The sequence below is a fragment of the Nostoc sp. CALU 546 genome, assembly GCF_048836525.1.
Genome location: NZ_JAWJTF010000004.1, coordinates 1 through 115343 on the forward strand (window position 1 = coordinate 1; position 115343 = coordinate 115343).

A 115343-nucleotide genomic window follows, 5' to 3' on the forward strand; every position below is an offset into this window, starting at 1 on the left:
AGCCAGGGATTGTAAATCCCTGACTAATTGCTCAAGTCTACTGAAGTAGACTGAATATTTTTGGGGATATCTAGTCATCTTCAGATGACTTTAGCTATGAGACAGGGATTTACAATCCCTGGCGGACGTGTGGTTTCGCGTTAAGTTGACACCAATGGTAGGGAACCCACGCCAACCAGGCGTGGGATTGAAAATTTGGACGCATTATGCCTCGTTGCAAGCAATAAGAGCACAAATCTTTTTATTTAGTCGGCTTTATACCCACAACTAAAGTTTTTAATGTTTTTCTATCCCTACTCCCTACTCCCTACTCCCTGTTTTGTAAGGCTACGGTATACACACATCTCTGTGCAAACCCAAAATCGTTGGAGATCCCCCTAAATCCTCTTTAAAAAGGGGGATTTAGGGGGATCTGAAATTTTTGATACCAACAAGAGGACTTTTCAAACATTCTCTAAAATTACTTACCATCGTCATCTATACTAAGTTAGATTCTACAAAGATTAATTTCTATAACCAGGGTTGTATATACAGGAGTTATCTCAAAGTAATTTAATAATAAAACATTACCTAATTTATTCAGGAAATTATTTTATTTAAAAAATATATCTTCAATTTAAATAAATATAGAATCACCTTAAAATACTGCCCAGATTTAGTAACTTCTAAATACTTCTCCTAATTTCAGCAAGGTTTTCTGAAATTGAAAACCAACAAAATTAATATTTGATGACAAAATATGACTCAAAATATATTCAATAATTACGCCAAATTATATAGATAGCTTTGCAGCCCATCTCGTCGGCATAGAATCTAATGGAAAATAGAAACAACTTGCCACAAAGTTCTTGCTTAAGTTCTAATTTTGTGAAAACATAGCTTGTGACTAGTCAATACAACTGTCTCTAGCCTCACTCCAGAAAAAGTACTGGTACTGGTAACAATCATGACGCCATCTCCCAATTCAGGAAACAATCAGGAACCATCTAATCGTCGTGTGTGGCTCCTGCTTTTAGGACGTACCAGTTTGGCTGTGGGTGGGGTTTTGCTGGTTGGAATTGCAGTTGGTGCTTGGTGGGCTAGAAGTTATGTATATAAAGATTTAGCGCCATTAGTGGAGCAAAATCTTCAAGAATTGCTTGGGCGTCCGGTAAAAGTTGGGAATGTTGAACGTTTTTCGCTTTCTAGTCTAAGATTTAGCTCTCTATCAATACCAGCAACTCCCACTGATTCAGATCAGGTGGTTGTAAAAGGCTTGGAGGTTCAGTTTTCGCCGTTGCAAGTTCTTTTTACCCGAAAACTAGGATTAAATGTCACGTTAGTTCAACCTAATGTCTACATCCAACAGGAAAAAGATGATAGTTGGGTGACAACTCAAATTAAGGCGGGGGAAGGAGAAGGTTTTATTCAAATTGAGTTGCAGACGCTTCAAATTCAAGATGGCGATGTCGAGTTGATGCCATTCGCCGCACCAACTAAACCGAAAGGCTCGGTAATATTAGATCAAGTTGGTGGTGTTGCCCGATTTTCAGAGCAAAATCAAAGAATTGGTTATGACATCAATGCTCAACTCACTAGGGGAGGGGCTGTTAAAATTGTTGGCGAAACACAATTAAAAGCTCAACAAACTAACCTCCAACTGCAAACACAAAATTTCAAAGCATCTGATATCAGTCGTTTAATTCAGTTACCTATTGTGCTGCAAGGAGGGAATTTAAATGCTGATTTAGGAGTTCAGATTCCACCCAAGCTGTCAGAAATAGCCGTTACAGGAACAGCTAGCGCTAATCAAGTCACTGCTAAAATTCCAAATATTCCTCAGCAGGTTTCTAATTTTAATGGGAGATTTATATTTCAAGGTCAGACTGTCACTTTAGATAATCTGAGTACGAACATTGGTAAAGTTCCCCTTTTTGCTAATGGAACAATTAATACTCAGACAGGTTTTAATGTCTCTGTTCAAATAAAGCCTGTTAGTGCAAAAAATATCTTAGATACGCTGAATGTAAATTCGACAGTTCCGGCTAATGGGGAAATTCAAGCAAATATTCAAGTACTAGGCGCACTTCAAAAACCAGTCCTGAGCGGTAAAGTAAGCAACACCAAACCGATTCAAGTTGACCGCATTCAATTTAAAACTATCAACACTGATTTCCGCTTGAATGTTTCTGAAACTGGATCTCAACTTGCTGTTTCAAATCTGAATATTGTCCCCGCAGCCGGTGGTCAAATTACAGGCGGCGGTGAAGCTTTACTGGGAGCCAAAGATGAGGTAATGTTTAACGCTCAAGCTGATGGTATATCAGGGGATATATTAGCACGCAGCTATGGCGTAACTCTACCGATCGCAGTTGGCAATGTTTCAGCAAAAGCACAAATCTCTGGCTCACTGAGCAAACAGCCCTTGAACCTTAATATTTCCAACGTTCAAGTTACGCCACCAGTCGGGGGACAAATCACAGCCAACGGTCAAATTCAACTCGCTCCCCAAGGTCAGGTAGGCGTAAATATTCAAGCTCAAGGTATACCAGGAAATGCGATCGCTCAAGGTTACAATATTTCAACCCCGCTCAATATTGGTGGTATATCTGCGAACGCTAGAGTTTCTGGTTCTCTGGGTAAACCCTTAAACGTGAATGTTGCTCGTGTTCAGGCAAATCCAGAGGTGGGAGGGCAAATAACGGCTAGCGGTCAACTTCAACTTGCACCCCAAGGTAGGGTGGCGTTGAATGTCCAAGCACAAAATTTACCAGGAGATGCGATCGCACGAGCGTACAATTCTTCACCCGGCATCACCATTGGCAATGTATCCGCAAATACCAATATTTCCGGCACTCTGAGCAAATTACAAGCAGTAGCGCAGGTGCAAGCACCTACCGCCACCTATCCCACTACCGGACGTGTTGTTATTGCTCAACAAGGAGAAAATATCCTTTTGCCAGATGCAGTTTTGAATGTCGCAGGGGGGACAGTCAGAGCTAGAGGTCAACTGGCACAACAACGTTGGCAAGGAGTTGTCAACACTTCTCAAATTCAACTCAACCGTTTCTCACCAGAACTGCGAGGACGGCTGAATAGCAACATTCAGTTAGCAGGGACAACAGAATCTTTCCAGCTTGCAGATATTCGCGCCGCCGGACAAATCCGCCTTTCCCAAGGAGTAGCGCTGCTGGCAAAACCGCTCACCGCTCAATTTCAATGGAATGGGCAGCAGATTATAGTTGAAAACGCAAGTACCCCAGGATTGAGTGCTAATGGTGCGATCGCTATTCAGTTTCCACCAACTGGCGCACCGGAAATTGCCGGATTTAATTTAAATGTACTGGCGCAGAATTTCAACTTACAAAATACTGGCTTTGAAGTTCCTGGTGACGTAGCCATAGTAGGGTTACTCGATTTTAAAGGACAAGTTACAGGGACTCCAGATGTGCCGCAAGCTAATGGCAATATCCGGCTGCGGAATTTCCAGGTAAGTAACTTGGCGTTTGACCCACTGTTAACCGGAAACGTGAATTTTCAAGGGGGACAGGGGGCAAGTCTGCGATTAGCTGGGCAGCAAGATAGGATAGCGTTGAACCTGGGTGCAGATTATCGTCCAACTTCATTTTTAGTTCAGCGCGATGAAGCTATCACCACAGGTAGAACTGAGGGAGATAACTTGTTCATCAACGCCCAACAGTTTCCCATCGCTTTGATTGGCGGCTTTTTACCCAACAATCAATTGCAACCATTGGGGGGGCAACTATCGGGGAACTTGATTGTTAATCTGAATAATTATGCCATTGCGGGAGACGTTGCGATCGCAGCGCCTCGTGTTGCCAGAGTAGCAGCAGATGAATTTCGCGGCAGCATTAATTATGCTGATGGTACTGCTAGCTTGGCTAATGGTCAATTACGGATTGGAGATAGCAACATCGCCCTCAGTGGAAATGTGCAAACAGGGAATGACCCGCAATTTCAATTCCAAGCTAATTTTGGTCAAACCAGAATTGAGAGACTTTTACAAGCATTCAATATCTTCGACTTTCAAGACTTTGGTACCGGGTTAGAGCCTCCAACCTTAGCTGGAGCAGAGGCACTTAACACCGAGTCTATCAGTTTGCCCGATGCAGATTTGAAAACACAGTTAGCATATTTCTCAAAAATTACAGCATCCATAGCAAAAGAACGGCAAGAAGAGAGACAAGAAACCCCATCTTTGCCCACCCTTGCAGAATTAACAGGTGCTTTGAGCGGAGCAATTACAGCTAGTGGCTCATTAAAATCTGGATTGAACGTCGGCTTTAATTTTCAAGGTGCTAACTGGCAATGGGGAGATTATTCCATTAATCAAGTCGTTGCTCAAGGCAGTTTTGCCGATGGTATCGTCACACTTTCGCCCTTAAGTGTTGGAATCAATCAAGGATTAGTGGCGTTTTCGGGACAGTTAGGAACTGAGCAACTTTCTGGAAACTTGAATGTAGCAAGTTTACCTTTATCACTTTTAGAGCCTTTCATCGAACAATACCCCATAGATATCACTGGTAATGTAAATGCTGATGCCACATTAGCAGGTAGTTTACAAGACCCTAGTGTTAAAGGGGAAGTGACGTTGACAAATGCGACTCTTAACAAACAACCTGTGCAAACAGGACAAGTTAACTTTGATTACAACAATGCTCGTTTGAATTTTGATAGTACCTTATTAGTGACAGGAACCCAGCCAGTTGCCATTACAGGTAGCGTACCTGCTCCGTTACCTTTTGCCGAAGTGCAACCAGATAGCAATCAAATCAGCATCAACGCCAATGTGAACAATGAAGGATTGGCATTGTTAAACCTGTTTACTAATAATCAAGTCGCTTGGGTAGACGGTCAAGGACAAGTAGATTTAAATGTTCAAGGTACTTTAGAAGAACCGATTATTAACGGCAATGCCACACTTAATAATGCAACTTTTCGCGCTGAAGCTTTATCTGAACCCTTAACAAATGTCACAGGAACAGCCCAATTTAATGGTAATACCGTGAATGTTGAAAGTATCCAAGGTACTTACAACGAAGGGCAAATAAATGTATCAGGCATCCTGCCGATTTTTGATCCTCAGCAAGCAGCAAATCCTCTCACAGTCTCAATAGCAGACAAACTCGACTTTGAAATTGCCGGACTGTATGAAGGCGGTGTCGGCGGCGATATCGTAATTCGCGGAACAGCGTTAAAACCTGTAATTGGTGGAGATATTCGACTGAGTGATGGTCAGGTAATTATTGGAAGTTCGGCTACTGCTGAGAAAACAGCAGCAGCGACAGCAGAGGCTAATACTAACGTCATAAATAGAGAAGAGGTTAACCCTAACCTCAAACCTACACCAGAGAATAGCGCTGAACCAGTAGCTACACCAGAAAGTACCGCTAACGCAGTAACTCCACCCAATTTACCTATAGAGTTTGCAGATTTAAAATTGACTTTAGACGACGATGTTCGTGTTACCAGTCAGTCTCTACTCGACTTTGTACCAGGAGGAGCCGCTTTTAGTCAGCCGATATTAAGCTTTGACGCAAGAGGCGACTTGACCATTAATGGAACATTAGCCAAGCCGCTTCCTGAAGGAGTCATTCGCTTGACAGGAGGACGACTGAGCATATTTTCCACTGAGTTTACCTTAGCGCGGGGCTTCGACCACACCGCGCAGTTTATTCCCAGTCAAGGACTTGACCCAAATCTGGATGTCCGACTGATTGCAATTGTCCCGGAAGCATCAGCAAGGAACAGTCGAATTTTGGAATCACCATTATCTGCTGAAATTAGTGATGTTTCTGTAAACAACTTTGGGACTTTACGTAGCGTTCGCGTTCAAGCCAGGGTAGACGGGCCAGCTAGTAGATTGGGCGACAATCTAGAACTGACGAGTGAACCGAATCGTAGTCGAGGAGAAATAGTTGCTCTGTTGGGTGGCTCGATTCTAAATTCTTTCGGTCAAACAAATGCAACCCAAGGACTGACTAATTTCGCTAGTTCTACCATTTTAGGTGGTTTACAAGGAACAATCACTGCGATCGGACAGGCTGTTGGTTTCAGTGAATTTCGGATATTTCCTACTCCATCTACTAACGAAGCATCAAGAGTTTCAATTCTTAATTTATCAGCAGAAGGTGTGTTTGACATCAATAGAAACGTATCTCTTTCTTTATCACGTCCTCTTTCTACTAATGAATCTTTCCTTTACAACGTTCTGTATCGAGTCAATGATGAAATTCTGATGCGAGGCTCAAGTAATTTGGGAGATGAAAACCGATTCTTAGTTGAGTATGAAACTCGATTTTAGCTGACTGCATTGGCATTGTCAGTCAAGATACTTGTGTGTACACCGTAGCCATTGTAGGGAACGGGCTAGGAGTTATACCATTTCACGAAAATCTTGATACATATAGATTTTTCGTAGGGGTAAACAACTTAACGCGAAACCGCACGTCCGCCAGGGATTGTAAATCCCTGTCTCATAGCTGAATGGCACTAAGAAAAACCCAAAAGCTTGTGTCGTCTCGTTCCCAGCCTCCAGGCTGGGAATGTATTTAAAAGAGGCTCTGCCTCAATTCAAGCTACTGGAGGCGGAGCCTCCCAGAATGGATTCCCAGCCTGGAGCCTGGGAACCAGTCAGAACAAGGGCTGTATCTTTTTTTAGTGCCATTCTCTCATAGCTAAAGTCATCTGAAGAATGAGCAATGTGCTTTACCCTTACCCACGTATTTGTATCATTACTAAAGTGAAATGGTATTACGTTTGTATTAAACTCAACTGAGAAGCGCTATAGTCCAATACGGTTCAGTTAAGGTTACTAGTGTAGATAATTTGCCTTTGAAGACGCGATGAATCGCCGTCTCTACAAGTGTTTTGTTGCTCATTCTGAACTGTATTGCGCTATAAGCATCCAGACTTAAATTTTTTCAGATAAAGAAGTCCCAGAACCACCACGACGAACTTTAATTAACTCAGCACAGATACTAACTGCAATTTCCTCTGGCGTTAAAGCACCAATATCTAAACCAATTGGTGCATATATTTGATGTAGAAATTCCGGTTCGTAACCTTCATTTTGCAGGATTTTGTACACAGTGGTGACTCGTTTATTGCTACCAACCATACCGATATATTTTACTGGATACTTACGTAGCAAGCGTAAAACGGCTAAATCTTGAAGATAACCTCTAGTAACTAAAGCGATATATAAATTAGTATTGTTCTCTAATATCTCTTGAATTGACGTGATAGGTTCTGCTAACACCCGCGACGCATCAGGAAATCTTTCTTTTGTGGCAAACTCTGAGCGATCGTCTTGTACAATAACTTGAAAACCTGCTATTTTTGCAACCTGCGTTAGAGAAACAGCAATATGTCCTGCACCAATAATCAATAATATTGGTGGTGCTAGCAAAGGTTCAATTAATGCTGTGGTGTGTAAAGATGCAATTATCTCTGTTTCTAGTAGTAAGTAAGGTTTTTCATCTGTACTCAAGGGCGTGATAATTGTTCCAGAACGCCCAGATATTAAAGTATCTATAATCTGATTAACTAAATTCAAGCTTTCACTGCCTGACCATAACTCTAATAATACTTGCATTGTGCCACCACAAACGCCTTGAGTTTCTCTTTGCGGTGCGCCAGATAAATCAATTTCTACAAATTGTTTTTTACCTGTTTGCAGTACTTGCAAAGCTTGCTGATAAACTTTTGCTTCTCCAGCACCACCGCCAATTGTTCCAAATGTTTTAGCATCGGCGCTAATGAACATTTTCGCGCCTACTTCTCTGGGTGTGGAACCTTTGATGCTGGTGACAGTAGCTAAAACTACAGGGCTTTTTTTTAAGGTTTTTGCTAGTTGTTGGTAGAAGTCAAGCATTGATGATGACGAACCGCAAAGGACACAAAGGAAGAAAAGAGTTTCAGTTTAAAAGTTGTTTAGTTTTTGCCAAACTCTTTCGGGTGTTATGGGAAGTTCGTATAGTCTACAATCTGTAGCGATCGCAGCGCGAATTGCATTTGCGATCGCTGGCGCTGTACAATTGGTGGTGATTTCCCCAACTCCTTTAGCGCCATAAGGACCGTGGGGGTCGGCTTGTTCTACTAAAATTACTTCTATTGGTGGCATATCTGCCGCTGTGGGGATGCGATATTCTCGTAATGTGGGGTTTAAAATACATCCTTGTTGATCAAATAATAGTTCTTCACTTAAAGCATAGCCAATTCCCATTGCTATTCCCCCCATTGCTTGTCCGTGACAAATTCGCGGATTAATTGCTTTACCTAAATCAATAGCTTGCACACATCGTAAAACTTGAATTTTACCAGTTTCTATATCAACTTCTACTTCCACACCTTGAACAGCGAAAGTTAAAGTTGATTCATCTGCTGCATAAGTTACCTCTTCACTTAATTCTTCTCTGTTATCTCCACGCTTCTGCGGTTCATTTTCTAATCTCTCCCGTAATTTTTCCGCCGCTAATTTAACTGCTTGTCCAGAAATATAAATTGTCGCAGAAGCATAAGAACCAGCATCAAAAGGTGTGCGTTGAGTATCTCCAGAAATAATATTGATATCTCCAACACTCACGCCTAAAACTTCTGCTGCTATTTGCCGCAATGTAGTATCTGAACCAGTCCCAACATCTACAGAACCAGTTCTTAATTCATATTTGCCATCAGCTAAAAGTGACAATTTGACTTTGGCAAGATGAATTTTAGATAATCCACTACCCTGCATAGAAACAGCGAATCCGACACCACGGTGGCGAGAATCTTCTACACTTGGTGGTGTACCAGGAACGTAACCAAGTGACTGGGTAACTTTTTCCCAACATTCGAGAACTGCGTAACTACCAATTAAGTTAAAGTGGTCTTCAGACTTCCCTAAATTAATTACATCTCCCGGACGAATGAGATTTTTCAAACGCACTTCTATAGGGTCAATATTGAGCTTATGAGCAATTTCATCGATTTGGCTTTCCATTGCAAAAGTGCCTTGAGTTGCACCATAACCGCGAAATGCACCCGCTGGCATTGTATTTGTATAAACGGCAAAACCCCGCAATCTTTTATTTGGACAACGATATAAACCTAGAGGGATATAACCTGATAAAAATACTACTGTCTGTCCATGATTACCATAAGCACCAGTGTTACCAATTATTTCCATATCTTGGGCAATAATTGTACCATCTGCCTTGACACCACTTTTAATTTTAATTGTCATAGCATGGCGGCTATTTGTGGCAATAAATTCCTCTTTTCTGGTAAATTCCCACTGCACGGGTTTACCTGTGCGGAGGGTTGCTAAAACACAGAGGTCTTCTGATAAAATTTCTTGTTTGTTGCCAAATCCACCGCCAAGTTGTGCTTTATAAACGCGGATTTTATCTTGAGGAAAGTTGAAAATTTGTGAGAGTAACCGCTGACAATGAAATGGGACTTGAGTACTGGAACGCACAACTAGATTACCATCTGATTCTAGCCAACTAATAGTTATATGCGGTTCGAGGTGGACGTGTTGTACTGCTGGTAGTTTGTAAGTGTTCTCGACAATTAAATCTGCTTCAGAAAACCCCTGTTCTAAATCACCAGATTCGAGAAATATATGTCCAGCGATATTGCGATTTCTATCAGGAATTTGTGATGATTCTGGTTCATCATGAATCACAACACCGCTATCATTCATTGCCTGTGTTGGGTCGATGACATGGGGTAATATTTCATAATCGACGGCAATTAATTGACAAGCTTGTTCGGCAATAGTTACTGATTCTGCAACTACAGCTGCAACGCGATCGCCTACAAATCTTACTTTATTATCTAATAGGTAATGATCTAACGGATCGGGTACTGGTTCAGCGTGTCCAGCGGTGGTATAAGGTATTCTGGGTACATCTTCGTGGGTGAAAATGGCAACAACACCGGGGAGTGCTTTGGCTTCCTGGGTGTCAATTTTGCAGATACGGGCGTGGGGATGAGGCGATCGCAATACTTTAAGATGTAATAATCCAGGTGGTGAAATATCTCCTGTATAGGACGCTTTCCCGGTGACAATGGCTGTACCATCTTGTTTGGGAATGCTTTCTCCTACTGAGTGGGGAGTGGGGAGTCGGGAGTCGGGAGTCGGGAGTGGTGAGTTTTGAGAAAGTCGAATACTGTCAATAATCGCTTGATATCCAGTACAGCGACAGAGGTTGCCTTTTAAAGCTAAACGCAGTTCATCCTCTGATAATTCGGGTAACTTTGCTGCACTCATAATCATCCCAGGTGTGCAGAAACCACATTGAAAACCTTGTGCTACCAGAAATGCTTGCTGCATCGGCGCAAGTTCACCATTCTGGGAAAGTCCTTCTATAGTAGTTACCGATTGATTTTTAATTCGCATTGCCGGATAAATGCAACTATGGATAGGTGTATCATTTACCCAAACTGTGCAAGCACCACAATCGCCAGAATCGCAAACACGATGAACACCAAACCAGCCTAATTGACGTAATAAACTTAAAAGGCTAGTTCCAGGGTGACAATTTTCTGTATAAGACTGATGATTAACTTTAAATTTTAACTGTTCTGGCATAATAAAGCTGATAGCGATCGCTTGATTAAAACTGCCGTCAATTCTCGGCGATAAATTGCACTCGCCTTGGCATCTTCAATAAAATTTACCTTTTGTAAAAACGCGAAATCTTGCGTCTCCATATCGTCTAATTCCAGCAGTTCAGGTGCAGCAACACTAGCACCAATAACACAGCGCACCTGTTGATGATTTCTAGCACTGACAACTATTGCTAAAGCTGGGTCACTTGTAGCAATACCAAAGCGTTGATAATTAACTTTCCATTTTAAATTAGATAGCGGAATTAAAACTCGCCTTAATATTTCTCCTGATTGCAAAATTGTGGATTTAAAACCAAGTTGAAAATCTTTTGCTGCAACTTGATGCGACTCTCCTTTGATATTCCAAATTTCGTAACTTGCATCTAACGCCACCATTAATGGTGCTAAGGTTCCCACTGATAAAGCCAGACAAATATTGCCTCCCACCGTCGCCACATTAATTATTTTTAATGATGCTGCTAATGAAGCAACCGCACTTTTTAATCCCTCGACTGCTGTCCATTCCGCTAACCAAGGATATTCTAATAATTTAATTAATGGACAAGTCGCACCAATAATTAAATAATTTTCTTTAACTTCAATCTCTGACCATCCCAAATGCTGAATATCTACCAGCGCTTTCAGATGTGGTTGTGGTTCAGAAAATAGCCATGTTCCACCCGCTAACCAAGCCCAATCTTCACCCCAATTGGTGATAGTTTGAATATTATCAGGATTTAAATAAGTTTCGACGTTTGGCAAATCCATCTTTTATTTAAACGCAGAGTAGCGGAGAGGTTTTTCAAATATCTAGCTGAATTGTATAACCTAATCTTTTTGGTAGGGAAATCTTATAAACATCGCCTTGATTCATCTCGTCTGGTGTCTGCATTTGACTCAAGGCGGTGACAACTTCATCAGAATTTGCCGTGAGGATGATAACGGAGCGATCGCAAGCTATGGGAAAATCATGCCAAGTACCAATATGCAGCAATAGTCCATAGCCAGGAGGAAACCGTAGCGCTTTCACTTGATTTAAGTCTGGCAATGTTTCGCCATTATCGTGATTAGGCGACGCTAAGACCATAATAAATGGTGATTGTCCCAAACCGATAAACATTTGGGTCATGTGTATATGGCGTTCTAGCCAGACAATCGGCGGATATCCTGGCATAATCTTGGCTGTTCTGAAGGTTGCTGTTCCCCGATAGGTAAAGTCAATATTTTCGCCTTCTAGTACCCTTTCTTGATAAAAGGGAATTCCTAATCCGGGTTTGCTGACATCATCGCCTAAGAGATGTCCATAGGGTTTGACGTTTTCTGTGTTAGCTTCAATTACAGGTATTTTTAGAATTTGGGTTTGTGAAATAGTCATAATTTCATTGTGATTGATTTATCCAATTGTAAATACCTTCACCTGTCGTTAGCCAAGTATCAGGTTTATTTTTAATATGTAGTAAACATTGTTTTAAATATTTTAATCGCAGTGGTTGACCAACAATAAATGGATGCAAGCCAATCGCCATTACTCGTCCTTCAGATTCTCCATCTTGCCAGAGTTGGTCAAATTGGTCTGTTATTGCTTGGGCAAATTCTACACCAGAAAAGCGGTTACTCAAACACAAGCTAATGTCATTTGCTTCGATAGTGTAAGGAATTGCCAACAAGCGACCATTGGGTAATGGATACCAATAAGGTTGGTCATCGTTTACCCAATCAGCGGTATAAACAATTCCGGCTGAATGCAGTAATTCAAAAGTTGACTCGGTAATCGAAAATCCTGGTGTTAACCAACCTTTAGGAGTTTTACCAGTAGCTTGACGGAGCAAAATTAGAGTTCTATCAATTATATCTATTTCTGTTTCTCGATCTATGCTACTATGTCCAGTGGAATTATTAATGCCATGCGCCATCACTTCCCAGCTATATTGCTGTATAGCTGCCATAATTTCAGGATAAAATGTACAAATATCGCCGTTAACTGCGGCTGTTACCGGAATTTTTAATTCATCAAATAGTTCAAACAAACGCCAAATACCAACGCGATTTCCATAGTCTCGCCAACCATAGTTAGCAATTTCTGGGTGACTATTTAAATGAGGTTGAATTGCTGTTCCTAGTTTGCCAAAAGTAAAATGTTCTACATTCATCACCACCCACACAGCAACTCTGGCATTATTCGGCAATTTTAATAATGGACGTTGTGTAATGGGTTGAAAAGATGGAGGTTGCATTGTCTTTATCACTAATGATTCAGCTGATGGTTTGGATGTTCATCCTTTGTAACTGTAGGTGAAGCTACCTCCAGCAGGTTTTGTTCTTCGGCTTGCATTTCCAAAAGTCGGGGAATCGTCACAAATCGATAGCCTTGAGCCTTCAAACCTGCGATCATTTCTGGTAAAGCCTTAACAGATTTGGAACGGTTTCCGCCCCCATCATGCATCAGTACAATTGCACCAGGTTTAGCATATTTCAGCACATTTTTAACCAGCATTGCTACTTGAGGCGAACGAAGTCTAGCATCTCCCGACTCTTCAGACCACATTATGACAGCGTACTTCTCGTTTTTGGCATATTGGGCTAGTCCATTATTCAGAAAGCCACCAGGGGGGCGAAACAGAGTAGTTTTCTCTCCTGTAGTCTTGTAGATGATGTCTGCTGTGCGATCAATTTCACTAGCCGCAGTAGCCCCATCCATTTGAAAATACCAATGATGCCATGTGTGGTTACCAATTACGTGACCATCAGCAGCCACTTGCTTCGCAACTTGGGGAAAATATTTCACCATTTGTCCGAGCATGAAGAACGTTGCCTTGACATCATTTTTCTTCAAAATTTCTAAAATCTGCGCCGTATTTTTGGGGCTGGGCCCATCATCAAAAGTTAGGGCGATAACTTTCTCATTTCCTTTGAGTTTTGCTTGATAAATGATTGTTCCCTGAAATGCCTTTGGCACTTGATTCATCTGGTATGTAGCTGGGCTGATATTCTGTGCGGATGCACTTATCAGCTTGTTCTGACTAGCTTTACTACTCTCGCTTTTTGGCTTTATAATTCCCAACAGATTCTCAAATCCGCTTGTAGCTAAAAGCAAACTGATACCTAAACTACTAGCACCAGTAAGCAATGTAATGATTACTAATTTAAGTAACAAAGATAATTTACGACTGGACACATTGAATCTCCTCAAATAGTAGTTAACCAATAGGGTCAAGGACTTCGCAGACACCAGCTAAACCTGCTAATCCACCACTAATTAGGAGAGTTAGCTAAATAATGCGTAGGCATAGCCCGTCGTAGATATCGCTCTTTATCCCAGCATACACCGCAGTCTTGGGAATAGAACCAACTACCCGCACGCTGAAAACAAAAATTGAATCAGCATAGATATCAATTACCGAAAACACTTTATGGAAAAAGACTTTCATGAAAATAAGTGTACAAAAGTGGATCTTCTGCGATCGCACACGACACATTACCCGAAACAAGCAAAATGATACACATGAAGGGTTTTAGTTCTAGTGGTGGGTTTATTTTAGATTTAGATTTAAGTCAGGTTTGGTAGCTCACCTCTTGCACCAGACAATTAAAATAGTGCTAGAGATATTCCACATCCACAGACAAAATTAAATATATGAACACAACTCCCTCTAAAAGAGAAAGAGATGAAATACTCAAGTGGTTGAATCGTAACCGCCAGATGCTATTAGATTTGTATAAAAATCAATATATTGCTTACAATGCGAATGGAATAATTGCTCAAAGCGAGAACTTACGCGAAGTTTTAGCATTAGCTAATGCTGCAAAACAGCCTTTTTTAATTTACCTAGTTCCCCGTCGCACTGCTTCTATAGAAATTTTACCAATTCGCTTCCGTAGCATCGCTCGCCATGATTGGCAACCCAATTATAGTGTTATTTTAAAACACGGAGATATAGAATCTAATACAACAATGTTAGTAGATTCTGGTGCTGAATTAAGTTTAATTTCATTAAAACTTGGTCAAGATTTAGGCTATGCTTTAGCTGATTCCGAATCAACTTTGTTGGCAGAAACTATAGGTGGCAGAGTTGAGTATGTTTTACGTAATGTCGAAATGACAATTGATGAACACAACTTTATTACTCCTGTAGCATGGTTACAAACCAATACAGGCGGAGAACAATTGCTTTTAGGGCGAGAAGTTGTATTTGATAAATTTAATATTGAATTTAGGCAAGCTGAGGAGCAAATTATTTTTACATGGCGTGAAGATTTGAAATCATAAAAAAGCGGGCTAACGTTTACTTTTCCTGTAATTTTGCTCAAATTTCAGTTGGTGGATGCCAGCCAGCAGACACCCAAGCTTGCCTGACAGTTACAGCATAAGGATTATTCAGTTGCAAACGCTAATACGGTTGCACGACCACAGACAGTCAAACCTGTAATCTGAGTGCCGTTGTTTGCCCAAGTGAAATGACGTGACCATTTTTGTTGACGAGGATTGAAGAGTTTGACTTTACGGCTCGTTACGGGATCTTTAGCATAGGTCTGAATACCTTTGTAGGCATTGCATAACCTACAGGCAAGCCATAGATTCTCCTCATCATCAGTACCACCTGCTGCTTTGGGAATGATGTGTTCAAATTTCTAAAACTCCCAGAACATACTTTTGGAGACTAAGGCAATAACCACACTGGTGATTCGCCCGTATGCGTATCTGCGTCCGGACTTTTTCAGGAATCTGACTCACTAGCTTAAGGGTTCAATCAACCCACGTTTGACAGCTTCGCTTAACGCAGTGGCTTTTCTTAAAAGTCCTTCTTGATACACCTGCATCAGGGTTTGTAACTCTGAGCGATCGCCTTCACTAAGAGTACCTGATTGTTGGCGATCGAGCATTTCGCTCAACCGAGTATCCTGTTCTAATTCCATTTGCAGTTCGGTCAGCACTAAGACTTGTTCATCAGAAAGGACACTAAAAGACTGTGCCTTCATCTATTACTACGTGGGTTTCTTTTGGATTGAAATTAAGTTTGGTAAGGTGTATGTTTTTTTCTAATTTATTGATATGATAATATTTATTTTTCGTTATTTTTAGCTCCAAAATAAAAACCTAATACCGTTCCTATTAATCCAGTTTGTGATGTAATTACTAGGGTTATTAAATCTTTAAAATAATTTCTGTCTTCCTTATCTGGAGTAAATGCTGCAATTCCCGTCAAAACAAAACTTAAGAATAATGTTCCTATTAATGTATAAACTAAATATAAAGCAAGTTTAGTTCTTGTTTCTTCTTGTTTTACTGGAATTTGTTTAATTTGAAGATTTGTATCCTTTATTTCTGGAATAAGATGGTTTATGTCAAATTGCTTTAATGTAATATGACTTTTTGTTAAAGATTCTACTTCTTCCGGCTTCGGAAGATTTTTTAGGATTTGATCATTAGTCACTCTTAACATTCCTTTATTAATTTGGTTCTTTATTAGCTAATATGTCAAAGTATAAGTTAAACTTCAAAAGTTCACATTCAAAAAATTAAGTTTATAAAGTTTCGATTATAAGAAACCTCCGTTTATTAAAAAAATGAAGCCTATTTTTGCTGTTAGACAATACTTTCAGATTTTTAGCGGATTAATTTAGCATACCAATTAATGAAGAGCTATTAATTTATTTAAATGTGATTTCTCCTATAGTGTTATCTTTAGTTTTAAGAAGTATTTGTCCTCCTTGAATTTTGGTAATGTCATAAATATAAGCCTCTGTTGCAATAGCTTTTTGGAGTGCTAATTCAGGAGTAATCTTTTGGTTATCAGCAAGCCACTTCAAGACTCTAGCCACTTCTACGGGAACACTTACCTGGATTAATTCATTTTTGTTTTCAATGTCCTGTAAAGAATCTCCAATTTGTATTGAATTTCCAACAGCTATACTACCGGAGGCAATTCCGCTGATTGTAGAACCAGCGCTGTGGCCTGCTTTTATTGCATCTGATGAAGAACTCATGAAATTTCTAAAAGTTAGTAAACTGAGTAATATCAAAAATATACATCAATGAATATCCATTCTGACTCTACTTTATTAAAGTGTATATATTCAAGTCTATATTTTATGTTTTTATAAAGATTTTTGAAAAAGGCGATATTCTTCTTTAATCGAATTCCCTTTCAAATCTTCTGATAAAGGCGATAGTCTTTTTTAATCCAAAGCCTTGTAAATACCTTTTCAGCAAAGTCAACGGATTAATACCTACTATTCCAATTGGTAGATGGCCTATAGGAGCATCAATTCCGAATTTAATTTTATTAGGTGCTAAAGAATCAAAGAGTATTCTAATATCCCAGCCTACCCATTTTATAAATTTTTCATATATTTTTTCTTCATTTATTCCTTGGATATCTTCCAAATTTCTTTTAATTTCACACCATATTTCATATTGTGTACTAAAGCCAAACTTACCATCACTATGTCTCTGCCATAGTTTATTAATTGTACTTAAAACTTCAGAAGAAATGTGATCTATGTCTTCTATTCTAATAGAACCATCTTGTTCTCTACCAACTGATTTAAGTATAAGTCTTACTGTTTCTCTGTCTGCTTCTCTAAAGTTTTTTTCTTCCAGATAGCATTTTAATGCTTGATACTTTCTATCTACATAATTTTCTGGCAGATCAGGGGCTAGCAAAAAATTCAAATCTTTTATGACTTCGTTAGCAGTTTGATATCGTTTCTTAGTATCCAAATACGTCATTTTATCTATAATATTTGCTAAATTTTTCCTCCTAAAATTAGTTTCAAATCTAAATGTTTCCCAGTTAATTTTTCCTGTATCAGAGTATCGTGGGAAATTGTCTTGCACTTTATCTTCAGGTTTTTCAGGAAAAATATAATAACTCCAAGGATTTTCACCTGTTAAAGCTTGAAATCCAATCATGCCTACTGCAAAAATATCACTAGAACGTCTTGGTTGACCTTCGATTTGCTCAGGCGGCATATAACCAGGAGTGCCAATCATTGCTGTTGGAGTTCCACTATTATTATTAATAATTTCTTTAACTGCACCAAAATCAATTAGCACAATCTTGCCATCTTGACTTCTCCTCATGATATTAGCTGGTTTAATGTCTCTGTGTATGATGGGTTCACTCTGTCTATTTTCATTGTTTTGGTCATGGACAAATTCCAAAACTTCTAAAATTTCTTTTAATAATTGAAATATTTTTTGTTCTTTTTCTTGTAAATTTCTAAGCTAATCGGCATTTAAATTGCAACATAGGCACTATTGCCCTTGTTTTTATATTTCGATGCCACTTAATGACTAGCTCACCCTGGTTCAATAGCCTATCGAGTAAAGACTTTAACTCATCTACTGATTGAAATAGACGATGAGCAATGTATTCCTTACATGAATACCAGACTAATTCGATGATGTTGTAATCAGGACTATATGCAGGCAAAAACTCTAATACGAAATTAGGGAGTTCCTGGGCGATTTTAACGAGAATGTCCTTACGTTTATGGAAACTAGCATTATCTAAAATTAAAATAATCTTGGGGCCAATATTCTGAAAATCATCGTTGCTGAATCCAGAGCTTATCCACTCTTCTTTAATTAATTTATTTAGTTGCTGTAATTGCTCATAAAAGATATCTCCCTCACCTTTTTTAATAAAAAAACATACCCGTTTCCGATCTCCTTCTCGGATTCCTCCCATAACATTGACCCGACCACGCCGACGTTGCCCTGTAAGATTTTTGCGTTTTCCTCGCTTACCCCAATTTTTACGGCGAATTACACGTAAACTGAAACCGCTCTCACGCCCATTTCCATACCTGCATACGCTCTGGTTGCTCTCTTGCTATTGTCAAATATTGGGCAAGCTTCTCTTGGAATTCTGCTCTAATTAGAGGATCTTGTTTATCTTCTAAATCATACTTAGCCCAAATATAACTATACTTTTTTCGCTTTAATATCCTCCTAACTTGAGAACTACTTAAATCAACTCCTGTTTGTTCTGTTAAATATGTTGCTAATCTTTCTGCTGTCCATCGACCAAATTCATAACCCAAATCTGATGGTTCTCTATCAACTGTTTTTAATAACAGTTCAATATATTCAGGCGTGGCTTTTCGGTTATGCTCATACTCTCGTTTATTATGTAAACTTTCTAGGTTATCTGGATCTCCATGCATACACCAATAAGCAACAGTTCTCAAGTGACCTTGGTGTTCCTAGTCCTTCAAGGTTATCTGGATCTCCATGCATACACCAATAAGCAACAGTTCTGGGCGAACAACCTAGAAATCTAGAAATTTCTTGTTGTGTTTTGCCATCGTTTTGGAGCAGAATAATTAAAATTCTTTCCCTTACGTGCGGTAGTTCGCTCTCCTTAAGAGCCTGCTGTAGCTGAGTAACTTGTTCTAAAATTAAAAAGTTTTTGGCTGGTGGTGGCATACTTTTTTCAATCGACTCTGCATTTATATTATGCAGCTTAAATGCCGATTAGCTTATTACGAGCTATTGCTTGCACTTCATTTTCTATAGTACTTCCATCAATAAACTCTTGTACTAAATAATATTGTTGATCTTCTTCAAAATAATCAATTAAGGTAGGAATTTGAGGATGATCACCCAAATTCTTGAGAATTTTCGCTTCTTGCTGAAATAATTCTTTGGCTCGGCGTGAATCAATTTTATGCAACCACTTAACTACAACTATTTTTTGTTCGTATTTATCAACTGCCTTATATGTGCAACCAAATCCTCCAGATGAGATTTTTTCTTGAATACGGTAGTGCTGATTAAGTGTTCTTCCTATAAGCTCTTGATTATTAGATAACATATAATTTTTATTTATCTAAATGTGAAATAAACTACATAGCATATCTTTAGAAATAAGAATACCATAAAATTAAGTTTTTATAGCATTCTAAGATGAAAACCTTTTTTTACTTTTAATACAAAATAATTTAGACCATAAACTAATATTTTTTGAAAAAAAATCGGGACTGAGAAATACATCTCAGTCCCGATAAAAAAGCGGGCTAACCGCTATTTATATGGTTAACCCGTGCAGCTTTGGGAACGCGCAGAGAAATTGTTATTGCAATACCAACTTCACATTGGCGTTTTGCAGACCGCGCTGTTTTACTTCAGCCAAAGTTTTGTTAACGGCATACTTTTGGTTGATTGAGTTGATCAACTCGGTTTGGTTGTGCTTCTTAGCAACGCCCCACAAGTCAGCGATTAGGTCAAAAGAACCATCGCTATTGCGAGACCAGCCGAGGTCATATTCGCCTTCCAACACGGCAACGATGTCAGAACGGACACGCTGACCGTTATAACCACGGACATCAGCTTCAGTCTTTACGCTGATACCGAGGTCGCGCAAAGAAGCTTTGAGGATTTCGGCATCGGTGATCTTGGTACGCAGGGTGCTAAAGTGAGACATTTGGGTTTCCTCCAATGAGAAGATTGAGAAAAACGACAACGGTTTGTTTTGGGCGAAGCCGCGCTTAATTAGGATGCGGCTTTTCTTATAACTGCTAGCATTTTCAGCTAGCCTTTCCCCCTGGGATGGCAGAGGAAAGCTTTTAAAACTCCATTCGCTGATATTCAGCAACGGAGGATGCTGCGGGGCGTGCACGCTGTCTGGCCCAATCTCTCAGAGCCGTTACTTGTTCTTGCATCGTTCGAGACAGCGGCAATGTTGCCTTCAGTGCAGCAATAATATCTAGTTGGGTGAACTCCCGATCTTGGGCAAAAGCTTCATACATTGCCGCAACGATCGCTTGCTCAACTTCTGCCCCAGAAAAGCCATCAGACATCTTAGCTAGTTGCTCAAGATCGAATCGAGAGATGTCTTCACGGCGTTTGGTCAGGTGGATATTAAAAATATCCTGCCGCTCTTCTGGCGTTGGCAGATCCACAAAGAAAATTTCATCAAAGCGTCCTTTCCTCAAAAACTCGCCAGGTAAGCGTTCTACTCGGTTGGCGGTTGCCATGACAAACACTGGTGACTTCTTATCTTGCATCCATGTGAGGAAAGAGCCGAAGATTCTACTTGAAGTCCCGCCATCAGAATCGGAGGAACCTCCACTACCAGCAAAGGATTTATCTAATTCATCGATAAACAAAATCGCTGGAGAAATAGATTCTGCTGTTTTCAGGGCGTTTCGCAGATTTGCCTCACTTCGTCCCACCATTGAGCCGTCGTAGACTCGCCCCATATCCAACCGCAACAGTGGTAAACCCCACAGCCGGGAAGTAGTTTTGGCAATTAATGACTTACCGCAACCAGGAACCCCTAGAATTAACATCCCCTTTGGTTGAGGCAAACCATACTCTCTCGCTCTTTCTGTGAAAGCGTTAGAGCGTTGCTTGAGCCATCTCTTTAACTCTTCTAAGCCACCTACAGCATCAATGGTTTCATCTTCTTCGATGTATTCTAAGATCCCATTGCGGCGAATTAGTTGCTTTTTCTCAGATAAAACAATATCTACTTCATCTTCCGTCAAACGCCCTGTAGTTACCTGTGCCTTACGGTAGACTTTTTCAGCTTCGTCTTTAGTTAGACCTAAAGCGGCTCTGAGAAGTTTTTCTCTGGCTTCTGTTGTCAGCCGCCGACCACGATTTTGCTCTATATGGTGAGTTAGTACTTTATTCAACTCAACCATATCTGGCAAAGTAAAGTCGAGAACGACAACTTCCTTTTCCAGTTCTATAGGCACTTGTTGCATCGGAGACATCAAAACGATGTTCTTCTGCATACCTTTGAAACTAGCGATCGCATCACGTAACGATCTGTTAGTTGCAGGCGCATCTATAAAGGGATGTAAATCTTTAAGAATAAATATACTTGGTTCTTTCTGGCGGATAATCCACTCAATCGCCGCCTCTGGAGACACGGTATTATGTTGAGTAACATTCCGGGGTTGACCATACTCCACAATCCCGTGTGTTACTGTCCAAATAAATACTCGGCGCTGGGGCTTTAACAACTGGGCGATTGTGGAAATTGCTTGCTCGGCCCTCTCTTCCTCGGAGGTCACAAGGTAGATTAAAGGGTATTGAGCTTGAATTAGGATATTGAGCTCTTCTTTCATACTTCGACCTACTTGAGACCTTATAGAGACAGTAGAGACATTGCTTCTGGTAAAGACAACCGAATCATGAATGAATAATTCATAATTCCTATTTATTTAGCAAGGAACTAACTCTTCCTCACCTTTGGGATGGGTTTCATCTTCATCCATCTCATCAATGGAAAGATGCTCTTGACCAACTAATCCTGGTTGATTGCCCAAAGCAACCAGTTCCCCATCACGTAAAATTAGTGAACTATCACAAGTTGGGCATGAATAAACTCTATGAGTCCGCCCATAAGAAGAATCTTCCGCCTCGTCAACCAATTCTGAATTAGATAGGTAAAAAACGAGGGCACGTTCGGCAAGCTCTGACATTGGTTCGGAATCGACTGCTGAACGAATCTTCAGTTTCTTGTGCAACTCTGGCGATAAATACAAAGTGACCTTTTGCTTAGTTTGCGTTTGCATATAACTCTTTAACGGTCTTACCCGGGTATGTATATCAAGTTATAGGTTCTTTTATTAGTTGTCAAGACAGTAAAGCGTTTTGACGCTAATTTTGTTACATTCATTTACATTCTCGACTGAGATGCTATTTATAAATAGCCATCATCAACTGTATGCAGCAGAAAACTTGATGGGTTGTGGTTCGTAGTCAGTGGCTCTAACCCTTGAAATTGAGCAATTTATCGCTGACTACAAATCTAATGTTGTGGCAGACTACTAGTTGGCTGATTGAGAATGGTGCAATATCTGAGTTTCTGGTATTTCTATAAAATCAGTGACTTTGACAAAATGTGTAATGTAAATGGCGACTGCTAATAAAACCTGTAGTTTGGGGCGAATAATTTATCGGTTTGCAGCCAGTGTTAGCGGAGTCATTGCCCTGTTAATAATCCTGTGGGGTTGTACTGCCAATGATTTTAACGCCGGAGCGATCGCCTGGAAAACTTATAGCAACTCCCGTTATGGCTTTGAATTTCCATATCCGAGTAACTGGACTTCTTTAGCAGTCCCAACAAATGATGATGGAATTGCGTTTATTTCACCACAGGATAACACCGTGGAAATTCGGGGATGGGCAAGTCAGTATCTACCAAATGATCAAGAGACCGGAAAAAAGCTAAAATCCAACTTTCAAACAGCCCAAGGAGTATCAGGGGTAATGGTTGTAGAAGTTGATCAGCGAGTAGGTTCAATGACACTGACACTAACTCAAAGTCAAGTGAAATACTATTGGCAGGGACGAAGCAAGAGCCAAGAATTTCCAGAGTACTATCGTTTGTTTTATTACATTGCTCAACAGTATCGGATTTTAAAGTTTTGAAATTTGAGCATTGGTTGTTAATTCTTCTCCCCTTGCCTCCCTTGCTTTTTCCCCGCTCTCCACTTCCCAAAATCCACATTTCCCTCAGAATGATGATTAAGAGGGGACAGAAACCTGGTAGATTTAGCTATCAGCGAGTAAAAACTGGTGAAGATGAAAGTCCTGGTTATTGGTGGTGATGGATATTGCGGTTGGGCAACTGCTCTTTACCTTTCCAATCGAGGTTATGAAGTTGGAATTTTAGATAGTTTGGTGCGGCGGCACTGGGATAATGAACTTGGTGTTGAAACTCTCACTCCGATCGCACTAATTCAACAACGTCTCCAGCGCTGGCAAGATTTGACAGGTAAATCGATCGACTTGTTCATCGGCGATATTACGAATTACGAATTTCTCCATAAAACATTACAGCAGTTTCAGCCAAATGCTCTGGTGCATTTTGGTGAACAGCGTTCGGCCCCATTTTCCATGATTGACCGAGAACATGCAGTTGTTACCCAGGTCAATAATGTAGTTGGGACGTTGAACTTACTGTACGCCATGCGGGAAGATTTCCCGGACTGTCATTTAGTGAAGCTGGGGACGATGGGTGAATACGGTACACCCAACATCGATATAGAAGAAGGGTATATCACCATTGAACACAATGGACGCAAGGATACCCTACCTTATCCCAAGCAGCCCGGTTCAATGTACCATTTGAGCAAAGTCCATGATAGTCATAACATTCATTTTGCTTGCCGGATTTGGGGATTGCGGGCAACAGATTTAAACCAGGGTGTAGTTTATGGCGTCTTAACCGAAGAGACGGGAATGGACGAACTATTGATTAATCGGCTGGATTACGATGGTGTGTTTGGTACAGCACTAAACCGCTTTTGTATTCAAGCAGCAATTGGACATCCGTTAACTGTCTACGGTAAAGGTGGACAAACTCGCGGATTTTTAGATATTCGGGATACAGTCAGATGTGTAGAATTAGCGATCGCTAACCCTGCACAACCAGGTGAATTCCGCGTATTTAACCAATTTACCGAACAATTCAGCGTCGGTGACTTGGCCTTGATGGTGAAAAAAGCTGGTAACGCTATGGGATTGAGCGTAGAAATCAATCACCTAGATAATCCCAGAGTTGAAAAAGAAGAACATTACTTCAACGCTAAAAATACAAAATTGCTCGATTTAGGTTTACAGCCTCACTTGCTCTCTGATTCTCTACTCGATTCTCTGTTAAACTTTGCCATCAAGTATCAGAAACGAGTTGATCACAAACAAATTCTGCCTAAAGTCTCTTGGCACAGAAATTAAGTTAAACCCCAGTAAATCGTGGGTCTAAAATTGGTCGTCGTATTTTAGCACAATATGACGACCAACCATTTATTATTTATCGAGGATGTTGGAGGCAGAGGGCAGGATGAGCTACCGCTGCGCTATCTGTAACAGCCCGCAACCATAGGGTCTTGGGTTTAAGACAAGAACTCCAAAAATTCTAGTTTTGTGGCTCTTTTTCAGGAGGGGTTTGAATCCTATAAGTGAAAAAACCTCCTGCCTCCTGCCTTCTGCCTCCTGCCTTCTGCCTCCTGCCTCCTGCCTCCTGCCTCCCGCCTCCTGCCTCCTTCAACAGGCGTATCGTCCAGCTACTACTAAATTTGCCGTTTACTACAGTTATTTTGACTGTGCAAAATTGATTACAGCACACGAGACAGTTTATTCTGTGTTTAAAGCAAAATGCACTCTTAAGCTGAGATTATCTGCCTGGACTGAATAGTTTTATATGAGAATTGCTCTATTTACCGAAACCTTTTTACCCAAGGTTGACGGCATTGTAACGCGCCTGCGCCATACTGTTGATCATCTACAGCGTAGTGGTAATCAAGTGATGGTGATTGCCCCTGATGGAGGCATCACAGAACACAAAGGCGCTAAAGTTTACGGCGTTAGTGGCTTTCCTCTGCCATTGTATCCAGAATTGCAAATGGCATTACCCCGCCCAGCTATTGGTTATGTTTTAGAAGAGTTTAAGCCAGATGTTATTCATGTGGTGAATCCAGCCGTTTTGGGTTTAGCAGGCATATTTTACAGCAAAATCCTCAAAATCCCCTTAGTGGCGTCTTACCATACCCATCTACCCCAATATCTTCAGCACTATGGCTTGGGTATGCTGGAAGGTGTTCTTTGGGAACTGTTGAAAGGCGCTCATAATCAAGCAGCTTTGAATCTGTGTACCTCCACAGCAATGGTGGAGGAACTGACAGCACACGGTATCGAACGTGTAGATTTATGGCAACGTGGGGTGGATACAGAATTATTTCACCCCGATCTAGCTAATGTAGAAATGCGATCGCATTTATCACAAAATCATCCAGAAAGTCCATTGCTACTTTACGTTGGACGGCTTTCTGCTGAAAAAGAAATTGAGCGCATCAAACCAATTTTAGAGGCAATTCCCCAAGCGCGGTTGGCATTGGTTGGGGATGGGCCCCATCGTCAAGCACTGGAAAAACACTTTGCTGGCACAAACACTTATTTTGTTGGCTATCTCATGGGGCAAGAATTAGGTTCTGCCTTTGCAAGTGCTGATGCTTTTATCTTTCCCTCCCGTACAGAAACACTAGGCTTAGTACTACTAGAAGCGATGGCCGCTGGCTGTCCAGTGGTAGCAGCCCGTTCGGGGGGAATTCCTGATATTGTGACAGATGGGGTAAATGGATATCTTTTCGAGCCAACAGCAGATGTTCAAGGGGCGTTAGCTGCTACTGTCCGCCTCCTAGAACAAAAACAACAACGAGACATCATTCGTCAAAATGCTCGCCAGGAAGCAGAAAGTTGGGGTTGGGCAGCCGCCACCAGACAGCTACAAGATTATTACCAAAAGGTAATATTTTCTGAACAGTTAGCAAAATCGGGGAGTAGGGAGTAGGGAGTGGGGAGTGGGGAGATGAGGGAGATAAGGGAGCAGGGGGAGATAAATAACTCCTAACTCCTGACTCACAACGTCCAAAATCTAAAATCTAAAATCTAAAATCTAAAATTACCATGACACTCCCCAATCCTGGCAGCGTCTTGGCTACATTAACTGAACTGACTCAAGTTAATCGTACTCACGCTCTACTACGTCGCGTCAAAGATTTATCTGTTAATGAATTTGTTTGCTTACTCGACTTTATAACTGCTGAATTCCAGCAATTTCTTAGAGCTATTGAACTAATCAATAATGAAGCTCTAGAAACTATGTTGGAAAAGGTACTAGAAGCTATCACACTCAAAATTGGTCAAATTCTGCAAGCAGAACACACAGCCATTTTTTTAGTTGACTATGACAAAGGTCAACTGTGGTCAAAAGTTCCTCAAGATAATAGCCAAAAATTCTTAGAAATTCGTACTCCCATTACAGTGGGTATCCCCGGTCATGTTGCCAGTACCGGTCAATATCTCAATATATCTGAAACTTATACTCATCCCCTATTTAGCCCAGAACTTGAAAAACAAATGGGCTATAAAATCCGTAATATTTTATGTATGCCCGTTATTAGTAGCAAAAACCAGACTGTCGCGGTAGTGCAACTGGCTAATAAAACTGGAAATGTTCCGTTTAATCATGATGATGAAGAACGTTTTCGAGACTTTGCTGCTTCTATTGGTATTATTCTGGAAAGCTGCCAATCTTTTTATGTAGCTGCTCGTAATCAAAGAGGCGCAACAGCTTTGTTGCGGGCAACTCAGACACTAGGGCAAAGTCTTGATTTAGAAGCAACTTTGCAGATAGTCATGGAGCAAGCCCGGATTTTAATGCAAGCAGACCGCAGCACACTGTTTTTATATCGTAAAGAGATGAGCGAACTCTGGACGAAAGTTGCAGCGGCGGCGGATGGCACAAACTTGATAGAAATCCGTATTCCCGCTAACCGTGGCATTGCTGGTTATGTAGCTTCCACTGGTGAAGCCGTAAATATTTCCGATGCTTATAAAGATCCCCGCTTTGACCCAACGACAGATAGTAAAACTGGTTATGTAACTCGCAATATCCTCTGTTTGCCAGTATTTAATTCTGCAAATGAATTGATTGGAGTCACGCAATTAATTAATAAGCAACAAAGCAGTTTTACTGCTTCTGATGAAGAATTTATGCGGGCTTTTAATATTCAGGCAGGAATTGCTTTAGAAAATGCCCGTCTGTTTGAAAATGTGCTGTTAGAAAAACAGTATCAAAAAGACATTTTACAAAGTCTGTCAGATGCGGTGATTTCTACAGATATGGCAGGACAGATTGTCACAATTAATGATGCGGCCTTGCAATTGCTGGGTTGTCCGATAGGAGATTCTAATAGCAAGAACAACAAGCTTTTGTGGGAACAAAATTTGATTGGCCGCTTAGTTTGGGAAGTTGTGCCAATTGAAAATCTCCAAATGCGACTAGAAGATAGTTTAAAAACTGGAGCTAAACATTATGTGCCAGAACAAAGTTTGATGCTGGGACTTTATCAAGTTATGAGTGAGGAGTTAGGAGTTAAAAATGGAACTCAACACTCAAAATTCAAAACTCAGGATTCGATTTTCGCACTACGCGATCGCACTAACCCCGATTTTTTCATTCCCTGGAATCTACCCCTCACTCCCCAATCTGAGTTTCTCACCGCTGATGAGGTACAAACACTAGAGCGCAGTATCAATCTCACTGTTAATCCCCTAACTAACCCAGAAGGCGGTGTCCGCGGTGGTTTGGTGGTGTTGGAAGACATTAGTCAGGAAAAACGGATGAAAACTACTATGTCTCGCTACCTAACGCCCCATGTCGCTGAACAAGTTATGGCACTGGGGGAAGACGCTTTAATGGTGGGTGAGCGTAAGGAAGTAACCATCTTGTTTTCTGATATCCGGGGCTACACAACACTTACAGAAAATCTCGGTGCAGCTGAAGTAGTATTGCTGCTCAATCAGTATTTTGAAACGATGGTAGAGGCGGTTTTTAACCACGAAGGCACTCTCGATAAATTTATTGGTGATGCCTTAATGGCGGTATTTGGTGCGCCGCTACCACTGACAGAAAATCATGCTTGGAGGGCTGTGCAGTCAGCTTTAGATATGAGACGACGCTTAGATGAATTTAACCAACGGCGGATTATTCAGGCGCAGCCACAAATTCGTATTGGTATTGGGATTAGTTCTGGGGATGTGGTTTCGGGTAATATTGGTTCCCGCAAACGGATGGATTACACCGTAATTGGTGATGGTGTAAATTTGAGTTCGCGCTTAGAAGCAGTAACCAAGGATTATGGTTGTGATATTCTTTTAAGTGAATTTACTTACCAATTGTGCAGTGATCGCATTTGGGTGCGCCAGTTAGATAAAATCCGAGTCAAAGGGAAACACCAGGCAGTTAATATCTACGAGTTAATTGGCGATCGCAATACTCCCCTAGATGCCAAAATCCAAGAGTTTTTGTTTCACTATCATACTGGACGCGCGGCTTATTTATCGCGCAACTTCTCACAAGCGATCGCCAGTTTTAAAGCCGCCAAATCCATCCAACCCCAAGACCAAGCTGTTGATATCCACCTAGAACGCGCACATAATTATCAACAAACGCCGCCCCCAGAGTCCTGGGATGGTGTCTGGACAATGCTTACTAAGTAGTCGTCATGGGGCATAGGGAATTGGTTATTAATTTTGCTCCCCTGCTCCCCTGCTCCCTCATCTTTGCGTCTCGCGTTCAACCTTCAACCTCTCCCTGGTCATCCTGAAACGGGTCTTCGCCAATTCGAAGTTCTTTCTTTGAGTGTTTCAACTGTTTCCATAGCTCCTTTATTTGTTTGTAAGCTTCACCTGGAGGCAGTTTTCCACCTGTTTCTAAATTGCAAATGTAGCTTACTCGCTGGGCAAATTCCTGTAGATTTGCATTAAAAACCAAGTTTTCAGGCTTTACCTGACCGTAGTAGCGGCCACGAGGAAAGAGAAAATCATCTTTGTTCACTATGTTTTTTTCCATTTATTCAATTTACTTTGTGTTTGGATCTCTTAAGCTGACTCACTAGCTGCCTTGATCTTTACTTTCGTCAGACTTGGGGAAATCAAATCATTCAACTCCTTTTTCAATTGGCGATGCAGGAATTGGTTGACTCAGATTTTGATACTAAAGGAGAAAGCTTAAAATACTTTTGTTGTAAATGTTACAGAAAAAAGTTTCTGCTAAAGTAACTAGAGAGAAATTTGATTTTCCTCCCAGTTGTCAATTTATCTCATCTTAATTTATGAAGTTCCAATTGTAATTAACTTCAGTCGAAACCCGGAGTCAAAAACTATTAAAACATATCCGTATATCTTGCTAAAATTTTACCCGCAAGAATAGCTACATTTTAAACAGTAAAACTACTTAGAAGAATATACTAGATACCAAAGCTAATTGTCCTCTGTTAAAAGTTAGAGATTTAGTAGTGAGTATTTAGCAGAGGTTTTCCAGAACCCGTGAAAAGTCAGATTCAGCAATATGAGGGGCGTTGGGCATGGTTATTTTCCTTGTCCTCCTTGTCCCTTTTATTTCCTTTGTTTTCCTCTGCCCAATTATCGGTAGCTCCGCTTCCTCTTCAACAATGGCTAATAGTTAATAACTAAAGATAAAATGGTGAAGCCTCAAAGGACAACTTGTGTCCATCGCCTAAAACTTTATCTGCCACCATGTCTGTTAATTCCAAGTTATACGAAGGCAAAGCTAAAATTCTCTATACAACGGACGATCCGGAAATCCTGTTGGCTGATTTTAAGGATGACGCCACGGCGTTTAACGCCCAAAAACGTGGCAATATCCAAGGGAAAGGAAAAATAAATTGTAGCATTTCCAGCCAGCTTTTTAAACAGCTAGAGGCTTATGGTATAAAGACTCACTTTATTGATAGCCCTGCCCCGAATCAGATGCGGGTGAGGGCAGTAAAGATTTTACCCTTAGAAGTGGTGATCAGAAATATTGCTGCTGGTAGTCTGTGTCAGCAAACAGGTTTACCAGTGGGTACAATTCTGAAACAGCCTTTGGTTGAGTTTTATTACAAAAACGATCAGTTAGGAGATCCATTGTTGACACGCGATCGCCTATACCTGCTAGAACTAGCTACTGCGGAACAAGTAGACGCAATTACACATCTTGCATTGCAAATCAACGAATTTCTCAATAATTTTTGGCAGCGGTGCGGCATTACTCTAGTAGACTTCAAACTAGAATTTGGTTTGGACTCACAACAGCAGTTGCTCTTGGCAGATGAAATTAGCCCCGACACCTGCCGTTTGTGGGATACCGCAGAAGAAGACTTAAACCGCCGGGTAATGGACAAAGACCGTTTTCGCCGAGACTTAGGAAATGTAGAGGATGCTTACCAGGAGGTTTTACAAAGAGTGCTAAAAGCAGTAGAGAGTAATAGTTAAGTGGGTAAAAATCAATTAAACTCGTGTGGATTGTCCTTTGTCAATTTGTCAATTGTCCTTTGTCATACACCAATGACCAATGACCAATGACTAATGACTATTTGTGATGGTGTGTGGTCGTGAAGAGGAATTATAAGTAAAATGCGTTTATCTCCCGTATTGCTGGCAGTAGTAGCAATTACAGTCCCTTTCGGCGGTTCATTGAGTGCAAATGCAGAAACCGCCAACAGTTCAAAACAGACAACAGAAGTTTTGACACTAGAAACAAATCAGCAGCCAGAAAAGGACACAGGTCAGGTTGACTCTAGTAAAAGTTTAGAATCTCGACCTAATCCCACCGGGGATATAGAGGCGGATAAATCCCGCATTGTCGCAGTTTACCCTGCCAACCCAGCAGCGATGCCTGGGTTGGGCTACGCCTACGCGAATCCAGAGGTAATTGTGCCAACCTCCACAACGCCAACAACTGCACAAACCCCTGAAATAGCTCCTAGCCCTACTCAACAGCCGTCTCCCGCTCCAGATATTCCACTCCCAGATAGTCAACAAACAACGCCTTCCCCAACTCCTGAGACAACTCCAGTCCCAGAAAATGTCAACCCCCCTGTAACGGAACCTGTATTACCTACAATTCCAGGAGATACTCAACAGCCATCTCCCACTCTTGATATTCCACTCCCAGGTAGTCAACAACGAACACCTGCCCCAAGCCCAGGAACTCCAGGAGATATTCAACAGCCATCTCCCACTCCCGACATTCCACTCCCAGATAGTCAACAACGAACACCTGACCCAGCCCCAGGCACTACTCCAGAAAATACACAACCCGGCGCAGCCCCAGAAGCCAATGACCCCCGCGTACTGGTGTCGGAAGTAGTAATTAGATCACAGACTGGACAACTATCATCAGAACTAGAAGACCAAGTTTACAGAGTAATTCGTACCCAACCAGGACAAACGACAACCCGCAGCCAACTGCAAGAAGATATTAACGCCATCTTTGGGACTGGCTTCTTTTCCAACGTCCAAGCAGCGCCAGAAGATACCCCCTTGGGAGTGCGGGTGAGCTTTGTTGTGCAGCCTAACCCCGTCCTGAGCAAAGTAGAAGTGCAAGCCAATCCTGGCACTGGTGTCGCTTCTGTACTCCCAGCGAATACTGTTGATGAAGTATTTAAAGAGCAGTATGGCAGAATCCTCAACTTGCGTGACTTGCAAGAAGGCATCAAGCAGTTAAACAAGCGCTATCAAGACCAAGGTTACGTACTAGCCAACGTGATTGGAGCGCCACAAGTCTCTGAAAACGGGGTTGTTACCTTACAAGTAGCAGAAGGGGTAGTAGAAAACATTCGAGTCAGGTTCCGCAATAAAGATGGTCAGGAGACAGACGAGAAGGGACAACCAATTCGGGGACGGACACAGGATTACATCATTACGCGAGAAGTGGAGTTGAAGCCAGGACAAGTATTCAATCGCAACACAGTCCAAAGAGACTTACAGCGCGTGTATGGACTGGGACTTTTTGAAGATGTGAATGTGTCCCTTGACCCTGGTACTGACCCCAGCAAGGTGGATGTAGTAGTGAATGTAGCTGAACGTAGCAGCGGTTCTATTGCCGCTGGGGCAGGGATTAGTTCTGCAAGCGGACTTTTTGGAACAGTTAGCTATCAACAGCAAAACCTGAACGGTAGGAACCAAAAACTGGGAGCAGAAGTACAGGTGGGAGAACGGGAACTGCTGTTTGACCTGCGATTCACAGACCCCTGGATTGCCGGAGATCCTTACCGGACTTCTTACACAACCAATCTTTTCCGCCGTAGTTCCATTTCGTTGATTTTTGATGGCAAAGATCAAGATATTAGAACATTTGATCCAGGTGATCCCAATAATACAGATTCTCAGGATCGCCCCCGTATTCTCCGTCTAGGTGGTGGTGTCACCTTTACCCGTCCCCTATCTGCTAATCCCTACAAAAGTTCAGTATGGACTGCCTCCGCGGGTTTCCAGTATCAACGAGTTTCCGCCCGTGATGCCGAGGGCGATGTCAGAGAAAATGGTGCAGTATTCGATGATAATGGCAACCTTATCCCCGGAACCGATGTTCCACTGAGCTTTTCTGGTTCAGGTGAAGATGATTTAGTGCTATTGCAACTAGGGGCACAGCGCGATCTCCGTAATAACCCTCTGCAACCCACTAGCGGTTCTTACCTCCGCTTCGGAGTAGACCAGTCAGTGCCTATAGGACAAGGTAACATTTTCCTTACCAGATTGCGGGGTAGCTACAGCCAATATTTACCTGTTCAATTGATTAACCTCAGCAAAGGGGCACAAACCTTAGCATTTAATGTGCAAGCAGGAACCATACTCGGTGACTTGCCTCCCTACGAAGCCTTTACCATCGGCGGTAGCAATTCCGTCCGAGGTTATGAAGAAGGAGCATTAGGTAGTGGACGCTCTTATGTGCAAGCATCAGTTGAGTATCGGTTTCCAGTTTTTTCAGTAGTCAGCGGCGCACTATTTTTTGATCTCGGCACTGACTTGGGAACTAGTACTAGGGCGGCTGAAGTATTGAACAAAAATGGCAGTGGCTTCGGCTATGGTCTTGGCGTTCGCGTTCAGTCTCCACTGGGGCCAATTCGGATTGACTACGGTATTAACGATGATGGTGATAGCCGGATTAATTTCGGTATTGGCGAAAGATTTTAATTTGTCATTTGTCATTGGTCATTTGTCATTGGTCATTGGTGAATAACAAAGAACTAATGACAATTCTCTTTTCCTAATTAGCTTGCTAATTTTTACATTTACCTCAATACTGTTCCGATAAAGGGATTAATGACATTTTTAGGGGAATATCAGGGATTTTACCAAAACAGACGATGAACAATACTGAAGGAAATATATTGACTTTTCGGCTATGCAACAGCACACTCTAGCAGCGGAAATCACCCAAATAGGGGTGGGACTGCATAGCGGTGTGAGTACCCAGGTGCGGATACTACCAGCTGAGGCGGGAAGTGGACGTTACTTTGTGCGGGTGGATTTACCGGATTTACCGATTATTCCAGCCGAAGTTGCGGCAGTTAGTCACACTGTTCTCTCAACTCAGTTGGGTAAGGGTGAGGTATCTGTTCGCACGGTAGAGCATTTGTTGGCAGCGCTTTCGGGTATGGGCGTGGATAATGCCCGGATTGAAATTGATGGCCCAGAAGTCCCACTTTTAGATGGTTCAGCAAGTGTGTGGACAACCAACATTACCCAAGTTGGTTTAGTATCACAACCCGTTGACAACCAAGTTCCCAAGGCTATTACAGAACCAATATGGGTCTATCAAGAGGATGCCTTTGTATCTGCTCTCCCAGCATCCGAAACCCGTTTTAGTTACGGTATTGATTTTAACCTGCCCGCCATTGGCAATCAATGGCATAGTTGGTCACTAACCGCTGAACTAGGAGAAGTTTCTGCTAGCTTTGCCGCAGAAATTGCTCCCGCCCGTACTTTTGGGTTATTGCATCAAATTGAACACTTACAAAAAACAGGGTTAATCAAAGGTGGCAGTTTGGATAATGCACTCGTTTGTGGCCCAGAAGGCTGGCTAAATCCACCATTGAGATTTGCAAATGAGCCAGTCCGTCATAAAATCTTGGATTTAGTAGGAGATTTAAGTTTACTAGGAACTTTTCCCCGTGCTCATTTCTTGGCGTATAAAGCCAGTCATAATTTACACATTCAACTGGCTCAAAGAATTTTAGATTTGGGATTTTAGATTTTGGATTAGAACTAAAGCTTAAAATCCAGGATTATTAAGGCTTTGGATATACGCCTGCCTACTCAACTTTCAGATGAAAAATCAACTACACGGTCAATGTCAATCCTCACTGAAGTGAATACCATCGATACGACTACATCTACCGAACCACAGACTATAAATGAGACTACAATCAGTTCTGTGATTAAAACGACTTTTACATCTGAAGAAATTCAGAAATTGCTACCACACCGCTACCCATTTTTACTTGTAGACAAAATAATTGACTACGTTCCAGGTAAAAAAGCAGTTGGCGTTAAAAATGTCACCATCAACGAACCCCATTTCCAAGGACATTTCCCTGAACGTCCACTGATGCCAGGGGTGCTAATTGTCGAAGCAATGGCACAAGTTGGAGGCATTGTCCTAACTCAAATGTCTTCGGTAGAAGGCGGGCTGTTTGTCTTCGCTGGTATCGATAAAGTTCGTTTTCGCCGCCAGGTCATACCGGGGGATCAACTAGTCATGACAGTGGAACTGTTATGGGTAAAACAACGTCGTTTCGGTAAGATGCAAGGTCGTGCCGAAGTTGACGGTCAACTTGCTTGTGAAGGGGAATTAATGTTTTCTCTTGTTAACTAAAAGTTTGCTTTCGTGGTATGGCATAGCCGTGAAATGCCCCAACTGAATCCTGAAAAAGGATAACAGTTAAAAAAAATCCACAACAGCATCTGATAATTTCTTGATTTTCGACGCCCTCTTTACGAGATGCTACTCGAACACACTTAACTTGCTTTGCCCGACACTTTCGTTCACTGAAATATTTTACGCTCTACCAGTCGCCTCGATAGGACGATAGATAGTCTGTACAACTCTCTTAACCAGAGTAACACGCTGCCTCAAAAACCCTACCTGGCGCTGACTTATCAAGACAGTTCTGGAGATTCACCCTTGAAAACGCTAATTCATCCAACTGCTGTAATTCATCCTAAATCGGAACTCCACCATACAGTGCAAGTCGGTGCCTATGCTGTGATTGGAGCGCATGTCAAAGTGGGCCCTGAAACAATAATCGGCGCTCATGCAGTGCTAGAGGGGCCTTGTGAAATTGGGGCGCAAAATCAGATTTTTACAGGTGCAGCCATCGGCATGGAACCCCAGGATCTCAAGTTTGTGGGAGAACCAACCTGGGTCAAAATTGGTGATAACAACTTGATTCGTGAGTACGTTACCATTAACCGCGCTACCGGTGCTGGTGAAGCAACGGTGATTGGCGATGGTAACTTGCTGATGGCTTATGTCCATGTGGCTCATAACTGCGTGATTGAAGACCAGGTTGTGATTGCTAACTCTGTGGCGTTGGCAGGTCATGTCCATATAGAATCACGCGCTAGGCTGAGTGGGGTTTTAGGTGTCCATCAATTTGTACACATTGGTAGACACGCAATGGTGGGAGGTATGGCACGTATTGACCGGGATGTAGCTCCATATATGTTGGTGGAGGGAAATCCCGCGCGGGTGCGAACCCTCAACCTTGTCGGACTCAAACGGTCTGGTATGGACTCAACAGATTTACAAATGCTGAAAAAAGCCTTCCGCATTCTCTACCGTTCTGATTTGTCCTTTAAGGATGCTTTGGAACAGTTGGAATTGTTAGGGGATAGCGAAGAATTGCAACATCTGCGCCGCTTTATGCTGCTTTCTCAGATGCCAGGAAGGCGTGGCTTGATTCCCGGTAGAGGGAAAAAAGGCACGAGTGATGAATCGTGAGATGTGAGTTAGGAGAGACGCGATTAATCGCGTCTGTACAAAAGGTGGGAGTAGAGACGCGATTAATCGCGTCTCTACAGGAGTTATGAGTTGATGAATTGAATTTTTCACTCCTCACTCTTAACTCCTCACTTCTAACCATTCATTACTAAGTTTTTAATAATTACCAATTATCAAATGCGGATTTTTATCAGCACTGGCGAAGTATCTGGCGATTTACAAGGGTCGCTACTAATTACAGCGCTGAAGCGTCAAGCTATAGCGATTGGGTTGGAATTAGAGATTGTGGCGCTGGGTGGGGAAAAAATGGTAGAGGCTGGGGCAATTCTGCTGGGCAATACTAGTAGTATTGGCTCAATGGGTATTTTAGAAGGGCTGCCTTATATTTTACCGACTCTCCAGGTGCAACGTCAGGCGATCGCTTCCTTAAAACAAAATCCACCTGATTTAGTGGTGCTGATCGATTACATGAGTCCGAATATAGGAATTGGGACTTACATGAAACGGCAGTTACCAGATGTGCCTGTGGTGTATTACATTGCTCCCCAAGAGTGGGCTTGGTCATTAAGTTTGCGTAGAACTAACCGGATTGTTAGTTTTACAGATAAGCTTTTGGCAATTTTCCCACAGGAAGCCCGTTATTTTCGTGAGCAAGGGGCAAAAGTTAGTTGGGTAGGGCATCCATTGGTTGACCGAATGCAAGATGCTCCTAGTAGGGAAGCAGCCCGTGCAACACTGGGGATTGCACCAGAAGAAATTGCGATCGCACTTCTCCCCGCTTCTCGCCGCCAAGAACTAAAATATCTTTTACCAATTATTTTTCAAGCCGCCCAAACTATTCAAGCTAAATTACCTGAAGTTCGTTTCTGGATTCCCCTATCGCTGGAAGTCTATAGACAGCCAATTGAGGAGGCTATTGAGCGTTACGGTTTGCGGGCTACAGTTCTATCAGGTCAACAAAAAGAAGTTTTTGCTGCTGCTGATTTAGCCATTAGCAAATCTGGTACTGTCAACCTAGAACTTGCTCTGTTAAACGTGCCGCAAGTTGTAGTTTACCGCCTCAGTCCCCTGACTGCTTGGATAGCTCGTAAAATGCTCAAAGGTTCTATAAGCTTTGCATCGCCACCCAATTTAGTAGTGATGAAGCCAATTGTGCCAGAATTTTTACAAGAGGAAGCCACAGCCGAGAATATCATCCAAGCTGCGATGGAACTGTTACTCAATCCCAGTCGCAGAGAGCAAACTTTGGCAGATTATGAGGAAATGCGGCAGAGTTTAGGAGAAATTGGAGTGTGCGATCGCGCTGCTCAAGAAATTTTGCAAATGCTGCCGAGGAGTGGGGGTTAGGGACTGGGGACTGGGGACTGGGGACTGGGGACTGGGGACTGGGGACTGGGGACTGGGGACTGGGAAAATTTTGTATATTTAATACCTAATACCCAATACCCAATACCCAATACCCAATACCCTTGGAGGTGTTATGGCTTATGAGATGAAAAAACAAAGAGCGATCGCAGTTGATTTGTTTGCTGGCGCGGGCGGTATGACTCTTGGCTTTGAGCAAGCTGGTTTTGATGTGCTGGCGTCTGTGGAAATCGACCCGATCCACTGTGCAACACATGAGTTTAACTTCCCTTATTGCTCAGTGTTATGTAAAAGTGTTGTGGATACAACTGGGGAAGAAATTAGGAATCGGTCTAAGATTGGCGATCGCGAAATTGATGTGGTGATTTGTGGCTCACCTTGTCAAGGATTTTCTCTAATCGGTAAACGGGCTGTTGATGATCCCCGAAATTCTTTGGTGTTTCACTTCCATCGGCTGGTTTTTGAGCTAAAACCGAAATTTTTTGTAATGGAAAATGTCCGGGGGATTACAGTTGGTGAACATAAACAAATCCTCCAAAGCTTAATTAGCGAATTTAAAATTTACGGCTATAAAGTAGAAGAAAATTACCAAATTCTCAACGCTGCAAATTATGGAGTACCACAGTCCCGTGAGAGATTATTTCTTATAGGTGCAAGGGAGGATGTAGAGTTACCGAAATACCCTCAGCCAATTACTAAACAAGCATTACCAAATAATTTAAATTCTAAAAAAAAATCTGATATCCCATTAAGTCCTACAGTATGGGATGCAATTAGAGATTTACCTGAAATAGAAAAATATCCTGAGTTACTAACAAGAGATTGGGTTGTAGCAGAATATGAAAAACCTAGCAACTATGCTTTTATCCTTCGCGGTCTTAAATGCCTAAAGGATGATTATTCTTACAAACGTGAATATGATTTGCGAATACTTTATTCAAGTTTAAGAACAAAACATTCTGCGGAAACTATTCAACGTTTCCAGGAGACTCAACAAGGCGAGAGAGAAAAAATTAGTCGTTTTTATAAGCTTCATCCTGCTGGTGTCTGTAATACTTTAAGAGCCGGAACAGACAAATACAGAGGTTCTTTCACGTCTCCTAGACCAATTCATCCGACTACACCCCGCTGTATCACAGTCAGGGAAGCAGCGAGATTGCACTCTTACCCAGATTGGTTTAGATTTCATGTAACCAAATGGCACGGATTTCGGCAAGTTGGTAACTCTGTACCACCGTTACTAGCCAAGGCTGTGGCATCAGAAATTATTCGCAGTTTGAATATTTCGCCTTTTAAGCCGAGTTTCCGATACAAGTTGGGAGAGGAGAAGCTATTACAATTTAATATGTCGCAAGCGGCACAATATTATCAGTGTGAATATTGACACTCCCCGCGATAAATCGACGGGGATTCTTGGTTCAACGAGACCACTTAAACTAAGTTCCTTGCGTTACCTAGCCCAGAGGTGGGACTCTCCCCAAGCGTTAACTTTGGGTATGCCCTACCCTAGTTGCATTTCTGAGGCAGTGCTAACTTGCGGCTATGCCAACTTCAAACAACTGCCGTGCAAGTCCTGTTTAGTTTGAAACAAATAGTTCCAAAAATCTGAGTCGCCTAGCTCCTATAAATCTTTTACCTACTGCTAGGAGGAAACTAGAACAATGCAGTAGAACCGCATAGATTTAATTGTCAAGGTTCAGCGCTTTGTCTTTCGACGGCTAGGTTTTTTAAGTGGTTGATTACCTTTCCACTATCATTAGTATAGTGTATTTGGTACACTAATTAATTGAAAGCCGTCGTAGAACAACGGAGCTTTAAACCCAATTTTTCGGTAATATGTGCAAGGTTGGGCTAAGTCCAAGCACGGAAAAATGTACTATCTTCCCAGATGTTAGCAGTCGCCAGTGCGATCGCTGTTAATTCTTCCTTTTTAAGAGGCACAAAAGCCCGCGCTATCTTGACATTATTCTCTAATTGTGTAACTGTCTCTGCGGCAATTACACAACAATGAACTCCAGGCTGAGACATTGCGTAACCTAAAGCTTGCTCCATACCTGTCAACCCACCTGATTTAAACAGCCGACCATAAGCCGGGACTTTCATCGCAATCACACCGACATTTTTTTCTTGAGCAACTGGTAGAACTACCGGGATAAATGGACGTGGGTGGTGTTTGTCGGCGGCATTCACAGGAATCAGTGTAGTGTGAAAAGGATAGCGACGTAACCCTTCGGCAATTATTTGAGGGTCGTGATGTCCGGTAATACCTGCGAACCGCACCAATTTTTGTTGTATAGCTTCTTCTAAAGCTTTAATTGCGCCAGATGCACCAAAGATGGTGTCGAGTTCTTCGGAAAAAGAAACGTGATGCAACTGCCACAAATCGAGATAATCTGTATTGAGACGTTTTAGCGATCGCTCCAATTCTCGCCATGCACCATCCCGATCTCTTTGATCAGTCTTGCTTGCTAGAAACAGCTTTGAGCGATGGGGTGGTAGCACTTTGCCTAAATAATCTTCACTGGGCCCATAACTAGCGGCTGTATCAAAGTAGCGGATGCCAAGTTCTAGCGCTCTTTGAATAATTGCCACAGCTTCACCCTCTTTTCCTTCCCAGGATAGCGGCGTTTGTCCTGCTCCTCCTAAACCAAAGATAGGAAGTTTTACTTCCGTGCGTCCCAGTAACCGTTCTGGCATCATTGCTGGCGGTGTTGCGATGTTGGTAGCATTTTGCTGTAAGGCATTAGTTGCCACAATACCGCTAGTCACAGCAATGCTGGTGATTAGGAAATTACGCCGCGTTTTTCCTTCTGTCATGATTGGTTTTGAGGGCGAAATTACTTTTATTCTCAAATTTTAGCTAGGGATAATTAACTGGATATCCTTCTAAAGCATAGATCCATCACATTTCATCAGTATGGGTAAAAATTAAGAGCGATGTCTACGACGGGCTACGCCTACGCGCTCAAAAATTGTCTATAAACTCTTCTGGCGTGACTCTTGCTTGCTTAAGAACACCACTGAGCGTGCCAACTTTTAACTCGCGGTGGAGGGGTACAACACAAACAATTTCTCCTTCGAGAGTTGGTTTTTTAAGTACAACATGACTACCAGTTTGTCTAGTTTGAATAAATCCTAAACGCTCTAATGCACGAATTGCCTCACTACCTGATATTCTTGGCAATTTAGGCATAGCTGACTTCTATACTTGTTAAAAATCTCGGACTAGTATCAGTGTCAAGTAAAGGACATTCTTCTAGATATAGCCTTGTAGCCTCTTTAAGATTAGCGAGAGCTTCTTCAATTGTTTCACCTTGGTCAACTGTACCAACTTCAGGACATTCAGCAACATACATATCTTCTTCTTTGTGAACAATAGCAGTTAATGTTTTGGTCTTCATAGGGTTTTATTTTGTTACGCATAGTCGAGTGAGCGCACTCCTTTTTCTAGTTTAGCTTTGAGGTGCGAGCTTACCCAGTGAAGCTGAGTGGGAATATGCTTGTCGTGCTAAAACCTCAACGCCATTCCATTTTGGTCAAAAAATTACAGATAAATTAGCCAATTATTGCGGTGACAACGACAATATAAATAGCATTAATCGCCAATGTACAACAGAAGTTGGTAGTTTTCCCGCTAATACTTTTGGATTATAGGAATCCGCTTTGATTTCTGAACGAATTTGCGTAGACAGGCAATCTTGCTACAGGCAACAGTCAAGAAGGCTTCTTAGTATGTACTGAGTTTTTTCAGAAATCAAATATGAGTCCTATATACGATATGCACAGTAATGTTTGGGAGTGGTGTGCTGATTATGAATACGATGACTATCAAGGCGCACCATTAGATGGTAGTGTATGGGTAGATGATGGAAATGAAGAATATAGAATTTTGCGTGGTGGTTCTTGGGGTCATCCTGCAAATTTATGTCGTTCTACATTTCGCTTTTCTGGAGCTGCAACCACAAAGGACAAGCAAATTGGATTCCGGATTGTCTGCTCTTTGATCTAAAAATTTTTGACTATTGTGAAATTAATTGATAAATTTTTGTTTTTATACTCTCAATAGACGATAAATCAGAAAATTGTACACTTGTTTATTGGCGAATTTGAGGTTTAATAGGTTTAATATTTAACGATGTCCTGCCACATTGCGATCTGTAAGGGTGAGAAAGCCAATTCCGGCATTGCTGAATGAAGGGATGAATCGATTTATGTAGGTACAGTTTGATACTTTAAATAATAGCCAACAAATATCTCTAATTCATCAAGTTCTCCAACTTCTGGAATTACATCTTCTTTTTGTACATCTGGAAGTTTATTTCCCAACTCTACAACACAAAATGGACGTAACTGGATTCGAACCAGTGACCTCTACGATGTCAACGTAGCGCTCTAACCAACTGAGCTATACGTCCTTAACCACACAATTATCAATATTAGCATATACTTCTTTGACAAGGCAAGAAAAAAGACTAAATTAGGCGAACTCCATGCATTACCCGCTACGAATGAAAGAAAAAAGTCAAATTCCCTTTCCTTTTGCTGCAAGCAAGACGGGCTAATTTCCAGAAAAAGTCTTTAAACTTCTCGAATCCAAAATGCTAATCCTCCTCCACGACCACGAGCCGCAATGAAATCTTCCGTCACTAAAAAGAAGGCAAAGAAGGGTAATTTAGCTATGGGCTGGTTGTAAAAATCTTCTGTTTCAATTTGACTAGCACGGATTGGTCTGTTGTAAACAACACGATCAAACATACTGATAAGCATCTGGTTAAAGTCAAACGCTAATAAATTTTTCTTACCTAAATATTGCACTGGCCCCGTGAGCTTTAATAAAGCTGGGCCAAATTCAACTTGATTACTAATTTCGCCTCGATCTGAATCCTGTTGCAAAGTGGCATTAAAGGAAACATGGATTGCAATAAACTTGGGTACATACAAACCCTTGCCTAATAAAATTCCCCCATGCTTTCTGGCTTTTTTAGTACCAGTAACAAAGCAAAGTTGCCATTTACCGAGAAGAGACTCAAACGGATAAGTCGAACGTTGCTGCTTGGCAGCTTTTTCTGCTTGTAGCAACGCAGTTACTAATATTTCAGCACTAGGGCGTGTACCTCTCTCTCCTCGATAGGCAGCCGCAGCCTGGGATAGCATAGTCACAAAGTCAAATGTCGTTATAGATGTTAAGTTAGCCGTCATGAAGGCACTTTGGGTTTAACTATTTCTTTGCTTTCCTGATAGATTGTACCGTTCATCTGTTTTGTTTCCTTCTATCTGTAGGTATTTTATAAACAGAACTTACGCACTAGCTTGTAAAAGATTAGGGACAAATAGAGCAATCATGAAACACCTTGAAGGTAAAGTGGCGTTGGTCACAGGTGCTACGCGGGGAATTGGTAGGGGAATTGCGATTGGACTTGGTGAAGCAGGTGCAACTGTATACATTACGGGTCGTAGCCTCAACAACTCTTCCAGTGATGCGGTTTTAGGAAGTCTTGGTGACACTCAATCAGCTATTGAAGAAGTCGGTGGTGTATGCATTCCCGTTCAAGTAGACCACAGTGACGATGAACAGGTACGTTTGCTTTTCGATCGCATTCAAGATGAGCAGGATGGACAACTCGACCTACTGGTAAATAATGCTTACTCAGGAGTTCAGGCATTAAGAGACGCTTATGGGCAGCCCTTTTGGGATTGTGAACCAAGTCTTTGGGATGCTAGTAACAACGTTGGTCTTCGTAGCCATTATGTTGCGAGTGTTTTTGCAGCCCGAATGATGACTAAGCGTAATTCTGGACTAATTTGCACCATTTCCTCGTGGGGCAGTATGTCTTATATTTTTAATACAGCTTATGGTGTTGGTAAAGCCGCTTGCGATCGCCTAGCTGCTGATATGGCTATTGAGTTAAAGCCTTATAATGTTGCTTCTGTTTCAATTTGGCCAGGTATTGTTGGTACTGAGCTTTTTGCCCGTTTTGCTTCGGAAATGAATCAAACTAATGAGACTGACCCAAAAAACTCATTAATTAGCGATCGCTATAACTGGGAAACTCCCCTATTAACTGGACGGGTGATTGCTGCACTTGCTTGTGAAACAAATATCATGCACCGTACAGGACGTGTGCAGATTGTTGCCGAACTAGCTAAGAAATATGGAATTGTCGATGAAAATGGCGATCTGCCTGCATCGCTACGTTCTCTGCGTTTTGTGCTGCCAGCTGCATTACCTATACTAAGACAATACTCATGGCTTATACCTGATATTAAAGTGCCGTGGTCACTGTTATTATTGAATGCCCTCGGTTCGCCTAAAATTTAATTGGTATTAGGCATGGGGCATGGGGCATTGGGAATGGGGCATACATTTTATAATGCAACAATGAGTCTTTGATCCTCGTGAATGAGCCTTTGAACTGGATTCATTCACCTTTGATCCTCGTAAATCAAGATACCTTCAAAAAGCTTGATATCTCTTTTCTAATTAACTGCTCCTTGCTCCTTTTAAAGTAAAGAAATTTTGTCGATCTTTCACCAAACAAGCTGTTTGAGATCATAAAACTTTGTATCCTGAATTAATAGGTCTTAATTAATAGTTCTTTTAAAACTTGTGCAAGAAGATTTTAGGTTAATTGTTGATTTAGTTTTAGTTCTAGGCGTTGCAGCTTGTGGCGGACTGTTGGCGGCACTTTTGCGACAACCGGTGCTGCTGGGGTATCTCATTGGCGGGATGATCATTGGGCCAGCCGGACTGGGATTGATTAAAGAACTTATTCAAGTAGAGACTCTGGCGCAGTTCGGGGTTGCCTTTTTATTATTCGCTTTGGGTGTGGAATTTTCCTTTGCGGAACTCAAGAAGGTAAAAGCGATCGCTCTTGGTGGAGGTGGACTCCAGATTGCTCTGACGATTTTGGTAACAGTTTTAGTCTGTGGGGTAACAGGAGCCTGGGGAGCCTTACCCGCGAAGGGGATGTTTTTGGGGTGTATTCTGTCCTTGTCTTCTACAGCAGTTGTCCTCAAGTGCTTGATGGAACGCAACGAAACAGAAACGCCTCACGGGCAAGTGATGCTAGGGATTTTGGTAGTCCAGGACTTGGCGCTGGGACTAATGTTAGCAGTCTTACCAGCCCTCAACCAACCAGCAGAAACCATTGGCATCGCCGTACTGACAGCGCTAGCTTCGATTGGTTTATTTGCTGCTGGCGCAGTAGCAGCAGGGATTTGGCTGATACCGCCTTTATTGCGACTGTTAGCCCGGACTGAAAGCAAAGAACTATTTTTATTAGGGGTTGTAGCTTTATGTTTGGGCATTGCTCTGTTGACAGAGCATTTGGGACTGTCTATTGAAATGGGGGCATTTGTCGCCGGTTTGATGATTTCTGAGGTGGAGTACGCCGATCAAACTCTGACTTATGTCGAACCCCTGCGAGATATCTTTGCCAGTTTATTTTTTGCTGCCATTGGGATGTTAATTGACCCAGTGTTTTTGTGGAACAACCTAGAATTAATTTTGGGGTTGGTGACACTAGTTTTCGTTGGTAAATTTTTGATTATCACGCCTTTAGTGAAACTGTTTCGCTATCCTTTGAAAACAGCCATAATCGCTGGTTTGGGATTGGCGCAAATTGGGGAATTTTCCTTTGTTCTCGCTAGTGAAGGGCAGTCTTTGGGGTTGGTGTCCCGACAAATATACTTATTAATTTTGGGAACCACCGCAGTGACTCTCATGCTTACTCCCTTTGTATTGCGGTTAGTGCCATTTTTATTTAACTTTGCCGAATCAATGCCCTGGTTGAAACCTTATTTAGAAGAAGATGAGGCGCGAGATGTGTCGGAAGATTTGCCCTTCAAAGACCATGTGGTAGTTTGCGGCTATGGGCGAGTTGGCAAAAATTTGGTGAAATTATTGCAGCAACACGATCTACCTGTTTTGGTAATCGACCAATCAGAGAGTAGAATTCAGCAGTTACGTGAGGCTGGGGTGTCTTATGTTTATGGCAATTGCGTCAGTTTACACGTTCTGGAAACTGCTGGCGTGAATCATGCCAAAGGAATGGCGATCGCACTTCCAGATCCCATGAGTACTCGTCTTTGCTTGAAACGCGCTTTGGAATTGCGCCCAGAATTAGATTTGGTTGTTCGTGCTACCCAGGATAAAAATATTGAGGTGCTATATCAATTGGGAGCTAGGGAAGTTGTGCAACCAGAGTTTGAAGCCAGCTTAGAAATGGCAACTTATTTATTAACTGGTTTAGGCTTGTTGTCGCCAGCTGTCGTCCAACGGGAAATGCAGCAAATCCGCAACGATCATTATTTAGATTTGCGCCCAGAGCGTTCTGCAACTGAAGTCGCCCGCGATTTGCGCCAAGCAACTCTCGATTTAAATCAGCGCTGGTATCCTCTCCCAGAGAATTCGCCCTTAATTGGTATGAGCATAGAAGAAGCAGATATGCGCTACTTAACAGGAGCGAGTTTGATGGCAATTCGCCGCGCTAATGGCGATGAAATCGATTATCCCAATAATCAAACCAGATTGGAAGAAGGCGATCGCTTACTGGTAGTGGGAGCAGATGAAGAACTGGCGGCTTTGGCAGAATTCGCTCAGGGACAAGCGGCTGTTCCCGGAGAAAATAGTGCTTGTCAGTGGGTTACAGTCAATGCAAATGCCCCAACACTAGGTAAAACCCTTGCAGATTTAGATATCGCCAAGCAATTTGGAGTACAGGTACAGGCGATCCGGCGAGATGGTAAATTTATCCGCTATCCTGATGGTGGTATGGATTTGCGAGTCAGCGACCAAGTATTGTTATGTGGTAGCTTGACAGGTTTAAGTAAACTAGAACAGTTATTTGCGATCGCCAGTTCAGTACCTTATACCTGAAAACTCCTGTAATTCCGAATTACGTTCGCTTTTGATAATATCAAGCTTCAAGATGTTGTCTCTAATAGGGACATCATCAATCTGTATTGTCAAGTGGATGCGACAAAATCGGCCAAATCAATCTTGAAGACTGGCAATCTCTTGGCTTTGACAACTCTAAATTTTGATTCTATTTTGTAGCAAGCCCTAATTAATGGGGTCATCTGCTTGACCTTTGTCAATTGCAGAAGTTTTCAGTCTACTGACCTTGTTTGATAATAGAATTGACCTAAAAATTTAGCTTAACTTTTCATAAATTTATTTTGTCATTACAATACTTTTTCATTTATTATTTCATCTTTTACAGACTTTGGCGATAATGATAATTACTGTACTGTATATGTTGTATGTTATCTAAAATCATTTGTGAGAAATCCGGGAGAAGTGACCATGAAAATTTCTTACGCGATAATGGTTATAAACTACAAAAAGTTACATTGTGGCAGCATTGTAGCTATCAATTTTCATCTTTAAAAGATTACTGAAAATATACTTGTAATGTGGGACAAAAGTTTAGGTATTATTACGAAGGTATGTGCTAATCTACTCTGTAAGCTTTTAGGACAGCCTAGTGTTAGTAATTTAGAAACTCAACTGCATGATAAACAAGTCCAAATTCAGCAGTTAGAAGAGCAAGAAAAGGCGCTTTACCGAGTTATTAGCAAAATTCGAGCTTCTCTTGATCTAGAAACAATTTTTCGTACAGCCACTAAGGAAACTTGCAAGTTACTCCGTGTTGAAAGGATTGCCGTTTATCGTTTTTATGAAAACTGGAGTGGAGAATTTGTCAGTGACTTTGAGTTTGCAGAGACCGGATGGGATGATGTAGAGACATTAGGAAAAAATACAGTTTGGAATGACTCTTATCTACAAGAACATCAAGGTGGAAGGTATCGTAATAATGAAACTTTAATTGCTTCAGATATCTATGCAGCAGACTTGTCTCAATGTCATTTAGAAATTTTAGAACAGTTCCATATTCGAGCTTATGCAACTGCACCAATATTTGTGGGAAAAAAACTGTGGGGAGTGCTTGCAGCTTATCAGCATTCACAGCCACATGAATGGAAAAAATTAGAAATTCAGTTTCTCTCTCAGATTGCAACGCAATTAGGATTTGCAGTGAAACAAGCAGAATTTTTAGCTCAAGCAGAACAAAAAGCAGCAGAACTGTATAAAGCAAATCAGCAGCAGGAGATTCTGTTTAATTTAGTGGCTGAAATTCGTGAATCTCTAAATCTAGACACCTTGTTTAAGACTACTGTAAGAGAAATTCGTAAGGCTCTCCGTAGCGATCGCGTCAGTATCTTTCGATTTGACCCGGAATCGAACTATACCTCTGGAAAATTTGTCTCTGAAAATGTATTGCCTGACTACGATTCTACGATCGACATCAAGGTGAGAGATGATTGTTTTGGTGAAAAATATGCACTTGCTTATCACCAAGGGCGTGTACAAGTAGTATCAGATGTTTATCAAGCTGGGCTAGAGGATTGCCACATTCAATTGTTAGAGCAATTTCAAATCAAGGCGCAAATTGTTGCCCCTCTAATGAAAGGAAAAACTTTATGGGGATTACTATGTGTTCATCAGTGCTATTGTTCCCGCGAGTGGAAAACGTCAGAAATTCAATTCATCCAACAGTTAGCGGCTCAGTTTAATGTAGCTTTAGAACATTCGGAATTATGTAAGGATTCAGGTCTAAACGAGAGGAATTAAAGAAGGGGTCTGCACAGAAGAGTTAACCATCGCTTTGATAGCTTGGTCAAAAAAGTCAATAACAGAGCGTCCTTGACGGCGACAAGTTTGTATAACAGTCAATAAATTAGCAGTATCTTGGAATCGCTTCAGAGAACGAGAACCACCACTGACTTTTCGTTTTGTGACTGCTAAACGTAATGTTCGTTCAGCTAAATTATTATCAGGCGGGATGTCCGGGTGGTCTAAAAAATACCACCATTGATGAGCTTTATTACGTAAGGAGCGTAAAAGTTTACCTGCTTCTCCTCCAGCTTTATCAATCCATGAATGAATGGAAGATTCAACTTTTAGTTTGAACTCGGATGCCCAACTCCAGAACTCATCAATGTTTTTAGTTTGTTGGAAGAGAGCATAGTTTTTAAAACCTTCATCTATCAGGCTGACAAATGCTGACCCAATCTCTTTGTTATTCAAGCCAGGAATCTTGATTAGTTTCTTGAAGTGACGGCGTAAATGTGCTTGACATTTCTGTTGAGCAATGACCTTATAACCATTGTAGGCACTAAAGTCATCAGAACTGAGTACACCCTCATAGCTTGAGCCTAGAATAGATTCTAATTCAGCACGAGAACGAGTATCAGCCGCATGAAATAAAGCGAAGTCGGTATTGGCAAAAATCCATAACCATTCTTTTACACCTTTGACTAACCAAGGTGTTTCATCCACATGGATATTTGGCTGGGTAAGTTTAATCCATTCTTTGAGACTATCAATACTTTGAGCTACTGCACCATCTATTCGTTCATTCGTGGCTACTAATGTTCCCACGCCAATTTCTATTTGTCCTAGTTCCCACAACAATTCTTGTTGTTTTTCGTATGGTAAATGCCCGTAATTATTTATCCATCCCAAGAAAGCTTGCAGTCTGATTCCTATATCTTGTCCCGGTACTATTTCTGGCGACCAGTCTGCTGTTTGTGTTGACCCACACTCGCTACAAATACAGGTATGTCTTTGATATTCTACGATTTCGATGGGTCTTTCTACCAACTGTGCTACTTGCTGGGTTTCTATTTTTATTGGTTTGTTACTGAATTCCTTTTGACCACAACAAAAACACACTTGCGGTCTTAATATCTCAAACCTATCTACTCTCCCAAAACCCTTTCTCGTTTTTCCCGGATGTCCTGGCTGTCCTCCTGGTTTCCGTTTTGGCCTTTCACTCTCCTCTGGTTCATCTTCAAGTTTTTTCTCGGTTTTTTTGAGGATGTCTGCCGACGGTGGTTTTGATGATATTGTGCTGTCTAAGTCTCTACTAACTTTGAGTTTCTCTATTACAGATTCTAGTTCTATTACTCTGGATTTTAGCTGTTCTATAGCTTTTGCCTGCTCCATAAGCATCTCTACCAGTTGCTCTTTCTCCAACTGTTTTAGGGTTTCAATGTCTAGTTTTAGTGGCAGGTCTTTTTCCATAATTGCTATATTCTGCTTCCCCTACCACACTTGTCAATACCCCAGCACCTGAATCCTTACGGAATTATTAGAACAATTCCGCTCTCAAGCTAATCAACTTGCTGAAGCAAACCATGCTTTAGAACTTGCAAATTATCAGCTAGAAAAAATTAGTAAGCTAGATGCTCTAACTCAAATCGCAAACCGTCATTGTTTTGTTCAATTTTTAGAGCAGGAATGGAATCGATTAAGACTAACTGAAAGTTATTTATCTTTAGTTCTATTTGATATTGATTATTTCAAGGATTATAACGATTCTTATGGACATCTAGCCGGGGATGAATGCTTAATACAAGTTGCTCGTGCAGCACAATCTGTATTAAAGCGTCCTACCGATCTACTAGCTCGTTATGGTGGTGAAGAATTTATTGTAATTTTGCCAAATACAAACGAATCAGGTGCGATTAAAGTAACGAAATTGATTCAAAAGTCTATTGAAGAATTAAAGATTCCCCATAATAAGAAGAATAACTTTCAATATTTTGTGACCGTCAGTTTAGGTGTTGCGATTCAAAGACCAACAGATAAAGGTTCATCTCAAGACTTGATTAATGCAGCCGATAAAGCTTTGTATAAGGCTAAAGAACAAGGACGCAATCGGTGGGTTTGTGCTGCAAAACTCTAAGAGGTTGTTTGAAAAGTGATTGACTGTGATTTGAATTGCGTTGTTACCCCCCTTAATCCCCCCTTGGCAAGGGGGGAAACAAGAAAATCTAGTTCCCTCCCCAATGCATCGGGGAGGGTTAGGGAGGGGTAAAAAAATATTTGATGCATCAATCATGACTTTTCAAACATCCTCTAAGTTCTGTGACGAGGAATAGGGGTTCAGAGAGGCAGGGAGAGGGGATTGAAATCCTTGCTCGGCTTTGTTTTGCGGCAGAGTAGAAGGAGTATTCCCCCTGCTCCTCACTCCTAACTCACTTTCGGCTTGATATAAGCGATCGCTTGTTTCCAAACAGTGCTTGGCTGACTGTTTTCATCAGCAATACAGATACACTGTGGGTCTTGCCATAAAACCTTTCCTGTCAACACATCACCAGTCAGCAGCTTTAGTTCCACTGGCGTTGTTTGTTTAATCAGGTTTTGGACTTGTATAATACTGGGTAAAGTGGTGTCAAATTGGGTAAGCATTTTTAGTAAAGATGAACCTACAAGGCAAAATAAAGAGTAACTAATCCTTGATAATTCATCCTTGAAGAAATGGCAATCGAATTTACTAAGTATCACGGTCTAGGCAACGACTTTATTCTGATTGACAATCGCTCGTCATCTTTGCCTGTAGTGACTCCAGAGCAAGCCATCAAGTTGTGCGATCGCCATTTTGGTATCGGTGCTGATGGTGTAATTTTTGCCCTACCGGGAGAAAATGGCACTGACTACACCATGCGGATTTTTAATTCCGATGGTTCAGAACCGGAAATGTGTGGCAATGGTATTCGTTGTTTAGCTGGCTTTTTGGCAGATTTAGAAGGACTGGGGACTAGGGACTGGGGACTAGGGACTGGGCAAGAATTTTCGCAATCCTCAATCACATATCGCATTCATACCCTAGCTGGTGTGATGATTCCCCAAATCCTGCCTAATGGTCTAGTAAAGGTGGATATGGGTTTACCCAGGTTACTCGCTAGCGAAATTCCGACTAATCTTGCACCCGCCCAAGAAAAAGTTATTTCTCAGCCGTTGGAGGTAGCGGGGAAAACTTGGGAAGTCACCTGTGTAAATATGGGAAATCCTCACTGCATTACCTTTGTGGAAGATGTCGCAGCAATTGAACTAGAAAGCATCGGCCCAAAATTTGAGCATCATCCAGCTTTTCCCCAACGCATAAATACCGAATTTATTCAAGTGGTACGCCGTGACTATTTGAAAATGCGGGTGTGGGAACGGGGTGCTGGGATTACATTAGCTTGTGGGACTGGTGCTTGTGCTTCTTTGGTGGCTGGTGTGTTAACTGGAAAATGCGATCGCACCGCAACTATAGAATTACCGGGTGGCCCCTTACAAATTGAATGGTCAGAATTAGATCAACGGGTTTATATGACAGGCCCGGCTGAGAAGGTATTCACGGGTAAATTGTAACCCACGTGATTACAAATTTTTAAGATAATTTTGAGGGTTTGTAGTAAGGACTTTAGTCCTTACTACGAACTTTCTAAGATTCGCTTTCTGCGGCAGATTGGATGGGGGGATTAACGCTAGATTTGATCGATTCTTTATTAGAAATTGCTAGATATATACCCCCTAAAATTAGAGACAATCCTAACAAGTTAAAAATACTCAAGTTTTCTGAGAAAAGTATCCAAGCAAGAATAGCAACAATCACTGGATTGAGTAACAACAGCAAAGAGATAAATCCTGAAGAAAAAGTTTTCAGGCTGTATACAATTAGCCCATGCCCCAAGGCTTCGCAAATAGCAGCTAGGGCAAATACTACTAACCACCCCGATAAAGTAACTGGGAAAACTTGTTTTTCAAAAATTAAGACTACTGGGATCATCAATGAAGTTGCAATCACGCAGCGCCAAACGAGGATGGTAATAATTGAAAACTTATTGCGAATTTGCTCGATAAGTAAAAAGTTTGCCGCATAAAAAACCGATGACATGAGAGCAACCGCATCACCTGTAAAATTATTATTAGAGCGTAATAAATCTTCAAATCCGACTGCGATCGCACCCACTATTGCTAATATCAGACCAAGAATAAATTTGCGTCCAAAAACTTGATTAAAAAATAGCCATCCTCCTAATGTAGTAAATAGCGGATTCAGACTACCTAACGCGTTAGCATTCGCAGCACCAGTCTGAGTTAGCGACCAAGTCCAAGATAATCTACCGATTACATGCACTAAACCCACTGCTATTAAGAAAGCTATCTCTTTGATGGGATAACGTTGCTGTGGTAATACAGGTTCATCGTCTTTAATGTGAGTCCGGGCTTGGTTAATTCCACTCCATAATCCAAAGATAATAGTCGCTATCCATAAGCGATTAAATAATGTAGCAACAGCGCTCATTTCGTTAACAGCAATTTTAATAAATATTGCTGTTGAAGATAAAGCTAATAATGCAATTATTACTGTGATTATCGGCAGGATGTTTGAAGCTTTATCAGGTTTTTGTTCTGTTAGGCTTAATTTATTTTCTACCATTTAATTTATATTTATTAAACAAACTGCCAAGTACAAAGGAGTAATCATTAAGTGCAAGTTTACGGAGACTTGGTATTACCATTATTTAGGTAGTAGTGCCATAGAAGTCTTGCAGCTACCGCTCGCCAGGGTCGCCAGTGCTGTGTCATTGCTTCGAGTTGTGCTGGTGTTGGGCGTGTCGCCAAGTTTTTGAGTTTGTGTAATGCGATCGCGATCGCTAAATCGCCTTTAGGAAAGACATCAGGACGTTGCAACGCCATGAGCAAATAAATATCAACTGTCCAGTCCCCTATACCTTTGAGACGCTTTAACTCAGTTCTGATAGTAGTTTCGTCCATTCTTTCCAGCTTGGTTAGATCAAGCTGACCACTTGCAATCGCATTCGCCAACCCACGACAGTATAGAATCTTTTGCCGACTGAATCCAATCTCTCTTAATTGAGCATCATCCAATATTAGAAAGTTTTCTGGCGTTAGAGTTACAACCACGCCACATAATCGGTTAAATACAGCTTTTGCTGCTGCCAAGGAAACTTGTTGTTCCAGAATTATGCACAGAAGCGTTGCAAAACCCGGTTCTCTTGACCAGATTGGTGGAGGCCCCAGTGTCTCTAAAATCCGAGCCAAATCGCTATCAAGTTTGGCAAGCACCATTAAACCACGGGTTAGACTTTCTTCAGTTAACGATTCTAGTTCAGGTGTTGGAGTCATCTTTGAGAAATTTCGATTCTTGTGTAAGCAGTTTTTGTTTGCGCTCAATTCCCCAGTGATAACCGCCAAGACTGCCATCACTCCGCAGCACACGGTGACAGGGTACAATCAGCGCTGTTGGATTAGCTCCACAAGCATTTGCCACTGCGCGGACTGCTTGGGGTTTGGCAATATCACGGGCAATATCGGTATATGTGCGCGTTTCGCTGTATGGAATTTTTTGTAATGCTTGCCAAACCTGTTTCTGAAATGCTGTCCCACGGACATCAAGTGGTAAATCGAGATGTGTTTTATCTCCCGCAATCAAGTCGAGGATTGCTTGTATCCAGTCTTTGTGTGTGTGATCATCACGCATGATGTACGCTTGGTGAAATTCTTGGTTCAAAATGTCTTCAAGCTTGTCTGCTTCATCACCTAGTTTAACGGCGCAAATACCCTTCTCTGTTGTTGCCACCAGCAAATATCCTAGTAGACATGGAGCGATCGCATAGACAATGTTGATTGTCTTTCCAGCTTGTTGGTAAATCTTTGGTGTCATTCCCAGTTGCTTAGGTGCTTTCTCATACAATTGACTACTTGAACCATACCCCGTATCGTAAACTGCATCAGCAATTTCTTCTCCTGACTGGAGACGGTGTTTCAATCGTTGGCTACGCAGCGCATCTGCATATTGAAAAGGGGATACGCCAATTATTTGCTTAAATATTCTTTGTAGATAACTGGGACTCATTTCCACCTGAGAGGATAATTCTGAGAGAGTTGGTATGTGATCAACTTGTGCTTCAATATATCGACATACTGATAAGATTTTGGCTGTATTTGGAAATGTTTCAGATTTTGGCTGACACCGCTTACAAGGTCGAAAACCTGCGCTTTCAGCCTCTTGTGCTGACTGGAAAAAACAAACTTGATTCCGATTCGGTCTGCGACTAGGGCAAATAGGTCGGCAATAAATGCCTGTAGAGCGAACACCATAGAAAAGCTTACCTTCAAAAGTGGGATCTCGATTGATAACTGCTTGCCAAAAAGTTTCTTCCAAGACTGGTGTTTTTTGTAATTGCATTGATGTCTCCTTCAATATATTGTTTATTAAGGAATTAATTTGCTTTCATCGCCCTACCATCAATGACAACTAGAGCCACAAAGATGAGCATAATGCTTGTGAATATTCACTTAAGATAAACTTAACTCTTCACAATAGCGAATAAAGTGATGATAATAGGTCGTTGAGTTAAAATATGCACAGTTTAAGCCTACGCAAAACACAAGAAGCTGATCTCGATTATGTTCTGCAAGCCGAGTATGATGACGATAATCGACAGTACATTATTCCTTGGTCATATCAACAACATCTTCAAGCGATCGCTGATTCTGATATTGCTCATCTGATTGTGCAAACGGAAACCAAAATTGGCTATGTTATTTTAGCTGGACTGCTTAATTTAAATCAGAGTATTGAATTTCGTCGCATTGTCATCACACAAAAGGGGCAAGGTTATGGCAAAGACACTGTTGAAATAATTAAAAAATTTGTGTTTGAGACATACAAAGCACATCGGTTATGGTTGGATGTTAAAGAGCAAAATCATCGCGCTCAGGCTGTCTACAAAGGTGCTGGTTTTGTTGTCGAAGGAAAGCTACGCGAATGTCTAAAATCAGAAAAGGGTTATGATTCCCTGATTATCATGTCAGTTTTACGACCTGAATATGAAAGACTGGCTAGTACGGCAAATGGTGGGTTTTCCTCCTGACTGAGCCTTCGCCGAACATCTTCCTGACTTTTTTGATAAAAAAGACCGAGCCTCACCATAATACAGAAACTATCCACTCCCAAAAACCTATTATTAATTTCTCCATGTTAGTAAATCTATTCATGTTCTAAATGAAAATAGATTAACTGGATCGAGAAACTACTTTCTATCTGATTGTTGCGATCAAAATCTGCTCGGTTTACTGCAACTACATCTCAAGAATATTACATTCGATGCTTTCGATGTTATCGTTGCGTAGGCGTAGCCCGTCATAGATATAGCATTTATTTTCTGAGAATAATTTATGATAATTATGCCAGCGTTGTACGATATGCGAATTACTCACCAAATTTCCGCCAAGTCTAAAACAAATCCTGGCAAAACATCTTCTCCCGATAGAGTTTTAGGACTTTGTAAAATCTCAACTTCTCGATTGGAACGATAAATCTCTACTTGCTGCTGTCCTCTATTAATTAACCAGCCCAATCTTGCGCCATTATCGATGTATTCCCTCATTTTGGCTCGCGTTTTTTCTAAGGAATCACTTGGAGACATTAACTCAACCACGAAATCGGGACACAAAGGAGCAAATCTTTCTTTTTCTGCTTCGCTTAAAGCATTCCACCGCTCCATTTTCACCCAGGAAGCATCTGGAGAACGCTCTGCACCATTAGGAAGTTTGAAACCACCAGAAGAGTCAAAGGATTTTCCTAGCTTATTTTGACGACTCCAAGCTCTTAATTGATAAGTTAAATCAGCATTACGGTCACTAGTACTACTCCCAGTGGGTGGCATAATAATTAATTCCCCTGAGGCTGTCCGTTCAAACTTTAAGTCTCGATTATTTTGACAAAGCTGAAAAAATTGCTCATCAGTCAAGTCGATGTTTAATTCGAGGGTAGGAGGTAAACTGACGGTGGTATTATTCATGTTATCAGTTTGGGTGTAACTAGTATATTTATTCTAGTAGTTTGTCAAGTTAACTATAGTAATCCGCTTTGATTTCTGAAATTATTTGCGTGGTGCGCGTTGGCGTTAGCGGAGCGTGTCGCAGAGAAGCCCAGTGCAAGCGCGATAGGTAGGCAATAAACAACAGGAAACAAGCCTCTTCAAGTTGTACTGAATTTCTTAAAAATCAAATAGGAGTCCTGTATGTTAAGTAAATAAGTTTGTAGTAAGGGCTTTAGTCCTTGTATTAAACATTAAGTGCTTAATACCTAGCAGGTTTTCGTTAGCTTGATGGATTACTATAGTAATCCTGAATTATTTGTGATCAAAAATATCCCCAGCTTCTTTAATAAGTCGGGGAACTGCGGTTTGCAATTCTCACAAATCAAAAAGCTCACTCAGCCAGAAGTCGCAGTGGCGGCTTAGTCCGCCAAGCGTCAAGGGCGATCGCTAACTCAGCATTCCTAAACTGATTCGCTCTTTGACAAATGGTTCACCCGATTGGGTGAATGCGATCGCATCATCCAGAACTACTCTGAAAGTAGAGCCGCTTTTTCTGCTGTTAGTGATGTCTACGACGGGCTACGCCTACACGCCGACAGCTAAAAATATCTCACAATGGCTATGATTGCCTTGAATATTATGCCAATTGCTTATATATCAAAGGGTCTAAGAGTGGATGAAATTGTAAAATCAGCGTATAAACCAGATTTTCAACCAGAGAATATCACTTTGTTGGAAACAATTGCTGCCAATTTACCGGGGATGATTTTCCAAATTCTGCAACGGCAGGATGATTCTATATTTATCCCTTATATTAGTTTTGGTTGTAAATATTTGTATGAATTAGAACCAGAAGCTATACAGGCAGACTTCCAGGTGCTATACAAACTGATTCATCCACAGGATATAAAAGCTTTTGCAGAATCTATTGCTGTTTGTCGCACCACTTTTACACCTTGGCATTGGGAAGGTCGGATCATTACGCCTAGTGGCAAACTTAAGTGGATTCAAGGTACTTCACAACCGGAACTACAAGCCAATGGTGATTTTCTTTGGAATGGCTTGGTCATGGATATTACAGACCGGAAACAAGCCGAAGAAAAATTGCAAGAAAGTGAGGCGCGGTATAAAGCAATTTTGGACGCTATTCCCGATTTGATGTTTCGCATCAGCCGCGATGGCGAGTATTTAGATTTGAAAAGTGAAGGAGCAAATATCACTCTTTCGAGAGAAGAAATAGTTGGAAAACATGTGCAAGAGTTATTACCTAGTGATGTTGCAGCCATTAGCCAAGTAGCGATCGCTAAAACTTTAGATTCTGGAACTTTACAAACTTGCGAATATCAGCTACCAACGCCTTTGGGAATCAGAAATTATGAAGCGCGGTTGGTCGTGAGTGGTCAAGATGAGGTACTAGCAATTGTCCGAGATATCACAGATCAGAAACAAGGAGAAGTCGCTTTACAAAATCTTGCCCAAAAATTTGCGAAAGCTTTTAGTTGCAGCCCCGATTCAATTACCATTAGTACGCTACAAGAAGGACGCTTCATAGAAGTTAACGACAGTTTTGTAAAACTTTCAGGTTATGAGCGAGATGAGGCGATTGGTAAAACTTCTTTTGAGTTAAATCTTTGGGTAGACGATCGCGATCGCCTGAATTTGTTAAAGCAGTTGCAAGGTACGGGAGTTGTTCGCAACTTAGAATTTGAATTTCGGCAAAAGTCTGGTGAGATCATTACAACGCTGCTTTCAGCCGAAGTGATTGATTTAGATGGTATCCCCTCCATCCTGGCAGTGCATCACGACATTACAGAACGCAAACAGGTAGAAGCACAATTCCGCCTTTGTGCCCAACGCGATCGCTTGTTGGCAGAAACCCTAGTGCGAATTCGGTCTTCGCTGAACTTAGAGCAAATTCTTCAAACTACCGTGACGGAAGTCAGACAATTTCTCCAAGCAGATCGAGTTTTCATCAGTTTAAATAATGCCAATTTAGGAATCAGAACTCTTGCCGAATCAGTAGATCCCAAATATCCATCAGTCTCAGGTTGGTCTACTAATGATGAAGCTTATCTAAAAGAAGTGCGAAATTTACTAAAAGATAATTTTGTGCGTGTTTTTGAAGACATAACGCAAATGACAGTATCTCCCAAAGTCAAAGCACACTGTCAAAAATTCCAAACGAAGGCTAGCTTGGCTGTACCAATTATGCTTGGTGATGAATTATTTGGGGCGTTAATTGCCAATCAATGCTCAGGTTCGCGTCATTGGCTGCCGATAGAAATTGATTTGTTACAGCAGATGTCAGAACAAGTAGCGATCGCCATTCAGCAAAGCCAGATATGCCAAAAACTAGCAGAACTCAACACTAATTTAGAACATCAAGTAGAAGAACGGACGGCACAGTTAGAGCAGAAAATGCAAGAAGTTGAAAAATTGCATCGCGTCAAAGATGTAGTGTTGCACACCGTTGCCCACGATTTACGAACTTCGGTAATGGGTAACTTAATGGTGTTGAAGAATTTGTTAAATCAGGGGCAGGGGAGCAGGGGAGCAATTACAGCGAGTCTTTCCCCTCTGCCCCCCATCCCCTCTGCCCCTCTGCCTCTTTCCCATACCCAATCCCCAATCTCCAATTCCCAATCTTCAATTCCAATATCTCGCTCAATTATCGAGCGGATGATTCAAGGCAACGATCGCCAACTAACGATGATTAACTCATTGCTAGAAATTAATTCCTGTGAAAAACAGGGTCTTGAGATCAAACTCGAACCTGTGCAACTTAGCACCCTACTGGGAGGAACATTCGCCGAGTTGGAACCCATACTGACACAAAATCAAGCGACTCTGAAGAACTTGGTTCCGGCAGACTTACCATTAGTAATGGCAGATGGGACTAGGTTGCAGAAAGTTTTGGCAAATTTAATCACACATGGCTTGCAAAATAATCCACCAGGATTAAATTTTACCCTGAATGCCACCGTTGAGGCGGGAATGATTCGCACTCAGATTCAAGATGACGGTGTGGGAATGAGTAAAGTAGAATGCGATCGCCTTTTCGATCTCCATGTCCGCGATCCCCAAGACTGTTGCTCTACAAGCATTGGCTTAAAAATGTATCTTTGTCGGAAATTTATTAAGGCACATGGCGGCGAAATCGGTGTTATTAGTAACCGCAAGCGCGGGTTAACTTTCTGGTTTACACTACCTTTGGCAACTTCATCCGCAACAAATCGCCCATAAATCACCAAAAAATGAGAGGGTGTTATTTATAGCAATATAAAACCTCTTGCAAAAGTGCTTTTTGCACTCTTGTGGGAAAAGGGTAAAGGTTAAAGGGAAAGGGTTAAATACAAAACCTTTACCCTTTCCCCCCTTTCCCTTTTCCCTACTTCTGCAAGAAGTCTATTGAGTAAGGGAAACACCCTCGACGGTATGGGCAAAGTTGCTTGGATGCTAATGGCTACTCCATTTACAACAGTGCAAAGCTGGTGGAGAAAAATCTTTTCTGCACCAACAACAGATGAAATCAATCCTCTTTACAAAGCTTGGCGTAACCGTTTTTTGTGGCAGAGATTACGTTTATGGTTATGGCTGGCGCTGATTTGTCTGTTGTCTTTTACTTTGCGAGACATTTACGGCTTGTTTTTCCCTTTTCAAGAGTTGCAGCAGTTGCCAGAAGTAGTTAGAACTCAACGTATTGTAATTAATGTTGCAATGCTCATGAGTATACTGGTCTGCTTTGCCTTACATAAAACTAAGTTAGGTCGTCATCGTCCAGATTTATTATTTTTGGGGTCTTCTTGGTCAATTAGTTTAGCATCGCAGTTGTTTGCAACTCTTACAGGTTTTGCACTACCCGATACCATCGGTTGGTCGCTGCTATTCTTGAGCCAAGCTGTGTTGATGCCCGTCTGCTGGATTCTTCACTTGCTGACTCAAGTGAGTGTGCTAGTTTACTATTTTGGTGTGAATACGGCACTTGGACTACAAACACCGATTCCCGAACACCCAGGAATATATAATGTAACGTTCATTTTATACATTTTTTGGTTTTGTACTATATGTGATATTGGTGTTTATCTGTACGATCGCTTGCAATGCTCTGAGTTTTACGCCCGTCAAGAACTGGAATCTGCCTATCAAAAACTCAAGGTTGCAGAAGCTAAATATCGCACCATTTTTGAAAATGCCGTTGAAGGAATCTTCCAAAGCAGTCCCGATGGACGTTACATTACGGCAAATCCCGCTCTAGCACGTATTTATGGCTATTCTTTAGTGGAAGAGGTGACAGCAAATTTAACTGATATTGAACAATTGTATGTTGATCCGAACCGTCGGGCAGAATTTGTGCGCCTGATGGAAAAGTATGGCAGTGTTTCAGAGTTCGAGTCTCAAATTTATCGCCGAGATGGGAGTATTGTCTGGATTTCAGAAAAAGCCTATGCAGTCCGTGACGAACAGGGAAAATTGCTTTACTACGAAGGTTTAATTGAAGATATTACCCAGCGCAAGCAAACTGAAGAAGAACTACGAGTATTTTTCCATGCAGTTTCCCACGACTTACGCAACCCAGTTCTGGGTACTGTAATGGTATTGAAGAATTTGCTTAATAGCGGGGGACTGGGGACTGGGAATCAAGGACAAGGAGGACAAGGGGGGATTATTGATGAAGTCTCTTCCCAATCCCCAATCCCTGTTTCCCGCTCTATTTTAGAGCGGATGATTCAAAGTAGCGATCGCCAACTGAACTTAATTAACTCGTTGATGGAAACTCATGTCAGCGAAACACAAGGTGTTGTTTTACAAACCCAAACAGTGCAATTACTGACAATTGTCAAAGCTGCGATCGCAGATTTAGAGCCATTATTAGCACAAAATCAAGCCAAGCTGACAAATCTAGTATCCGCAGATTTGCCATTAGTGAATGCTGATCCCACGCAACTATGGCGAGTGTTTTCTAACTTAATTGTCAATGCTCTTAAACATAATCCTCCCGGATTGCTTTTGACAATCAACGCTACCCATAAGGATGACAAAATTTATTGTACTGTTAGTGATAACGGCGTGGGAATTAGTCAACAACAAAGCGATCGGCTTTTTGACCTATACTTTCGGGGTACAAGTATCCGCAATTCTGTAAGTTTGGGATTGGGGTTGTATCTGTGTAAGCAAATTATCCATGCTCACGGTGGCGAAATTGGCGTAAACAGTGCATTGGATACAGGGGCAACTTTCTGGTTTACATTACCTATTAGCTAACTACTAGTACCGCAAGGGTTTTGGGGAATTGGGTTTGGGGTAAGGGGAAAGAAAAAACCTTTAACCTTTACCCTTTAACCTTTTTCGTACTTGATTGCTGGTGATGAAAGCTAGTCGCACCCTTGAGGGTGCTTTAATGTTAAACTAATTTGAACAGGGAAGGTAATCAACCTGTATAAAAACCCGATGTTGCCTAACGGCTCTAAGCTGAACCTTGACAATTGAAAATATGGGGTTCTATTCCATAGTTCTAGCTCCTTTCCAGGAATAGGTAAAATTTTCATGGGGACTAGACGACCAGCATTGTACAGGCGTATTGCAATACGCCCCTAGCAAACAAATTTTGGAGTCATCCAACTACGGTAGGGCATACCGAAAGTTAACGCTTGAGGAGAGAACCACCTCTGGGTGAGATACCGCAAGGGGTCTCATCTAAGTGGACTCGTTGAACCAAGAATCTCCGTGGCTTTAGCCCGGAGAGTGTCAAATTCCTGAATTCAAGTTTCAACTATGATAGCCTCACCCCAACAAAACTACGTCACTGTTGAAGAATACCTCCAAATGGAGGAACAGAGCAATATCAAGCATGAATATATAGACGGCTACATCTACGCAATGGCTGGAGCGCTAGATCCACACGTTACCATTGCAGGAAACCTATTCGCTCTCCTCCGTAATCGTATGCGCGGCTCTGGTTGTCGTGTTTACATCGCTGACATGAAAGCCAGAATTGAATCTCTGAATCGCTTTTATTATCCCGATGTGATGGTTACTTGCGATCAACGAGATCGAGAAACGCCTGGTTATAAAAGATTTCCCTGTTTAATTGTCGAAGTTTTATCTAATTCTACCGAAGCCTTTGACCGGGGCGACAAATTCGCCGATTATCAAACACTGGAAAGTCTGCAAGAATATGTTTTAATTAATACCAAACGTCAGCGAGTCGAGTGTTTTCGCCGCAATGAGCAAGGGTTGTGGGTTTTACAAACCTACACAGCAGAACATCAATCATTTCGACTCAATAGCGTGGATTTTGAGGAAACAATGGCAGCACTCTACGAAGATGTAGTTTTTGAATAATCAATTATTATAGGGTATTCGACGCAATTTTTAGTAAACTATATAACTGATAAGCCTTCAAGGCTTCCTTACCTGGCGGAAGCGTTGATGAAAGCAGGCACAATTGATTAAATAAAAAGTTATGGCGCTCATAGTTCAGAAATACGGTGGTACATCTGTCGGTTCAGTGGAACGCATTCAAGCTGTTGCACAGCGTGTTTACAAAACTGTTAAAGCTGGAAACTCTCTTGTCGTAGTGGTTTCGGCAATGGGCAAAACCACCGATGGACTCGTCAAACTAGCTAATGAAATTTCTCCAAATCCTAACCGCCGGGAAATGGATATGCTGCTTTCTACTGGCGAACAAGTAACCATTGCCTTACTCAGCATGGCTTTGCAGGAACTCGGACAACCAGCAATTTCCATGACTGGCGCTCAGGTAGGAATTGTTACCGAAGCTGAACACAGCCGCGCTCGGATTTTGCATATTGAAACTACTCGCCTCAGTCGCCACATAAATGAAGGTAAAGTAGTTGTAGTAGCAGGGTTTCAAGGTACATCCAGCGCCGGAGAGATGGAAATTACGACTTTGGGGCGCGGTGGCTCTGACACGTCAGCAGTGGCGATCGCAGCCGCATTAAGAGCAAATTTTTGCGAAATTTATACAGATGTTCCAGGGATTCTCACTACAGACCCCCGCTTAGTTGCTGAAGCCCAGTTGATGGATGACATCACCTGCGATGAAATGTTGGAATTAGCTAGCTTGGGCGCAAAAGTGCTGCATCCCCGTGCTGTGGAAATTGCCCGTAACTATGGTGTTCCCCTTGTAGTTAGGTCTAGTTGGACGGATCAACCAGGTACTTGGGTGACATCAGCCAAACCCCAAGGGCGATCGCTAATCAATCTAGAAATTGCCCGTCCAGTGGATGCTGTAGAATTTGACACTGACCAAGCGAAGGTTGCTTTGTTGCGCGTACCTGATAAACCAGGGGTTGCAGCTAGGTTGTTTGGCGAAATTTCTCGGCAAAAAGTAGACGTAGATTTAATTATTCAGTCAGTTCATGAAGGTAACAGCAATGACATTGCTTTTACTGTGACAACACCAATCTTAAAACGGGCAGAAGCAGTAGCAACAGCGATCGCCCCAGCACTAAGAAGTCAATCTAACCCCAAATCGGAAGAAGCCGAGGTAATGGTAGAACATAACATTGCCAAAGTCAGCATCGCAGGCGCAGGAATGATTGGCCGTCCTGGTGTGGCTGCAAAGATGTTCACTACCTTAGCCGAAGCTGGCGTGAATATTCAAATGATTTCCACCAGCGAAGTGAAAGTAAGTTGCGTAGTGGATGCTGCCGAATGCGATCGCGCCGTTAGCGCACTCCGCACCGCCTTTGAAATCGAAGCAGGGGAGCAGGGGAGCAGGGGAGCAGGGGAGCAGGGGAGCAGAGGAGAAGTTGCAGTAAGTTTTTCCCCTCTGCCCCTCCGCCCCTCTGCCCCTCTGCCCAATTGTCCTCCCGTTCGCGGTGTCGCCCTCGACTTGAATCAAGCGCGTCTTGCTATTCGCCAATTGCCAGATCGTCCGGGAATGGCGGCAAAATTGTTTGGATTATTAGCGCAACATAATATTAGTGTTGATATGATTATCCAATCTCAGCGTTGCCGAGTAATTGATGGTGTTCCCAGACGAGATATTGCTTTTACAGTCTCGCGGATCGATGGGGAAAATGCCAAAAAAATGCTTACTCAAATAGCGGCAGAGTTAGGATGGGGTGAAGTTGTTTTAGATAGTGCGATCGCTAAGGTGAGTATTGTCGGTGCAGGAATGCTCGGACAACCAGGCGTTGCCGCTAAAATGTTTGAAGCTTTAGCCCAACAACAAATCAATATTCAAATGATTGCCACTTCAGAAATCAAAATTAGTTGTGTTGTGGCCCAAGAGCAAGGTGTTAAAGCTTTGCAAGCTATTCATGCAGCCTTTGAACTGGCTGGTAGCGAGAAATTTGTAGTTCCAGCGTAAAATCTGAATCAATGAGCTTTCACCCTAAATCCCTTTCCCAAGCTTGGGCTACAGTGTACACATAACTCAAATTACCCCCCTTAATCCCCCCTTATAAAGCTACGGTGTACACACAAGTCAAAAAAAGCTTGATTTTCCATTCTTTTCTCGTCTATCTTGTTTACCTCGTTTTTATCTCGTTCCCTATGTTCTACGTCAGAGACTCAATGAATGCATTCCCAGTCGGAGACTGGGAACGAGGAAATGCTTATCAAGCTAGGTTTTTAGGACTTGTGTGTACACCGTAGCCTTATAAAGGGGGGAAACTGGAAAATCAAGTTCCCTCCCCTTTATAAGGGGAGGGTTAGGGTGGGGTAAAACCTTGGTTTCTGAGCTATTTCAGACTTGTGTATACACCGTAGCTCTCAAGTTGGGAGAGGGACTTTGATATATACACGCGGTAGCAGCCCACGCATCGATCTCATTTGAAGTTGCTTAATAAATAAATATTTATATTTTAAAATCAGTAATAATAACACTTAAGCTATAATCAAGCAATTTATCAGACTATATTTATATTGATGAATAGTCATTTCCTAGATGGACATTACCGAATACTAAAAGTTCTCAATGATGGAGAAAAGGGGAAAACCTATCTAGTTGAAGATACTAATCTTCCTGGCAGCGAACTTCTAGTAAAGCAATTATGTCCTCCTAATAAAAATTCCCAAACTTTAACAATCCTAAGCCGCTTGTTTACCAGTAAAGCAGCAACTTTAGAAAAACTAGGACAGGAAAACGATAAAATCCAAAAGCTAGTTGCTTATTTTGAAGAAAATGAAGAATTCTATATAGTTCAAGAATTCATCCCTGGCAATTCTTTAAGTGACGAAATTATTCAAGGACAACCTCTAAGTGAAGACCAAGTAATTAGTTTTTTGTCAGAGATATTAGAGATTTTGGTTATTGTACATAGCTATGGCGTGATTCATCGCGATATTAAACCAGCAAATATTATTCGTAGAGAATCAGATAAAAAGTTAGTTTTGGTTAATTTTGTTACTTTTAATGAAGCCATCACTAATACTGTTGATAATCTTGAGTATATGCCGATAGAACAAGTTAACGGCAACCTCAAATACAACAGTAATATATATGCTTTAGGTATTGTTGCGATCGCAGCACTTCTAGGTTTAACTGCAAAGGAAATATCTAATTTACAAAGTCAGAAAAATAAGCTGACAGGTGAAATAGTTTGGCGTCCCAAAAATCTAAAAGTTAACAGAAAGTTAGAAAAAATTATTAATAAAATGGTACGTTTTGATTATCGTAAACGCTACCAATATGCAACCGAAGTTTTAGATGATCTGAAAAAATTAACAAATGTTGAAGATCAGCAAAAACAGCATGATAAAAGATTATTACTAGTGCTGACGGGGATAGCTGGTTTTATTGTACTTGGTGTTGGAGCGTGGATTTTACAGTTGCCAAAACCTGTAAGTGATGCTCAAAAAACATTATACCAACAGGGAGTAAATAAATATGAATCAGGAAACTATGAAGGAGCAGTTAAAGATTTCAATCAAGCTATTGAATTAGATCCGCAAAATGCTTTGGCTTACAATAAGCGAGGTGATGCTTATTATCGATTAGGAGACTATGAGCAAGCACAAGCAGACTCTAGCCAAGCAATTTTACTCAATCCTCAAGATGCCAATGCCTATTTTGACCGAGGATTTGCTTTTTATGGATTAAGTAAGTACAAAGAAGCGATCGCAGACTATACTCAAGCGATTAAGTTAAACTCAGAGAATGCTTATGCTTACTATGGCCGGGGATTAGCTCGTTCTCAAGTCAAGGATAATAAAGGAGCAATTGGAGATTTTAGCAAAGCGATCGCTCTCAAGCCTGAGTATACCGAAGCCTACTTGCAACGAGGTATCCTTCGCCGTCGCCTCAAACAAAGACTTGCAGCAATCCAAGATTTTGACGCAATAATTAAAATTAATCCTAGTGATGCTAAAGCTTATTATCAAAGGGGTTTAACTCAATTTCTTAATAAACAGCAATATGCAGCACTTAAAGATTATACAGATGCAATCAACATCAATCCCAAATATATCGAAGCTTTTCTTAATCGTGGTGATATTTACAGTGATTTAGGAAATAAAGTAGAAGCTACTGAAGATTACAACACTATTTTAGAGATTGACCCTAAATTCATTGCAGCTTACATCCACAGGGGTATTCACCGTTTTTCTTTCGGAAATTATAAAGGCGCTATCGAAGATTACACCGAAGCATTAAAACTAGATACTAATAATGTAGCAGCTTACAACAACCGTGGTAACGCCTATCTCGAACTGGGAAATACAAAAGCTGCAAATCAGGATTATTCACGAGCGATCGCAATTAATGCTAACAATGCCTTAGCCTACTATAACCGGGGTATAATTCGTACCAAACAGAAAAACAAACAAGGAGCGATCGCAGATTTCAAAAAAGCTGCAAACCTATTCCAACAGCAAGGAGAAAACGATAGTTATCAAGATGCACAGAAAGAAATTGCCATTCTGCAAAATAAGTCAGCACCAGCGCCAACTACTCGCCCTAAATCTGGGAAAAGATAAAACAGGAGTCAGAATAAAGAATTCAGAATACTCTACTCATACAGGGATAAAGTTTTAAGGCGAGAATATTTTAATTTTTTTCGCCCACTAAACACTCGCTTTTAACCAATATTTGTCACCCACTCCTACAAAATTCATACCTGTTTTGTGACTTCTGAATTCTTCTTATAAAAAGATTTAGCTATAACTTAATATAGTTTGTAGTAAGCACTTCAGTGCTTATCCAATCAGAACTAAACTGCTTAACACTTACGATGAGTTACCATATTTTGTTACAAATCAACTAGGATTACCGTATGCTAGCTCTCTTCACTTTTTATCCAGATAACCTGGAATTATTCACTAGCAATGATGTCGATACGGTGCTGGAAAAAATTGATGGCTCTCATAATATTTGGTTGCGCTGTATTCACTTCCGCGATCGCACTGGAACCGCCAGAATTATCAATCGTTTTGGACTAAACCCATCTCGAATTGAGATGATTTTTAACCATTGCTCTCTAGGAATTGATGAAGATGTAGAAGATTGTTTGTTTGATAGCTATGAAATTTTAACTTTTCAAATAAAAAATAACGAATTTGAAGTTGCACGTGGAAATATTGTAGTTGGCAATAACTTTATTATCACTTTTGAAATCACGGAACTAAAAATTTTAAGCAATCTAGCTAATAATTTGCAAAGGCGAACTCCAGATATTCCCAATTTAGGAATTGACTATCTTTTTTATCTTATTTTTAAAAATATTTTAAATAATTACGATAATGTATTTGATTATATTTCGATGAAACTTGATGATTTAGAAGATGAAGTTTTAGAAAAATCAGGTGATGAGTCAACGTACCAAAAAATTGCCACCATGAGGCAATCTACTCGTTCGGGACGCCGTAATTTTCAAAATATCAAGTTACTAATGTCGATTATGAATAATGAAGATTTTCAATGGATCACCCAGCCAGTGAAGGAACTCTTCAATCAAGAATTAGTTCATCAGGTTGATAAACTCTGGCAAGAATATCAATCTCTAAGAGCCTGGATGTCAGAATTAATGGAAATTCAACGCGATAATATTGCTAGCAAAACTGGTGAACGAATTAATCGTCTAACTATTCTCTCGACCATATTCTTACCAATAACTTTCATGTCTGGTTTCTATGGTATGAACTTCAAATATATGCCGGAATTAGAGCAACCTTGGGCTTATCCTGCTGTGATATGTATGATGGCATTAATTGTAATTTGTAGTATTGCTTATGCTAAAAAACAACGTTGGTTGTAGAGAAAGGGAATAGGGAATAGGGAATAGGGGATAGGGGATAGGGGATAGGGGATAGGGGATAGGGGATAGGGGATAGTAAAATTTACATCTTGTTTGGGATTGCTATATGCTTTCTTTCAATAGACTGAATCAACCCTCAATCGGTAAAAAACGTGAATCTACCATTGATTATTCGTGCTGAAGAACACAATGAGAAAACAGCGATTGCTACGACAGATGGAGCATTTACTTATCGGGATTTGCTTCACGCTTCCAGTCAAATAGCAACAAGCCTTCTTCAGAATACAGAAGATTTACAAGAGCAGCGAGTTGCCTTTCTCATCCCGCCTGGGTTTGAGTATGTCGCGACTCTATGGGGGATTTGGCGGGCTGGTGGCATAGCTGTACCTCTGTGTGTTTCCCATCCACGCCCAGAATTGGAGTATGTAATTACCAATTCTGGAGCATCGATTATTGTTGCTCATCCTAATTTTGAGGCTATATTGCGCTCGCTCGCCCAAGAACAAAATTTGCGATTTATCCTCACCTCAGAAACTCTCCCATCTAATATTGATCGTCTCCCAGAGATAGATATTACTAGACGCGCTTTAATTCTCTACACCAGCGGTACAACAGGTAAACCGAAGGGTGTAGTTACAACTCATCAAAATATTCAAGCGCAAGTGACTAGCTTAATCACTGCTTGGGAATGGACATCTAGCGATCGCATTTTACATATCCTGCCACTACATCATATTCATGGAATTATTAACGTACTGACTTGTGCTTTATGGGCTGGCGCGGAGTGCCATCTATTAAGCAAGTTTGACGCCCAAACCGTTTGGAAGCGAATTTGTGACGGTGACTTAACCCTATTTATGGCAGTACCAACAATTTATGTAAAGCTGATTGCTGCTTGGGAAAATGCTTCTAAGGAACGCCAAAAAACTATGTCAGAAGGCTGTGCTAAAATGCGCCTGATGGTTTCTGGTTCGGCAGCATTACCAGTTCAAGTTTTAGAAAAGTGGCAAACCATCAGTGGCCATTTTCTGCTTGAGCGCTATGGGATGACAGAAATCGGTATGGCGTTATCGAACCCTTTACACGGTGAACGGTTGTCTGGATATGTAGGAAAGCCACTACCTGAAGTTGAAGTGAGATTAGTGGATGAGAACGGCGAGTTAGTTCCAGCCGCAACACCAGGAGAGATTCAAGTTAAAAGCCCCGGAGTGTTTTTAGAATATTGGCAAAACCCCCAAGCAACCGCCAAAGCTTTCCAAGATAGTTGGTTCCGTACTGGAGATACTGCTGTAGTTGAGAATGGCAACTACCGCATTCTGGGACGGATGAGTGTGGATATCATCAAAACGGGAGGGTATAAAGTTTCAGCTTTAGAAATTGAAGAAGTATTGCGATCGCATCCAGATATTCAGGAATGTGCAGTGGTTGGAGTTGCCGATCCGGAGTGGGGTGAACGAGTTTGTGCGGCCTTAGTATTGCAAGGTTCTGAACCTTTAACATTAGAATCTTTTAGGAGTTGGGCAAAAGAGCGATTGGCGGTTTATAAAGTACCAACCCAAATTTTGCTAGTTGAAGAATTACCGCGCAACGCAATGGGGAAAGTGACTAAGCCGACAGTGGTTGAGTTATTTCGAGTCTAGCGATCAAAAATCAGAAGCAGTTCGACATTGCAAATGCGTGTATATTGTGGAGGTATGTAATGTCAATTGTGGGTAAAAACCAAATTTACCGACATATACATTAAAACTATTGTTAAAATCCAAATAATTTTAAGTTAATTATTCATACCCAACTCCTATGAGAGAAACTGTCCTAGAGGTTCGCAATCTACAAGTTGAATTTCCCAGTGATGGCAATACAGTCAGAGCTTTGGATGGTATTTCTTTTGGGTTGCATCGAGGTGAAACTCTAGGAATAGTAGGAGAATCAGGGAGTGGTAAATCAGTGACAGCCCTAGCTGTGATGGGCTTGTTGCAGACTCCCGGTATAGTTACTGGCGGTGAAATCTGGTTTCGTCCGCAGGAAAATGGCAAAGCAATCGATTTGATAAAATTGCCTTCTGAGCAAATGCAGTTACACCGGGGTGGCGACATCGCCATGATTTTTCAAGAACCGATGAGTTCGCTCAATCCAGTTTATAACATTGGGTTTCAGCTAACAGAAGCGATCATGCGGCATCAAAATGTGTCAGCCGCCCAAGCACGACAAATTGCGATCGCAGGTTTACAAGAGGTAAAACTTCTACCGAGTGATGAAGAGATACAGCAGCAGTATAGCGAAACTCCATCGAAACCAGAACCATCAAAGTTGGCACAGTTGGTTAAAGAACACAAAGAAGCCATGCTAGAACGCTACCCCCATGAACTTTCTGGGGGTCAGTTGCAACGGGTGATGATTGCAATGGCAATTTCTTGCAACCCATTAATTTTAATTGCTGATGAACCAACCACAGCTTTAGATGTGACGGTGCAAGCAACTATTTTGGAGTTAATGCGAGAATTGCAGCAAACCCGTGACATGGCAATGATTTTCATCACTCACGACTTGGGGCTAATTTCAGAAATTGCTGACGAAGTAGCGGTGATGTATAAAGGCAAAGTTGTCGAATCTGGTACTTCTGGGCAAATTTTCAGCAGTCCCCAGCATCCATATACTAAAGGTTTGATAGCTTGTCGCCCCACACTTAACCGCCGTCCCCAAAAATTACTCACTGTTTCGGACTACATGAGTGCAGAAGAGACACCGACGGGACAAATAGTAATTCAGGCGAAAGAACCCGCACAACCTACAGAAGTCACCACTGAAGAGATTACTGCAAGATTAGCAAACTTTAATGAAAAGGAACCTTTACTGCAAATCCGCAACCTGAAAGTTGGTTTTCCAGTGCGCGGGGTGTTTGGTGGGACAAAACGCTACAACATGGCAGTGAATGGTGTTTCCTTTGATGTCAAACCAGGGGAAACAGTAGGTTTGGTGGGAGAATCTGGTTGCGGTAAAACCACCCTTGGTAGAACCTTGCTGCGATTAATTGAACCAATGAGTGGTCAGATTATCTTTGAGAAACAAGATATTACTACCCTCAAAGGAGAACCGTTGCAAAAACTGCGGCGGGAAATGCAAATAGTTTTCCAAAATCCTTTCAGTTCCCTCGATCCCCGGATGAAGGTTGGGGACGCGGTGATGGAACCGTTGTTAATTCACGGCGTTGGGAAGACAAAGCAACAACGACGCCAACGGGTAGCTGAACTTTTAGAAAGGGTAGGGTTGAGTGCAGATGCGATTAACCGCTATCCTCATCAGTTTTCTGGCGGTCAACGCCAACGGATTTGCATAGCCCGTTCTTTGGCATTAAATCCTAAATTTATCATCTGCGATGAATCAGTTTCAGCACTGGATGTTTCCGTACAGGCGCAGGTATTAAATCTTCTCAAAGAATTACAGTCAGACTTTCAACTTACTTATATTTTTATTTCTCACGATTTAAGTGTGGTGAAATTTATGAGCGATCGCATTTTAGTCATGAATCGCGGTCAAATTGTTGAAGAAGGCACAGCCGAAAGCATCTACCTGGAACCCAAAGAGGAATACACGCAAAAATTAATTGCTGCGATTCCTACTGGTAGTGCTGAACGGGTGCGAAGTCGTCATCTGAGGGCTTTATAGAAATAGAATTCAGGAGTCAGGAGTCAAGTCGCTTCGCTCCAATTCAAAATTAAAAATTCAAAATTCAAAATTAAAGACAATTAGTGGGAGCTTGGACTCGCCACTCTCTTGTTGACCACCAAATCAAAGATTATGGTGGGGGCTTGTACCCAAAATTATTAAATTCAAAAAAATTCTTCTTCATTTTGAATTTTGCATTTTGAATTCAAAAAAAGGTCAAGAGTCAGAATGGGCTAAACCTTAGCTATCTGCAAAAAGCATGAATTTTCTACGAGGGGTGGATAGCGGAGCACTGGTGTCAACTTAACGCGAAACCGCACGTCCGCCAGGGATTTACAATCCCTGTCTCATAGCTAAAGTCCTCTGAAGAAGACTTTAGAGCGCAAAAATTTTCAGTCTACTTCAGTAGACTTGAGCAATTAGTCAGGGATTTACAATCCCTGGCGGGTGAACAACACTCAACCAGTACGCTATTTTTGGCTTAAGTTGACACCAGTGGCTTTTCGGCCCACCCCACAATAAGTAGTTAGTCCCTAAACTACGTTTTTGCATCAGCGCTAAATATGCAGATTTAGTTGTCTTGATTCTGACTCCTGTTAGCGGTAGCGGGGCGTTTAGCCCATTCTGAATTCTGAATTCTTTTTCAACAAATATTTGTGCAAACAAAGTTAATCACATCTGCAAGTCCAGACTGAGTTTTTAAATTAGTAAAAATAAAAGGTTTATCACCGCGCATTTTTTTAGCATCTCGTTCCATCACACTTAAATCTGCACCAACATAAGGTGCTAGGTCAATTTTGTTAATCACTAACAAGTCAGACTTGGTAATACCGGGGCCACCTTTGCGGGGAATTTTATCACCAGCCGCAACATCGATGACGTAAATTGTTAAATCCACCAATTCTGGACTAAAGGTAGCAGCCAAATTATCGCCGCCACTTTCCAAAAATACCAAATCTAAATCGAGAAAACGTTCTTCTAACTGTTCAATTGCTGCCAAATTCATCGAAGCATCTTCGCGGATAGCAGTATGAGGACAACCACCAGTCTCTACACCCAAAATGCGATCGCTAGCCAACGCCTGAGAACGCACTAAAAACTGAGCATCCTCCTGAGTATAAATATCATTCGTCACCACCGCAATCTGATATTGCTCACGCAATCCCTTACACAAAGCATCCACCAAAGCCGTCTTCCCCGAACCCACCGGGCCAGCAACTCCCACTCTAAATGTATTCATTGTCATTTGTCCTTTGTCATTTGTCCTTTGTCACTTTCGCTTGGTAGATGGTTATTAGTTATTAGTTTTTGACCAATGCCCAATGCCCCATGCCCAATGCCCCATGCCCCATGCCCAATGCCCAATAACTAACTCCTAAACAACCTTGTATACTGCGTTTCATGCTGCATACTTGCCAGCGACAAACCCCAACTACAACAGGCAAGTTGATCGTCCTCTAACCCTAGAATTTCTAACGCCGCAGCACTGAGTAATGGTTGCAAATCTAGCAATAACTGTTGTCCTGCTGTTTGTCCAAGAGGGATAAGTTTCACGCCAGCAGTAATCAAATTACTTGCCCAACTGTGCAGATATCCAAGTAATGCAGCTTTTATATTGATTTGCCAATGGGCAATGGCAATGCCAAAAGCGATCGCATAATTGCAAGGATTACCCACAGCATTGGCAATAGGTACAATCTGAGGTTCTAGTTTACCAAGTAATTGGATGAGCGATCGCCCCATTTGCCAACTAGAGGCGCGTAATTCTTCTGTTTCCCTAGCGGCGGATAACCAGAGATTCCAACGGCATAGCGACTCTACATCATTCATTTTTGCAGCTTGCTGCGATCGCACCATCACCGCAGCCTCTAACCGAATTGCCCCGCAGAGCAACTCCGCTTTTAACCAAAGTTTGAGATGTAAGGTGTTGGTGATAATACCATTTTCTATGAGCGTTTCCAAGCCTTCAGAATAACTATATGCTCCCACAGGCAAAGCGGGGCTAGCCAGTTGTAAAATACTCAAAAAATGACTATCAGTGAGCATGATGGTGTTGTCCATAAGCTCCTAATTCTGGCTGAAATGGTAGAATTTCCTCTTTAACTTCTAACCCTAATTGTTCCAACATTGTGCGTAAAACCGAGTCTGAAGACAAGCGTAAATAAGTTGGAGTAATTTCTACAGGTACATGACGATTTCCCAGATGGTACGCCGCCCGTAATAATAAAAGTGATGTTTGGGCAAAGGCAGTCAGCACTAATTCTGGTTTAGCAGTAATTCTGATTAAACTCCTATGGGTTTCTTCTTGCAGAATATCGCCATCGTGTAAAACAGTTCCTCTGGGTAAATGTAAAAATATAACTTTACCATCTTCAGTTTCAAAGCGATGACGACTGCGGGTGCGTTCTTCTGCTGTCAGCGCCAGAGTAAAAGTAACTGCGGCATCGCCATTAGGTGGTTTAAGTTGGGTAAATGTCAGCATACAGAGTTTCGCTTGAACTTTTGTTTTTCATTATGGTTCTAATTTAAATACCATAACTGCCTTGCCCAAAGGAAAGATAAAATTAAGCAAAGAAGGCAGCAAGCCAAACGGGGACAATCATGAACCAAGCCATTGAGGGAGTACGCTGGACAATTCACGATTTAGAGGTTCTACCCGAAAATGAGTGGACACGCTATGAAATTATTAATGGAGAACTCTTTGTGACTCGCACTCCTCACCGCCGTCATCAACAAGTTTGTGTTAAAATCGCTCGACAACTCGATGTTTGGTCAGATTCGAGTGGCTTAGGAGAAACAATTGTCGCTCCAGGCGTGATTTTTTCGCAAGCAGATAGTGTTATACCAGATGTAGTTTGGGTAAGTCGAGAACGACTGGCGCAAATTGAAGATGAAGCGGGACATTTGACAGGCGCACCAGAGTTAGTAGTAGAGGTTTTATCCCCTGGTAAACAAAACGAACTTCGAGACAAGGAAGCAAAACTGAAACTTTATTCAATTCAAGGCGTGCGTGAGTATTGGATTGTCGATCGCTTCACTAAACAAGTCGAAGTTTATCGGCGAGAAAAAGCACAGTTGGTTTTAGCTGCTACTTTGTTAGGCGATGATGAAATCACATCGCCACTTTTACCGGGATTTTGTTGTTCTATAAGTTTATTTTTTCCTGAATAATCACAAAATCGAGAATATTTCTTGAAACCTAACTACTAAAGATTAGGATACCACAGCAAGAATAAAGCCAATATTGCGGGTATTGATTGGATTAAAAATGCTGTTGGACGTTTCAAGGTAATGCTACCAAAAATACCTGCGATCGCTACACAAATTAAAAAGAAAATCACAATCGATGAAGGCTCAACTTGTGGAACCTTTTGTGATATAAATAATCCCCAGATTAAGCCAGCAGAAAGAAATCCGTTGTATAAGCCTTGATTTTGAGCAAGAATTGTAGCAACTTCTGCTGTAGTAAAGTTTTTCAGTAATTTTTCTTGAACAAACTTTGTATTCCAGAAAAACATCTGCACAACTAGAAAAAGGATATGTATGAATGCAATAATGCCTATAAGTACCTTGACAAATGTTTCCATAATTACTTTCCTCCTAAAATTTAAGTTTTACTCACTATACTAGTAAATGCACTTAGTTAGCTTGATTTGTATTGAAAATCCTGCACTTAACCCTTGTCCTAATTTTCCTTTCTTTTATATTTGAATAGGAGTATAGATAGTTATTCCACGACTATAAGTAGCTCTCAAAACCTGTTGGCGATTTCTTGGTTCAGCGCTAACATGAATCCACATAGGCTTTTCTAAAGTGCCAAATTCCAAAATAATTTGGTCAAAATTACAATTTTCATTCACCCATTCTGCAAATTTTTTAGTTCCTACATTTACTGGAATGACATCAGCAGCAAAGCCTTGACGATGGGCACTATTGCTAGCACCTCCTACTACTTTATTAAGTTCTTCTGAACGAAAACCAGAATTAATTTTCAGTGAACCCAAGGCATCTCGTGCAGGTTGTAAAATTTGCTGGCATAGTCTCTCTAGGTTTTTGATTTCTCCAGGCGTTGGTGTATTTTCAATTCTCAATAGACCGCTTGTAGGAGATGTGACAAATTCCCACAGTTTAAAATCAGCACTCAAATTCATGTCAAGATCAACTTGTGTGAGTGCATCTAAAAAAAGCCAAATATCATCACTACCAATTAGCTGATGATTAGCATCAAATCCCTTGGCAACAATTCGCCGAGTGCCACCACTGTTAAAATGATAGGAAAGTGACCATTTGCCATTATTGGCTGAAGTTTTACCTAATAGCCAACGGTCATCAGCCCATAATTCCACCTGAACAATATTCGTGTTAGAAGTGCCTTGAAAAAAGATTGGATCTTTGAGTTTCAACTCTGCATCTTTGTGAGGTTTATCGATTGTCATTCCCATTTATACCTCTTCTTAATTCCAAGAAAGTATGAACGTAATATTACTGTGGTCTTATTCTGCACATCCTAATCAAAACTTAAACCCGATCGCTCTGTCAGCAATGAAAAATGGCGTTGCATAAATGCGGGATAAATTAGAGGTTTAAACCATTTAAATTCCGTTTCTAATTTGTCGAAATTATCCCATTCTTCAGCAACGCCCTGTTTCTAATAAGGTTAGAAGATGGTTATCTCTTTGCCATTCTTGTCGTTATCAGCAAACTAAAAATTTTGGTGAATTTTTACTTTTACCAAATCGCAATAGTCAAGTTATTAATTAATTGGTGTTGCAATAACAGCAAAACCTAAACGGGGCGACTTTATTTCAGGAAGACAATCACCGTTAACTACACATTTTTGAATAATGTTAGGGGTGTTTACCACTTTTACAGAAACATTATAAGCGCCAAGATTTAATGCACTATTTCCTGTCATCATGGATACTATCTGCTCAACACCTAAGTTGATTGCAGTTTGAGAAGCAAAAACACTCATAAAAGTGAGTTCAGTTTTTAATCTTTCGGTAATTTGGCGAGTAAGCTCTGCGCCATATGCTCCACCAGAAATAACAGCGGCAACTCCGTTAGCTCCTTGGTTTTCTACGGATGCCCAATTAACAAAAGATTCTGAAGAAAAATACACTATTGAACCTGCGTGACTAGCTATTATGCTGTTTTTCACGTCATTGTAAGTATCACGATTGGCATCCTTAAATAGAGGCGGTGTCAGATTTACACTAGTTAATAAACTACCCAACGTAGGCATTTCTCCATTAAGGATTTTGGTAAATGCACTTGCATCTAGCTTTAAATTACCAAGACTTCCACGACCGCAGTTAAAAATAGGTTTTTGTTCAAAAGTTGACAAGTTGAACGTGTAATCATACTTGCATGTTGCAGAAGCAGACTCTCTGATGGTTTTACCGGGGATAGTTACAGTCTTCCATTCCATTTCGACATAGGGCATATTTTTAGTTTCAAACCCAATGCAGATTGTTCTTCCAAAAACTTTCTTTCGAGCAATACACTCCTCTACTTTGCGATACTTTGTAACAGGAACTTGTTCTTTTATAGTTTTTGGTGGAATTTTTACTTCCCATGTATGTGCAGCTTTAGCACTAGCACCTAAAGAAATATAATTTCCTGTTACATTGTACTCAAGTTTCTCAATACCTGTAGTTCCGTTATTACCGACCTTTATCTGATTTATAGCCGATCTGATATTATTAGCTTTTGATTGCCATTGACTAGCAATTGAATCCAATTTAGGAATACAATTCACCATTTTCTGGTCAAGAGGCTGAAGTAAGTTGATTGCTTGAGGTGTGCTAGTCATTGGGTCTTTTGCACAAGCTTCAAGATTATATGCTTTTGCTTGCTGAGATAATCCTAATATGGTAAAAACAGTTAATGTGGAAATTAGTTGAAATTTCATTTTTATATCCTCGAAATATGTAACCAATAAGTTAACTATGCTAACTAGGTGATTAATTACCTAGCTAATTCTATTGCTCTATAACAAGTTGCCAAAATTCATCAAAATAAACTTTTTCCTATTTAATTGAGGAACATGAATTATTGAACTTCTTGTCTTTCCCAATTAAAATCCAAGCCCGCTCGTTCTGTCAGTAAGAAAAAGTGTGCTAGTTAATGTAAACAATTGTAAACTTTGCCATAATTTTCCCAGCAAGAACAGACAAGTTAAATACTTAAACGATACGTGGATCTTGTTGAGCGATGACAGGCGAAGAGGCACTCAAATTAGTCGATGCTGTTTTACGCTCTACGGTCTTGGAGCAAGGACTAAATGATATTCAGTCTGTAGTCTTTCTCGAAAGTTGGGTTGGACGCACTTATGCGGAGATTGCGGATAAGCTAGGTTATGATTGTGACTATGTTAAACAGGTAGGTTCGCAATTGTGGCGATCGCTTTCCCAAGTCATTGGCGAAGAAGTCTCCAAAAAAAATATCCAAGCTATTCTGCATCGCTATCAGCAATCCCAAACCAGTACACAAGATTGGGGAGAAGCCGTTGATGTCTCCCGATTTTATGGTCGCCAAACAGAACTGCAAACTTTATCAACATGGATTGGCAAGGAGCATTGTCGTTTCGTCGGGATTTTTGGACTCGGTGGAATTGGCAAAACTACTCTCTCGGTGAAACTTGCAAGGCAAATTCAATCCCAGTTTGAATATGTGATTTGGCGTAGTTTACAGCAAGCACTGCCACTAAATACCTTACTGGGCGAGATTTTGCCGATTTTAATGGGTTCAGAGGCAACAATCGATAGTTCAATTAATCTTTTGATGAAACAATTGCAGGAAAAGCGTTGTTTGTTAGTTCTTGATAATGTCGAGTCAATTTTACAAAGTGGAAACCGGGGGGGAGAATACCAACGAGGGTTTGAAGCATACCAACAGCTATTTGAGCGGATCTGCGATGAACTCCACCAAAGTTGTCTGATTGTCACTGGACGAGAAAAACCGAGCAAAATTGCAGTGCGATCGGGGGAAAACTTACCAGTGCGATCGCTCTGTTTGTCGGGACTATCAGTAATAGAAGGTGAGCAAATACTGATTGCTAAAGGGTTAAATACAGCACCTCAACATCAAAACTTGGTCAATTACTTTGGTGGTAATCCACTCGCCCTCAAAATTGCCGCAACCGCTATTCAAGATATATTTTGTGGTGATACACAAGCATTCTTGGCACAAGGTAATACCCTTTTTAGCAATTTATGGGACTTACTCAAGCAACAATTTGAGCGTTTATCGCCTCTGCAACAGCAGATTATGTACTGGCTAGCGATTAACCGAGAAGGAGTAACGCCAACGAAGTTACAAACCGAAATATTGCCGCAAGTATTTTGGCAAAAACTCTTGGAAGCCTTGGAATCACTCAAGGGGCGCTCTCTCGTGGAGACAAGAACCACAGGGTTAACGCAACAACCCGTAATTATGGAATATGTTACAGAACAATTTATCCAGACTATTGAATGGGAGATTACTACAGGCGAACTTAACTTATTCAGAACTCATGCCTTAATTGAAGCTCAAACTCAAGACTACGTGCGCGAAGCACAAATTCAATTTATTCTGCATCCCTTAGTGGAGCGACTTTTAACCCACTTTGATACTCAAGCCCAACTTGAGGAGCGCCTTTGCCAAATTTTAGCGCAATTGCAATATCAAACAGCAGTGCAAACAGGCTATGCAGGGGGAAATCTACTAAATCTATTCTCAATATTGCAAACTGATCTGAGTGGCTTTGACTTTTCTCATCTGGTTATTCGCCAAGCTTACTTAGCCAATGCTACATTACACAACACAAATTTTACTGGCGTTAATATTAGCGAAAGCGTCTTTGCCGAAACTTTTGGTGGTGTCCTCAGTGTTGCTTTTAGTCCAGATGGAGAGTATTTAGCTACCAGTGATACCAAAGGTGAAATTCAAATTTGGGATAGTGGCACTGGCAAACAACTAATGCGTTGTCGGGGACATCAACATTGGACATGGGCTGTAACTTTTAGTCCAGATGGGCGGTATCTGGCCAGCGCTGCTGATGATTATTTAGTGAAATTATGGGATGTGGAAACTGGGCAATGTCTGCACACATACAAAGGACATACATATTCAGTTAATGCCGTTGCTTTTAGTCCTGATGGTAATATCCTTGCGAGTTGCGGCCAAGATTTAACTATTCGTTTATGGCAGGTTGGATCAGAAAAGCTTAACCGAGAAGTTCAGACTTTAGTTGGTCATGAAGGTCGAGTGTGGGCGATCGCTTTTCACCCTGATGGTCAAATTATTGCCAGTTGTGGAGAAGATTGGACAATTCGCCTGTGGGATATAACTACTGGTACGAACCTTAGTGTTTGGCAAGCACACGATCGCTGGGTGCGATCGCTGGCATTTAGCCCAGATGGTCAATTACTCGCAAGCAGCAGCTATGATAATACGATCAAACTTTGGGATGTTCAAACCCAAGAATGTCTGCAAACCTTACGCGGACATCGACAGGCAGTCACAGCGATCGCATTTAGTCGAAAGGGTCAACAGTTGGCTAGCAGCAGTTTTGACCGCACCGTAAAATTATGGGATGTCGTTACCGGAAATTGTCTGAAAACTTTTCTCGGTCATACCAGCCGAGTTTGGACGGTTGCTTATCATCCCAATGAACAACAATTGGTCAGTGGTGGCGATGACCACGCCACCAAACTATGGAATATTCAAATAGGACGCTGCACGAAAACATTCACAGGACATACCAATAGTGTATTATCCCTAGCTCTAACTCCAGATGGCCACTATCTGGCAAGTGGACACGAAGACCAAACAATTAAGTTATGGGATATCAAAAACGGTATCCTAATGCAAACATTACGGGAACATACCAACCGCGTATGGTCGGTGGCGTTTCAACCTAATAGCCAGAATCCTTTACTCGTCAGTGGTAGTGCAGATCCTAGCATCAAATTATGGGACTGGAAGTTAGGAACCTGTCTACAAACATTACACGGCCATACTAGTTGGGTTTGGACAGTTGTTTATAGTCCAGATGGCAAACAGTTAGCCAGTAGCAGCTATGACCAAACCGTGAAACTTTGGGATATCAACACCAGTGAATGCTTGAAAACTTTCAAAGGACATACTAGTTCAGTTGTTTCAGTCGTCTTTAGTCCAGATGGTCAACTGCTGGCAAGTAGTGAGTTTGACGGGATGATTAAATTATGGGACGTTAATACTGGAGAATGCTGGCAAACTTTAACAGGACACACCAACAGCGTGTGGTCAGTTACCTTTAGCCCTAACGGAAAGTGGTTACTAAGTACGAGTTTTGACCAAACCCTCAAACTGTGGTTAGTTTCCACAGGAGAATGTCTTCAAACTTTTACAGGACATGAAGGCCCTGTTATGGTGGCGCGATTTAGTCCAGATGCTCAGTTTATTGTTAGTGGTAGTTTAGATCGCAATCTGAAACTTTGGGATATTTCTACAGGAGAATGCTATCAAACTTTGGTGGGTCACTCAGAGCTTATTTATAGTTTGGTGGTAGCCTCTGTCCCAATTGGAGATGCAACTTCTGCCAGACTGACTGCTTTTAGTGGCAGCTTAGACGAAACTATCAAAGTCTGGGATTTGCAAACTGGTAAATGTGAGCAAACTTGGAGAGCGCCTCGTCCCTACGAAGGTATGAAGCTTGAACAAATTCAAGGGTTAACAGAAGCTCAATTGGCAACTTTGCAGGCTTTAGGTGCTGCTGCTTAGTAGTTTGTCAAGCTAACTTTAATACGATTCAAAGAGCAAATACTCAACTTAGAGCCAAGGCAATGGAATTCGCGGCTACTCTGACGAGAACGCTTTCAGCGTTAGCGACGTTCGCGTAGCGTCTCGCAGAGAAGGAGTACAGGAAAGTTGACATTCTCACTGACCTAAAGGCGCTCTTAAGAAGGAGTAATGAGTAATAAGTAATAAGTAATAAGTAATAAGTAATGAGTAATGAGTAATGAGTAATGAGTAAATACCCATTTTTCATCCACTATGAAACTCATTACTTTAAAGCATTGCGTGAAGCCTTAGGATTCAGACCCAATTTTTTGGTGAATTAATTTTGGGAGGCGATCGCATTCACAAAAGAGGTTGCGTTTAAATAGCAATACGGTTCAGTTAAGGTTACTGGTATAGATAATTTGTCTTTGAAGACGCGATGAATCGCCGTCTCTACAAGTGTTTTGGGCTTATCTGAACTGTATTGGTTTAAATAGCACAAAAATACAAATAAGAGCTTGTCCTCAAACATCGCTCCGGTTTGCAGTTATCATGCCTTTGGGATAGTATTTGCAGCGTTTTTTTCGTTAATGAGAAAATATTCATGAAATACAAACTCTTGGGCAAAAGTGGGTTAAGAGTCTCTGAACTCTCCTTGGGAACCATGACTTTTGGTGAAGATTGGGGTTGGGGTGCTTCTAAGGACGAAAGTCGTAAAATCTTTGATAGCTATGTAGAAGCTGGGGGAAATTTCATTGACACCGCCAACGGTTATACCGATGGTAGCAGTGAGAAAATTGTTGGTGAATTAATCGCTAAAGAACGAGAACGCTTTGTAGTTGCGACAAAATACTCCTTTCCCTTGCAGATGAATGACAAAAAGGGCGATCCTAACGCCAGTGGAAATCATCGCAAGAACTTAGTTCAATCTTTGGAAGGTAGTCTGAAACGGCTGAATACCGATTATATTGATTTATTCTGGTTACACGCTTGGGATTTCACAACACCGATTGAAGAAGTTTTGCGATCGCTTGATGATGTCGTCCGTCAAGGTAAAGTGCTTTACATTGGCATTTCTGATGCTCCTGCTTGGATCGTTTCCCAAGCAAATACTATTGCCCATTACCAAGGATGGACGCAGTTTGTTGCCCTGCAAATTGAGTATAGTTTAATTCAGCGAACACCCGAACGAGACTTGCTACCGATGGCTAAAGCCTTCGATTTAGCTGTAACGCCGTGGTCGCCTTTAGGTGGTGGTGTGCTGACAGGTAAGTATAATCAGCCTCAGCAAACAGGCGATGAACAAGGACGACTCGGAACTTTTGGGGGAGGAATTTCTGAGAAGAATTTAGCGATCGCGCAGGTTGTTAGCCAAGTGGCGGCAGAAATTGGACACACGCCCTCACAGGTAGCATTAGCTTGGTTACGCGCTCAAACTGGTGTGATTATTCCGATCATTGGGGCACGTAAATTAACGCAATTTCAAGATAACTTAGCTTCTTTAGATGTCAGCCTCTCGCCAGAACATCTGCAACGCTTAGATGAAGTAAGTAAAATTGAATTGGGTTTCCCCCATGACTTTTTGCAGAGTGATATGATTCGCGATCGCCTTTTCGGTGGCACATTCAACACCATAGAAAACCATCGCATCTAACTAACATTCATAGACAGTAACACATTCAGGCATTAATATAATCTGTCGTCAGAGAGTTTCGCCCAGCCAAGCACAATCTGTAAAGTTAGATTTAAAAGGCATTAACTACAACTATGAGCGACAACACCATTTCATCACGTTTGTATCCTACTCGTATTGACATTCCCGCCGAAGCGCGAGTGCAAATCGTGGTACTTCTTAACCAAACCTTGGCAGCTACTTTGGATCTGAAAACCCAAGCAAAGCAAGCGCACTGGAATGTTAAAGGAACTGACTTTTACCAGCTACACGAATTATTTGATGAACTTGCTGGTGAATTGGAAGAGTACGTCGATATGGTAGCTGAACGTGTCACCGCTTTAGGCGGATACGCTTTCGGAACAGCCCGCGCCGCAGCTGCTAATTCGATTTTGCCAGAATATTCCTTAGATATTTTGGATGGTAAAGACCATGTAACAGCTTTATCAGACCGCTTTGCACTCTATGCAAAACATATTCGGGAAGCGATCGCTAAAACTGATGAATTAGGCGATGCTGATACTGCTGACCTTTACACCGAAATTTCTCGCACCATTGACAAACGACTCTGGTTCTTAGAAGCTCATCTGCAAGTAGCAGAAATTAAGGCAGAGAATGGCACAGCGGGTACTACTAAAACTCAAAAGATCCCTGCTGGTGTCAAATAAGCACTTCTGAAAGACACCGTATTCAGTAATAGCGATCTGTCTTAAAAGTAAAGCGATCGCTAACAAAAAACATCTGCCGTAGGGGCAATTCATGAATTGCCCCTACGGCACTGATATATTTACTCATAAAACAGAATTCTGAATTGGTGAATACTCTACCCATAAAGGGATAGAGTTTTGAGGCGAGAATATTTTAATTTTTTCGCCCACTATTCCACTCGCTTTTAATCAATATTCGTCACCCACTCGTACGAAATTCATACTGAATTCTGACTCCTGAATTCTGACTCCTGAATTCTTAACTTATTTTAAAGGCGATCGCTGATCGTTATTTTGACTTTTAATTACCCTACCAGGACTGATAAAAGAAATTCCTTGTTGAAAGTCAGTACCAATCATGACCGCCTCCACTATCGGGTCGGACATTTCTGTTTGGGCTACCCACTCTACAATAAAGTTTGCGCCTAAACCTCCACTAGTATCATTTCTATTTACAAAAAAAGCTGTAGAAGCTAGCGCATCCAGTTGAATCGGGCGATCCAAATACTGCTTAACTAATTTTCCATCTGAGTTATAGTAGCGCACAGAAGTAATGACGATCGGATTGGTCAAATCTGTATTCCGAATACTGAGCGTAACTGCTAACTCGAAAATTTCCTGCCGATTGTGATGATAGATATGAGAATAGACAGGAACATAAACAGTTTGGCTGCTTGCGATCTTAAAATTCTGATCCAGCGTCACGATCTTTTGGGATGGGGTTATCTGAGCAATATCGGGTTGTGACTTTGGTGGAATATTTGCTGATTTACAAGATGCAAGAAAAATAACAGCGATCGCTAAATAAATATGTGGGTACGGCTTCATCACAATTATTTACACCAATTATATAAATGGTACGAATTTAGCACCCAGGAGTCAGAAGTCAGAATTTATAAGGAATTTAGAATAATTAGTATATTAGGACTAGCCCTTTCAAGGTGATGAAATTTGGAACGAAGATTGGTGATTTCAACCTTCAAAAAGCTCAAAATCTGAGCAGAGGATTCAAGATGCTAGCACTGAAACAACGTATCTTCGTTGGTCACCTTGAAAGGGCTAGTCCTATATATTTATTCATCAAATGTTCTTCTGATTCTTTAACTATTCTGACTCCTGAATTCTGAATCCTGAATTCTGACTCCTTAATTCTGACTCCTGAATTCTGACTCCTGAATTCTGACTCCTGAATTCTGACTCCTGAATTCTGAATCCTGAATTCTGAATCCTGAATTCTGAATCCTGAATTCTGACTATAAATGTAGCTAACCCCACCTCATAAACAATTTAAATAGAGACTGCGCTCAACATCTTTGTTCAATAAAATCAATGACTTGATGTAAAGATCCTGGTTTAGTCACAATCAGCACTGTTGAATGAGGTTCAAGTATTGTACTGCCGTTAGGAATCATTAAATCTTCGTGGGGATGAGGTTGATAACCAATAATTAACGAGCCAGTAGGAAATTGGGAATCCTGAGCAATTTCGGCAACACTACGACCAGCAACATAGCAATTGTTGGGGATGGAAAGCTTCAGAACCTCAATCTGTCCCTGCTCAAAATGCATCATTGATTCCACTTGCGGATACTCAATGGCATTCACCATCGTTGAAACCGAGAGTTCAACAGTACTGATGATATGGTTAGCTCCAGCTATACGCAGCGGTTCGGCAAAATCGGGGTGGCGCATCCGACTCAAAATATGGGGGACGCCGTAGTGTTTAGCAAGAGTTACCATTGCCAAGTTTAAGGCATCACTTCTCAGAACAGCTGCCAAAGAACCAGCTTTGCGAATCCCAGCCTCTAACAATACTTCTGTACTCACAGCACTGCCTTCAAAAGCCATTGCTCCCACTTGTTCACGGGCATAGCGACAAGCTATCGGGTCAATGTCAATTACAGCAACAGTATGTCCTAGTTCTACCAGCTTTTGGGCTAAACTTAAGCCCAGTAAGCCTGCTCCACCTATGAGTACGTACATGGCTGTTCTTGATATTATTTGAATTTTTACTTCACTTTATAGGTTAACAAAATTGTCATTTGTCATTTGTCATTAGTTATTAATGCTGGTTCCACAGCGAATGAATGTTTTTTTATGTTTAAATTCCTTATACCGTTTCTTTGTGAAGCTGCATATAATTCACCCCCCGGCTATCGCCGTCTCCCCAAGGCATCGCTACGGTGTACACACATCCTTACCCAGAGCAAGTTTCCAGCCCAAAAAGAAGGATTCAAACTGACCTGACTTTTCACGGCATGTGGAAAAGGTAACGATTAACCTAACCCCCTTCCCGACGCGGGAAGGGGGAAAATTCAAAGTTTTTCTCCTTTTAGGCTACGGTGTACACACAAATCCTAAAAACCCAGCTTAATAAGCATTTCCTCGTTCCCAGTCTCCGACTGGGAATGCATTCATTGAGTCTCTGACTCAATATCTGACTAGAGGCAGAGCCTCTAATCAGGCATTCCTATGCAGAGCATAGGAACGAGATAAAACGAGATAAACGATAAAAAAATGGGAAATTGATCTTTTTTCGACTTGTGTGTACACCGTAGCCTTTTAGGAGAGAGAAATAGAAGTGAGGTTTTCCAGATACCGTGAAAAGTCAGTCAAACTGACGTAGCCCACAAACCAAAGTAGAAATTCTAGGAGGTTTTTGAGAGCGATAGCCAGACCAACCACCAAGCCCCGGTAGGATTTCGTCGTATCGCTTTGCTCGTAATCACATTTCACTGGTCTGGAACGCCTGAAACCCTTTCAGCTACAACTTGTGTGTACACCGTAGCTTAAAAAGGGGGGTTAGGGGGGATCTAAAGTGCTAGGACTTACGCATTGACAGAAAATACCAAATATGAATTCTTTGAAAAAGCACGTCTGTCGTAGGGGTTTAGCAATGCTAAACCCCTACAATGACCATCGAAGAACGATTAATAAAAGGCTGAAACGACCCATTTTCATATATGCATACCATGATTAAGTTTTACAGTGCGTAAGTCCTAAGTGCCTAAAGTCACAGCGAAATACTTTTCAAACACCCTCTAAGAAAAAATTGAGGGTTTGAAACCCACCGAGATGGGTAAAGCCTCGTGTAGCTGCGGTTTCTAACCGCCCTTTTATAAATTTAAAGGGACGACTCCAACAGGTGAAATCGTCCCTTTAAACTTATAAAAGTGAGATATTCTATCTGCTTACCCTGGAAGGTTCAACCCACTCATCCCAAGAGCTATCATAGCCATCATAAGTAATTTTATAAAGATCGTTACTAACTTCTAAAACCTGCCCTTGATACCATTTCCCCTTCCACAAAATTCTCACTGCATCTCCAGCTTCAAATGATGCCCGAAAGCGTCCAGCGCCAACCCATTCATTCCAGGAGCTATCGTAACCTTCGTATGTAATATAGAATATAGCAATTATCATTATTAACCTTAAGTACCGTTGCCGGATACCATGCTTCCTTCCAAAGAACCTCAGCCTTTTGTCCTACAGAACAAGGTGAAGCAGCAAAAGCGCTAGGAATTAATGTTCCTACCCAAGTTGCCATGAATATAGCGCCAAACAATACTTTGTTTTTCATGATTATTTCTATCCTCAAATAGTAAAACCGAATTTTGATGATGATTTATGAAAATCTACTTCAAAATTTGCAACTAACTGTTACTATTTTCGTGGGATTTGTTTAGCGATCGCCTCAGCAAAAATTATGAATTTTCACCGCCTTTTGTGAAGATATTGCATCTCAAATTAGCAGTAGCTATCGATTTTACTTACTTGAAATTCTTAGATCCCTGACTTCTTGGAGAAGTTGGGGATCTATTACGATTACTTATGCAATAGTAATGCTATTACAACCTGTGTTTTGGCGGAATCTAGCAACGACAAATGAGCGGCAAAGAGCTAAAGAAATTGTCGAGCAATATGGACGTTTTTCTTTAGCAGCATTCACACTTTTAAATAATAAAAGTTATTATTTCAGTCCTTCGGGTAATAGTGTAATTGCTTATGTTCCCCAGGGACGGGGTGCGATCGCGTTAGGAGATCCCATAGTCCCCGTTGAAGACCGCCGCTTGGAGAAAATATTGCACTATCTTTACGAGCATTTGAATCACTTCTACAATTTCAAGGGACTGCACACTTACAAAGACAAGTTCCACCCCCATTGGGAAGCGCGTTATTTGGTTTACCCAAGTTTAGCTGCCTTACCCGATGTAGTTGTAGCATTGATTCGCGCAGATTCAGGCGATCGCCTCTTTGATTATTTCAAACCCGGAGCGGAAACTAAATAATTAATAGAGCAGGCTTTTCGGCCTACCTCACAACATTTAACTCCTAGTTTCGATATCGTATAAATTGCAGAGGGTGAGGAGTTTTTGTTTGAGGCGATCGCGCAGACTCGCAGGTGATACAATCACGCAATCTTCCCAATAGGGCGATACTTCTCGAATCAACCAGAAGGGATTAGCTACTCGCCGCACCACCTGACGCACATCATTAATCATGTCATCCTCAATATCATCTTCTTTGGGTTGATAGGCTTTGGCTAGCCAACCACGAAAGTGTAATTGCACTTTCACATGGTCAAGTTCACCCCGCCAATCACCACTTGTCGGGACAACAGACTTAATTCGTTCAAAGCTTAAGCAACGATTGTGCCAAAGTTCGGGTAATTCTGGGATATCGTTTTCTACGTCTGCTGTCTCTTCGCACCAAATCATGAGATAAAAGCGTTTCTCAAAAAAGCGCACCTCAGCGTGACGAACTTTGTAATCTAATTCCTGACCTTGAGAGTTGGAATAGAGAATGTAGAAAGGCTGTTTTGCTTTACTTAGTTCTTCTATCGTATTTCGCCATTCTTGGATAGGTTGACTAAGTTGTTTCATCAGTAATTGACGAAGAGGTGCTTCGAGATTGCCACGTTCTAGTAAAAGTGCAAGTACAGTTTGTGCCTCTCCTATGTGACCTGCATCATTCAAAGCTTTTATTGCCTGTTGTAAGGCATTAACTTGGTTAGAGTCAAGCGTGAGAGGCTTTCCGACCTCTACAGATTGTTGTGCGATCGCCACTATTAAGCCCGAAATACTGGGTTCTTTGCCCCAAGTGATATTGAGTTGGCGAGCGATCGCTTCTAGTTGTTCCTTAGTTCCTGGCGGAATTGACAGTGTAATCGTTTCTTTTTTTCTCGGCATTTACAAAATGTACTTGCACTTTTAAACTAGTTGTGCCATATTCATAGATGTAATTATAAATAGTCTAGTTGCAAAAAAGTGCAGTGACATAAATTGAGTTGTCAGGTTATGTCAGTATAACTACTCATCTCAAAAGTTGACTTTGCAACCTAGACTCGATTTTGGATTGAAGTATCTTTATATGTCCAAGCGCAATCGGCTTTTGAATAATCCTCCTAAGTCTTTGGAGGAGATTTATTTCAGTGAAATTCGCCCCCAGCTTTACGAAAATCATGCACATCGTCATCAAACTGGTGTGAGAACGGGTACAACCCTTGCAGAACACCTCGATTCTGCGTGTCAGTTCATTTTGACAGTCAGCCGAATAGCAGAAGTACCAGAAGATAAAAGACCTTTGCTACTAGCTGCAACTGCTGTACATGACCTGAATAAATTAGACCCTCAAGAACGAAAAGTAAAAACCCTGGCTAGAAATCAGGAATTTTTACGAGAACAACTAGAAAAGGCTTGTGTACTTAGATTTGTTGTCTCAAAAGATGATTTGGAGTTAGTCAGAAAGCTAATTGAGCGTCATTCAGGTCATAACGTCAGCGATGGTGCAAGATTTTTACCAGAAGACCCAAATATTGAACGTTGGGCGGCGATGCTTACATCTGCGGACTTATTTGATTTAGGAATTCCAGATACACAACGTTTTCGCAAACTGGAAAAAGAATTAACCGTTGCTTTTGGGCGAAGCTGTAACCTTTTTAGAATCAGCATTTCTGAAGACAAAGGCTATATTACAGCCCTATTGCTGGGTGCTTGCGAAGAGGTTTTACAAAAGCATGGGTTAAATCCTTTAGCAATTTTCCCTGATGGCGAACTTTTTGAAGGGGAAGCTTTACTAAATATCGATTTGACAAAAGAAATAGCTGCTCTTTGGCAAATTAAAATTGACCAAGTTTTTGGAAATAATATCGAAAGACTTGTCAGAGCTACTAAAGATGGTATTAAAGTTACTCATCAAGCCATCCAACAAAATATTGAGGAAGTTTTGGTAAATGTTGAGGCTCTTTTAGAAAGGAAAAAAGCTGGATATAAATCAGACAAGATTGCTAAAGATGTAACTAAATGGGGTGAAGCGGCTGGTGCAGATGCACTAATAAAAGCGGCTGAACTTCAGTTATTACCTGTCAGTAATGCAGAAGAATTTGCCATATCTGAAGGTTTAAAAGCAGCTTACCTCAGTTATAGAGAAGCCGGATTAAGCCCTAAAGAAGTTTGGGATAAAATCGCTCATCATACGGGTATATCCGAACTTCAGCGTATTGCAATTGAGCCATTTAATGGTCAATATGGGCGACCTTTATTTGCTGCTAAGGCTGCTGTTAAAGGAATTGAGGGTATTAAAGAAGCTCTACAAGAATCTTTCCAACTAAGAAAGGAAAGTACACAAATATCTGAAGAAACAGAAGTCTCTGAAGAAATGATTGCAGCCGTTAGCCGAATGGTAAATTTACCTTTTGCTATTCGGCTAAATGGAGGCGATGATTTAAATGCTTATGTAGAAGCAAATCCCAGACAAAGATGCTCTTTAGGTTCTACTTCTACTGATATAGATGAGCTAATTTCAGATAATATGCCTCCTGGTACAAAAGTACAGGCTTTTTCTAACCGCTTACCAGGTGGTATTAGTGCTGAACCGAAAAGACAAGCAGATTCAATTGCAGCTTTAGCCTACCAATTAATGGCGGTCGGTGCGAACTTTCCTGCTGTTAAAAAACAAGACCCGCTTTATTTGCACTTAGCATTACCTAAAGGTTCTGCTCCAGAACTGTTGAGAATTTGGCGTGGACTTTTAAAACAACTTGCAGCGACAAATGCTGAAGGTGGTACTGTCACTATTGATGAATTTAAATTGTATAGAGATAACCAGCTTGAATTTAAAGCTAACAAAGTAGTCGGTTTAGCATTACCAAAGCGTCCTTATTTTATTCATACATCTGTCATTATTCCTTTACTTTGGGGAGATGTTAATAATTCTTTAGCTTTACTAAAATCACTGAGGCTTGCTTTAGAAATTTCCTTGTCTTTAGATATTGGCTTTCCTTTTATCTTGAGTAGCAATCTAGAAGTGGAGTTATCTAGTGATGTTTATGGACGAATAGAGGGAATTCCTTCTGCACTGCAAACTTTATTAGGAAATGGACAATATCAGCAACGCCAAGATGCAGAAAAAATTCTTGAGCGATTACGTTGCATTGGCAAACTAGCAACATCTGTTGCAAGTATTCAAAAAGCTGATGATTGTTTGTATGATTTGGCTCGTGCTTGTGTCAGACCAATTGAACTTTATTATGTCTTGTTACGTTGGACTCTGCGAGAACAAGACGAACCAAACTTAAGTGTTATTTGGAGTCGTATTTGTGAGCCGTTAAATACTTTACTGGAGAGCTTTATGCCTGATGAAAACTTACTCTTAACTAAATATCTTAAAGAAGCTGCTCAAGTTGCAGCAGAGGGAAAAATTTGGGGAAGTTCTTTTAAACGAACTGCTCAAGCAGAACCGTTTACAGCCTTTATTGCTGCTATTCGTTCTCAAAAGCCTTATTTGGGTTTAGATGTAATCTTTGCTGCTTTAGTACAGCAATATCATACTCGCTTAGACCGTATCCGTGAGCATGGCGTAGGTGCAACAAAGTATGAACAGGTCAAGCGTTATTACGAGCTATTACGAAAACTATATGAGGAGGTTTATTCAGCACGTCCTGAAAAGTTTTTATCTGACCAAAAAACTTTAGAAGCTGCTTATTTATTCTTCCTTGAAGAAGCACGTAAACAATTTAAAAGTGAATCTAAAGATGATTCTGTCGAAACAACTACAACTGTTTAAATAATTAGGAGTTTATCATGTCCATTTCAAAACTTTCGTCGGTACTAGCAACAAGTTATGAGAATTTCCCCAAAGGACGTTTTATAACTTTAGTTGTTTTAAGAACAACCCATTCTGAAACTATCTTTCGCACAGAAGGTTCAGGAGAGCCAATGTGTAGCGAATTTGTCCAAGCTGGCTTGGAGGGTGAAAATCAAAAAACTATAATTCAACGCTTGGTAATGACTAAGCGTAAACAAGTAGCACCAGAAAGACGCTACGGACGAGAACATTTAAGAGCGCATGAGCTTTTATACACCAACCCTAAAGATGGCTCTCTTTGTTCTTTAAATACTAATGCACCTTGTGAAATGTGTGTAGATTGTTTCCTCTACGGTTTCGCGGCTGGTGGGGGTGGCGCTCAAAAAAGTCGCATTTGGACTGAAGATGCTTTTAGTATTTTACCTGCTAGTGATGTTGTAGGCGATCGCACCATAAACGCCATCTACGAAAATGGCACAATGCGGTTAAAGAAAGATGAAGATACTAAAGCATCAACAGCTTTAAATACCAGTGAATACATCAAACCAGGCGTGCATTTTCTGGATGTCGTCACCCTCAAAGATGTAACTGCTGATGAACTGCGCTATATCATCGGTAATATTCTTTTCACAAGTCGTTATGGTGCGGTTTCCAGTCGTGTTGGACGCATGGAAAACGAGATATTAGGTGTATTTGGTAGTATTACCGAACTTCCTAGTTCTCTGGAACTTGTACAAGCTACTTATGATGTCTTAGGTAAGCCTTTAGAACATCCTTTGAATATTAATCAATTAATTACAGCCAGCAAACAAGTAATTGCTAATTGGAAAAATAAGAGAGGAGTTTCTGTGCAACTATCTGAAGAAGAATTAGCCAATTTAGTAACTGATGTCGAAACTAATTGGTCAGAAGCAGAACGTGATAATTTTCTCAAGCGTTTAACGCAATCTTATGAATCCTTCCGTCAGGTTGCACCTGAAAAGAAAAAGGCTAAGGCGAAAGGCAAGAATACACCAGTTGAAGTAGAGATTTAGGTTATGTCAACAATTCCTTTTCAGCAGGCAAAACTTGTTGAATTTTACTGTCTCGAACCAGTCTTTTTTGCCTCTAGGGAGTTGTCTGATACCTATTACACTGAGGGGGTAATTGGGAATTATGCTCTTACCTATGCTTTAGGTAAAGTAAATTCCCCCTATCGCCTCCAAGGTCAGGCTACAGGACGACCAACCTACAAAGAAGATTTACAACCAATAGCACAGGATTTTTATATCTTACCAGCTTCACCAGTAGGTAGAGTTACATTCAGATTTGAACGTTTCAATGCTCTTTCTGATTCTTACTGGTATGCAATGACTAATAACCGTGTTGCTACGGCGCGGGAAGATTTACCATTACAACGTCAAGGGAAAAAACCAAGTTCATTTAGACCAAGTAATTTTCCGCAAACTGGAAGACTGCGGATGATTGAACGCAGAAACAAATTTCAAACTTTGGTATTTGGAAATAATCAATTACCAAATTATATTCGCCTTGGTAAATTCATGAGTAAAGTCAAGGTGAATGTGCTGAATGAATTTCCTGTGACTTTACTACCAGAAGGTGAATATCAAAGTCAACATTATCTAAATGCTGCTGATTTACCACAGCAAATAGAGGCTTTAGCGTTCGATTTAATTTCTATTCCTCCTGCACCCATCATTAAAAATCTTCGTTTTCGGGGTGCTGCTTGGCAAGTTGGGGAAATGGTTGTACCAGCAGGGTTACATTTTTGCGGTAGAGAAAGTAACAATGAGTAATCAAAGATTAGTTATCAGATTAGAACCGCGCAGTATTTCAGCTTGTGCATCTTTGCCAGATGAACTATCTTTTATGGTGAATGCACTTCAGCATCAAGTTGATGTATTTGAACAATCTAAAGATGCAGATATTATCCTTGATTTAGCACCAACTGGCACAGGTAAAACCAACGCAGGGCTAACAGTATTAAAACATCAGCCAAATAAAAATGCTGTTTACATTGCTCCAACTAATGCTTTAATTGAACAGCAAACAGAAGCAGCAAAAAAGTTTGTTAGGGAAGCTAACTTACCTCATATGGTCAAATCAGCTTCTGCTAAAGATGTTAAAAGCTGGTCTAACGATAAAGTTGGCAGTCGTTCGGGGGAAAAGCTGTATAACGTATTACGGAATCCAGCTACAATCTTTCCTGATGTTGGGGCTAATACACCCATCATTTTAGTCACCAATCCTGATATCTTTTACTATGCAACTTTCTTTGCATATAACAATCTGGATAGAGGCAATATTGCTGCTGGTTTTTACACCAAATTTTCGACAGTCATTTTTGATGAATTTCACCTCTACGATGCTAAACAGCTAGTAGTAATGCTGTTTTATCTCGCTTATTCTCAAGTTTTTCGCTTTTTTGAGAACGGACGCAAGATAGTTTTGCTGACGGCTACACCAGAACCAGCTTGTGAATTAGCATTGCAGAATTTAAAACAAGCTGGTGTGAAGATAGCAAGAATAGATGGAGAAGTAGGTAATACTCATCTTTTACCGTCGCAAACAGCAGTTAATCTGGAATTAAGACCAAAACCAGATAGTAAAGAAGAGTGGTTAGCAGAGTTAGCAGCAGAAGTTATCCAACGTTTTCGAGACAGACCTGATGAAAATGGTGCTGTAATTCTTGACTCTCTTGATAATATTAATTGTCTATCAACTTTGTTAAGACAGCAAGGACTTGGTGATTATATAGGACGTATAACTGGCCCTGCACCCAAAAAAGATAGAGAAAGGGCTATGCAGTGTCAAATCATTTTAGCTACTAGCACTGTAGATGTAGGATTTAACTTTGAAAGACACCCTAAACCGAAACGGCAAAATTTAGATTGGTTGATTTTTTCAGCACGCGATCGCGCCGCATTTTGGCAGAGAATTGGTAGAGTAGGGCGTGCTTTGGGTAAATCGGAAACTAATATTGATTCAGAAGCCATTGCTTATTTACCTGCTAACGCTTGGGAAGAAGGTTTAAGCTCTTTAGATACTACTGGGGGACGTACAGCCCTAAAAGACTTACTTGAAACACTTCCCTGTTTAGATAAGCCTTTTTTAAAAGCTTACTGGCGTTCAGAAGCATTTCTAGAAATTGCCCGTCCCTTGTTGGAATTGGAAGAAATGCTTGAAGGTTTAGCTGAGGAAAAATTGATTTTGGAGTTATTCAATACTCTAAAATCGATTTTTGAAGGAAACAGAACTTGGGATGATTATCGCTATAGAATGAAACTTTTACGAGGTGCTGAAACTATTGCGAAAAAAACTCCCAAAGAAATCAAAAAGGATTGGAAATATATCAAAGGTGGTCAGGCTTTTGTCAGAACCTTTATCAAAGCTAAATTTTCTGAAGATTGGGACGACTTACAAGCTGGACGTACAACTTTAGACGAATACGTAGATTTATTTAACAAAGATGAAGAGGCGCTAGCTGAGTTAAAAGAATTTGCTGAAGTTTTTAGTACAAGCTATGCACCTTTATTTAGTTTTCGCTCTAGTCTGTTTGAAAGTCTTTCCATTCGTGATCCTCATGGTTTGATTCTAGATGAATCTGAGGAAACAAGACTAGATCCTTTTCACCTATTACGCTATTACGAATTTGTCCAAAATGGTGATTATATCGAAGTTACCAGTCGCGCCACTGAAACTTATCAACTGAGTTTTGAATTACGCTACACTGATGGAAAGTGGCAAGAATTTATCAGTACAGAACTGAACAAATTAACGGCTTTTAGAAATTGTCAAATTATCCGCAGTGCTGGAGGAGCAATACGACCCACACCCCTAATACAAGCTTTGAATAGGCATCTTTTACCAGGAGTAATTATTTGCCCAAGAACAAATGCTGCTGTTATTTTCCAATTAAACAAGCAAGGAATTACTTCTTATCCAATAACCATCGTTTGTAATGATATGGAGAAAGAATATAGATTATTTTCAGGCTTATCAGGAATTTTAACAATGGCAATGAAGTTTAAACAGCTACGTCTTCCAGATGATGAAGTTTTTATTGCAGGATAAATAATTAAATTCTCGCACCCATGGTGCGAGAATTTGTAGAACATCGATTTATAAGTATATTTTTCTCACATCCCCAGTGAAACACTATCAACAACAAACCAACGCCTTCCCCAGCGACTACCTAAACAACTTGTGGGGAGAGATCCAAGCTTGTCCTTACTTTGCTATCAACAACCTCAACCGCGATTTTGTCGCCACTAAAGGATTTTCTGTAGTATTTCAACGTTCTGGATTGGCAAAAGTAGAACAGCAGTTTCCCTACTTCAAGCCTTACCTAGATTTAGCTCTCCAGCCAAGTTGTAATGCTTTTTACCTCAATCCTTTACAGCTAAAGGAAGGCTCCCGCGTCGATCCGCATATTGATCGCTCCTTACGTTCCTACTCCAAAACCATTGAACCGCCTGCGGTTGTCAGTGTTCTCTATGTGCGCGTACCTGCGGATATGGAAGGGGGAGAACTGGTATTGCGATCGCACAAACGCCAACTTGGGCAAATTAAGCCCCAATTCAATACTTTAGTTTATTTTCAAGGTGATTTAACCCATTCAGTTAACGCTGTCAAAACCCCAGGAAATCGTCTAAGTCTCGTTTGTGAACAGTATAGTTTGAGTGATGCTGAACTCCAGGAAATCCCTGAATTCACTGTAGAGTCAAGAAGCACTCAGTCTACAACCAAAAAGAGAAAGTATGCCTCATAGTTTAGTGTTGAATTTGCTACCTCAATCGCCTATTCCACCACAGTATCTTACAGGTAGACATCTCCACGCCCTATTTTTAACCCTTGTTAGTTCTGTAGATAGCACATTAGGCGATCGTTTGCACGATTCCACCGCAGACAAAGCTTTCACTCTTTCTCCCCTACAAATAAGGGGACAGGGGATAGGGGATAGGGGACAGGATTGGGGGAAATATAAATCTAAAATTTCTAATAGCAGTAGTTTGCAATACTCACATCAACAACCCATTCCCGCCGGAACTCCTTGTTGGTGGCGCATCTCTTTATTAGATGACACTTTATTTGGCAAACTTACCCAACTCTGGCTAAATCTTAATCCCAATCGCCCTTGGCATCTTGGCCCGGCTGACTTGTATATTACCAGCATTCAAGGCACACCCCAATCTATTCAACCTTGGGCAAATGCCACTACTTACGCTCAATTATACGAAGAAGCCAGTGAGCGCAATTCTTCCATCAACCTTAGCTTCTCCACACCTACCGCCTTCCGTCAAGGACAGTATGATACTACTCTTCCTACCAGAGAATCTGTTTTCAATTCCCTACTTTCGCGGTGGAATAAATACAGTGGCATAGAATTGAATCAGATTGCAATTGAGTCAATATTTCCTTCTTTTGTCAATATTCACACAGAAATAGTAGCCGACTCCCGCAGCAAATTTATCGGCATTATTGGCGAAGTTAATTACAAGATATTGGGAGAAATTGAACCAATACAAATTAAACAGATTAACGCTTTAGCTGACTTTGCTTTGTATGCAGGAATTGGTCGTAAAACAACAATGGGTATGGGAATGACACGTAGGTTACAGGGGACAGGGGATAGGGGATAGGGGACAGAGAACAGGGGACAGGGGATAGTGGATAAGTTATAAATAATGTATAAAACAGAACCAAACTTCATCAGTCATCTGTTACCTGTCACCTGTCCCCTATCACCTCTTTCCTATCACCTATGAAAATAGAGTCGCATCGAGATTTGATTGTTTGGCAAAAATCAATGGATATGGTAGTGCAGATATATCAATTAACTGCCAAATTTCCAGCAACAGAAACTTATCGATTGACTTCGCAAATCACTAGAGCAGCAGTATCAGTACCAGCAAATATAGCTGAGGGTCATGCACGAGGAACGAAAAAAGATTATGCAAACTTTTTAGCGATCGCTAAAGGCTCGTTAATGGAAACAGAAACTTTTTTAATGCTGACTGTAAGGTTGAATTATATACCTCAATCACAAGCAAACTCTACTTTATTTTTGATTACAGAAATCAGCAAAATGCTTACTACTCTTCGTAATCGACTAATCAATATGCAATGAGTAAAAATATGAAAAATTGTCTGTCCCCTGTAACCTCTCACCTATCCCCTTCATTAGAATATATTTCCATTGCGGCATTGAATCAATATGCCTATTGTCCGCATCGCTGTTGGCGGATGTTTTGTGCAGGGGAGTTTACTGATAATCAATACACAATTGAAGGCACAACTTTACACGATCGCGTCCACACCACAAGTGATATTCAGCGAGGAGAAACTTGGCAAGTTCGGGCAATTTGGCTGAAGTCGGAGCAATATAAACTCATCGGGAAATCTGATTTAATTGAAGCTGAATCTGGTCAAGTTTACCCAGTTGAATACAAACGAGGGCGTAAAGGCGAATGGGATAACGATGAGTTGCAAGTTTGCGCCCAAGCCTTATGTTTAGAAGAGATGACAGGACAAGCAGTTACTACTGGATATATCTATTATGCCAACTCTCATCAACGGCAATTAGTAGAGATTAATGCAGAGTTACGGCAAAGTGCGATTGCAACTATTCAATCTGTCACAAATCTCCTAGAAACAGGAACAAAGCCAAAAGCATTTTACAGCAAACGTTGCAAAGGATGCAGTCTTTATTCGCAATGTTTGCCCAAAGCCACTGATAAAGTCAAAAGTTATCAAGAAGTAAATTAAATCATACCCCAATACAGTTTTCAGATCAGCCCAAAACCATCATGTAGAGACGCGATTTATCGCGTCTTGAAAGACAAATTATCTACGCCAACAACCCTTGTTAACCGTATTTAATTATACCCGAATCTCTTTCCTCAAACCCAGATTATTATTAGGAAAAATCAAAAATGGGAACACTTTACGTAACACAAACCGATGCTTTTATCGGCAAAGTTGACGAACGTCTCACCGTCAAAGCTGAACAAAAAACAATCTTGGATATCCCTTTAATTAAAATAGAAGGAATTGTAGTACTAGGGCGGGCTACTATTTCTCCCGCCGTCGTCAGTGAACTTTTAGATCGTCATATTTGTTTAACATTTCTCACCGAAAACGGACGATATTTAGGGCGTTTAGAACCAGAAGCTACTAAAAATATCTTTGTTCGTAAAGCCCAATGGCAAGCTGTGGGAGAATCAGAACCAGCAATACATTTAGTTAGAGGATTTGTGCGGGGTAAATTGAAAAATTACCGCCATAGCTTACTTCGCACTCAGCGAGAACATCCTGATACTGACCTGAATAATAACATCACTCGATTAGAAAACGCGATCGCACCAATCGAAAAAACTAGCAGTATTGATTCCCTCAGAGGCTTAGAAGGTGCTGGGAGTGCAGCCTATTTTGGTTGCTTTCAACAGCTAATCAAAACCTCAGAATTTCGATTTGAAGCCAGACGCCGCCGCCCACCAACCGATCCGGTTAATGCTCTACTGAGTTTTGGGTATTCATTGCTACGTCATGATGTGCAAAGTGCTTTAAATATTGTTGGCTTTGATCCCTATCTAGGATACTTACACGTTGAACGTTATGGTAGACCTTCCCTAGCCTTGGACTTGATGGAAGAATTTCGTCCTTTAATAGTGGATGCTGTAGTGTTGTCGCTAATTAACAAGCGATCGCTAACCCTAACTGACTTTACCACCGAACCGCTCAGTGGTGCGGTAAATTTAACCAAAGAAGGACTGCATACATTTCTTCGCGCTTATCAACAAAAGAAACTATCGAGTTTCAAACATCCAGTTATGGGAACCAAATGCACCTACCAAGAATCCTTTGAAATTCAGGCGAGGTTATTAAGTAAATACCTAATGAACGAAATCGATAAATATCCTCCCCTAGTTCTCAAATAACTTGTAATTTCTCCCCATTCCCCATTCCCTATTCCCTACTCCCTTCATGTATATTGTTGTCAGCTACGACATTCCAGAAGATAAGCGTCGTACTAAAATCCATTCGATTCTCAAGTCTTATGGACAATGGATGCAACTGAGTGTGTTTGAGTGCGATATCACTCCCACTCAGTATGCTAAACTGCGATCGCGTTTAGCCAAATTGATTAAACCCGACACTGACAGCGTGCGCTTTTATTTTCTCTGTGGCTGTTGTCAGCGAAAAGTCGAACGTATTGGTGGAGAACAGCCACGGGACGAAACAATTTTCTTTGCTGAGTCCCCTTCTAGCTAGATTTCTGTATCTCAAATGCGCGGAAGGGTAGGTGTAAAAATTTCACAGCCATAAAAAAGTGCTTCTATCCCAACTCCAGTAAGGCTTTCAACCCATTATTCGCCTAATCCTCATCCGCGCAATCTCTGAAATGCTTATCAAAAAACAATTTCAGCCTTTAAATTTTCCTGACACTCTTCCCAAACGAATTCTCTAATGCTATGATTGCCCTTGAATCGCGCAACCGCACCTTGAAAACTAAATACAGCTTGGGTTTCAGGCTCCCGCCATTGCAATTAATCAAAATCCCTATTAGGGATTGAAACTCAAGCTTACATCTGGGTGCAATGCCCAGATACTCATTGCAATTGCAATTAATCAAAATCCCTATTAGGGATTGAAACGTCTTGATAGGGAAATTGATGTATTTAAATCTCAATTGCAATTAATCAAAATCCCTATTAGGGATTGAAACCCAAAAATTTGTAGTTGTCATAATCTTAATTCCTATTGCAATTAATCAAAATCCCTATTAGGGATTGAAACTCCCAATCTTGCTGGACATATTTATTACCATATGATTGCAATTAATCAAAATCCCTATTAGGGATTGAAACGGTACTCTCGCCGGTGGCATTGGAGGAGGAACATTGCAATTAATCAAAATCCCTATTAGGGATTGAAACTAATTACTGTCCTTGGCACGAAAAAAGGTACTTAGATTGCAATTAATCAAAATCCCTATTAGGGATTGAAACAAGTTGGACTGGTTAGCCAGCTATGACCCCCAGTATACACAATTGCAATTAATCAAAATCCCTATTAGGGATTGAAACATTCCAGATTTATCGCTGCTAGCAGTTGCTTTATTGCAATTAATCAAAATCCCTATTAGGGATTGAAACATCCTCAAATATAGATGTAAGTGAATGATACGCTTATTGCAATTAATCAAAATCCCTATTAGGGATTGAAACAGCCATGTTGGCTAAGGAATCGAAATTAATATCGGAATTGCAATTAATCAAAATCCCTATTAGGGATTGAAACTACAACTTCAACTAGATGATCTTCAGGTAATAAGCATTGCAATTAATCAAAATCCCTATTAGGGATTGAAACTCTTTGCACTTGCCTTCCAGAATTACTACTCTATCGCATTGCAATTAATCAAAATCCCTATTAGGGATTGAAACTCATTTTTGAGACTGGTAACACCGCATAAATTTCTTATTGCAATTAATCAAAATCCCTATTAGGGATTGAAACAGAAACTCAAGATCAAAGATTGAAGCACCTGAAATGCCCAATGTGTAGATTGAACATCATCTAATTGATTTACTGAAGTCACTTGTCCTTGTAGCATTGCGCCCGATTCTTGGGGAATACTTTCAGGAATTAGCTGGGTAATTGAAGTTGGAGTAAGAGGAGAAAGTTTTTCCTCAACAGTCTCGACTAAGGTAGGAGTTGCATGATTTAGGATGAGGAAGCTCAAAAGACTCAAACAACCCATTATATGAAAATCTGCAAACCAATAATTTTGCATACTTCAGCAGTAGGACAAGCTCGACATCAGTGGCAGTCGTCAGATCGAAGGTATGACTTGCAAACGTCCTCGCCTCAAAACTGAGAGTAATAAATTCGTACTCGGTGTTCCAATAAGCCGAATTTAGGACATCAGCTGGCACAACCGTCACATCGCCATACCCAAATTGCCGCTTTTGAAAGCGATGTTCGATCATCTCTTCAACCATTGGCGGCGATGGACTGCGATCGTGAATGATAATGCGATGTTGCCTGGAATAATTCTCTGCCAACTGATGCGGTGGATGGCGATGATATTGCAGTTGAATGCCGTCCCATCCTGCTTTGTCACTGGAGACTAATGGTGCTTCTGGGTAAAGCTTCAGCACATCATCCTGCTGAACAAAATCAACAACTAAGATATCTGAAGTTACCATTGCTTGGCTCCTTCTATGGAACTGGATACTGATCAAATTGCTGCATCAGATCCAGTAGCTCAGTTTGGCTGGGTTGCCGCCCGTTTTCGGTCAACCGGGCTAACCCCTCAAAGTACTGCTCCCGTGAGTCGGCAGGACAAAAGAGGATCAGTAGAGTCGATCTCACTGTTCCAGGATTAGAGAACCCATGCGGCGTATTTTCTGGCACGAGCATCATTGCGCCCGGTGCAGCCATAATTGTTTGCCGATCCAACAGCAACTCCACTTCTCCCTCCACCACATAAAATATCTCGGTTAATTGCTTGTGGATGTGTGGACTGGCTCCTTTCGTTCCTGGTTCCATAACAAATTCAAACAAGCCAAAGTGTCCATTTGTGTTCTCCCCAGTCACTTTGAATGTGCAGGTACTGGTGCCGAGTTTAACAGATTTTCCTTCACCGGGTTGCAGAATAATCGGTAACGACATCATAAGCTCCTCTGGATTAAGAATTGGGAATTGCAGCAACCGCGTCTATCTCAAACAATAGCCCCTCGACTGCTAATCTCGGTACAGGAATCAAAGTACTGGTGGGTTTGCGATCGCCCGACCACACCTGATTCCGTGTGGCTGAGATCAATTGCTGTTTTTCGGCATCGTGATCAACTGAGAGGACTGTAATTTTCACAACTTCCTCTGGGGTTGCCCCAACTGCTGCTAATGCTGCACGAAGGTTAGCAAATGCCTGTTTCAACTGAGCTGCAAAGTCAGCCGCAACCAGATTGCCCGTCTCATCCATGCCCAATTGACCTGCGATATAGACAAGAGTTGTGTTAGCGGGAACCGTTACAACATGGGTGAAACCGTAATGAGATGGATCGAAGAATCCAGGGGGATTGAGGTGCTGAATTTGTTGAACCATGATTTGACTCCTAAATCAATTTTGTTGAAAGTTGCTAGTGCAGGAGATTAACTGAGTGGAGACACAATTGCTCAGGCATAGCGATCGGACATCGCCGGAATATCAATCTCTTTCACACAGGAAACGCGCGATAGTTGGCGTAAACAGCGCAGTAAGAGAACCAAATCCTGCATTGGAATTTGCCTGCTGTCGTAGGTTTGGATTGCTGCCTCTGCCCCAGCTTCATAGGCGATTTCTGCCGCAATACTACCTGGGTTGAGCGAAGTCACTGGAATACGATGCTCTCGTAAACATTCTCGCAGGGCATGAACCACACCCCGCAGACCAAATTTAGATGCGGTATTCGCAACTTCCGGTGCGCCAGAGTTATCTAAGCCCGAAAGCGAACTCATATAGACAACACGGGGATTGCTTGAACGCTTGAGATTTGGCAACAACCGATGAGTACAGAGAATAGCAGCCAGCAGATTCACTTGGATAATTTGTTCCATCTCTTCTAAAGTGGATTGTTCAAAGGAATAGGTTGGCTCAAACGCATTCTCCTCCCAAATCCCGGCGTTGTAGAACAGGAAGTCAACCGCGCGATCGCCAATTGCCTCAGCCACCTTGACCGCAGCAGTTTGAGGAACCGACAAGTCTGCCCAAATCCAAACTCTAGACACTTGATCGCCGCGATCAAGGCTAGCAGGGCGAGTTCTGGAAATGAGAAACACAGTATCGCCTGCATCTGGCAACCCAACGCTGAAGCCTAAGCCAACGCCGCGACTAGCTCCAAAGATCACAATATTTGCCATTACTGCACCAACTTGAGAAGTTGCGACTTTATAAAGAAAAACCTTTAGTAAGAATCATAAGTGCTTATACCAATTTTATATGAAGCTGCATATAGTGGAGAAAACAAACTTGATAAATTAAAATAACCATGAGCCGCCCTTTTAAGATTGAAATCGCAGAGAGCGAAGAAGAACTTAAAAAACGTCTACAAACAGCGAATTTAGGAAACCAGAAAGAAAAGCTTATTATGCTGTGGTGGATAAAAAGCGGGCAGGTTAAGGAGCAGCAAGAAATCGGAAAACGCTTGGCAAAAGATACTTCAACGGTCACGAGATGGTTGCAGAAGTACAGAACTGATGGGATATCAGGCTTATTAGAAATCAAAAAGGCACCAGGAGCAAAACGGAAAATCGATGATCCTGCGATCGCAGCACTTGAGGAGGAGTTAAAAACAGGAAAAGGCTTTAGTAGCTATGGTGCAATAGTTGAGTGGTTAAAAAAAGAACACGGACAAGATATAGAGTATGCAACGGTTTATGCGTGGGTTCGATATCGATTAGGGGCAAAACTAAAAGTGCCTCGCCCTCAAAGCCATAACCAAGACGAGAAATTGGTATCTGAATTTAAAAAAAACTCGGAATCATTCTTAATTGTCTAGAAAAACATTTAGCACCCGGCAAGTGTGTTCGCTACCTGTGCCAGGATGAAACTAGGGTTGGACTCAAAACTCTTACAGGAAAAGTGATTACAGCTTCTGGAGTCAAGCCCACTGTTAAGGTGATATGGCCAAGAGATAACTTTTGGATTTATGGTGCAATTGAACCATTGACTGGAGATCATTTTCTCTATGAGTACCCAAAACTCAATGGTGAGTGTTTTCAACAGTTCTTAGACTGGCTATCTGTGCAATTAGGCTCGGATTATGCAATTTTACAGATTGATCAAGCGCCTGCTCATACCAGTTCAAAGATCCGTTGGCCGGAGAATATTATTCCTCTGTTTCAACCATCATCATCCCCTGAACTCAATCCCATTGAGAGACTTTGGCAATTCCTGAAAAAACCTCTCAAAAATCACCTTTTCTCTTCTTTACACGCTTTACGCGATCGCATCCAAGAATTATTCGACCAACTTACTTTTGAGCAGGTGATTTCTGCCTCTTCTTATAATTTTATCCTAGAAGCTCTTTTCTATGCAGCTTCATATTAAATTGGTATTAACTTGACTTTGTAAAGCTTTTTCTTTAATTTGTTAAGTATGAAAGCAGAATCAACTAGCGTTCGGACTCGACGGGCGATCGTCCAATATCTCAAACAAGAAGGAGCGTTAGATGCGGAAACGCTCGCCTCCCATTTGAACATCACCGCAATGGCAGTGCGGCAGCATATCTACGCTTTGCAAAAAGAAGGATTGGTGACGTACCAGGAACAAGCACGTCCGATGGGACGGCCTGCCAAGTTATGGGAGTTAACGCCTGCTGCTGATCGTTTCTTCCCTGATCGCTACGCTGAGTTAACGTTAGGTCTGATTAACTCAATGAAACAGGCATTTGGTGAACAGGGATTTGATCGGTTACTGGAAGTCAGAACTCGCGAACAAATTCAAGCGTATCGAGCGATCGTGCCGAGGCATGCTCCGCTTCAACAGCAACTAGAAGCGTTAGCAGTGCGGCGAACTGAGGAAGGCTACATGGCAGAGGTCACGGCTCAAGCTGACGGCACTTTTCTCCTCGCTGAAAAGCATTGCCCCATTTGTGCGGTGGCAACTGCTTGCACTGGGCTGTGTCGGATGGAGTTAGAAATCTTTCAAGCGGCTTTAGGTGACGATGTGAGCATTGAACGAATTGAACACATTTTGGCGGGTGATAGACGTTGTGTATATCTGGTTATCAGTACTTAGAGATTGTCAGGTAACAACCTTGCCTTTTTTGAGTTATAAATGCTTTCTCAGCAAGCTTTTTAGACAATAAATTGTAAAAGTTATTTCTTGACAGGCTCTTAAACAAAACTGAACAATAAAAAATTCAATTCTGACTCCTGACTCCTAAATTCTGAATTCTCTATTATTAAGAAGTAGAGCTATTTTTTTAGTCAATGCCCAGCAAAACAATTGATGTCCGAGAGTACACCGTCAGAGCGCACAAGCGGGAAATTCATACTCGCGTTTTTAACTTTGTGTGTAAGCAATGTGAACAACCCACACAAACAACGAGAAACCTTTGGTGTGCGACCGCTCTACTGTGAAACATGCCGTCCACCACAAGCACCCAAGCAATCGAAAATAGTCCCTATAGGCAAGAGGAAACCCAGAGCTATGAACTACAAGAGTGGGAAGGATATAGCTGGGTGATTTTTTGTTTTGAGGTAAGGGCGATTACCTAAAAATATTGTTAGTACTTACGCCAAGTGATTGTCTAGCCATCTGTTTATATTCATCCAAGTCTGACTTCAGCGCAAATTCCGCGATGGCTATGGGATAAGAAGCAGCCAGTTCAATCGCTTGTTCTGCCATCTTCGACCAAATACGTCCACCTGCCTCGGCGTATGCCAATATCAGCTTATTCAGAGCGTCTTCACCAAAAGTGCGGTAATGGGCGACAAAATCACGGGCTGGGTCAGTGACGGCAGCCTCAGTCCAGTCAATGAAGCCAGTTACTTGTACTTGGGCATCAATCAAAATATGCCCAGCGTGTAAATCACCATGAGTTAACACTGTTTCTTTCGTCCAAACCTCATCTTTTTGGAGCCAAGATTGCCAACGGTTCCACAACTCTTCACCAACACCAAACTCATCCTTCACTGCATCCATCTTCTGTTTCATCGCCGCACGTGCTTCTTCAGCGGTTTCAATGGGAAGACCAATTGCGCGTGCTTCCTCAATGCTAATTTGATGAAGAGAGGCAATCCCCTTAGCTAGCGATTTATGAAACTGATCAGGTGGATTTGCTGGATCAATTTCCCACACATAAGCTTTTGCTTCTGAGTCAATTGTGCCTGTTGGCACACCGTTTAATGCCCGGTAAGCAATGAGTTCATCTGTGCAAATAGTCCATTGTGGCACTTGCACATTGAGAAGAGGGGCAATCAGTTCCAGCGTGCGTTTTTCCTTATCCACCGACGGTAGAACATCCTCCCGCCGAGGAAGACGCAAAATCCAGCGTTCTCCATCAGTGTCCCTTGCTAACACAACTTGAAAATCAAGACCCGATTCATTAAATTGCAGTGAGTCTTCTTGGATAGTCAAATTATGCTTGTGGGCTAGTTCAAGCACTTCCTGCTTTGATTTTGTCTTTTTAATCATGTCTTCTTACCACTACGCATCAAGAATGCTGAATACTGCTGCATAATAACTATTTAATGCCAGATCAGAAAGGCTGACAGGATGGAGGCAATAGCCAATCAGTTAAACCTGATTAAAATCAAGATTGATGTTACATCTCCAATTTCAAAATATGGAGTTTTGCGTTTATCGCGTAGAGTATAACTTGATGGATGGGCTTCCCCCGGATTTCTCACCACACCTCTTAAAGCCTGCATTTGTGCCGGGGAGAAGTAATAAGTAATGAGTAAGAAGTAAGAAGTTTTTACTCATTACTTATTACTCATTACTCATTACTCATTACTCATTACTCATTACTTATCTTCTGCTCCATCAAACGCCTTGAGAAGAGTGAGAAATGCGGGGGAAGCCCATCCTACGGCGCTTGAGTGCAAACGACATTCTTATCTCGGTTTGCAGGTTGCGGTAAGTTCTATATTGTAGAAAGTCCCTGGTTTGGGATTAATTGAACGCAATTCTTGGATAAAAGCATTAAATCTTGTATTGCTGATCCCGAAGCCAGCTTCAGCACAAGCAGATAAACCTCCTTCGATGGGAATAGATCCGGACTTGGGGCTATATACAATGAATTTATCGACGGTACTAGTGCCGACTGCAAACCCGATAACCTGGCGAACTGTTCGCAAAGCGGCATTATCTAAGGAACCACCAATACTGCCAATACTGATATTAACCGCACGACTATTAACCGCAGGACTTTCAGCCACAACGGGTGTATTGATTGACAATACTGCCCCGACAATCATAAAACAGGTGAATTTCAACATTATCCTCTACTCCAAAAAATTGAAAAACTAATAATTAGGTTTCGACATGGATGAAGTACATTACAGATGCTAGCCATTTGGAGATTACTTCAGCATTACGTCTTTCCTTTTCTGAAGAATGTTAATTTCTTAAAAATTCTTTATCAAATCGCCTTTGCAGACCCTGGCTGTCTAATTGGTGAGGATGTTTGAAAAGCTCAAGATAGTTACAGTTCGCCATTCTGAGCGTCACAAAGTAAAAGGAAGAATCCTAGTTTTTCGTTGCTCTGGGTTGGCTACGTTACTTTTGATACAAAACATACTTTTCAAACGCCCTCAAAGAGAGTAGAGAATTTCATGCAATACCGAATAGCAATAATGACGTTAGATATGGCTCCGATTAAGGCTGACCAAGAAAGTCTCCTTTGCCAAGTTCTACACCGCAGTGCCTAAGAATGTCATACGCTGTTGTGACATGGAAATAAAGATTTGGTAAAACAAAATATAAGAGAAATGGCATTCCTTGAAAAGAGAGAGTGTTGTCACGCATCTGTAGGGTAATTTCTCTCTCTTCTGAACCGTCAATTTGCTCAGGTTTAAAAGTATTTAAATGAGAAATAGTTTTTTGAATGCGGTCAATAAGTTGACCAAATGTAGTTTCATTGTCCTCGAATTTAGGTGGTTCTATTCCTGCTAACCGTGCAGCACCTCTATTTACTATGTCAGAGGCAATCTGCACTTGTTTTGATAATGGAAACATATCTGGGGATAGACGACTATTAATCAACACAGAAGGGTCTATTTTTTTAGTTTCAGCATAAGCAGCACCTTTTTCAAGAATGTTTATAAGGTTATTTAGTGTGCGAATAGACACGGGTATTAAAGCTTGGTACATTGAAATGGTCATTGAGATTTCTCCAGAAAAAGTTCAAACGACTTTGAGCCGTCCCATCTAATATTAGGGGGTATTGACTGTGATATTGTGTCAAATGAATATGGAACCGAATTTAGTCACAGATCCAAAGATATTGAATGTTTTGAACGAACTTATCAATCCATTGCGGCGCATCGACAAGCAGTTGAGCAAATTTGTCCGGGCAAACATCCTCAAACTCCAGCATCACGCTGCAATGCTCATCACTCGTGAGGGTATTGAGTAATTCTTTAATAGAATTGCCTATTTTTGGGCTTGAGCGATTCTTCGAGAACACCGCAGGCATCGCAGAACTTTTTGGTGTAGTGAGTGTATCTTAAGTTGCCACGGATGTGATAGCATACCTTCAACAATTTTAGATAGCACTGGGTCGAATTGGAATTTAGTAGTTGATTTTGGCATTGCTTTTGATGCTCCAAGATATACCTTAGAAAAAACTTCAAGCTCTGAAATTAGCTTGACGGGTGAAGTCGGACGGGCAGGAACATACATCTATCAAGATTCTGCTGCCAATATTACCCTGAGTTCTTCATCTACATCAATACCTGAACCCACTTCCCTGCTAGGTCTATTGTTTGGAGTTGGTGCAATTGCTGCCTCTAAAAAAGCTGGAGAGACTAAATCTAAAGCATGAATTAACTCGACTCTTTACCAAAGCTTTATCGATCTACACCCCCACCAGGCAATCGCACATCACAGACGTACACCTACTATCCATTGTTAACCCAAACCTGCCACTGCCCCAGGTATGCGTTCCATATTGGTTCACTATCAGCTATCCCAATAGCCGAGCCGATTATGGAGACTAGCTGTTGGTAATCTCTCAAAATTAAATAAACTTGTTCAATTGACATAGAAACGGCGATCGCTGGGGCTGAGATTGGGGTACGCTGTGGGTTACAGGGTTTACACGAGGACTCAGCCTTCAAAGGGAGCATCATCGCTTCGTTAGCATAATAAAAAGGATAATTGAACAGTAAAAATAAATCCACTAACTTTTATGAGTCAAACACAATCGGAACTAAAGCTACTAACCTTCGATTATCCATAATGCTAGTTCGGTCAAACTAATAGTTGAAGTAGTGTCAACCAACTGGCAGGATGATTATTACGATAAGCTTCGTGACTATTACACCTAAACATGGTAGTTGGCTCAATATTGCTGAGAACGAACTATCGGCATTAACTCGACAATGTTTGGATAGACGAACTCCAGATCGTGAAACTTTAGAACGAGAAACATCTGCTTGGTACATTCAGCGCAATCGCAAGCAATTGTCGGTGGATTGGCAATTCTCAACCGCAGATGCTCGCATCCGCCTCAACCGTCTTTACCCACAAATAGAAAACTGACAGACCACTAGAGGTATCTTGGAATCGTAGAAAAATCGTTTGAGATTGTCTTTTTAGCAAACACAATTAAAGCTTTAATCTCGACTCTCAAGTTAGTTTTACCGTTCTAGGATAGAAGCATAATTTGCAATAGAAATTGATGAAATATAGACATTGCATAGTAAATGACCTCAATCCTATCCCTCTATTATGCAATGCCGTTTTTGCTCTCTCTAACAAACTAAACTAAGCTATGACAACAATATCAGCATTAGTCATGGCTAGTCCGGTACTGAGATTAGCTATTTGGACTTGTGCTGATCCGCCTAATCCATCTATGTCAAAGAATAGTTTGCCGTTAGTATTGTCATAGATAAATCGATGGCTAGCATTTATAGCAGCTGTTCCGATAATGAACCGTGCTGATGGCAGCGTACCTACAACCAAACCGCCTCCGAAACCAGATGCAGAAACAGTGATGAGATCATTAATAACGCTAAAATCAGTTATTGTGTCAATACCTTCATTGCGAAAATTAAAGCTAAAGCGGTCTCCACCACTACCGCCAGTTAGAATATCATTCCCTGTACCACCATTGAGAGTATCGTTGCCACTGTTACCAATTAGGCTATCGTTTCCAGCCTTACCAATCAGATTATCATTACCTGCTTTACCAATCAGGATGTCATTCCCTGCATTGCCATCGAGAGTATCATTTCCCTCGGTGCCGAAGAGGGAATCATTACCTGTGCTGCCAATTAAGTTAATGTTGTTGGCAATCTCAATAATGCCTCTGCGATTAGTACTTTGAACGTCATGATTCCAGCCAGAACTACCCAAATAAACAAAATCTCTAATTTGGTCAGTGCTGGGTAGCCCTGGTATCCAATTTTGATAAGCACTTTGCTCACCAATCCAGTTAAATGTTCCCTCTTTCCCGGCATCAGAAAAACCGATCCACGGATTTTGACTGGCATACTTACCAGATAGAAAAGTTTGTTCTGCTACATCATTAATAGTAACGAGATTACCACCAAAACTTTGAGCTTCTACTTGTGTTTGACCCCAACTGCCTACTTTTGATAATAGATAAGTTTTGCCACCAAAAGTAACTGCGTCGCTGGCTTCATAAATTGTGGCGATCGCCTGATTATCTCCTAAAATAGCATTGGTTGGTGAACTCAGATTGACAAAAAAGCTTTCTGCGCTAATTGTGTCAGCATCTTTGAGGATAGTAATACTAATTGTTTGTACATTCTGTCCAGGCGCAAAATTCAACGTACCACTAGTTGCTTGATAATCACTGTCAGCAAGCGCAGTATTATTAGACGTACTGTATTTCACAGTTGCACTATTACTAGTATTGCCATGACGACGGATAATAAAAACAGCTTCTTTCGTACCGCTACTAGATTCAATTATCCCTAAATCTTCAATTACCAAAATCGGGGTAGTGGGGCTCTTGATTTCAATAATACCTCTACGATTAGTACTTTGAACGTCATGATTCCAGCCAGAACTACCCAAATAAACGAAGTCTCTAATTTGGTCAATACTGGGCAGTCCTGGTATCCAGTTTTGATAGGTACTGGACTCACCAAACCAGTTAAATATTCCCTCTTTACCAGCGTCAGAAAGACCAATCCATGAATTTTGATTAGCAAATAAGCCAGCCAAGAAAGTTTGCTCTTTGGCATCGTTAATGGTGACGAGATTACCACCAAAACTTTGAGCTTCCACTTGGGCAGATCCCCAACTTCCCGCTTGTGATAACAGATAAACACTATCACCAAAAGTGTATATTTGCCTTCCAGTCAGATCGGGAATGGGAACAGAAACAGGGGTGGGAATCTCAATAATGCCTCTGCGATTAGTACTTTGAACGTCATGATTCCAGCCAGAACTACCCAAATAAACAAAATCTCTAATTTGGTCAGTGCTGGGTAGCCCTGGTATCCAATTTTGATAAGCACTTTGCTCACCAATCCAGTTAAATGTTCCCTCTTTTCCGGCATCAGAAAGACCAATCCACACATTTTGATTAGCAAATAAGCCAGCCAAAAAAGTTTGCTCTTTGGCATCGTTAATGGTGACGAGATTACCACTAAAACTTTGAGCTTCTACTTGTGCTTGACCCCAACTACCTGCTTTTGATAATAGATAAGTCTTGCCACCAAAAGTCACTACGTTACTAGCTTCATAAATTGTAGCGATCGCCTGATTATCTCCTAAGATGGCATTGGTTGGTGAATTCAGATTGACAAAAAATTGTTTACCACTGAGGGCTTCACCATCATTGCGGATGGTGACACTGATGAGTTTCTCTGTTTCTCCAGGATTAAAAGTGAGACTACCACTGGTGTTTAAGTAGTTGATGCCAGATAAGGCCGTATCAGGAGTGATACTGTAATTTACCTTTATGGACTGGCTACTGCTGCCGAAGACTTTGACTTTAAATTGAACTTGTTTGCTGCCAGTTGCAGGTTCAATTATCCCCAAATCTTCAGTTACCAAAATCGGGGTAGCGGGGTTCTTGATTTCAATAATACCTCTACGATTAGTACTTTGAACGTCATGATTCCAGCCAGAACTACTCAAATAAACGAAGTCTCTAATATTATCAGTTCTTGGTAGTCCCGGTATCCAGTTTTGATAAGCACTCTGTTCCCCAGCCCAAGTAAATACACCCTCTAATGCAGCATCAGAAAGACCAATCCACGGATTTCGATTAGCAAATAAGCCTGCCAAGAAAGTCTGTTCTTTGCTATCGTTAATGGTGACGAGATTACCACCAAAACTTTGAGCTTCCACTTGAGTAGATCCCCATGTACCCGGAGCAGATAGCAAATAAATGCTATTGGCAAATGTGAAGATTTGCCTTGTTGTTAAATCTGGCATATGACAATCTTAGATAAATTTCTTAGTACGCGGATACCAAATAGGGCAGGTAGAATAAGTTGTCCGCAGCTTTAAAAACTGCGAGCAAAAGCAACTTGCCTGCATTTAGAATTTTGTAAATAAAGCTTATATTCAGTGCAAATGCTTACTTAGCTTCTAAATTTAAGTAAAGTTATTATGTTTATGCACTGTAAAAATAATTATCTTGTGTGTCAACGTAAATACGTTGTTTCAGGCTTTTATCAATCTCCCTTGATTGGTTGTGATCCCCAAAATATCATTGAAAAATCTTGCTATAAGCCTTGAAAACTACACCTGCTATTTTGGATTTTCTGTCAATGCGTAAGTCCTAGCTATTATGTTTATGCAAAAGTTGTGTGAGTAATTTAGCAAAATAGCGTAGTTTATGTCTACTTAAGCATCGAAAATCTACTGAAAAGTTCACAATCTTACTATAGCAATCCGATTTGATTTCTGAATCACTCGTAGAGGTAAGGGACTGGGGATTGGGGACTGGGAAAGAGGAATAAAGGTATACTGAGTTTTGTTCAAAAATCAAATATGAGTCCTATAGAAAAAATACGTGTATATTGAAGTATTCGTAAAGTAAATAGCAATTTTGTCAGGAAAAGACCATATATTCAAATTTAATTAAGATTTTGAGTTTTTTGCTTGATTTTTGTATGTGTGTGACCACAGTTTCCCGTAGTGTTGCTAACATCTGACGTACAGAGTTAACCGGCTGTACTCCCTGAAATATTCCCCAAACAGCGTCAAAATGACCTCTAATGTCAATGCTGACCCCAGTTTCTAAACTTGGAGAAGCGATAACCAAATCATACTGGGTAAGAATTTCGTTCAAGTGAGCGATACAACCGAAAGCCGCTTTACCAGTGCCTTTGGCGGCCGCTTTCCCAGATAGAAAGACGTTAAAAAACCCGGCTTCAACAAAGTAAGCCGGGGTAAGCACTTATAAAAAATGACAGTTAAACGTTAGCCGTGGATAGCAGGGGCATTGAAAGCTACTGGTGCTGCTTCACCCGCAGCCAAATCTAGAGGGAAGTTGTGAGCATTACGCTCATGCATTACTTCCATACCCAAGTTGGCACGGTTAATCACATCTGCCCAAGTGTTAATTACGCGCCCTTGGGAGTCGATGACAGACTGGTTGAAGTTGAATCCGTTCAAGTTAAATGCCATCGTGCTGATACCCAAAGCAGTAAACCAGATACCAATCACAGGTAAAGCTGCTAAGACAAAGTGCAGCCATCGGGAGTTTTGGAAGCTGATATATTGCCAAAATAGCCGTCCCAAATAACCATGAGCCGCAACGATGTTGTAGGTTTCTTGTTCTTGACCGAACTTATAGCCGTAGTTTGCAGATTCGGTTTCGCTAGTTTCACGAACTAAGGTAGAAGTCACCAAAGAACCGTGCATCGCAGAAATTAAAGCACCACCAAACACACCAATCACACCTAACTGATGGAATGGATGCATTAGGATATTGTGTTCAGCTTGGAACACCAACATAAAGTTGAAGGTTCCAGAAATACCCAAAGGCATACCATCAGAGAAAGAGCCTTGACCAATGGGGTAAATTAAGAAGACAGCAGTCGCAGAAGCCAGGGGAGCGCTATAAGCTACACAGATCCAGGGACGCATTCCCAAGCGGTAGCTCAACTCCCATTGCCGTCCCATGTAGCAAGCGCAACCAATTAAGAAGTGGAAAATTACTAGCTGGTAGGGGCCACCGTTGTAAAGCCACTCATCTAAAGAAGCTGCTTCCCAAATGGGGTAGAAGTGTAAGCCGATCGCATTGGAAGAAGGAACAACCGCACCAGAGATAATATTGTTGCCATAAATCAAAGAACCAGCAACAGGCTCGCGGATACCATCGATATCTACGGGGGGTGCAGCAATAAAGGCGATGATGAAGCAAGTGGTAGCTGTTAGCAGGGTGGGAATCATCAGGACACCGAACCAACCGATGTATAGACGATTATCGGTGCTTGTGATCCACTCACAGAATCGCTCCCAGACATTGGCGCTAGAGCGTCTTTGTAAGGTAGTAGTCATAGTTTAGAATAATTTCAATGATTTTGTTGATGATTTAAAGTTGTTGTTCGTTAGGAAT

At 41.3% G+C, this 115343-nt stretch carries 98 protein-coding genes, 1 tRNA gene, 8 pseudogenes and 1 CRISPR repeat array; of the genes and pseudogenes, 54 read left to right on the forward strand and 53 right to left on the reverse strand.

What is annotated here, in order from left to right:
• The first annotated feature begins 946 nt into the window (after window positions 1-946).
• Window positions 947-6304, forward strand: a complete 5358-nt coding sequence (locus tag RRG12_RS02905; protein ID WP_420758286.1) for a translocation/assembly module TamB domain-containing protein — start codon at window positions 947-949, stop codon at window positions 6302-6304.
• Window positions 6305-6913: 609 nt separating this feature from the next.
• Here RRG12_RS02905 and RRG12_RS02910 read toward each other — a convergent pair.
• The 7 genes from RRG12_RS02910 to RRG12_RS02940 all read right to left on the reverse strand — a co-directional run bounded on the left by RRG12_RS02910 (window position 6914) and on the right by RRG12_RS02940 (window position 14027).
• On the reverse strand, window positions 6914-7876 hold the full coding sequence (locus RRG12_RS02910) for an XdhC family protein (RefSeq protein WP_420758287.1): 963 nt from the start codon (window positions 7874-7876) through the stop codon (window positions 6914-6916).
• A 48-nt stretch (window positions 7877-7924) separates the two neighbouring features.
• Entirely contained in the window at window positions 7925-10579 is a 2655-nt protein-coding gene (locus RRG12_RS02915; RefSeq protein WP_420758288.1) for a molybdopterin-dependent oxidoreductase, read from the reverse strand.
• Complete coding sequence (locus RRG12_RS02920) at window positions 10564-11367, reverse strand: FAD binding domain-containing protein (RefSeq protein ID WP_420758289.1); 804 nt, start codon at window positions 11365-11367, stop codon at window positions 10564-10566. The genes RRG12_RS02915 and RRG12_RS02920 overlap by 16 nt, the downstream gene beginning before the upstream one ends.
• Window positions 11368-11401: 34 nt before the next feature.
• Window positions 11402-11974 carry an ureidoglycolate lyase gene (locus RRG12_RS02925; RefSeq protein ID WP_420758290.1) on the reverse strand — a complete coding sequence of 191 codons (573 nt, stop codon included), beginning with the start codon at window positions 11972-11974 and terminating at the stop codon, window positions 11402-11404.
• 4 nt (window positions 11975-11978) lie between these two features.
• Window positions 11979-12833 (reverse strand): polysaccharide deacetylase family protein, encoded by an 855-nt coding sequence (locus tag RRG12_RS02930; RefSeq protein ID WP_420758291.1) that lies wholly within the window; start codon window positions 12831-12833, stop codon window positions 11979-11981.
• A gap of 11 nt (window positions 12834-12844) precedes the next feature.
• Window positions 12845-13774, reverse strand: coding sequence for a polysaccharide deacetylase family protein (locus tag RRG12_RS02935; protein ID WP_420758292.1), 930 nt, complete (start codon window positions 13772-13774; stop codon window positions 12845-12847).
• 94 nt (window positions 13775-13868) lie between these two features.
• Complete coding sequence (locus RRG12_RS02940; protein ID WP_420758293.1) at window positions 13869-14027, reverse strand: hypothetical protein; 159 nt, start codon at window positions 14025-14027, stop codon at window positions 13869-13871.
• Window positions 14028-14035: 8 nt separating this feature from the next.
• Between RRG12_RS02940 and RRG12_RS02945 the strand changes: the two genes are divergently transcribed.
• Window positions 14036-14164 carry a hypothetical protein gene (locus tag RRG12_RS02945; RefSeq protein ID WP_420758294.1) on the forward strand — a complete coding sequence of 43 codons (129 nt, stop codon included), beginning with the start codon at window positions 14036-14038 and terminating at the stop codon, window positions 14162-14164.
• A 69-nt stretch (window positions 14165-14233) separates the two neighbouring features.
• Complete coding sequence (locus RRG12_RS02950) at window positions 14234-14866, forward strand: retropepsin-like domain-containing protein (RefSeq protein WP_420758295.1); 633 nt, start codon at window positions 14234-14236, stop codon at window positions 14864-14866.
• Window positions 14867-14970: 104 nt separating this feature from the next.
• Here the strand turns inward: RRG12_RS02950 and RRG12_RS02955 are convergent, their stop codons facing one another.
• From RRG12_RS02955 to RRG12_RS03000, 10 genes and pseudogenes are all read right to left on the reverse strand, one after another.
• Complete coding sequence (locus RRG12_RS02955) at window positions 14971-15216, reverse strand: HNH endonuclease (protein ID WP_420758391.1); 246 nt, start codon at window positions 15214-15216, stop codon at window positions 14971-14973.
• A 114-nt stretch (window positions 15217-15330) separates the two neighbouring features.
• A complete protein-coding gene (locus tag RRG12_RS02960; protein ID WP_420758296.1) occupies window positions 15331-15576 on the reverse strand; it encodes a hypothetical protein in 246 nt (81 codons plus the stop codon).
• Between the two features lie 83 nt (window positions 15577-15659).
• Window positions 15660-16031, reverse strand: coding sequence for a hypothetical protein (locus RRG12_RS02965; protein ID WP_420758297.1), 372 nt, complete (start codon window positions 16029-16031; stop codon window positions 15660-15662).
• Between the two features lie 217 nt (window positions 16032-16248).
• Entirely contained in the window at window positions 16249-16584 is a 336-nt protein-coding gene (locus RRG12_RS02970) for a hypothetical protein (RefSeq protein ID WP_420758298.1), read from the reverse strand.
• Between the two features lie 145 nt (window positions 16585-16729).
• A complete protein-coding gene (locus RRG12_RS02975; RefSeq protein WP_420758392.1) occupies window positions 16730-17797 on the reverse strand; it encodes a GUN4 domain-containing protein in 1068 nt (355 codons plus the stop codon).
• 41 nt (window positions 17798-17838) lie between these two features.
• A pseudogene (locus RRG12_RS02980) lies at window positions 17839-19033 on the reverse strand (IS630 family transposase).
• A gap of 37 nt (window positions 19034-19070) precedes the next feature.
• Window positions 19071-19421: a protein kinase domain-containing protein gene (locus RRG12_RS02985; protein ID WP_420758299.1), complete on the reverse strand. Its 351-nt coding sequence runs from the start codon at window positions 19419-19421 to the stop codon at window positions 19071-19073.
• A 258-nt stretch (window positions 19422-19679) separates the two neighbouring features.
• The gene (locus RRG12_RS02990; protein ID WP_015136553.1) at window positions 19680-20030 is read right to left on the reverse strand and encodes a DUF1257 domain-containing protein; all 351 of its coding nucleotides are present in this window, start codon (window positions 20028-20030) and stop codon (window positions 19680-19682) included.
• Between the two features lie 142 nt (window positions 20031-20172).
• A complete protein-coding gene (locus RRG12_RS02995) occupies window positions 20173-21684 on the reverse strand; it encodes an AAA family ATPase (protein WP_069074698.1) in 1512 nt (503 codons plus the stop codon).
• A 96-nt stretch (window positions 21685-21780) separates the two neighbouring features.
• Complete coding sequence (locus RRG12_RS03000; protein ID WP_069074699.1) at window positions 21781-22134, reverse strand: hypothetical protein; 354 nt, start codon at window positions 22132-22134, stop codon at window positions 21781-21783.
• Between the two features lie 340 nt (window positions 22135-22474).
• Here RRG12_RS03000 and RRG12_RS03005 point away from each other — a divergent pair, with 340 nt between their 5' ends.
• The 4 genes from RRG12_RS03005 to RRG12_RS03020 all read left to right on the forward strand — a co-directional run bounded on the left by RRG12_RS03005 (window position 22475) and on the right by RRG12_RS03020 (window position 28627).
• A complete protein-coding gene (locus RRG12_RS03005; protein ID WP_420758300.1) occupies window positions 22475-22993 on the forward strand; it encodes a hypothetical protein in 519 nt (172 codons plus the stop codon).
• Window positions 22994-23146: 153 nt separating this feature from the next.
• Window positions 23147-24301, forward strand: a complete 1155-nt coding sequence (locus tag RRG12_RS03010) for an NAD-dependent epimerase/dehydratase family protein (protein WP_069074701.1) — start codon at window positions 23147-23149, stop codon at window positions 24299-24301.
• Between the two features lie 466 nt (window positions 24302-24767).
• Complete coding sequence (locus RRG12_RS03015; protein WP_420758301.1) at window positions 24768-25913, forward strand: glycosyltransferase family 4 protein; 1146 nt, start codon at window positions 24768-24770, stop codon at window positions 25911-25913.
• A 116-nt stretch (window positions 25914-26029) separates the two neighbouring features.
• Window positions 26030-28627 carry a GAF domain-containing protein gene (locus tag RRG12_RS03020; RefSeq protein ID WP_420758302.1) on the forward strand — a complete coding sequence of 866 codons (2598 nt, stop codon included), beginning with the start codon at window positions 26030-26032 and terminating at the stop codon, window positions 28625-28627.
• A gap of 76 nt (window positions 28628-28703) precedes the next feature.
• On the opposite strand, the gene RRG12_RS03025 is transcribed toward RRG12_RS03020, so the two are convergent.
• Entirely contained in the window at window positions 28704-28979 is a 276-nt protein-coding gene (locus RRG12_RS03025; RefSeq protein ID WP_069074704.1) for a DUF7219 family protein, read from the reverse strand.
• Window positions 28980-29665: 686 nt separating this feature from the next.
• Between RRG12_RS03025 and purC the strand changes: the two genes are divergently transcribed.
• From purC to RRG12_RS03060, 7 genes are all read left to right on the forward strand, one after another.
• Window positions 29666-30403 (forward strand): phosphoribosylaminoimidazolesuccinocarboxamide synthase, encoded by a 738-nt coding sequence (purC, locus tag RRG12_RS03030; RefSeq protein WP_420758303.1) that lies wholly within the window; start codon window positions 29666-29668, stop codon window positions 30401-30403.
• A 141-nt stretch (window positions 30404-30544) separates the two neighbouring features.
• Window positions 30545-33106, forward strand: a complete 2562-nt coding sequence (locus tag RRG12_RS03035) for a BamA/TamA family outer membrane protein (protein WP_069074706.1) — start codon at window positions 30545-30547, stop codon at window positions 33104-33106.
• A 211-nt stretch (window positions 33107-33317) separates the two neighbouring features.
• Window positions 33318-34166, forward strand: coding sequence for a UDP-3-O-acyl-N-acetylglucosamine deacetylase (gene lpxC, locus RRG12_RS03040; protein ID WP_420758304.1), 849 nt, complete (start codon window positions 33318-33320; stop codon window positions 34164-34166).
• A gap of 99 nt (window positions 34167-34265) precedes the next feature.
• The gene (fabZ, locus tag RRG12_RS03045) at window positions 34266-34790 is read left to right on the forward strand and encodes a 3-hydroxyacyl-ACP dehydratase FabZ (protein WP_420758305.1); all 525 of its coding nucleotides are present in this window, start codon (window positions 34266-34268) and stop codon (window positions 34788-34790) included.
• 309 nt (window positions 34791-35099) lie between these two features.
• Window positions 35100-35918 (forward strand): acyl-ACP--UDP-N-acetylglucosamine O-acyltransferase, encoded by an 819-nt coding sequence (gene lpxA, locus RRG12_RS03050; RefSeq protein WP_420758306.1) that lies wholly within the window; start codon window positions 35100-35102, stop codon window positions 35916-35918.
• A gap of 177 nt (window positions 35919-36095) precedes the next feature.
• Window positions 36096-37265: a lipid-A-disaccharide synthase gene (gene lpxB / locus RRG12_RS03055; RefSeq protein ID WP_420758307.1), complete on the forward strand. Its 1170-nt coding sequence runs from the start codon at window positions 36096-36098 to the stop codon at window positions 37263-37265.
• Between the two features lie 133 nt (window positions 37266-37398).
• On the forward strand, window positions 37399-38667 hold the full coding sequence (locus RRG12_RS03060) for a DNA cytosine methyltransferase (protein WP_420758308.1): 1269 nt from the start codon (window positions 37399-37401) through the stop codon (window positions 38665-38667).
• A 467-nt stretch (window positions 38668-39134) separates the two neighbouring features.
• On the opposite strand, the gene RRG12_RS03065 is transcribed toward RRG12_RS03060, so the two are convergent.
• From RRG12_RS03065 to RRG12_RS03075, 3 genes are all read right to left on the reverse strand, one after another.
• Window positions 39135-40100 carry an aldo/keto reductase gene (locus RRG12_RS03065; protein ID WP_420758309.1) on the reverse strand — a complete coding sequence of 322 codons (966 nt, stop codon included), beginning with the start codon at window positions 40098-40100 and terminating at the stop codon, window positions 39135-39137.
• 148 nt (window positions 40101-40248) lie between these two features.
• Window positions 40249-40476 carry a type II toxin-antitoxin system HicA family toxin gene (locus RRG12_RS03070; RefSeq protein WP_420758310.1) on the reverse strand — a complete coding sequence of 76 codons (228 nt, stop codon included), beginning with the start codon at window positions 40474-40476 and terminating at the stop codon, window positions 40249-40251.
• Window positions 40469-40684, reverse strand: coding sequence for a type II toxin-antitoxin system HicB family antitoxin (locus tag RRG12_RS03075; protein WP_420758311.1), 216 nt, complete (start codon window positions 40682-40684; stop codon window positions 40469-40471). Before RRG12_RS03075 ends, RRG12_RS03070 begins: the two co-directional genes overlap by 8 nt.
• Before the next feature lie 124 nt (window positions 40685-40808).
• Here RRG12_RS03075 and RRG12_RS03080 point away from each other — a divergent pair.
• Window positions 40809-40937 (forward strand): annotated as a pseudogene (locus RRG12_RS03080) (formylglycine-generating enzyme family protein); the annotation flags it as partial.
• A gap of 106 nt (window positions 40938-41043) precedes the next feature.
• Window positions 41044-41292 (forward strand): formylglycine-generating enzyme family protein, encoded by a 249-nt coding sequence (locus RRG12_RS03085; protein WP_420758312.1) that lies wholly within the window; start codon window positions 41044-41046, stop codon window positions 41290-41292.
• 233 nt (window positions 41293-41525) lie between these two features.
• Here RRG12_RS03085 and RRG12_RS03090 read toward each other — a convergent pair.
• From RRG12_RS03090 to RRG12_RS03100, 3 genes and pseudogenes are all read right to left on the reverse strand, one after another.
• Window positions 41526-41609 (reverse strand): annotated as a pseudogene (locus RRG12_RS03090) (IS1 family transposase); the annotation flags it as partial.
• A gap of 15 nt (window positions 41610-41624) precedes the next feature.
• Window positions 41625-41698 (reverse strand) — tRNA-Val (locus tag RRG12_RS03095).
• A 163-nt stretch (window positions 41699-41861) separates the two neighbouring features.
• Window positions 41862-42482 carry a hypothetical protein gene (locus RRG12_RS03100; protein WP_420758313.1) on the reverse strand — a complete coding sequence of 207 codons (621 nt, stop codon included), beginning with the start codon at window positions 42480-42482 and terminating at the stop codon, window positions 41862-41864.
• Window positions 42483-42624: 142 nt separating this feature from the next.
• On the opposite strand from RRG12_RS03100, the gene RRG12_RS03105 reads away from it, so the two are divergent.
• From RRG12_RS03105 to RRG12_RS03115, 3 genes are all read left to right on the forward strand, one after another.
• Complete coding sequence (locus tag RRG12_RS03105; RefSeq protein WP_420758314.1) at window positions 42625-43602, forward strand: SDR family NAD(P)-dependent oxidoreductase; 978 nt, start codon at window positions 42625-42627, stop codon at window positions 43600-43602.
• A 288-nt stretch (window positions 43603-43890) separates the two neighbouring features.
• A complete protein-coding gene (locus RRG12_RS03110) occupies window positions 43891-46161 on the forward strand; it encodes a cation:proton antiporter (protein WP_420758315.1) in 2271 nt (756 codons plus the stop codon).
• Between the two features lie 537 nt (window positions 46162-46698).
• Window positions 46699-47919: a GAF domain-containing protein gene (locus RRG12_RS03115; RefSeq protein WP_420758316.1), complete on the forward strand. Its 1221-nt coding sequence runs from the start codon at window positions 46699-46701 to the stop codon at window positions 47917-47919.
• Here RRG12_RS03115 and tnpC read toward each other — a convergent pair.
• Entirely contained in the window at window positions 47902-49374 is a 1473-nt protein-coding gene (gene tnpC, locus RRG12_RS03120) for an IS66 family transposase (protein WP_420758317.1), read from the reverse strand. The genes RRG12_RS03115 and tnpC overlap by 18 nt on opposite strands.
• 148 nt (window positions 49375-49522) lie before the next feature.
• On the opposite strand from tnpC, the gene RRG12_RS03125 reads away from it, so the two are divergent.
• Window positions 49523-50038 (forward strand): diguanylate cyclase, encoded by a 516-nt coding sequence (locus tag RRG12_RS03125; protein ID WP_420758393.1) that lies wholly within the window; start codon window positions 49523-49525, stop codon window positions 50036-50038.
• A gap of 287 nt (window positions 50039-50325) precedes the next feature.
• On the opposite strand, the gene RRG12_RS03130 is transcribed toward RRG12_RS03125, so the two are convergent.
• Window positions 50326-50544, reverse strand: a complete 219-nt coding sequence (locus RRG12_RS03130; protein ID WP_420758318.1) for an Hfq-related RNA-binding protein — start codon at window positions 50542-50544, stop codon at window positions 50326-50328.
• A 69-nt stretch (window positions 50545-50613) separates the two neighbouring features.
• On the opposite strand from RRG12_RS03130, the gene dapF reads away from it, so the two are divergent.
• The gene (gene dapF, locus RRG12_RS03135; RefSeq protein WP_420758319.1) at window positions 50614-51492 is read left to right on the forward strand and encodes a diaminopimelate epimerase; all 879 of its coding nucleotides are present in this window, start codon (window positions 50614-50616) and stop codon (window positions 51490-51492) included.
• 73 nt (window positions 51493-51565) lie between these two features.
• Here the strand turns inward: dapF and RRG12_RS03140 are convergent, their stop codons facing one another.
• Genes RRG12_RS03140 through ada form a run of 3 tightly spaced genes read right to left on the reverse strand, consistent with a single transcriptional unit; the run spans window position 51566 to window position 54337 of the window.
• Window positions 51566-52564 (reverse strand): DMT family transporter, encoded by a 999-nt coding sequence (locus RRG12_RS03140; protein ID WP_420758320.1) that lies wholly within the window; start codon window positions 52562-52564, stop codon window positions 51566-51568.
• Between the two features lie 59 nt (window positions 52565-52623).
• Window positions 52624-53274, reverse strand: a complete 651-nt coding sequence (locus RRG12_RS03145) for a DNA-3-methyladenine glycosylase family protein (RefSeq protein ID WP_069073352.1) — start codon at window positions 53272-53274, stop codon at window positions 52624-52626.
• Window positions 53258-54337 (reverse strand): bifunctional DNA-binding transcriptional regulator/O6-methylguanine-DNA methyltransferase Ada, encoded by a 1080-nt coding sequence (ada, locus tag RRG12_RS03150; RefSeq protein ID WP_420758321.1) that lies wholly within the window; start codon window positions 54335-54337, stop codon window positions 53258-53260. Before ada ends, RRG12_RS03145 begins: the two co-directional genes overlap by 17 nt.
• A gap of 175 nt (window positions 54338-54512) precedes the next feature.
• Between ada and RRG12_RS03155 the strand changes: the two genes are divergently transcribed.
• The gene (locus tag RRG12_RS03155) at window positions 54513-55025 is read left to right on the forward strand and encodes a GNAT family N-acetyltransferase (protein WP_069073350.1); all 513 of its coding nucleotides are present in this window, start codon (window positions 54513-54515) and stop codon (window positions 55023-55025) included.
• A gap of 342 nt (window positions 55026-55367) precedes the next feature.
• Here the strand turns inward: RRG12_RS03155 and RRG12_RS03160 are convergent, their stop codons facing one another.
• Window positions 55368-55955, reverse strand: a complete 588-nt coding sequence (locus RRG12_RS03160; protein ID WP_420758322.1) for a Uma2 family endonuclease — start codon at window positions 55953-55955, stop codon at window positions 55368-55370.
• A 499-nt stretch (window positions 55956-56454) separates the two neighbouring features.
• On the opposite strand from RRG12_RS03160, the gene RRG12_RS03165 reads away from it, so the two are divergent.
• The 9 genes from RRG12_RS03165 (at window position 56455) to RRG12_RS03205 (ending at window position 71863) form a co-directional block, all read left to right on the forward strand.
• Window positions 56455-56601, forward strand: a complete 147-nt coding sequence (locus RRG12_RS03165; RefSeq protein WP_176727148.1) for a hypothetical protein — start codon at window positions 56455-56457, stop codon at window positions 56599-56601.
• Window positions 56592-59219 carry a PAS domain S-box protein gene (locus RRG12_RS03170; RefSeq protein WP_420758323.1) on the forward strand — a complete coding sequence of 876 codons (2628 nt, stop codon included), beginning with the start codon at window positions 56592-56594 and terminating at the stop codon, window positions 59217-59219. Before RRG12_RS03165 ends, RRG12_RS03170 begins: the two co-directional genes overlap by 10 nt.
• A gap of 216 nt (window positions 59220-59435) precedes the next feature.
• The gene (locus tag RRG12_RS03175) at window positions 59436-61238 is read left to right on the forward strand and encodes a PAS domain-containing sensor histidine kinase (RefSeq protein ID WP_420758394.1); all 1803 of its coding nucleotides are present in this window, start codon (window positions 59436-59438) and stop codon (window positions 61236-61238) included.
• A 510-nt stretch (window positions 61239-61748) separates the two neighbouring features.
• Complete coding sequence (locus RRG12_RS03180) at window positions 61749-62318, forward strand: Uma2 family endonuclease (RefSeq protein ID WP_069067864.1); 570 nt, start codon at window positions 61749-61751, stop codon at window positions 62316-62318.
• A 121-nt stretch (window positions 62319-62439) separates the two neighbouring features.
• Window positions 62440-64314 (forward strand): aspartate kinase, encoded by a 1875-nt coding sequence (locus tag RRG12_RS03185; protein WP_420758324.1) that lies wholly within the window; start codon window positions 62440-62442, stop codon window positions 64312-64314.
• Between the two features lie 560 nt (window positions 64315-64874).
• Window positions 64875-66923, forward strand: coding sequence for a tetratricopeptide repeat protein (locus RRG12_RS03190; RefSeq protein WP_420758325.1), 2049 nt, complete (start codon window positions 64875-64877; stop codon window positions 66921-66923).
• Window positions 66924-67219: 296 nt separating this feature from the next.
• A complete protein-coding gene (locus tag RRG12_RS03195) occupies window positions 67220-68200 on the forward strand; it encodes a magnesium transporter CorA family protein (protein ID WP_420758326.1) in 981 nt (326 codons plus the stop codon).
• Between the two features lie 152 nt (window positions 68201-68352).
• Window positions 68353-69840, forward strand: a complete 1488-nt coding sequence (locus RRG12_RS03200; RefSeq protein ID WP_420758327.1) for an acyl-CoA synthetase — start codon at window positions 68353-68355, stop codon at window positions 69838-69840.
• A gap of 157 nt (window positions 69841-69997) precedes the next feature.
• The gene (locus RRG12_RS03205; RefSeq protein ID WP_420758328.1) at window positions 69998-71863 is read left to right on the forward strand and encodes an ABC transporter ATP-binding protein; all 1866 of its coding nucleotides are present in this window, start codon (window positions 69998-70000) and stop codon (window positions 71861-71863) included.
• Window positions 71864-72506: 643 nt separating this feature from the next.
• On the opposite strand, the gene ureG is transcribed toward RRG12_RS03205, so the two are convergent.
• The 3 genes from ureG to ureE form a co-directional block, all read right to left on the reverse strand.
• The gene (ureG, locus tag RRG12_RS03210) at window positions 72507-73103 is read right to left on the reverse strand and encodes an urease accessory protein UreG (RefSeq protein ID WP_181932755.1); all 597 of its coding nucleotides are present in this window, start codon (window positions 73101-73103) and stop codon (window positions 72507-72509) included.
• 128 nt (window positions 73104-73231) lie between these two features.
• On the reverse strand, window positions 73232-73924 hold the full coding sequence (locus tag RRG12_RS03215; RefSeq protein WP_420758329.1) for an urease accessory protein UreF: 693 nt from the start codon (window positions 73922-73924) through the stop codon (window positions 73232-73234).
• Complete coding sequence (gene ureE, locus RRG12_RS03220) at window positions 73899-74345, reverse strand: urease accessory protein UreE (RefSeq protein WP_420758330.1); 447 nt, start codon at window positions 74343-74345, stop codon at window positions 73899-73901. Before ureE ends, RRG12_RS03215 begins: the two co-directional genes overlap by 26 nt.
• Window positions 74346-74464: 119 nt before the next feature.
• Between ureE and RRG12_RS03225 the strand changes: the two genes are divergently transcribed.
• Window positions 74465-75034 (forward strand): Uma2 family endonuclease, encoded by a 570-nt coding sequence (locus RRG12_RS03225; protein WP_420758331.1) that lies wholly within the window; start codon window positions 74465-74467, stop codon window positions 75032-75034.
• A gap of 35 nt (window positions 75035-75069) precedes the next feature.
• Here RRG12_RS03225 and RRG12_RS03230 read toward each other — a convergent pair whose 3' ends face one another.
• The 3 genes from RRG12_RS03230 to RRG12_RS03240 all read right to left on the reverse strand — a co-directional run bounded on the left by RRG12_RS03230 (window position 75070) and on the right by RRG12_RS03240 (window position 77777).
• On the reverse strand, window positions 75070-75450 hold the full coding sequence (locus RRG12_RS03230; RefSeq protein WP_420758332.1) for a DUF1304 domain-containing protein: 381 nt from the start codon (window positions 75448-75450) through the stop codon (window positions 75070-75072).
• Between the two features lie 114 nt (window positions 75451-75564).
• Window positions 75565-76299, reverse strand: coding sequence for a D-Ala-D-Ala carboxypeptidase family metallohydrolase (locus tag RRG12_RS03235; protein WP_420758333.1), 735 nt, complete (start codon window positions 76297-76299; stop codon window positions 75565-75567).
• 317 nt (window positions 76300-76616) lie between these two features.
• Entirely contained in the window at window positions 76617-77777 is a 1161-nt protein-coding gene (locus tag RRG12_RS03240; protein ID WP_420758334.1) for a hypothetical protein, read from the reverse strand.
• A 302-nt stretch (window positions 77778-78079) separates the two neighbouring features.
• On the opposite strand from RRG12_RS03240, the gene RRG12_RS03245 reads away from it, so the two are divergent.
• Window positions 78080-81610: an eIF2A-related protein gene (locus RRG12_RS03245; RefSeq protein ID WP_420758335.1), complete on the forward strand. Its 3531-nt coding sequence runs from the start codon at window positions 78080-78082 to the stop codon at window positions 81608-81610.
• 337 nt (window positions 81611-81947) lie between these two features.
• Here RRG12_RS03245 and RRG12_RS03250 read toward each other — a convergent pair whose 3' ends face one another.
• Window positions 81948-82142 carry a hypothetical protein gene (locus tag RRG12_RS03250; protein ID WP_420758336.1) on the reverse strand — a complete coding sequence of 65 codons (195 nt, stop codon included), beginning with the start codon at window positions 82140-82142 and terminating at the stop codon, window positions 81948-81950.
• 72 nt (window positions 82143-82214) lie between these two features.
• Between RRG12_RS03250 and RRG12_RS03255 the strand changes: the two genes are divergently transcribed.
• Window positions 82215-83264 carry an aldo/keto reductase gene (locus RRG12_RS03255; RefSeq protein WP_069067876.1) on the forward strand — a complete coding sequence of 350 codons (1050 nt, stop codon included), beginning with the start codon at window positions 82215-82217 and terminating at the stop codon, window positions 83262-83264.
• 113 nt (window positions 83265-83377) lie between these two features.
• Entirely contained in the window at window positions 83378-83950 is a 573-nt protein-coding gene (dps, locus tag RRG12_RS03260; protein WP_420758337.1) for a DNA starvation/stationary phase protection protein Dps, read from the forward strand.
• Window positions 83951-84253: 303 nt separating this feature from the next.
• On the opposite strand, the gene RRG12_RS03265 is transcribed toward dps, so the two are convergent.
• The 4 genes from RRG12_RS03265 to RRG12_RS03280 all read right to left on the reverse strand — a co-directional run bounded on the left by RRG12_RS03265 (window position 84254) and on the right by RRG12_RS03280 (window position 87411).
• A complete protein-coding gene (locus tag RRG12_RS03265) occupies window positions 84254-84817 on the reverse strand; it encodes a DUF3124 domain-containing protein (protein WP_420758395.1) in 564 nt (187 codons plus the stop codon).
• Between the two features lie 476 nt (window positions 84818-85293).
• Complete coding sequence (locus RRG12_RS03270; protein WP_069067880.1) at window positions 85294-85971, reverse strand: potassium channel family protein; 678 nt, start codon at window positions 85969-85971, stop codon at window positions 85294-85296.
• A gap of 579 nt (window positions 85972-86550) precedes the next feature.
• The gene (locus RRG12_RS03275; RefSeq protein WP_176726874.1) at window positions 86551-86724 is read right to left on the reverse strand and encodes a hypothetical protein; all 174 of its coding nucleotides are present in this window, start codon (window positions 86722-86724) and stop codon (window positions 86551-86553) included.
• 447 nt (window positions 86725-87171) lie between these two features.
• A complete protein-coding gene (locus RRG12_RS03280) occupies window positions 87172-87411 on the reverse strand; it encodes a hypothetical protein (protein WP_420758338.1) in 240 nt (79 codons plus the stop codon).
• 389 nt (window positions 87412-87800) lie between these two features.
• Here RRG12_RS03280 and RRG12_RS03285 point away from each other — a divergent pair.
• Window positions 87801-88277, forward strand: a pseudogene (locus RRG12_RS03285) (phosphatidylglycerol lysyltransferase domain-containing protein); the annotation flags it as partial.
• 36 nt (window positions 88278-88313) lie between these two features.
• Here RRG12_RS03285 and RRG12_RS03290 read toward each other — a convergent pair.
• The gene (locus tag RRG12_RS03290; protein ID WP_420758339.1) at window positions 88314-89177 is read right to left on the reverse strand and encodes a helix-turn-helix transcriptional regulator; all 864 of its coding nucleotides are present in this window, start codon (window positions 89175-89177) and stop codon (window positions 88314-88316) included.
• Window positions 89178-89358: 181 nt separating this feature from the next.
• Between RRG12_RS03290 and RRG12_RS03295 the strand changes: the two genes are divergently transcribed.
• From RRG12_RS03295 to cas2, 10 genes are all read left to right on the forward strand, one after another.
• Window positions 89359-92052, forward strand: coding sequence for a CRISPR-associated protein Csc3 (locus RRG12_RS03295; RefSeq protein ID WP_420758340.1), 2694 nt, complete (start codon window positions 89359-89361; stop codon window positions 92050-92052).
• A 17-nt stretch (window positions 92053-92069) separates the two neighbouring features.
• Entirely contained in the window at window positions 92070-93107 is a 1038-nt protein-coding gene (gene cas7d, locus RRG12_RS03300; RefSeq protein ID WP_420758341.1) for a type I-D CRISPR-associated protein Cas7/Csc2, read from the forward strand.
• 3 nt (window positions 93108-93110) lie between these two features.
• On the forward strand, window positions 93111-93869 hold the full coding sequence (cas5d, locus tag RRG12_RS03305) for a type I-D CRISPR-associated protein Cas5/Csc1 (protein ID WP_420758342.1): 759 nt from the start codon (window positions 93111-93113) through the stop codon (window positions 93867-93869).
• Window positions 93862-96147 carry a type I-D CRISPR-associated helicase Cas3' gene (gene cas3 / locus RRG12_RS03310; RefSeq protein ID WP_420758343.1) on the forward strand — a complete coding sequence of 762 codons (2286 nt, stop codon included), beginning with the start codon at window positions 93862-93864 and terminating at the stop codon, window positions 96145-96147. The genes cas5d and cas3 overlap by 8 nt, the downstream gene beginning before the upstream one ends.
• A 76-nt stretch (window positions 96148-96223) precedes the next feature.
• Window positions 96224-96844 carry a 2OG-Fe(II) oxygenase gene (locus RRG12_RS03315; RefSeq protein WP_322713630.1) on the forward strand — a complete coding sequence of 207 codons (621 nt, stop codon included), beginning with the start codon at window positions 96224-96226 and terminating at the stop codon, window positions 96842-96844.
• Window positions 96834-97715, forward strand: a complete 882-nt coding sequence (gene cas6, locus RRG12_RS03320; RefSeq protein WP_420758344.1) for a CRISPR-associated endoribonuclease Cas6 — start codon at window positions 96834-96836, stop codon at window positions 97713-97715. Before RRG12_RS03315 ends, cas6 begins: the two co-directional genes overlap by 11 nt.
• Window positions 97716-97837: 122 nt before the next feature.
• Window positions 97838-98203 (forward strand): four helix bundle protein, encoded by a 366-nt coding sequence (locus tag RRG12_RS03325; protein ID WP_420758345.1) that lies wholly within the window; start codon window positions 97838-97840, stop codon window positions 98201-98203.
• A gap of 8 nt (window positions 98204-98211) precedes the next feature.
• Complete coding sequence (gene cas4, locus RRG12_RS03330) at window positions 98212-98841, forward strand: CRISPR-associated protein Cas4 (protein WP_420758346.1); 630 nt, start codon at window positions 98212-98214, stop codon at window positions 98839-98841.
• 167 nt (window positions 98842-99008) lie between these two features.
• On the forward strand, window positions 99009-100013 hold the full coding sequence (cas1d, locus tag RRG12_RS03335; RefSeq protein ID WP_420758347.1) for a type I-D CRISPR-associated endonuclease Cas1d: 1005 nt from the start codon (window positions 99009-99011) through the stop codon (window positions 100011-100013).
• Between the two features lie 46 nt (window positions 100014-100059).
• On the forward strand, window positions 100060-100347 hold the full coding sequence (cas2, locus tag RRG12_RS03340) for a CRISPR-associated endonuclease Cas2 (RefSeq protein WP_069070563.1): 288 nt from the start codon (window positions 100060-100062) through the stop codon (window positions 100345-100347).
• A gap of 268 nt (window positions 100348-100615) precedes the next feature.
• A CRISPR array of direct repeats spans window positions 100616-101595; the repeat unit is 37 nt; unit sequence ATTGCAATTAATCAAAATCCCTATTAGGGATTGAAAC.
• Between the two features lie 173 nt (window positions 101596-101768).
• Here cas2 and RRG12_RS03345 read toward each other — a convergent pair.
• The 4 genes from RRG12_RS03345 to RRG12_RS03360 all read right to left on the reverse strand — a co-directional run bounded on the left by RRG12_RS03345 (window position 101769) and on the right by RRG12_RS03360 (window position 103980).
• Window positions 101769-102287, reverse strand: coding sequence for a hypothetical protein (locus RRG12_RS03345; RefSeq protein ID WP_420758348.1), 519 nt, complete (start codon window positions 102285-102287; stop codon window positions 101769-101771).
• A gap of 13 nt (window positions 102288-102300) precedes the next feature.
• Window positions 102301-102756, reverse strand: a complete 456-nt coding sequence (locus tag RRG12_RS03350; RefSeq protein ID WP_218107950.1) for a cupin domain-containing protein — start codon at window positions 102754-102756, stop codon at window positions 102301-102303.
• Between the two features lie 13 nt (window positions 102757-102769).
• A complete protein-coding gene (locus tag RRG12_RS03355; RefSeq protein WP_420758349.1) occupies window positions 102770-103186 on the reverse strand; it encodes a RidA family protein in 417 nt (138 codons plus the stop codon).
• Window positions 103187-103257: 71 nt separating this feature from the next.
• Window positions 103258-103980, reverse strand: coding sequence for an SDR family NAD(P)-dependent oxidoreductase (locus tag RRG12_RS03360; RefSeq protein ID WP_420758350.1), 723 nt, complete (start codon window positions 103978-103980; stop codon window positions 103258-103260).
• 128 nt (window positions 103981-104108) lie between these two features.
• Here RRG12_RS03360 and RRG12_RS03365 point away from each other — a divergent pair, with 128 nt between their 5' ends.
• The 4 genes and pseudogenes from RRG12_RS03365 to RRG12_RS03380 all read left to right on the forward strand — a co-directional run bounded on the left by RRG12_RS03365 (window position 104109) and on the right by RRG12_RS03380 (window position 106309).
• Entirely contained in the window at window positions 104109-104618 is a 510-nt protein-coding gene (locus tag RRG12_RS03365; protein ID WP_420758351.1) for a helix-turn-helix domain-containing protein, read from the forward strand.
• Complete coding sequence (locus RRG12_RS03370; protein ID WP_420758396.1) at window positions 104603-105169, forward strand: IS630 family transposase; 567 nt, start codon at window positions 104603-104605, stop codon at window positions 105167-105169. The genes RRG12_RS03365 and RRG12_RS03370 overlap by 16 nt, the downstream gene beginning before the upstream one ends.
• 48 nt (window positions 105170-105217) lie before the next feature.
• A complete protein-coding gene (locus RRG12_RS03375) occupies window positions 105218-105859 on the forward strand; it encodes a helix-turn-helix transcriptional regulator (RefSeq protein ID WP_420758352.1) in 642 nt (213 codons plus the stop codon).
• A gap of 194 nt (window positions 105860-106053) precedes the next feature.
• Window positions 106054-106309: pseudogene (locus tag RRG12_RS03380) on the forward strand (hypothetical protein).
• Between the two features lie 24 nt (window positions 106310-106333).
• On the opposite strand, the gene RRG12_RS03385 reads toward RRG12_RS03380, so the two are convergent.
• From RRG12_RS03385 to RRG12_RS03395, 3 genes are all read right to left on the reverse strand, one after another.
• Entirely contained in the window at window positions 106334-107260 is a 927-nt protein-coding gene (locus RRG12_RS03385) for a macrolide 2'-phosphotransferase (protein WP_420758353.1), read from the reverse strand.
• A 422-nt stretch (window positions 107261-107682) separates the two neighbouring features.
• The gene (locus RRG12_RS03390) at window positions 107683-108066 is read right to left on the reverse strand and encodes a hypothetical protein (protein WP_069070556.1); all 384 of its coding nucleotides are present in this window, start codon (window positions 108064-108066) and stop codon (window positions 107683-107685) included.
• A gap of 379 nt (window positions 108067-108445) precedes the next feature.
• The gene (locus RRG12_RS03395) at window positions 108446-108952 is read right to left on the reverse strand and encodes a DUF1993 domain-containing protein (RefSeq protein ID WP_420758354.1); all 507 of its coding nucleotides are present in this window, start codon (window positions 108950-108952) and stop codon (window positions 108446-108448) included.
• A gap of 88 nt (window positions 108953-109040) precedes the next feature.
• Between RRG12_RS03395 and RRG12_RS03400 the strand changes: the two genes are divergently transcribed.
• The gene (locus RRG12_RS03400; protein WP_176727011.1) at window positions 109041-109205 is read left to right on the forward strand and encodes a hypothetical protein; all 165 of its coding nucleotides are present in this window, start codon (window positions 109041-109043) and stop codon (window positions 109203-109205) included.
• Between the two features lie 231 nt (window positions 109206-109436).
• Window positions 109437-109613, forward strand: coding sequence for a PEP-CTERM sorting domain-containing protein (locus tag RRG12_RS03405; RefSeq protein ID WP_420758355.1), 177 nt, complete (start codon window positions 109437-109439; stop codon window positions 109611-109613).
• 76 nt (window positions 109614-109689) lie between these two features.
• Here RRG12_RS03405 and RRG12_RS03410 read toward each other — a convergent pair whose 3' ends face one another.
• The gene (locus RRG12_RS03410) at window positions 109690-109971 is read right to left on the reverse strand and encodes a hypothetical protein (protein ID WP_069070553.1); all 282 of its coding nucleotides are present in this window, start codon (window positions 109969-109971) and stop codon (window positions 109690-109692) included.
• 45 nt (window positions 109972-110016) lie between these two features.
• Here RRG12_RS03410 and RRG12_RS03415 point away from each other — a divergent pair.
• Together RRG12_RS03415 and RRG12_RS03420 are read left to right on the forward strand one after the other, a co-directional pair.
• Window positions 110017-110109 (forward strand): annotated as a pseudogene (locus RRG12_RS03415) (Uma2 family endonuclease); the annotation flags it as partial.
• 1 nt (window position 110110) lies between these two features.
• Window positions 110111-110332, forward strand: a pseudogene (locus RRG12_RS03420) (IS630 family transposase); the annotation flags it as partial.
• Between the two features lie 225 nt (window positions 110333-110557).
• Here RRG12_RS03420 and RRG12_RS03425 read toward each other — a convergent pair.
• The 3 genes and pseudogenes from RRG12_RS03425 to psbA form a co-directional block, all read right to left on the reverse strand.
• Entirely contained in the window at window positions 110558-113209 is a 2652-nt protein-coding gene (locus RRG12_RS03425; protein WP_420758356.1) for a lectin-like protein, read from the reverse strand.
• Window positions 113210-113891: 682 nt separating this feature from the next.
• Window positions 113892-114092 (reverse strand): annotated as a pseudogene (locus RRG12_RS03430) (hypothetical protein); the annotation flags it as partial.
• Window positions 114093-114202: 110 nt separating this feature from the next.
• Window positions 114203-115285 (reverse strand): photosystem II q(b) protein, encoded by a 1083-nt coding sequence (psbA, locus tag RRG12_RS03435; RefSeq protein ID WP_420758357.1) that lies wholly within the window; start codon window positions 115283-115285, stop codon window positions 114203-114205.
• Between the last annotated feature and the right edge of the window lie 58 nt (window positions 115286-115343).

Excerpts from the sequence above, each read along its gene's own strand:
- RRG12_RS02905 (WP_420758286.1), top strand. The coding sequence starts at position 947 with ATGACGCCATCTCCCAATTCAGGAAACAATCAGGAACCATCTAATCGT.
- RRG12_RS02910 (WP_420758287.1), bottom strand. The coding sequence starts at position 7,876 with ATGCTTGACTTCTACCAACAACTAGCAAAAACCTTAAAAAAAAGCCCT.
- RRG12_RS02915 (WP_420758288.1), bottom strand. The coding sequence starts at position 10,579 with ATGCCAGAACAGTTAAAATTTAAAGTTAATCATCAGTCTTATACAGAA.
- RRG12_RS02920 (WP_420758289.1), bottom strand. The coding sequence starts at position 11,367 with ATGGATTTGCCAAACGTCGAAACTTATTTAAATCCTGATAATATTCAA.
- RRG12_RS02925 (WP_420758290.1), bottom strand. The coding sequence starts at position 11,974 with ATGACTATTTCACAAACCCAAATTCTAAAAATACCTGTAATTGAAGCT.
- RRG12_RS02930 (WP_420758291.1), bottom strand. The coding sequence starts at position 12,833 with ATGCAACCTCCATCTTTTCAACCCATTACACAACGTCCATTATTAAAA.
- RRG12_RS02940 (WP_420758293.1), bottom strand. The coding sequence starts at position 14,027 with ATGAAAGTCTTTTTCCATAAAGTGTTTTCGGTAATTGATATCTATGCT.
- RRG12_RS02950 (WP_420758295.1), top strand. The coding sequence starts at position 14,234 with ATGAACACAACTCCCTCTAAAAGAGAAAGAGATGAAATACTCAAGTGG.
- RRG12_RS02960 (WP_420758296.1), bottom strand. The coding sequence starts at position 15,576 with ATGAAGGCACAGTCTTTTAGTGTCCTTTCTGATGAACAAGTCTTAGTG.
- RRG12_RS02970 (WP_420758298.1), bottom strand. The coding sequence starts at position 16,584 with ATGAGTTCTTCATCAGATGCAATAAAAGCAGGCCACAGCGCTGGTTCT.
- RRG12_RS02985 (WP_420758299.1), bottom strand. The coding sequence starts at position 19,421 with ATGTTATCTAATAATCAAGAGCTTATAGGAAGAACACTTAATCAGCAC.
- RRG12_RS02990 (WP_015136553.1), bottom strand. The coding sequence starts at position 20,030 with ATGTCTCACTTTAGCACCCTGCGTACCAAGATCACCGATGCCGAAATC.
- RRG12_RS02995 (WP_069074698.1), bottom strand. The coding sequence starts at position 21,684 with ATGAAAGAAGAGCTCAATATCCTAATTCAAGCTCAATACCCTTTAATC.
- RRG12_RS03000 (WP_069074699.1), bottom strand. The coding sequence starts at position 22,134 with ATGCAAACGCAAACTAAGCAAAAGGTCACTTTGTATTTATCGCCAGAG.
- RRG12_RS03005 (WP_420758300.1), top strand. The coding sequence starts at position 22,475 with ATGGCGACTGCTAATAAAACCTGTAGTTTGGGGCGAATAATTTATCGG.
- RRG12_RS03010 (WP_069074701.1), top strand. The coding sequence starts at position 23,147 with ATGAAAGTCCTGGTTATTGGTGGTGATGGATATTGCGGTTGGGCAACT.
- RRG12_RS03015 (WP_420758301.1), top strand. The coding sequence starts at position 24,768 with ATGAGAATTGCTCTATTTACCGAAACCTTTTTACCCAAGGTTGACGGC.
- RRG12_RS03020 (WP_420758302.1), top strand. The coding sequence starts at position 26,030 with ATGACACTCCCCAATCCTGGCAGCGTCTTGGCTACATTAACTGAACTG.
- RRG12_RS03025 (WP_069074704.1), bottom strand. The coding sequence starts at position 28,979 with ATGGAAAAAAACATAGTGAACAAAGATGATTTTCTCTTTCCTCGTGGC.
- purC (WP_420758303.1), top strand. The coding sequence starts at position 29,666 with ATGTCTGTTAATTCCAAGTTATACGAAGGCAAAGCTAAAATTCTCTAT.
- RRG12_RS03035 (WP_069074706.1), top strand. The coding sequence starts at position 30,545 with ATGCGTTTATCTCCCGTATTGCTGGCAGTAGTAGCAATTACAGTCCCT.
- lpxC (WP_420758304.1), top strand. The coding sequence starts at position 33,318 with ATGCAACAGCACACTCTAGCAGCGGAAATCACCCAAATAGGGGTGGGA.
- fabZ (WP_420758305.1), top strand. The coding sequence starts at position 34,266 with ATGTCAATCCTCACTGAAGTGAATACCATCGATACGACTACATCTACC.
- lpxB (WP_420758307.1), top strand. The coding sequence starts at position 36,096 with ATGCGGATTTTTATCAGCACTGGCGAAGTATCTGGCGATTTACAAGGG.
- RRG12_RS03060 (WP_420758308.1), top strand. The coding sequence starts at position 37,399 with ATGGCTTATGAGATGAAAAAACAAAGAGCGATCGCAGTTGATTTGTTT.
- RRG12_RS03065 (WP_420758309.1), bottom strand. The coding sequence starts at position 40,100 with ATGACAGAAGGAAAAACGCGGCGTAATTTCCTAATCACCAGCATTGCT.
- RRG12_RS03070 (WP_420758310.1), bottom strand. The coding sequence starts at position 40,476 with ATGCCTAAATTGCCAAGAATATCAGGTAGTGAGGCAATTCGTGCATTA.
- RRG12_RS03075 (WP_420758311.1), bottom strand. The coding sequence starts at position 40,684 with ATGAAGACCAAAACATTAACTGCTATTGTTCACAAAGAAGAAGATATG.
- RRG12_RS03085 (WP_420758312.1), top strand. The coding sequence starts at position 41,044 with ATGAGTCCTATATACGATATGCACAGTAATGTTTGGGAGTGGTGTGCT.
- RRG12_RS03100 (WP_420758313.1), bottom strand. The coding sequence starts at position 42,482 with ATGACGGCTAACTTAACATCTATAACGACATTTGACTTTGTGACTATG.
- RRG12_RS03105 (WP_420758314.1), top strand. The coding sequence starts at position 42,625 with ATGAAACACCTTGAAGGTAAAGTGGCGTTGGTCACAGGTGCTACGCGG.
- RRG12_RS03115 (WP_420758316.1), top strand. The coding sequence starts at position 46,699 with ATGTGGGACAAAAGTTTAGGTATTATTACGAAGGTATGTGCTAATCTA.
- tnpC (WP_420758317.1), bottom strand. The coding sequence starts at position 49,374 with ATGGAAAAAGACCTGCCACTAAAACTAGACATTGAAACCCTAAAACAG.
- RRG12_RS03130 (WP_420758318.1), bottom strand. The coding sequence starts at position 50,544 with ATGCTTACCCAATTTGACACCACTTTACCCAGTATTATACAAGTCCAA.
- dapF (WP_420758319.1), top strand. The coding sequence starts at position 50,614 with ATGGCAATCGAATTTACTAAGTATCACGGTCTAGGCAACGACTTTATT.
- RRG12_RS03140 (WP_420758320.1), bottom strand. The coding sequence starts at position 52,564 with ATGGTAGAAAATAAATTAAGCCTAACAGAACAAAAACCTGATAAAGCT.
- RRG12_RS03145 (WP_069073352.1), bottom strand. The coding sequence starts at position 53,274 with ATGACTCCAACACCTGAACTAGAATCGTTAACTGAAGAAAGTCTAACC.
- ada (WP_420758321.1), bottom strand. The coding sequence starts at position 54,337 with ATGCAATTACAAAAAACACCAGTCTTGGAAGAAACTTTTTGGCAAGCA.
- RRG12_RS03155 (WP_069073350.1), top strand. The coding sequence starts at position 54,513 with ATGCACAGTTTAAGCCTACGCAAAACACAAGAAGCTGATCTCGATTAT.
- RRG12_RS03160 (WP_420758322.1), bottom strand. The coding sequence starts at position 55,955 with ATGAATAATACCACCGTCAGTTTACCTCCTACCCTCGAATTAAACATC.
- RRG12_RS03170 (WP_420758323.1), top strand. The coding sequence starts at position 56,592 with ATGGCTATGATTGCCTTGAATATTATGCCAATTGCTTATATATCAAAG.
- RRG12_RS03175 (WP_420758394.1), top strand. The coding sequence starts at position 59,436 with ATGGCTACTCCATTTACAACAGTGCAAAGCTGGTGGAGAAAAATCTTT.
- RRG12_RS03180 (WP_069067864.1), top strand. The coding sequence starts at position 61,749 with ATGATAGCCTCACCCCAACAAAACTACGTCACTGTTGAAGAATACCTC.
- RRG12_RS03185 (WP_420758324.1), top strand. The coding sequence starts at position 62,440 with ATGGCGCTCATAGTTCAGAAATACGGTGGTACATCTGTCGGTTCAGTG.
- RRG12_RS03190 (WP_420758325.1), top strand. The coding sequence starts at position 64,875 with ATGAATAGTCATTTCCTAGATGGACATTACCGAATACTAAAAGTTCTC.
- RRG12_RS03195 (WP_420758326.1), top strand. The coding sequence starts at position 67,220 with ATGCTAGCTCTCTTCACTTTTTATCCAGATAACCTGGAATTATTCACT.
- RRG12_RS03205 (WP_420758328.1), top strand. The coding sequence starts at position 69,998 with ATGAGAGAAACTGTCCTAGAGGTTCGCAATCTACAAGTTGAATTTCCC.
- ureG (WP_181932755.1), bottom strand. The coding sequence starts at position 73,103 with ATGAATACATTTAGAGTGGGAGTTGCTGGCCCGGTGGGTTCGGGGAAG.
- RRG12_RS03215 (WP_420758329.1), bottom strand. The coding sequence starts at position 73,924 with ATGGACAACACCATCATGCTCACTGATAGTCATTTTTTGAGTATTTTA.
- ureE (WP_420758330.1), bottom strand. The coding sequence starts at position 74,345 with ATGCTGACATTTACCCAACTTAAACCACCTAATGGCGATGCCGCAGTT.
- RRG12_RS03225 (WP_420758331.1), top strand. The coding sequence starts at position 74,465 with ATGAACCAAGCCATTGAGGGAGTACGCTGGACAATTCACGATTTAGAG.
- RRG12_RS03230 (WP_420758332.1), bottom strand. The coding sequence starts at position 75,450 with ATGGAAACATTTGTCAAGGTACTTATAGGCATTATTGCATTCATACAT.
- RRG12_RS03235 (WP_420758333.1), bottom strand. The coding sequence starts at position 76,299 with ATGACAATCGATAAACCTCACAAAGATGCAGAGTTGAAACTCAAAGAT.
- RRG12_RS03240 (WP_420758334.1), bottom strand. The coding sequence starts at position 77,777 with ATGAAATTTCAACTAATTTCCACATTAACTGTTTTTACCATATTAGGA.
- RRG12_RS03245 (WP_420758335.1), top strand. The coding sequence starts at position 78,080 with ATGACAGGCGAAGAGGCACTCAAATTAGTCGATGCTGTTTTACGCTCT.
- RRG12_RS03250 (WP_420758336.1), bottom strand. The coding sequence starts at position 82,142 with ATGTTTGAGGACAAGCTCTTATTTGTATTTTTGTGCTATTTAAACCAA.
- RRG12_RS03255 (WP_069067876.1), top strand. The coding sequence starts at position 82,215 with ATGAAATACAAACTCTTGGGCAAAAGTGGGTTAAGAGTCTCTGAACTC.
- dps (WP_420758337.1), top strand. The coding sequence starts at position 83,378 with ATGAGCGACAACACCATTTCATCACGTTTGTATCCTACTCGTATTGAC.
- RRG12_RS03265 (WP_420758395.1), bottom strand. The coding sequence starts at position 84,817 with ATGAAGCCGTACCCACATATTTATTTAGCGATCGCTGTTATTTTTCTT.
- RRG12_RS03270 (WP_069067880.1), bottom strand. The coding sequence starts at position 85,971 with ATGTACGTACTCATAGGTGGAGCAGGCTTACTGGGCTTAAGTTTAGCC.
- RRG12_RS03280 (WP_420758338.1), bottom strand. The coding sequence starts at position 87,411 with ATGATAATTGCTATATTCTATATTACATACGAAGGTTACGATAGCTCC.
- RRG12_RS03290 (WP_420758339.1), bottom strand. The coding sequence starts at position 89,177 with ATGCCGAGAAAAAAAGAAACGATTACACTGTCAATTCCGCCAGGAACT.
- RRG12_RS03295 (WP_420758340.1), top strand. The coding sequence starts at position 89,359 with ATGTCCAAGCGCAATCGGCTTTTGAATAATCCTCCTAAGTCTTTGGAG.
- cas7d (WP_420758341.1), top strand. The coding sequence starts at position 92,070 with ATGTCCATTTCAAAACTTTCGTCGGTACTAGCAACAAGTTATGAGAAT.
- cas5d (WP_420758342.1), top strand. The coding sequence starts at position 93,111 with ATGTCAACAATTCCTTTTCAGCAGGCAAAACTTGTTGAATTTTACTGT.
- cas3 (WP_420758343.1), top strand. The coding sequence starts at position 93,862 with ATGAGTAATCAAAGATTAGTTATCAGATTAGAACCGCGCAGTATTTCA.
- cas6 (WP_420758344.1), top strand. The coding sequence starts at position 96,834 with ATGCCTCATAGTTTAGTGTTGAATTTGCTACCTCAATCGCCTATTCCA.
- RRG12_RS03325 (WP_420758345.1), top strand. The coding sequence starts at position 97,838 with ATGAAAATAGAGTCGCATCGAGATTTGATTGTTTGGCAAAAATCAATG.
- cas4 (WP_420758346.1), top strand. The coding sequence starts at position 98,212 with ATGAAAAATTGTCTGTCCCCTGTAACCTCTCACCTATCCCCTTCATTA.
- cas1d (WP_420758347.1), top strand. The coding sequence starts at position 99,009 with ATGGGAACACTTTACGTAACACAAACCGATGCTTTTATCGGCAAAGTT.
- cas2 (WP_069070563.1), top strand. The coding sequence starts at position 100,060 with ATGTATATTGTTGTCAGCTACGACATTCCAGAAGATAAGCGTCGTACT.
- RRG12_RS03345 (WP_420758348.1), bottom strand. The coding sequence starts at position 102,287 with ATGGTAACTTCAGATATCTTAGTTGTTGATTTTGTTCAGCAGGATGAT.
- RRG12_RS03350 (WP_218107950.1), bottom strand. The coding sequence starts at position 102,756 with ATGATGTCGTTACCGATTATTCTGCAACCCGGTGAAGGAAAATCTGTT.
- RRG12_RS03355 (WP_420758349.1), bottom strand. The coding sequence starts at position 103,186 with ATGGTTCAACAAATTCAGCACCTCAATCCCCCTGGATTCTTCGATCCA.
- RRG12_RS03360 (WP_420758350.1), bottom strand. The coding sequence starts at position 103,980 with ATGGCAAATATTGTGATCTTTGGAGCTAGTCGCGGCGTTGGCTTAGGC.
- RRG12_RS03365 (WP_420758351.1), top strand. The coding sequence starts at position 104,109 with ATGAGCCGCCCTTTTAAGATTGAAATCGCAGAGAGCGAAGAAGAACTT.
- RRG12_RS03375 (WP_420758352.1), top strand. The coding sequence starts at position 105,218 with ATGAAAGCAGAATCAACTAGCGTTCGGACTCGACGGGCGATCGTCCAA.
- RRG12_RS03385 (WP_420758353.1), bottom strand. The coding sequence starts at position 107,260 with ATGATTAAAAAGACAAAATCAAAGCAGGAAGTGCTTGAACTAGCCCAC.
- RRG12_RS03390 (WP_069070556.1), bottom strand. The coding sequence starts at position 108,066 with ATGTTGAAATTCACCTGTTTTATGATTGTCGGGGCAGTATTGTCAATC.
- RRG12_RS03395 (WP_420758354.1), bottom strand. The coding sequence starts at position 108,952 with ATGACCATTTCAATGTACCAAGCTTTAATACCCGTGTCTATTCGCACA.
- RRG12_RS03400 (WP_176727011.1), top strand. The coding sequence starts at position 109,041 with ATGGAACCGAATTTAGTCACAGATCCAAAGATATTGAATGTTTTGAAC.
- RRG12_RS03425 (WP_420758356.1), bottom strand. The coding sequence starts at position 113,209 with ATGCCAGATTTAACAACAAGGCAAATCTTCACATTTGCCAATAGCATT.
- psbA (WP_420758357.1), bottom strand. The coding sequence starts at position 115,285 with ATGACTACTACCTTACAAAGACGCTCTAGCGCCAATGTCTGGGAGCGA.